At 47.3% G+C, this 90000-nt stretch carries 80 protein-coding genes and 2 riboswitches (2 of these 82 running past the window's edge); of the genes, 30 read left to right on the forward strand and 50 right to left on the reverse strand.

Annotated elements, in window-relative coordinates; genetic code table 11:
- Nucleotides 1-67: the 5' end (the start) of a hemolysin family protein gene (locus tag CBP12_RS10175; RefSeq protein WP_086964325.1), read on the reverse strand. The gene continues 1250 nt to the left of window position 1, outside the view; 67 of the gene's 1317 nt are visible here — the first part of the coding sequence; the start codon lies at nt 65-67; the stop codon falls past the left edge of the window.
- A gap of 216 nt (nt 68-283) precedes the next feature.
- Between CBP12_RS10175 and CBP12_RS10180 the strand changes: the two genes are divergently transcribed.
- Together CBP12_RS10180 and CBP12_RS10185 are read left to right on the forward strand one after the other, a co-directional pair.
- Nucleotides 284-1387 carry a substrate-binding domain-containing protein gene (locus tag CBP12_RS10180; RefSeq protein ID WP_086965526.1) on the forward strand — a complete coding sequence of 368 codons (1104 nt, stop codon included), beginning with the start codon at nt 284-286 and terminating at the stop codon, nt 1385-1387.
- Nucleotides 1365-2291, forward strand: a complete 927-nt coding sequence (locus tag CBP12_RS10185) for a LuxQ periplasmic sensor domain-containing protein (RefSeq protein ID WP_157420095.1) — start codon at nt 1365-1367, stop codon at nt 2289-2291. Before CBP12_RS10180 ends, CBP12_RS10185 begins: the two co-directional genes overlap by 23 nt.
- Before the next feature lie 29 nt (nt 2292-2320).
- Here the strand turns inward: CBP12_RS10185 and glmS are convergent, their stop codons facing one another.
- From glmS to CBP12_RS10265, 16 genes are all read right to left on the reverse strand, one after another.
- The gene (gene glmS / locus CBP12_RS10190; protein WP_086964327.1) at nt 2321-4153 is read right to left on the reverse strand and encodes a glutamine--fructose-6-phosphate transaminase (isomerizing); all 1833 of its coding nucleotides are present in this window, start codon (nt 4151-4153) and stop codon (nt 2321-2323) included.
- A 333-nt stretch (nt 4154-4486) separates the two neighbouring features.
- Entirely contained in the window at nt 4487-5845 is a 1359-nt protein-coding gene (gene glmU, locus CBP12_RS10195) for a bifunctional UDP-N-acetylglucosamine diphosphorylase/glucosamine-1-phosphate N-acetyltransferase GlmU (protein ID WP_086964328.1), read from the reverse strand.
- A gap of 161 nt (nt 5846-6006) precedes the next feature.
- Nucleotides 6007-6426, reverse strand: a complete 420-nt coding sequence (locus CBP12_RS10200; RefSeq protein WP_456299470.1) for a F0F1 ATP synthase subunit epsilon — start codon at nt 6424-6426, stop codon at nt 6007-6009.
- 15 nt (nt 6427-6441) lie between these two features.
- A complete protein-coding gene (gene atpD / locus CBP12_RS10205) occupies nt 6442-7830 on the reverse strand; it encodes a F0F1 ATP synthase subunit beta (RefSeq protein WP_086964330.1) in 1389 nt (462 codons plus the stop codon).
- Between the two features lie 33 nt (nt 7831-7863).
- Complete coding sequence (gene atpG, locus CBP12_RS10210; RefSeq protein ID WP_086964331.1) at nt 7864-8724, reverse strand: F0F1 ATP synthase subunit gamma; 861 nt, start codon at nt 8722-8724, stop codon at nt 7864-7866.
- Between the two features lie 42 nt (nt 8725-8766).
- On the reverse strand, nt 8767-10308 hold the full coding sequence (gene atpA / locus CBP12_RS10215) for a F0F1 ATP synthase subunit alpha (RefSeq protein ID WP_086964332.1): 1542 nt from the start codon (nt 10306-10308) through the stop codon (nt 8767-8769).
- 14 nt (nt 10309-10322) lie between these two features.
- Nucleotides 10323-10853: a F0F1 ATP synthase subunit delta gene (atpH, locus tag CBP12_RS10220; protein WP_086964333.1), complete on the reverse strand. Its 531-nt coding sequence runs from the start codon at nt 10851-10853 to the stop codon at nt 10323-10325.
- A 13-nt stretch (nt 10854-10866) separates the two neighbouring features.
- Nucleotides 10867-11337 carry a F0F1 ATP synthase subunit B gene (gene atpF, locus CBP12_RS10225; RefSeq protein ID WP_086964334.1) on the reverse strand — a complete coding sequence of 157 codons (471 nt, stop codon included), beginning with the start codon at nt 11335-11337 and terminating at the stop codon, nt 10867-10869.
- Between the two features lie 49 nt (nt 11338-11386).
- Nucleotides 11387-11614 carry a F0F1 ATP synthase subunit C gene (gene atpE, locus CBP12_RS10230; RefSeq protein WP_086964335.1) on the reverse strand — a complete coding sequence of 76 codons (228 nt, stop codon included), beginning with the start codon at nt 11612-11614 and terminating at the stop codon, nt 11387-11389.
- A gap of 62 nt (nt 11615-11676) precedes the next feature.
- Nucleotides 11677-12456 carry a F0F1 ATP synthase subunit A gene (gene atpB / locus CBP12_RS10235; RefSeq protein ID WP_086964336.1) on the reverse strand — a complete coding sequence of 260 codons (780 nt, stop codon included), beginning with the start codon at nt 12454-12456 and terminating at the stop codon, nt 11677-11679.
- 8 nt (nt 12457-12464) lie between these two features.
- Nucleotides 12465-12848 (reverse strand): ATP synthase subunit I, encoded by a 384-nt coding sequence (locus CBP12_RS10240; protein WP_198341908.1) that lies wholly within the window; start codon nt 12846-12848, stop codon nt 12465-12467.
- Nucleotides 12849-13047: 199 nt separating this feature from the next.
- The gene (locus CBP12_RS10245) at nt 13048-13953 is read right to left on the reverse strand and encodes a ParB/RepB/Spo0J family partition protein (RefSeq protein WP_086964338.1); all 906 of its coding nucleotides are present in this window, start codon (nt 13951-13953) and stop codon (nt 13048-13050) included.
- Nucleotides 13950-14753 (reverse strand): ParA family protein, encoded by an 804-nt coding sequence (locus CBP12_RS10250; protein ID WP_086964339.1) that lies wholly within the window; start codon nt 14751-14753, stop codon nt 13950-13952. The genes CBP12_RS10245 and CBP12_RS10250 overlap by 4 nt, the downstream gene beginning before the upstream one ends.
- A 91-nt stretch (nt 14754-14844) precedes the next feature.
- Nucleotides 14845-15480, reverse strand: a complete 636-nt coding sequence (gene rsmG / locus CBP12_RS10255; RefSeq protein ID WP_086964340.1) for a 16S rRNA (guanine(527)-N(7))-methyltransferase RsmG — start codon at nt 15478-15480, stop codon at nt 14845-14847.
- 34 nt (nt 15481-15514) lie between these two features.
- Nucleotides 15515-17404, reverse strand: coding sequence for a tRNA uridine-5-carboxymethylaminomethyl(34) synthesis enzyme MnmG (gene mnmG / locus CBP12_RS10260; protein ID WP_086964341.1), 1890 nt, complete (start codon nt 17402-17404; stop codon nt 15515-15517).
- 488 nt (nt 17405-17892) lie between these two features.
- Nucleotides 17893-18339 carry a flavodoxin domain-containing protein gene (locus CBP12_RS10265; RefSeq protein WP_086964342.1) on the reverse strand — a complete coding sequence of 149 codons (447 nt, stop codon included), beginning with the start codon at nt 18337-18339 and terminating at the stop codon, nt 17893-17895.
- Nucleotides 18340-18618: 279 nt separating this feature from the next.
- Between CBP12_RS10265 and gdhA the strand changes: the two genes are divergently transcribed.
- A complete protein-coding gene (gene gdhA / locus CBP12_RS10270; RefSeq protein WP_086965528.1) occupies nt 18619-19974 on the forward strand; it encodes an NADP-specific glutamate dehydrogenase in 1356 nt (451 codons plus the stop codon).
- A gap of 253 nt (nt 19975-20227) precedes the next feature.
- Here the strand turns inward: gdhA and CBP12_RS10275 are convergent, their stop codons facing one another.
- Entirely contained in the window at nt 20228-20578 is a 351-nt protein-coding gene (locus CBP12_RS10275; RefSeq protein ID WP_086964343.1) for a RidA family protein, read from the reverse strand.
- Between the two features lie 175 nt (nt 20579-20753).
- On the opposite strand from CBP12_RS10275, the gene CBP12_RS10280 reads away from it, so the two are divergent.
- Nucleotides 20754-22553: a hybrid-cluster NAD(P)-dependent oxidoreductase gene (locus tag CBP12_RS10280; RefSeq protein ID WP_086964344.1), complete on the forward strand. Its 1800-nt coding sequence runs from the start codon at nt 20754-20756 to the stop codon at nt 22551-22553.
- A gap of 47 nt (nt 22554-22600) precedes the next feature.
- Here CBP12_RS10280 and CBP12_RS10285 read toward each other — a convergent pair whose 3' ends face one another.
- Nucleotides 22601-25525 carry an FAD-binding and (Fe-S)-binding domain-containing protein gene (locus CBP12_RS10285; RefSeq protein WP_086964345.1) on the reverse strand — a complete coding sequence of 975 codons (2925 nt, stop codon included), beginning with the start codon at nt 25523-25525 and terminating at the stop codon, nt 22601-22603.
- A gap of 427 nt (nt 25526-25952) precedes the next feature.
- Here CBP12_RS10285 and CBP12_RS10290 point away from each other — a divergent pair, with 427 nt between their 5' ends.
- Nucleotides 25953-26987 (forward strand): Gfo/Idh/MocA family oxidoreductase, encoded by a 1035-nt coding sequence (locus CBP12_RS10290; RefSeq protein ID WP_086964346.1) that lies wholly within the window; start codon nt 25953-25955, stop codon nt 26985-26987.
- A 247-nt stretch (nt 26988-27234) separates the two neighbouring features.
- On the opposite strand, the gene CBP12_RS10295 is transcribed toward CBP12_RS10290, so the two are convergent.
- The 5 genes from CBP12_RS10295 to CBP12_RS10315 form a co-directional block, all read right to left on the reverse strand.
- Nucleotides 27235-27738, reverse strand: a complete 504-nt coding sequence (locus CBP12_RS10295; protein WP_086964347.1) for a YehS family protein — start codon at nt 27736-27738, stop codon at nt 27235-27237.
- Between the two features lies 1 nt (nt 27739).
- A complete protein-coding gene (locus CBP12_RS10300; protein WP_086964348.1) occupies nt 27740-28012 on the reverse strand; it encodes an RNA recognition motif domain-containing protein in 273 nt (90 codons plus the stop codon).
- Between the two features lie 224 nt (nt 28013-28236).
- Entirely contained in the window at nt 28237-29679 is a 1443-nt protein-coding gene (locus CBP12_RS10305; protein ID WP_086964349.1) for a sodium:solute symporter family transporter, read from the reverse strand.
- Between the two features lie 95 nt (nt 29680-29774).
- Nucleotides 29775-29902, reverse strand: a riboswitch (TPP riboswitch).
- A gap of 48 nt (nt 29903-29950) precedes the next feature.
- Nucleotides 29951-30907, reverse strand: coding sequence for a DMT family transporter (locus CBP12_RS10310; RefSeq protein WP_086964350.1), 957 nt, complete (start codon nt 30905-30907; stop codon nt 29951-29953).
- 29 nt (nt 30908-30936) lie between these two features.
- Nucleotides 30937-31545, reverse strand: a complete 609-nt coding sequence (locus tag CBP12_RS10315) for a nitroreductase family protein (protein WP_086964351.1) — start codon at nt 31543-31545, stop codon at nt 30937-30939.
- Nucleotides 31546-31628: 83 nt separating this feature from the next.
- Here CBP12_RS10315 and CBP12_RS10320 point away from each other — a divergent pair, with 83 nt between their 5' ends.
- Nucleotides 31629-32537, forward strand: a complete 909-nt coding sequence (locus tag CBP12_RS10320) for a LysR family transcriptional regulator (RefSeq protein WP_232455055.1) — start codon at nt 31629-31631, stop codon at nt 32535-32537.
- Between the two features lie 65 nt (nt 32538-32602).
- Here CBP12_RS10320 and pyrC read toward each other — a convergent pair whose 3' ends face one another.
- Nucleotides 32603-33646: a dihydroorotase gene (gene pyrC, locus CBP12_RS10325; protein WP_086964352.1), complete on the reverse strand. Its 1044-nt coding sequence runs from the start codon at nt 33644-33646 to the stop codon at nt 32603-32605.
- Nucleotides 33647-33814: 168 nt separating this feature from the next.
- Nucleotides 33815-33917, forward strand: a riboswitch (TPP riboswitch).
- Nucleotides 33918-33965: 48 nt separating this feature from the next.
- On the opposite strand from pyrC, the gene CBP12_RS10330 reads away from it, so the two are divergent.
- The 4 genes from CBP12_RS10330 (at nt 33966) to sstT (ending at nt 38378) form a co-directional block, all read left to right on the forward strand.
- Nucleotides 33966-34760, forward strand: a complete 795-nt coding sequence (locus CBP12_RS10330) for a 3-oxoacyl-ACP reductase (RefSeq protein ID WP_086964353.1) — start codon at nt 33966-33968, stop codon at nt 34758-34760.
- On the forward strand, nt 34760-36067 hold the full coding sequence (locus CBP12_RS10335; protein WP_198341795.1) for an LLM class flavin-dependent oxidoreductase: 1308 nt from the start codon (nt 34760-34762) through the stop codon (nt 36065-36067). The genes CBP12_RS10330 and CBP12_RS10335 overlap by 1 nt, the downstream gene beginning before the upstream one ends.
- 169 nt (nt 36068-36236) lie before the next feature.
- Nucleotides 36237-36923: a type 1 glutamine amidotransferase domain-containing protein gene (locus CBP12_RS10340; protein ID WP_086964354.1), complete on the forward strand. Its 687-nt coding sequence runs from the start codon at nt 36237-36239 to the stop codon at nt 36921-36923.
- Between the two features lie 222 nt (nt 36924-37145).
- A complete protein-coding gene (gene sstT / locus CBP12_RS10345; protein WP_086964355.1) occupies nt 37146-38378 on the forward strand; it encodes a serine/threonine transporter SstT in 1233 nt (410 codons plus the stop codon).
- Between the two features lie 37 nt (nt 38379-38415).
- Here sstT and CBP12_RS10350 read toward each other — a convergent pair whose 3' ends face one another.
- Nucleotides 38416-39315, reverse strand: coding sequence for a LysR substrate-binding domain-containing protein (locus tag CBP12_RS10350; RefSeq protein WP_086964356.1), 900 nt, complete (start codon nt 39313-39315; stop codon nt 38416-38418).
- 117 nt (nt 39316-39432) lie between these two features.
- Between CBP12_RS10350 and CBP12_RS10355 the strand changes: the two genes are divergently transcribed.
- A complete protein-coding gene (locus CBP12_RS10355; protein WP_086964357.1) occupies nt 39433-40392 on the forward strand; it encodes a TDT family transporter in 960 nt (319 codons plus the stop codon).
- Between the two features lie 382 nt (nt 40393-40774).
- Here CBP12_RS10355 and CBP12_RS10360 read toward each other — a convergent pair whose 3' ends face one another.
- From CBP12_RS10360 to CBP12_RS10375, 4 genes are read right to left on the reverse strand one after another with little or no spacing between them, the layout of a single operon-like run.
- On the reverse strand, nt 40775-41608 hold the full coding sequence (locus CBP12_RS10360) for a metal ABC transporter permease (RefSeq protein ID WP_086964358.1): 834 nt from the start codon (nt 41606-41608) through the stop codon (nt 40775-40777).
- The gene (locus CBP12_RS10365; protein ID WP_157420097.1) at nt 41605-42462 is read right to left on the reverse strand and encodes a metal ABC transporter permease; all 858 of its coding nucleotides are present in this window, start codon (nt 42460-42462) and stop codon (nt 41605-41607) included. The genes CBP12_RS10360 and CBP12_RS10365 overlap by 4 nt, the downstream gene beginning before the upstream one ends.
- On the reverse strand, nt 42446-43363 hold the full coding sequence (locus tag CBP12_RS10370; protein WP_086964359.1) for a manganese/iron ABC transporter ATP-binding protein: 918 nt from the start codon (nt 43361-43363) through the stop codon (nt 42446-42448). The genes CBP12_RS10365 and CBP12_RS10370 overlap by 17 nt, the downstream gene beginning before the upstream one ends.
- Nucleotides 43360-44286: a metal ABC transporter substrate-binding protein gene (locus CBP12_RS10375; protein ID WP_086964360.1), complete on the reverse strand. Its 927-nt coding sequence runs from the start codon at nt 44284-44286 to the stop codon at nt 43360-43362. The genes CBP12_RS10370 and CBP12_RS10375 overlap by 4 nt, the downstream gene beginning before the upstream one ends.
- 539 nt (nt 44287-44825) lie before the next feature.
- Between CBP12_RS10375 and CBP12_RS10380 the strand changes: the two genes are divergently transcribed.
- Complete coding sequence (locus CBP12_RS10380; RefSeq protein ID WP_086964361.1) at nt 44826-46529, forward strand: class I SAM-dependent DNA methyltransferase; 1704 nt, start codon at nt 44826-44828, stop codon at nt 46527-46529.
- 15 nt (nt 46530-46544) lie between these two features.
- Nucleotides 46545-47159 carry a Fic/DOC family protein gene (locus CBP12_RS10385; RefSeq protein WP_086964362.1) on the forward strand — a complete coding sequence of 205 codons (615 nt, stop codon included), beginning with the start codon at nt 46545-46547 and terminating at the stop codon, nt 47157-47159.
- On the opposite strand, the gene CBP12_RS13465 is transcribed toward CBP12_RS10385, so the two are convergent.
- A complete protein-coding gene (locus tag CBP12_RS13465; protein WP_157420099.1) occupies nt 47142-47306 on the reverse strand; it encodes a hypothetical protein in 165 nt (54 codons plus the stop codon). The two genes, CBP12_RS10385 and CBP12_RS13465, sit on opposite strands and share 18 nt — an antisense overlap.
- Nucleotides 47307-47532: 226 nt before the next feature.
- Here CBP12_RS13465 and CBP12_RS10390 point away from each other — a divergent pair, with 226 nt between their 5' ends.
- The 4 genes from CBP12_RS10390 to CBP12_RS10400 are packed head-to-tail and all read left to right on the forward strand — an operon-like array spanning nt 47533 to nt 53395.
- The gene (locus tag CBP12_RS10390; protein ID WP_086964363.1) at nt 47533-48993 is read left to right on the forward strand and encodes a restriction endonuclease subunit S; all 1461 of its coding nucleotides are present in this window, start codon (nt 47533-47535) and stop codon (nt 48991-48993) included.
- An 18-nt stretch (nt 48994-49011) separates the two neighbouring features.
- The gene (locus CBP12_RS13470; protein WP_198341796.1) at nt 49012-49155 is read left to right on the forward strand and encodes a hypothetical protein; all 144 of its coding nucleotides are present in this window, start codon (nt 49012-49014) and stop codon (nt 49153-49155) included.
- Between the two features lie 14 nt (nt 49156-49169).
- A complete protein-coding gene (gene rhuM, locus CBP12_RS10395) occupies nt 49170-50186 on the forward strand; it encodes a virulence protein RhuM/Fic/DOC family protein (RefSeq protein WP_086964364.1) in 1017 nt (338 codons plus the stop codon).
- Nucleotides 50183-53395: a type I restriction endonuclease subunit R gene (locus tag CBP12_RS10400; protein ID WP_086964365.1), complete on the forward strand. Its 3213-nt coding sequence runs from the start codon at nt 50183-50185 to the stop codon at nt 53393-53395. The genes rhuM and CBP12_RS10400 overlap by 4 nt, the downstream gene beginning before the upstream one ends.
- An 87-nt stretch (nt 53396-53482) precedes the next feature.
- Here CBP12_RS10400 and CBP12_RS10405 read toward each other — a convergent pair whose 3' ends face one another.
- From CBP12_RS10405 to CBP12_RS10420, 4 genes are all read right to left on the reverse strand, one after another.
- The gene (locus tag CBP12_RS10405) at nt 53483-54538 is read right to left on the reverse strand and encodes an NADP-dependent oxidoreductase (protein WP_086964366.1); all 1056 of its coding nucleotides are present in this window, start codon (nt 54536-54538) and stop codon (nt 53483-53485) included.
- Between the two features lie 24 nt (nt 54539-54562).
- On the reverse strand, nt 54563-55720 hold the full coding sequence (locus CBP12_RS10410) for an iron-containing alcohol dehydrogenase (RefSeq protein WP_086964367.1): 1158 nt from the start codon (nt 55718-55720) through the stop codon (nt 54563-54565).
- A gap of 93 nt (nt 55721-55813) precedes the next feature.
- Complete coding sequence (locus tag CBP12_RS10415; RefSeq protein ID WP_086964368.1) at nt 55814-56413, reverse strand: TetR/AcrR family transcriptional regulator; 600 nt, start codon at nt 56411-56413, stop codon at nt 55814-55816.
- Nucleotides 56414-56750: 337 nt separating this feature from the next.
- Nucleotides 56751-57719, reverse strand: a complete 969-nt coding sequence (locus tag CBP12_RS10420; protein ID WP_086964369.1) for a glutathione S-transferase family protein — start codon at nt 57717-57719, stop codon at nt 56751-56753.
- A 121-nt stretch (nt 57720-57840) separates the two neighbouring features.
- Here CBP12_RS10420 and CBP12_RS10425 point away from each other — a divergent pair, with 121 nt between their 5' ends.
- Complete coding sequence (locus CBP12_RS10425) at nt 57841-58581, forward strand: MauE/DoxX family redox-associated membrane protein (protein ID WP_198341797.1); 741 nt, start codon at nt 57841-57843, stop codon at nt 58579-58581.
- 55 nt (nt 58582-58636) lie between these two features.
- On the opposite strand, the gene mnmE is transcribed toward CBP12_RS10425, so the two are convergent.
- From mnmE to rpmH, 5 genes are all read right to left on the reverse strand, one after another.
- Nucleotides 58637-59998, reverse strand: coding sequence for a tRNA uridine-5-carboxymethylaminomethyl(34) synthesis GTPase MnmE (gene mnmE / locus CBP12_RS10430; RefSeq protein WP_086964370.1), 1362 nt, complete (start codon nt 59996-59998; stop codon nt 58637-58639).
- A gap of 96 nt (nt 59999-60094) precedes the next feature.
- Nucleotides 60095-61777 (reverse strand): membrane protein insertase YidC, encoded by a 1683-nt coding sequence (gene yidC, locus CBP12_RS10435; protein ID WP_086964371.1) that lies wholly within the window; start codon nt 61775-61777, stop codon nt 60095-60097.
- 7 nt (nt 61778-61784) lie between these two features.
- Complete coding sequence (gene yidD, locus CBP12_RS10440) at nt 61785-62027, reverse strand: membrane protein insertion efficiency factor YidD (protein WP_086964372.1); 243 nt, start codon at nt 62025-62027, stop codon at nt 61785-61787.
- Entirely contained in the window at nt 61988-62350 is a 363-nt protein-coding gene (gene rnpA / locus CBP12_RS10445) for a ribonuclease P protein component (protein WP_086964373.1), read from the reverse strand. Before rnpA ends, yidD begins: the two co-directional genes overlap by 40 nt.
- Nucleotides 62350-62484: a 50S ribosomal protein L34 gene (rpmH, locus tag CBP12_RS10450; RefSeq protein ID WP_086964374.1), complete on the reverse strand. Its 135-nt coding sequence runs from the start codon at nt 62482-62484 to the stop codon at nt 62350-62352. Before rpmH ends, rnpA begins: the two co-directional genes overlap by 1 nt.
- Before the next feature lie 382 nt (nt 62485-62866).
- Here rpmH and CBP12_RS10455 point away from each other — a divergent pair, with 382 nt between their 5' ends.
- Entirely contained in the window at nt 62867-65008 is a 2142-nt protein-coding gene (locus tag CBP12_RS10455) for a TonB-dependent hemoglobin/transferrin/lactoferrin family receptor (protein WP_086964375.1), read from the forward strand.
- Between the two features lie 77 nt (nt 65009-65085).
- Here the strand turns inward: CBP12_RS10455 and CBP12_RS10460 are convergent, their stop codons facing one another.
- From CBP12_RS10460 to azu, 4 genes are all read right to left on the reverse strand, one after another.
- Nucleotides 65086-65826: an amino acid ABC transporter ATP-binding protein gene (locus CBP12_RS10460; protein WP_086964376.1), complete on the reverse strand. Its 741-nt coding sequence runs from the start codon at nt 65824-65826 to the stop codon at nt 65086-65088.
- A gap of 7 nt (nt 65827-65833) precedes the next feature.
- The gene (locus tag CBP12_RS10465; protein WP_086964377.1) at nt 65834-66499 is read right to left on the reverse strand and encodes an amino acid ABC transporter permease; all 666 of its coding nucleotides are present in this window, start codon (nt 66497-66499) and stop codon (nt 65834-65836) included.
- A 1-nt stretch (nt 66500) separates the two neighbouring features.
- The gene (locus CBP12_RS10470; RefSeq protein WP_086964378.1) at nt 66501-67259 is read right to left on the reverse strand and encodes an amino acid ABC transporter substrate-binding protein; all 759 of its coding nucleotides are present in this window, start codon (nt 67257-67259) and stop codon (nt 66501-66503) included.
- Between the two features lie 235 nt (nt 67260-67494).
- Nucleotides 67495-67959 carry an azurin gene (gene azu, locus CBP12_RS10475; RefSeq protein ID WP_086964379.1) on the reverse strand — a complete coding sequence of 155 codons (465 nt, stop codon included), beginning with the start codon at nt 67957-67959 and terminating at the stop codon, nt 67495-67497.
- 363 nt (nt 67960-68322) lie between these two features.
- On the opposite strand from azu, the gene dnaA reads away from it, so the two are divergent.
- From dnaA to CBP12_RS10510, 6 genes are all read left to right on the forward strand, one after another.
- Entirely contained in the window at nt 68323-69726 is a 1404-nt protein-coding gene (gene dnaA / locus CBP12_RS10480; RefSeq protein ID WP_086964380.1) for a chromosomal replication initiator protein DnaA, read from the forward strand.
- 13 nt (nt 69727-69739) lie between these two features.
- Complete coding sequence (gene dnaN / locus CBP12_RS10485; protein ID WP_086964381.1) at nt 69740-70843, forward strand: DNA polymerase III subunit beta; 1104 nt, start codon at nt 69740-69742, stop codon at nt 70841-70843.
- 2 nt (nt 70844-70845) lie between these two features.
- Nucleotides 70846-71937, forward strand: a complete 1092-nt coding sequence (gene recF / locus CBP12_RS10490) for a DNA replication/repair protein RecF (protein WP_086964382.1) — start codon at nt 70846-70848, stop codon at nt 71935-71937.
- A gap of 4 nt (nt 71938-71941) precedes the next feature.
- Entirely contained in the window at nt 71942-74359 is a 2418-nt protein-coding gene (gyrB, locus tag CBP12_RS10495) for a DNA topoisomerase (ATP-hydrolyzing) subunit B (RefSeq protein WP_086964383.1), read from the forward strand.
- A gap of 176 nt (nt 74360-74535) precedes the next feature.
- Nucleotides 74536-76215: a dihydroxy-acid dehydratase gene (gene ilvD / locus CBP12_RS10500; RefSeq protein WP_232455056.1), complete on the forward strand. Its 1680-nt coding sequence runs from the start codon at nt 74536-74538 to the stop codon at nt 76213-76215.
- Between the two features lie 365 nt (nt 76216-76580).
- Entirely contained in the window at nt 76581-77006 is a 426-nt protein-coding gene (locus tag CBP12_RS10510; protein ID WP_086964386.1) for an Hsp20 family protein, read from the forward strand.
- A 71-nt stretch (nt 77007-77077) separates the two neighbouring features.
- Here CBP12_RS10510 and CBP12_RS10515 read toward each other — a convergent pair whose 3' ends face one another.
- The 3 genes from CBP12_RS10515 to glyQ form a co-directional block, all read right to left on the reverse strand.
- Nucleotides 77078-78343, reverse strand: coding sequence for a valine--pyruvate transaminase (locus tag CBP12_RS10515; RefSeq protein WP_086964387.1), 1266 nt, complete (start codon nt 78341-78343; stop codon nt 77078-77080).
- Between the two features lie 322 nt (nt 78344-78665).
- Nucleotides 78666-80735, reverse strand: coding sequence for a glycine--tRNA ligase subunit beta (gene glyS, locus CBP12_RS10520; RefSeq protein ID WP_086964388.1), 2070 nt, complete (start codon nt 80733-80735; stop codon nt 78666-78668).
- Nucleotides 80736-80744: 9 nt separating this feature from the next.
- Nucleotides 80745-81656, reverse strand: coding sequence for a glycine--tRNA ligase subunit alpha (gene glyQ, locus CBP12_RS10525; protein ID WP_086964389.1), 912 nt, complete (start codon nt 81654-81656; stop codon nt 80745-80747).
- 271 nt (nt 81657-81927) lie between these two features.
- On the opposite strand from glyQ, the gene CBP12_RS10530 reads away from it, so the two are divergent.
- Both CBP12_RS10530 and CBP12_RS10535 read left to right on the forward strand, forming a co-directional pair.
- Entirely contained in the window at nt 81928-82497 is a 570-nt protein-coding gene (locus CBP12_RS10530; protein ID WP_086964390.1) for a DNA-3-methyladenine glycosylase I, read from the forward strand.
- Nucleotides 82498-82583: 86 nt separating this feature from the next.
- Nucleotides 82584-83234 carry an OmpA family lipoprotein gene (locus CBP12_RS10535; RefSeq protein ID WP_086964391.1) on the forward strand — a complete coding sequence of 217 codons (651 nt, stop codon included), beginning with the start codon at nt 82584-82586 and terminating at the stop codon, nt 83232-83234.
- A 146-nt stretch (nt 83235-83380) separates the two neighbouring features.
- On the opposite strand, the gene tusA is transcribed toward CBP12_RS10535, so the two are convergent.
- The 3 genes from tusA to fadB all read right to left on the reverse strand — a co-directional run bounded on the left by tusA (nt 83381) and on the right by fadB (nt 87153).
- Nucleotides 83381-83626 (reverse strand): sulfurtransferase TusA, encoded by a 246-nt coding sequence (gene tusA / locus CBP12_RS10540; protein ID WP_086964392.1) that lies wholly within the window; start codon nt 83624-83626, stop codon nt 83381-83383.
- Between the two features lie 186 nt (nt 83627-83812).
- Entirely contained in the window at nt 83813-84988 is a 1176-nt protein-coding gene (gene fadA / locus CBP12_RS10545) for an acetyl-CoA C-acyltransferase FadA (protein ID WP_086964393.1), read from the reverse strand.
- Complete coding sequence (fadB, locus tag CBP12_RS10550) at nt 84985-87153, reverse strand: fatty acid oxidation complex subunit alpha FadB (protein WP_086964394.1); 2169 nt, start codon at nt 87151-87153, stop codon at nt 84985-84987. The genes fadA and fadB overlap by 4 nt, the downstream gene beginning before the upstream one ends.
- Nucleotides 87154-87448: 295 nt before the next feature.
- Here fadB and CBP12_RS10555 point away from each other — a divergent pair, with 295 nt between their 5' ends.
- The 3 genes in view from CBP12_RS10555 to hemG are tightly spaced (at most 20 nt apart) and all read left to right on the forward strand, a layout consistent with a single transcriptional unit that may run on beyond the window.
- Complete coding sequence (locus tag CBP12_RS10555) at nt 87449-88078, forward strand: YigZ family protein (protein ID WP_408634959.1); 630 nt, start codon at nt 87449-87451, stop codon at nt 88076-88078.
- Nucleotides 88079-88098: 20 nt separating this feature from the next.
- Nucleotides 88099-89556, forward strand: a complete 1458-nt coding sequence (locus tag CBP12_RS10560) for a TrkH family potassium uptake protein (RefSeq protein ID WP_086964395.1) — start codon at nt 88099-88101, stop codon at nt 89554-89556.
- 9 nt (nt 89557-89565) lie between these two features.
- Nucleotides 89566-90000, forward strand: partial view of a menaquinone-dependent protoporphyrinogen IX dehydrogenase gene (gene hemG, locus CBP12_RS10565; protein WP_086964396.1) — the 5' portion only. It continues 93 nt past the right edge of the window; only the first 435 of its 528 coding nucleotides appear in the window; it begins with the start codon at nt 89566-89568; its stop codon lies off the right edge, out of view.

Genomic DNA, 90000 nt, shown 5'->3' on the forward strand with positions numbered 1-90000 from the left:
AAATAGAGAAAAATGAGCTAACAGCTACCAGCAAGATTAATATCAAGAGGTTCTCAAACATGGTCATAGCAATACACCAATAGAAGTAAAGAAAAGCGTCTGGCGAGCAGCAGCGCAGACTACCATTATGTATGCTATTTCGAATTAGCTAAATAGTTGTTTTGCTTAACTAGGGGGCTAGCTCCCAAAAGAGAATAAATATCAGCTAACTCTTCGATAATTTTTTAAAACTTAAGGAGCGATAACAGCACTGCGTGCTTTGTTGCCTCACAGAGCCATTTTTATGCTAACTAAAAATTTGATACTGCTTAGCGGCTACTTATTGCTTTTTTTAAGTCAAAGTGTGGCGGCTAATCACTTAGAATACTGGTCATTGCAGGAGTACTTAACCTTGCACCCCGAGCAACAGGCATTATCGAAAGCCTTTGCTAAACGCGTTAGGCAAGAGGTACAGCCTTCAACTAAGAAGCTAGCTAAGCCATTGCGTATTGCTCTATTAACGCCAGATCAACAAGTATCTGACTATTGGAGCCGTAACCAACAAAGCCTAAGCAAACGCCTAACCGAGCTGGGTGTGAGCTTTAGCTTACAAAACTATTCATCTTTACCCGCTACCCACACCCGTGAGCAAGAGCAGTTACTAGCAAACGCTCTGCAAAGTGATCCCGATTATTTGATACTCACTCTTAACACGGCGCGAGAAGCGATCTTACTGGATAAATTGCTTACCCGAGATAAACCCAAAATAATAGTTATGAATATTACTACGCCATTAAAGCATCTCGGCGCTAAGCAGCCTTTCTTTTATGTAGGCTTTGATCATGAGCAAGGCACACAACTGCTGCAAAGAAAAATGAAAGAAATGACCGGTGGCCAAGCGAACTACTTAATGCTTTATGGAACTCGAGGCTATATTAGCCGAGTAAGAGGCGACTCTTTTATCCAACTTAACCAAAAAGAAGATAATATAAGCTTAAGCCAAGCCTTTTACACAGACGTAAAGCCTGAAAAAACAAAACAGGCGATATTTGAAGCGCTCACTGCTAAACCAAATATTAACCTTATTTATGCTTGTACCACAGATATAGCACTGGCAGCTGCAAAAGCACTTAAGGCTATGGGTAAACAAGAGAACACTATTATAAATGGCTGGGGAGGCGGTAGCGATGAGCTAGCAGCGCTAGTCGCAGGAGAGTTAGATCTTACCGTGATGCGGATGAATGACGATAATGGCATAGCCATTGCCGAAGCCATAATGCTTGATCAGTTAGGAAAAAAAGAGGCGGTGCCACAAGTTTATAATGGCGACTTTGTCCTTATCGACCAACATACTTCACCTGCCGCACTGGAGCGTTTTAAAAGCCATGCCTTTCGCTACTCAAACTAATTACCAGCGCCAGCGAGCCAAGTTAAAGCTGAGCTTAGTTATCTTATTACCGATATTATTCGCTCTCGCTTTTATAATGTTATTTTTAGCATGGCAAAGCACTCACAGCGTGATGAAAAGTAGTATTGATTATCAGCTACAAGAAACACAAAACAACGCCCAAAGCCGCCTAGAAAGCTATCTCAGTGGCTTAGATAACTTATTGTCTAGCCTAGCTGAAAATCCTAAGCTGGCTAATTATATTATTGAAGATAAGCGCCAAGACGCTAAAGCAATGTTAAGCAATACCTTAGAACATAACTATGGCGAATACTTAGATTTACTAGTTCTTAGCCGCCAAGGTAAATACTGGGCTAACATGAGCTCCCCTTTATATCTACTGGGTTCAGACTTAAATTCCACGATTGGCGATATTTCTTATTTTAATAAATGGTCGAGTGTTAATTTAACGCCTGATCCTAATGCACTTACCGCCATTATCCAGCGCTATCCCATCTTATCTAGTCACACCGGTATGGTAGTAGGAAGTGTTTTTGGCGGATTAATATTAAACGATAACTTAACGCTGTTAAGCTTACTAGGAAAAGACACGTCAGATAAAAGTTTACAACTTTTACTTGACGACCATCCCGTAGGACCGATTTTTAAAGAAGAAAAGCTAGATAGTAACTTAATTAATAAAATAATAACGAGCAAACAAACTAAAGGAAAAATAGAAGGCCACTACTTTAGTCGTAAACCTTTAAGCTTTGGTAATGATAAGCAGCGATTACAATTATTAGTTGTAGCCGATAGATCTTTATCACATTTATATACTTATACCTATCTTTACCACTTTTTATTACTGATGGTATTATTACTATTAGTATTAGCCACCTTATTATTAGCTAAATACAAAAAATAAAAAGTTAAGCATTTATTTTATTAAAAGCGTTATTCGACCGTGACTGATTTAGCAAGATTTCTAGGCTGATCCACATCCGTGCCTTTTATCAAAGCGACATAATAAGACAATAACTGCAGCGGCAGCGTATAGACAATAGGTGCGATAGCTGCCGGCACATGGGGCACTGGAAGCACCTGCATATTGGCGGCACTATTAAAGTCAGCGGCTCGGTCGGCAAACACATATAAGATGCCGCCTCGGGCGCGCACTTCTTCGATGTTAGATTTCAGCTTTTCTAATAAATCATTATCAGGCGCTATTACGATAATGGGCATCTCGGCGTCGATCAGCGCCAGCGGCCCGTGTTTTAGCTCGCCGGCGGCATAAGCTTCGGCATGAATATAGGAGATTTCTTTTAGCTTAAGTGCACCTTCCATGGCGATAGGGTATTGCTCGCCACGGCCCAAAAATAAACTGTGCTGTTTTTCGACAAAATCTTCCGCGAGCATTTCTATCTGATCCGCCAAGCCCAAAGTTTCGGCCAAATGGCCGGGCAGGGCGCGCAGCGCCTGTAGCAGTTCTAATTCAGTCTCGGCGCTCATGGTATTACGACAACGCCCCATAGCCATCACTAACATCAGTAAAGCCGCTAATTGAGTAGTAAACGCCTTAGTAGATGCCACGCCAATTTCGGCACCGGCGCGAGTCATAAAGGCGAGCTCTGATTCGCGCACCAACGAGGAGCTGGCCACATTACAAATAGCCAAGCTGCTCATAAAACCAAGCTCTTTGGCTAAGCGCAAGGCCGCGAGCGTATCGGCGGTTTCGCCACTTTGCGAAAGAGTAATAATCAAACTATTCGGCCGCATCACTGACTTGCGATAGCGAAATTCGGAAGCGATGTCGATATCACAAGCCACACCCGCCAGTGCCTCAAACCAATAACGCGCCACCATGCCTGCATGATAAGAGGTGCCACAAGCAATCAGCTGGATATGTTCAACTTTTTCAAAAATGCCGCGCGCGCTATTACCGAAGGCTTCTACCACTACGCCGCTATCGGTAAGGCGACCCTCTAAAGTGTCGGTAATGGCCTTGGGCTGCTGGTGAATTTCTTTCAGCATATGATGGCGATATTCACCTTTATCACCGGCATCATGCATAACATCAGACTGCAGTTCGCTACGCTCGACGCTCACCCCTTGCGCATCAAAGACACGCACCTCACGGCGGGTCACTTCAGCCACATCACCTTCTTCTAGATACAAGAAGCGGCGGGTCACTGGTAGTAGCGCCAGCTGATCCGAGGCAATAAAGTTTTCACCTACTCCTAAGCCAATCACTAGCGGTGAGCCAGAGCGGGCCACCACCAATAGCTCAGGATCTCTCGCATCCATAACCACGGTACCATAGGCGCCGCGCAGCGCTTTCAGCGTGGCTTGTACGGCGCTAAGTAAAGAGTCGGTGTGCTGGCGGTGATAATGCACTAAGTGAGCAATCACTTCGGTGTCGGTATCTGAGCTAAAGTGATAGCCCTTGGCTTGCATCTCTGAACGTAGACGTTCGTAATTTTCGATAATGCCGTTATGTACTACTACTATGTCGTCCGACACATGGGGATGAGCATTACGCTGGGAGGGTTCACCATGGGTAGCCCAGCGAGTATGAGCAATGCCAGTGCCACCGCTTAGCGGTTGAGCGGCTAGCGCATCCGCCAAGGCTTGGACCTTACCTAGCTCACGCAACCTATGTAACTGGCCTTCGCCGTTAACAATAGCTACCCCGGCCGAGTCATAGCCGCGATATTCGAGGCGCCGTAAACCTTCAATCAATATTTCTGCTACATCTCGCTGGGCTACAGCGCCGACTATGCCACACATGACTATCCCCTAAAAAATTAATTGCATGCTTTATATAATGAAATCCAGTGGCAGGGTTGCTACCCATTACTGACATAATTATAGGGTTGAGCAATAACGATAAGGTGGCGGTATCGCTAGGGTAAGCAAGCCAGAGTGATAATGAAGTGGAGCGTGAGACATAAAGTGCGAATATGTCGAATGGAAAGAAAATTTTACCAGAGTAAAAGAAAAGCGCGCAAGGAAAATGTGCGCACAATAGCAAAGGGAAACGGTAAGGAATGAGGTAGAAAATAGGGCGATTGGGAGGTTAATCCTCTCGCCTTACCTCTCATCCCTCACCACCAATTAATACTATTTTTTAGTAGGGCGTGGCCAGTTTTTAATGTGGCGCTGCGCCACACGTGTGATTACCAGCTCATCGGCGGCAACGTCTTTGGTCACCGTAGAGCCAGCCCCTAAGGTGGCATTTTTACCGATGCGCACCGGTGCTACTAACTGGGTATCGGAGCCGACGAATACGCCATCTTCGATGATAGTTTGAAACTTATTTACGCCATCGTAGTTACAGGTAATGGTACCGGCACCAATATTTACGCCCGCGCCAATCTCGGCGTCACCTAAGTAGCTTAAATGGCCGGCCTTGGAGCCGTTGCCTAACCGCGCTTTTTTTATTTCTACAAAATTTCCTACATGAGTATCGTCGCCCAATATCGCACCTGGGCGCAGGCGGGCGAAGGGGCCGGCGGAGCTGGCGCTACCGAGCTGGGCTTGCTCAATAATAGAGTAGGGCTTAACGATGGCGTCATCCTTAATCACGCAGTCTTTAAGGATGGCACCGGCGCCTAGGTGCACGCGATTACCTAAGGTGACCTTACCTTCGATGATCACGTTCACATCGATAGTCACTTCTTCGCCGACGGTGAGCTCGCCGCGCAAGTCAAAACGGGCTGGATCCAATAGGGTAACGCCTTCACGCATCAAGCGCTCGGCCTGCATCTTCTGATAGGCGCGCTCCAAACCGGCCAATTGCAATCGATCGTTGGCGCCTTCTACTTCGGCAGTGGAGGCAGGATGCACGGTGGCAATCTCGCAACCATCAGCATGGGCCATGGCGAAGATGTCGGTCAGGTAGTATTCACCTTGAGCATTATTGTTATTTAAGGCGCTCAACCAGCGCTTCAGTAAACCCGCTTCGGCCACCAGCACGCCGGTATTTACTTCATTAATCAGTAGTTGTTCGGCGTTGGCATCTTTTTGCTCGACTATGCCTACTACCTTGCCGTTATCGCGCACTATACGACCATAACCGGTGGGATTATCTAGCTTAACCGTCAGCAAGCCTACGCCGCCCTTTGGTTTGGCGGCCAGTAAGGCCTTTAGGGTATCTGGCTGTAATAGCGGCGTATCACCATATAAAACCAAGACATCATCAGTGTCATGGATGTCGGGTAGCGCTACCGCTACCGCATGACCGGTACCCAGTTGTTCCTGTTGATGAACCCAGCTTACATTGGCATCGGTAATGCGCGCTTTAAGTTGCTCGGCGCCGTGGCCATATACTAAATGAATACCGTCTACTGCACAGGCATGTGCCGCCGCTAGCACATGGCTGACCATGGGCTTAGCCGCAATAGGGTGCAGCACCTTAGGTAAAGAAGAACGCATGCGAGTGCCTTTACCCGCCGCTAGAATTACAGCCTGTGTCGTCATGAGAATGAATTACCTTATGTGAGACGTAAGTAGTAAGGAGTGAGGAGTAAATACATAACCGGCTTCTCTCTCACGCTTCACTCCTCACATCTCACTTTATATTAAATTATAAAAAAAAAGCGACCCTAAGGCCGCTTTTTTAGGCGCAAATAAACTGCACCTTATCTTTTTAGCAACTGCAACACGCGCAGTTTTGCCACAGCGCGAGCCAAATCGGCGGCCGCTTCGGCATAATCCACATCTTTTGCGGAGCTATGCAACTTAGCTTCTGCCGCGCGTTTAGCTTCCTCGGCCTTGGCTTTATCCAAGTCTTGGGCGCGAATAGCAGTGTCAGCTAAAACCTTAACACTGCTGTTCTGCACTTCTAGCATACCGCCAGAAATATACAGAACTTCTTGTTGACCAGACTCAGTAACATATTGCACTAAGCCTGGACGAATCGAGGTCAACAAGGGGGCATGTCCATAACGGATCCCCAATTCACCCTCAGAGCCGGAAACTGTCACCGCTTGCACAATGCCAGAGAACAAACGCTCTTCGGCACTAACAATGTCGAGATGAAAGCGAAAATTGCTCATCAGGTTCTCCTTCGCGGCTTACAGTTTCTTGGCTTTCTCGACGGCTTCGTCGATTGAACCAACCATGTAGAACGCCTGCTCTGGCAGCGAGTCGTAATCACCGTCTAAGATACCTTTAAAACCACTAATGGTATCTTTCAGTGACACGTACTTGCCCGGAGCACCGGTAAATACTTCTGCCACGAAGAAAGGCTGAGACAGGAAACGCTCAATTTTACGGGCGCGAGATACGGTTTGCTTGTCGTCTTCTGACAGCTCATCCATACCCAAGATGGCGATGATGTCTTTCAGCTCTTTATAGCGCTGTAATACAGTCTGTACGCCACGAGCAACAGTATAGTGCTCTTCACCTACTACCTGCGGGTCCAGCTGACGGCTGGTTGAGTCCAATGGATCAACGGCAGGGTAAATACCCAAAGCAGCAATCTGGCGGCTCAATACTACAGTTGCATCTAAGTGAGCAAAGGTAGTAGCAGGTGATGGATCCGTTAAGTCATCCGCAGGTACGTATACCGCTTGTACTGACGTAATAGAACCCGTCTTAGTAGAGGTAATACGCTCTTGCAAAATCCCCATCTCTTCAGCCAGTGTTGGCTGATAACCTACTGCTGAAGGCATACGGCCCAGCAGTGCAGATACTTCAGTACCGGCCAAGGTATAGCGATAGATGTTATCGACGAAGAACAGTACGTCACGGCCTTCATCACGGAATTTTTCCGCCATGGTCAAACCGGTCAGTGCTACACGCAAACGGTTTCCTGGTGGCTCGTTCATCTGGCCGTACACTAACGATACTTTATCGATAACGTTAGAGTCGGTCATTTCGTGGTAGAAGTCGTTACCTTCACGAGTACGCTCACCTACACCGGCAAACACAGAGAAACCACTGTGCTCAATCGCGATGTTACGGATAAGCTCCATCATGTTTACGGTTTTACCAACACCGGCACCACCGAACAGACCGACTTTACCGCCTTTAGCAAACGGACAAACTAAGTCGATAACCTTGATGCCAGTCTCGAGCAACTCAGAGCTGTTTGACTGCTCTTCGTAGCTAGGCGCAGAACGGTGGATAGACCAACGCTCTTCTTCGCCAATCGGACCTTTCTCATCGATAGGGTTACCCAGCACGTCCATAATACGACCCAAAGTCTGAGTACCGACCGGTACTTCGATTGGGTTGTTGGTGCGCTCGATTTCTAAACCACGGCGTAAACCGTCGGAAGAACCCATGACGATACAACGTACAACGCCACCGCCGATTTGCTGCTGCACTTCCAGAACGATGCCCTGGCTTTGGCCTTCAGTCGTGATCTTCAGCGCTTCATACACGCGAGGAACCGCATCTTGCGGAAATTCCACGTCTACTACGGCGCCGATGATTTGGACTATGATACCCTTACTCATGTCAAATCCTCTAAACCTTTGAATACCCTTGCCTTATACGGCACCGGCACCAGCCACTATCTCGCTCAGCTCTTGGGTAATCGCCGCCTGACGGGCTTTGTTATACACCAATTGCAATTCGTCGATTAAGTCACCGGCGTTATCGGTGGCGGCTTTCATTGCCACCATGCGTGCAGCCTGCTCACTGGCGAGGTTTTCTACCACACCTTGATACACTTGTGCTTCCACAAAGCGTACCAGTAGCTTATCTAACAGCACTTTAGGACTTGGTTCGTATATGTAGTCCCAGCTGTGGCTGGCCACGTTTTCTTCCGCTGCGGGTAAGGGCAACAGTTGATCGATTGTGGGTGCCTGTATCATGGTGTTTTCAAACTTGTTGTACACCAAAAACAGTCTATCTATCTCACCCGAGTTGTACGCCTCAAGCATGACGGTGACAGAGCCAATTAACTCGCTAAGGGATGGGTTATCACCCAAGCCACTCTTTGAGGCAATGACTTTGCCGCCGTAGCGGTTAAAGAAACTCACCGCTTTACCGCCGATCAAGCCTAGATCAATGTCTACGCCTTTATCGGACCATGCTTTCATGTCGGTCATGGCTTTTTTGAACAAGTTAATGTTCAAACCACCACATAGGCCACGGTCGGTTGAGATAATAATAAACCCAACGCGCTTAACCTCACGGTCTTCCATATAGGGGTGCTTGTATTCCAAGTTCCCTTGCGCGACGTTACCGATCACCTTGCGTATGGTTTCAGCGTATGGGCGGCTGTGGTCCATTCTCTCTTGCGCTCTGCGCATTTTAGAGGCGGCCACCATCTCCATAGCGCTGGTGATCTTTTGAGTGTTTTTAACACTCCCGATCTTGCTACGTATTTCTTTTGCGCCGGCCATGTCGCTTCTCCAATTCAGGTGGCAGCAAACGCTGCCACATGGTTACCAGGACTGGGTAGCTTTAAAGCTATCCAGCAACGCAGATAGCTGAGCCACAACATCTTTGTTGTAGTCGGCTTTCTGGTTGATGTCTGCCATGGTGGCAGCATGTTCTGAACTGGCATAAGCGAGCAGGGCAGCTTCAAACGTAGTGATTTGGCTTAACTCAACATCGTCTAAATAGCCGTTTTCAGCAGCAAACAAGACTAAACCTTGCTCAGCAACTGACATAGGACGGTACTGCTTTTGCTTCATCAACTCAGTTACTTTCTGGCCGTGATCCAGCTGCTTGCGCGTAGCGGCATCTAGGTCAGAAGAGAATTGAGCAAAGGCGGCCAGTTCACGATACTGAGCCAAAGCAGTACGAATACCACCTGAAACCTTTTTGATAAGCTTAGTTTGAGCCGCACCACCTACTCGAGATACAGAGATACCTGGGTCAACTGCCGGGCGAATGCCGGAGTTAAACAGCTCTGTAGTCAAGAAAATCTGACCATCAGTAATCGAGATTACGTTGGTCGGTACAAACGCCGATACGTCACCCGCTTGAGTTTCAATGATAGGCAACGCGGTCAAAGAACCGGTTTTACCTGTCACTTCACCCTTAGTGAAGCGCTCTACATACTCAACCGATACGCGAGAGGCACGCTCAAGCAAACGGGAGTGCAAGTAGAAAACGTCACCCGGATAAGCTTCACGACCTGGCGGACGACGTAACAGCAAAGAAATCTGACGATAAGCAACGGCTTGTTTAGACAAGTCATCGTATACGATCAGCGCATCTTCACCGCGGTCGCGGAAGAATTCACCCATGGCGCAACCAGAGTAAGGCGCCAAGTACTGCAGTGCTGCAGACTCAGAAGCAGAAGCCACTACTACGATAGTGTTGGCCAGTGCGCCATGCTCTTCTAACTTGCGAACTACGTTAGAGATAGTGGACGCTTTTTGGCCGATAGCCACGTACACACACTTAACGCCGGAGTCTTTTTGGTTGATGATGGCATCAACGGCTAAGGCAGTTTTACCTACCTGACGGTCACCGATGATCAGCTCACGCTGACCACGACCTACAGGGATCATGGCATCAACGGCTTTATAACCAGTTTGCAGTGGCTCATCTACCGATTGACGGTCGATAACACCTGGTGCAATCATTTCTACTGGTGAAAAAGTATCGGCAACAATGGCGCCTTTACCGTCGATGGGCTCACCCAAGGTGTTAACCACACGACCCAATAGATTACGACCTACTGGAACTTCCAGAATACGGCCGGTAGAGCGTACTTTCATGCCTTCGGCTAGATCCGTATAAGGACCCATTACCACGGCACCGACGGAGTCACGCTCTAAGTTCAATGCCAAGGCGTACAAACCACCTGGCAATTCGATCATTTCACCTTGCATGATATCAGCAAGGCCGTGAACACGGATAATACCGTCACTTACAGAGACGATAGTACCTTCGTTTCGTGCTTCACTGACAACGTTGAATTGCTCGATACGCTGTTTAATCAGCTCGGCAATTTCAGTTGAATTCAGTTGCATGCTCTATTCCCCAATCAAGATTGCAGCGTTTCAGCCAAGCGGGACAGCCTGCCCCGAACACTTCCGTCGATAACCAAGTCACCAGCTTTAATAATAATGCCAGCCATAAGTGCTTTATCGACACTGCAATTCAGCTTCACTTTGCGATCTAAGCGCTTTTCAAGTGAGGCCTGAATCTTGGCCATTTGTTGCTTAGTCAGTTTGGCAGCAGACACCACTTCGGCTTCTACTTCCCGGTCTAACTCTGCCTTTAAGGAGGCAAATTCTAAGACCACTGCAGGCAACACACTCAAGCGTCCGTTTACGGCCATTACCTTTATTAGGTTTTGGCCTTGCTCATCGAGCTGATCGCCACAGACAGCCAAAAATAAGTCGGCCATCTTTTCCGCGTTCAGATTGCTATTGATAAGGTCTTCTACTTGCGGATCGCTTGCTACTTGCGCAGCAAAACCCAGCATAGTTAACCATTTATCAACCGCTTTTTTCTCAACGGCAAAATCGAAAGCTGCTTTGGCATAGGGGCGAGCAATGGTAATCATGTCCATAGCTCTCTATCCCTTACAGTTCAGCTACTACTTTCTCAACAATGTCGCTATTAGCAGCGGCATCAATTTGACGCTCGAGGATTCTTTCTGCACCTACCAAGGCAAGAGCAGCAACCTGCTTGCGCAGTTCCTCTTTGACACGATTGCGTTCGGCTTCAACTTCAGCGTGAGCCTGTGTCAATATTTTCTCACGTTCAGCTTGTGCTTCACGTGTAGCATCCTCGACGATCTGAGCTTTGCGCTTATTAGCCAACTCAACAATTTGAGCAGACTGCAGCTTAGCTTCTTTCAGCTGTTCGGTTGCATGATCTTGCGCCAGAGCCAAATCTTTCTTGGCACGCTCCGCTGAAGATAATCCTTCGGCGATTTCTTTCTGACGAGCTTCGATAGCACCCATAAGCGGGGGCCATACATACTTCATACAAAACCAAACGAAGACTATAAAGGCGACCGTTTGACCGAGGATTGTTGCGTTCATATTCATCGCAACTCTCCTTTAAAATAGTTAACAGACTGATTGATCAAGCGTGGCATTAAGCAGCAACGGCGAAAATCAGATACAAAGCCATACCTACAGTGATCATTGGGATAGCATCAACCAGACCTACAACGATAAAGAAGTTAGTACGCAGAGCAGGCAACATGTCAGGCTGGCGAGCAGCACTTTCCATGAACTTACCACCCAGCATAGAAATACCGATAGATGCAGCGATTGCGGCGAAGCCCAGCATAACGGCGGCGGCGATGTAGATAATTTCCATTTTTATTCTCCAATTATTAGCGGTTTAAACGACTGCTTGTTAAAGTATTGTTATCTTTGTTATTAATGCTCTTCAGACGCCATTGATAAGTAAACAACGGTTAAGATCATGAAGATGAAAGCCTGCAAGGTGATTATCAGGATATGGAAAATCGCCCAAGGCACATTAAGGGCCCATTGAGACCACCATGGCAACAGACCTGCGATTAAGATGAAAATCATCTCACCCGCATACATGTTACCGAACAGTCGTAAACCTAGTGAGATAGGCTTAGCGACCAGTGATACAGTCTCAAGCACCAAGTTAACAGGGATCATTGACCAGTGATTTAGTGGTTGCAGTGTCAGCTCTTTAACAAAGCCAGACACGCCTTTCTCTCTGATACTAAAAATAATTATCAAAAAGAACACACCAATCGCCATGGACATGGTGATGTTAACATCGGCGGAAGGAACAACCCTCAGGTAAGGAACACCGAGCAATTGTGCGCCGTAAGGTAGTAAGTCGACGGGTAGTAAGTCCATTAAGTTCATCAAAAATACCCAAACAAAAATGGTTAGCGCCAACGGAGCCACTAACTTATTTTTTGCATGGAAGACGTCTTTAACGGCACCATCTACAAAGCCTACTAACAGCTCAACTGCACATTGCAACTTGCCTGGCACACCACTGGTTGCACGAGTAGCAACCTTGTGGAATAGCCACAAGAACAGCATTCCCAGGACAACGGAAACAAGCAAAGAATCGATATTTAACGCCCAAAAACCCGAACCAACCTGTAAATGAGTCAGGTGGTGTGAGATATAACCTTGGGAAGTTAAGACATCTCCTGTTGCAGCCATGTGTTTTCCTAGTAACGGTTGTTGAGAGTGAACGAAACAATCCACTGCATCAGCAATGCTGTGATGTAAGCCATAAACAGAGGTGCATGAAGCACATCCATAAATTTGAGCGCTACCGTGAACAACAAGATAGTGCTGCCAAACTTAATCCCAGCCCCGCTGTAAAAGTCCGCCAGTACGCTATTTGGCGTCGTATGCTTGGCTTTAAAAGCAAACACTCGCACGCTAAACAAACATTGGGGAACCCAGTAGATTCCGCCCCCCATAAGGGCAGAACGAGCAGCGGCCTCACCCTGTAAATAAAAGAACAGGGTGGCTACGGCCACTACCAGAAGTAATTGGCAACACAAACTCACCAGCGCCACTTGCTTGTCGCTCAGGTGCTGACTCATTTGGCTCACAAACACTCCTGATACAGTTAGGGGCTAACTGCCTACACCGAGGTGTTTCAGTTAAGCCCCAAAAAAGCAGGTCAAATTATACCCGTGCTTGGTATAAATGCAATTGCAGTAAGCGCCTTATTTTACTAGCTTTACTGGCCGTATTTAGCCATTACTCATGGATGTTAACTGTTTGTTTACATCCATTAACTTATACGTCTGGCTCGTCATTTATTCCGAAGAAATGGCTGATTTTATCCAACTCATTCAATGAGTTATAAGAGATAACCAGCTTACCTTGGTCCTTATTAGTGGACTTAATTTCTACCTTTGCACCTAGTTTGAGCCCTATTTCTTGTTCAAGTTGGCTCATTAACAAGGATCTAGGCTGAACAATCGGCTCTTTTTTCGGGTTTTGACTTTGTTTAACTAAGCGCTCAGTTTCGCGAACGGTGAGACCTTTTTGCGCAACTAAGCGTGCTAATTCAGTTTGCAGCTCGCCACTAATGCCTAACAAAGCGCGGGCATGGCCCATTTCTAGGGAGCCATGTTCAACTAATTGCTTCACTTCGTCATTCAATTGCGCCAAGCGCAGCAAGTTAGAAACTGCACTACGACTCTTACCTACGGCCTCTGCTACTGATAAGTGAGTAAAGCCAAATTCTTCAATTAAACGCGATAAAGCACGAGACTCTTCAATCACGTTTAAGTCCTCGCGCTGAATGTTCTCAATCAGGCCAATCGCCATGGCCTCTTGGTCTGCCACCTCTTTTACCAGACAAGGCACATGACTAAGGCCGGCAATACGCGCGGCTCGCCAGCGCCGCTCACCGGCTAATATTTCATAACCACCTTGCGTAATAGGGCGCACAATAATGGGCTGAATAATGCCTTGTTGGCGGATGGAAGTAGCCAATTCTTCGAGTGCGACCTGCGACATATCTCGGCGTGGCTGGTACTTACCTGGACGCAACTGGTTGAGGCTTAAGTTTTGTAACTGATCGTTAGCGCCAAGCTCAGAGTGGGTATCGGCGTGCTGTTGGCGCACATTGGCAGCCGAACTGGTGCTGAGCAACGCATCTAAGCCTTTGCCCAAACCGCGTCGTTTCATATTCATACTAATTGTTCCGAAGTTTCACTAGAGTCTGCAGAAAGTTCTTCACGGCGCAAAATTTCTCCGGCTAAGGCGAGGTAAGCCTTAGCGCCTAATGAAGATTTATCGTAATACATGGCTGGTTGGCCAAAGCTGGGCGCTTCGGCAAGGCGCACATTGCGCGGGATCACGGTGCGATACACTTTATCGCCAAAATGAGATTTTAGTTGGTCTGATACATCACTCGATAAGCGATTACGGTGATCGTACATGGTGCGTAAAATGCCCTCGATTTTTAAGTCCGGATTCACCACCGCCGCTAGTTTACTGATAGTGTCCACTAGGGCAGTTAATCCCTCCAGTGCAAAATATTCACACTGCATCGGCACTAACACCGAGTCAGCAGCAGACATGGCATTCACGGTAAGCAAGTTCAGAGAAGGCGGGCAATCAATAAAAATATAATCGTAGTAATCACGAACGCCAGAGAGCGCCGTACGCAAGCGAACTTCTCTGGCAAACACTTCCATTAGCTTAATTTCGGCGGCCGTTACATCACCATTACCGGCAATTAAGTCATAACCGCCGCTAGTTTCACGCTCGACTACCTGCTCAAAGGGCAGCTCATCGACGAGTAATTCATAGGCGGTATTGAGCACTTGGTATTTATCGATACCGCTGGCCATGGTGGCGTTACCTTGCGGATCCAGATCTATCACCAATACCTTGCGCTTGGTTGCAGCCATGGAGGCTGCCAAGTTCACACAGGTCGTAGTTTTACCCACGCCCCCTTTTTGGTTGGCAATGGCGATGACTTTTCCCACCGAACACCTCTATTAGCTGGCACAAGACGGCTATGTCTTATGCGAATAAGTTTTGCAAGATAGATCTTAATACAGCATGTACGTGACTATGTCAGCCTAAGCGCTGGCTTAGCACCACCAAATGGCGCTCGCCTTCTTGCTCAGGCACGATTAAGGGGTAAACCTTATCTAAGGTCAAGTGCTCAGGCAATACTTGTAATTCCGACTCAGGATATTGGCCTTTCAATGCTAGGAAGCGCCCCTTTGCACTGAGCAAATGCGCGCACCAGCTTACCATGTCATCTAAAGAAGCAAAGGCTCGGCTTAGCACACCATCAAACTTTTGTTCAGGCTGATAGGCCTCAACGCGACTTTCTACGGCGCTTACGTTGGTCAGTCCAAGATGATGAATGACCATGCGAATAAAGCGAATCCGCTTGCCAAGACTATCGAGCAGCACAAATTCCTTATCGGGATTAATAATGGCTAAGGGCAACCCCGGCAAACCAGGGCCCGTACCCACATCGATAAAACGTTGTCCTTCTAGGTAGGGACTGACAACTAGGCTATCGACAATATGACGACCCACCATGGCGTTTGGCTCGCGCACCGAAGTTAAATTAAAGGCTTTATTCCATTTATCGAGCAAGGTAACCAAGGTCACTAACTGGTCGCGCTGGTGCTCGTTTACATCTAGCTCGGTGTCAGCCAATAAGCGATTTAGAGTCGATACAAGTTGTTGTTTCATGTCAGCTGTTATTTATCCTAAATAGGCCGGCGTATTATGCTGACTTTCGCAGCAAACCTCGTTTTTTAAGGTGAACTAATAAAATCGAAATCGCCGCCGGCGTTACCCCAGGCGTACGCGAAGCAATCCCTAAGGTTTCAGGCTTAGCTAAATTTAACTTCACTATCACTTCACTAGAAAGCCCAGGCACTTCTTGATAATCCAAGTCTAATGGCAAATGAGTGTGTTCATTGCGCAAATGCTTTTCTATTTCGCTTTTTTGGCGCTCAATGTAACCGGCGTATTTAACTTGAATTTCAACTTGTTCTGCTGCTTGTTGATTGCTCACCCCAGGCCCTATGCCTTCGACTTGCATCAAAGTTTTATAATCCATCTCTGGGCGGCGTAAAACTTCTTCTAAGGTGTGCTCTTTGCTAAGGGGTGTTTTTAACAATTCGTTTAAATTGGCGGCCGAACTGTGTAAAGGATTGACCCAATTACTACGCAGGCGCTGCGTTTCGCTAGTGATCTGCTCCATTTTTTCACAAAACAATGCCCAACGATGATCATCGACTAAGCCCAGCTCACGCCCGGCTTCGGTTAAGCGCACATCGGCGTTGTCTTCTCGAAGCAATAAACGATATTCGGCACGACTAGTAAACATGCGATAAGGCTCTTTAGTACCGAGTGTGGAGAGATCGTCCATCATCACGCCCATGTAAGCTTGATCACGACGTGCCGACCAAGACTCTTTACCAAAGGCGCGCAAGGTGGCATTAAGGCCAGCTAACAGCCCTTGAGCCGCTGCTTCTTCGTAGCCGGTGGTGCCATTGATTTGTCCGGCAAAAAATAAGTTATGTAAGCACTTATTTTCCATGTTTATTTTTAAATCCCGAGGATCGAAGTAATCGTATTCAATGGCATAACCGGGGCGCATGATATGGGCATTTTCAAAGCCTTTGATGGATCGCACAATTTGTAGCTGTACATCAAAGGGCAGGCTAGTTGAAATACCATTGGGGTAAAGCTCGGTACTGGTTAGCCCCTCAGGTTCAACAAAAATCTGGTGCGAGGTTTTATCAGCAAAGCGCATGATCTTATCTTCGATTGAGGGGCAATAGCGCGGGCCTATACCTTCAATCACACCCGCATACATGGGGCTACGATCTAAGTTTTTACGGATAACATCATGGGTTTTTTCATTGGTATGGGTGATGTAACAAGGAATTTGTCGGGGCTGATCGTCACGGCTACCGATAAAAGAAAATACGGGAGTAGGGTTATCACCGGGCTGAGTTTGCATCACCGAAAAATCGACGCTATTGGCATCAATGCGGGGTGGAGTACCGGTTTTAAGCCTATCAATTCGCAGTGGTAACTCACGTAAGCGTTGTGCTAACGCGACCGAAGGCGGATCGCCTGCTCGGCCACCTTTGTAATGATCCATACCGATATGAATCAAGCCATTGAGGAAAGTGCCTACGGTTAATACCACTGTCTTAGCTCTAAAGCGCAAACCCGTTTGAGTGATGACGCCAACTACGGTATCTCCTTCCAAGATCAAATCATCACAGGCTTGTTGGAAGATCTTTAAATTGGGCTGATTTTCTAAACGAGTGCGAACAGCTTGGCGATAGAGTTGGCGATCCGCTTGAGCACGAGTGGCTCTTACCGCAGGTCCTTTAGAGGCATTGAGGGTGCGAAATTGAATGCCGGCGTTATCGGCAGCCATAGCCATGATCCCGCCTAAGGCGTCGATCTCTTTAACTAAATGGCCTTTGCCGATACCACCAATGGCGGGATTACATGACATCTGGCCCAAGGTATCAATGTTATGGGTCAATAAGAGGGTATTTGCCCCCATACGAGCGGCAGCAGCAGCAGCTTCGGTACCAGCATGGCCACCGCCAACCACGATGACATCAAACAATTCTTCATAGTGCATAACAAATACTCTTGAAACAACAGATGTAAGGATCCCGAAGGGTGATCATTTTAGCTGTTTTCCGAGCGAGATGGAAATGCGATCGAGAGGATCTTTGCTGTGCTTAATAGATCTTAGATCTCTAGAGATCTCTTCTGTTATGACTACTACTAAGGATCGACTTATCTGTGAGTAAGCCATTTTTGATCATAAAGATCATAAACTTAAGTGCGATCCATAGCTGTGTACAACCTTTAGTTAGATCCCCTTGGACCCGTGGGTAACTAGCCTAGTTATGCACAGGGCAGGGTAGTGAAATATTTAGTTAAGAGGATAACTATAGGTTTAACACCGGATCTAACCGTAGTTATTCACATACTAATACATGCTGTACGTAAATAGTAAGAGATAACTTGGGGAGAGATCTGTTGATAACTTGGTGGAAGAAATTATTTGCAGCCAGGGATCTGCGGGTGTTGAGATCCCCTTTTCTTAGCTAGGTTTATGATCTATTGCTGAGCGAGCCACCGATCGAGCCAAGTTTTAGCGATCACTTCGGGGGGATCCGCCCGGCTAACGTCTATCTTTAACGGATCGGCTAAGCGCTTAGCGCCTAATTTATTAAGCTGAAGATCCAATGTAACTATGGCTTGGCAGAAATCTTCGTAACTGGTGTCTCCTAATCCTATCGCCAAATAGGATACAGCGCTTAAGTCAGGTGCTTGCTTTAGTAAGTCATTATAAAAGGGTTGAATATTTTCCGGCAGATCGCCAGCGCCATGGGTAGAACAGATCAATAATAGAAGAGGACTGGGCTTGATCAAGATGTGATCAACTTGGGGAGAAGTGTGAATAACTGGGTGATAACTATTTGCTTGTAAGATCTCAGCTATCTCTTCAGCAAGATCTTCGGCTGCGCCTAACGTGGAGCCCACCAAGAGCGTGATCGGTTTCATAATGCGCCTTATTAATAAAAAGTGCCGATTTTACCACCATCACCATAAATAGTCGGTGTAAGATAGAACTTGGCCAGTCGACTTTAGTCTTATAACTGGCTTAGCCAAGGTGGTAAAAGCGGAATTATGGAGTGTTTTATGAAAAAAATTTCAAAAAATTCCGCTTTAAATACCTCCTCGGCATTGACCGAAAAGCCCATCCATATTCCAATAGCTGCGGGTCTCAACCAGCAATGGTCTCCTGAACAAAATGGTAGTAAAAATAACAAGGAAAATATTGTGACGTATATTCATAACACCATCACCAAACTCAAAAAGACCAGCCCAGCGCAAGCTGAGTTTTATCAGGCGGTAGAGGAGGTGCTGGAGTCGTTACAGCCCATCCTTGAAACTAACGAAGAGTACCAGCTTAACTCCATTATTGAACGCATGGTTGAGCCTGAGCGCCAAATTATGTTTCGCGTGCCTTGGGTTGATGACCAAGGAAAAGTTCAGGTAAATAAAGGGTATCGCATTGAATTTAACTCAGCTTTAGGTCCCTATAAAGGCGGGTTGCGCTTTCACCCTAGTGTAAATGCCAGCATCATTAAGTTTTTGGGCTTTGAACAGATTTTTAAAAATGCGCTTACCGGCTTGCCTATTGGCGGCGGTAAAGGTGGGGCTAACTTTGATCCTAAAGGGAAGTCAGACGGCGAAATTATGCGCTTTTGCCAATCTTTTATGAATGAACTATATCGCCACATTGGTCCTACCACAGACGTTCCTGCCGGCGATATAGGGGTAGGTGCCCGTGAAATTGGTTATATGTTTGGTCAATATAAGCGCTTAACCGGTCATTTTGATGGGGTATTTACCGGCAAAAGTTTATTGTGGGGCGGTTCGTTGGCGCGCAAAGAAGCGACCGGTTATGGCTGTGTGTACTTTGCTCAATACATGTTAGAAGACAAAGGCGAGAGCCTAGCGGGTAAACGTTGCTTAGTGTCAGGCGCGGGTAACGTGGCCATCTATACCATAGAAAAGCTGTACCAAATGGGGGCTACGCCTATTAGTTGTTCAGACTCTAGTGGAACCATATATCACGACTCGGGTGTTAATTTAGATACTTTAAAAGATCTAAAAGAAGTGCGCAAAGTACGATTAAATGAATATTTAACTGCTCACCCTGAAGCCAAATTTATCCCTATTGCCGATTACCCTGAAAACGGCAATGCGGTTTGGCACTTAGAAGGCGCACAGTTAGCTTTTCCGTGTGCGACCCAAAACGAGTTAAATGAAGTAGATGCTAAAGCGCTGGTGGCTAATGGCTGTATTGGCATTTCTGAGGGAGCTAATATGCCCTCTACTCAAGAAGCGGTAGAAGTCTTTTTAGATGCGCACATTTACTATGGCCCTGGTAAAGCGGCCAATGCTGGTGGCGTGGCTACCAGCCAATTAGAAATGGCACAAAACGCCAGTATGCAGCGCTGGAGCTTTGAAGAAGTCGATGAAAAGCTAAAAGTCATTATGAAAAATATTTATGTTAACGCCAGTGAAACTGCCGCCGAATTTGGTGAGCCCAATAATCTGGTGTTGGGTGCTAACATTGCCGGCTTTAGAAAAGTGGCCGACGCCATGATAGAGCAGGGTGTGGTTTAAAAAGCGGTACGTTATAGCTGTACGCCATACGTTAAAGAGCGTGCTCTTGCAGGCGAACGCTGGCTCTTTCATTTCGCCGAAGGCGGAACGGGTTAAAATATAAGAGCTAAATCGAGATCCTGACATGCACCAGGATGATGGCAATAAAAAAGCCCCGAGCCTAAAGGTTCGGGGCTTTTATTTGATTGGTGTGGAATATGTGAGTGGTTTATTCAATTGGTTATTAACGATCAGCGTATAGCGTTGTTCACGCTTATTTAACAGCTGCCGTTACGGCTATCTCCACTAGCAGTTCATTGCGTGCCATGGCACCTTCTACACAAGTGCGAGCGGGGGCATGGCCCTCTGGTACCCAAGCATCCCACACGGCATTCATTGCCGCAAAATCGTTCATAGTTTTTAGAAAGATAGTCACCGACAATAGATGCTCGCGACTAGAGCCGGCTTCTAACAACAGTGCGTCTACTTTATCTAACATAGTCGCGGTTTGATCACTAATGTCGGTGGTGGCATCTTTAGGAACTTGGCCACTTAAATAAACAACTCCGTTATGTTTCACAATGCGGCTCATACGCTCGCTAATGTGTAGACGTTCAATAGTCATTATGACTCCGGTTAATGAATTAACAGTTGCAGCGCAAGCGGTAAAGGGCAAATCGACGACTCAATCCGAGTTCTTAATAACTTCACTCTTTCTCTTTCACGCCGCACAATATAGCCAAACCTTACCTGCTGAGCGTGGCAAGTAAACCTTTAATTTTAAAAAGGATAGAAATAGTATGGCGGCGGTCACTCAACTTAACCTTTATCCCTTAAAGTCGGCAGCCGGCATTAGCGTAGAGCAGGCCTTTGTTTTTGATGAAGGGTTATTAGGTGATCGCCGCTTTATGGTGGCTAAACTTAATGGTGGCTTTATTAGTGCCCGTACGCATCCTCAACTACAACGCATTCATGTTAGCTGGGTGGCAGGGGGCCTTGATTTAAATACCAAAGGCTTAACCTTAAACGTTCGTTATACCGAGTTTTTAAAACGCCCCATGATGGCGACAGTTTGGGAAGATACCTTTAGCGCTTTTAGTACTCATCCTAGCTACGATGCTTGGTTTAGTGCGCTATTAGATGAGCCAGTACAACTACTCTGGCTAGGTGAAACCTCGGGCCGCTATCGAACCCAGCTTAATACGTCGGTCAGTTTTGCCGACGGTTATCCACTGTTACTTATTTCCACAGCTTCCTTAGCCGATGTTAATTTGCGTGCCGATGCTCAATTAGCGATGTCGCAATTTAGACCTAATATTGTGGTCTCTGCACAGCGCGCTTTTGAAGAAGATGGCTGGCAACGTATTCGTATTGGTGAAGTAGAGTTTGTAGTAGCTAAACCTTGTAGCCGCTGTGTCATGACCACAATTATCCCTGGTACTGAACAGTTTCATCAATTGAAAGAGCCGCTTGCTACCTTAGTTCGTTATCGTCGTGGTGAGGATGGGGAAGTGTATTTTGGCCAAAACTTAATAGCCCTTAACTCAGGCACTATTCAGCGTAACGATCCGGTGGAAGTGTTGGAGTATGCCAGCGCGCCTATTTACACCGATTTGGCGCCTAAGCGTCGCGAGCTCATTTGTGTTGCTCGAGAGGCGCTCACACCAGATATTGAAACCTACTGGTTTAAAGCTCGCGATAATAAGGCGCTAGCGAGCTACCTGGCGGGGCAACATTTACCCATAGCACTTGATATTAATGGGCAACGTTACCTGCGCTATTACAGTTTAAGTTCCAGTCCCACTCGACCTGAGTATTATGCTATTAGTGTGAAACGCCGCGCTCAAGGGGTGGTGTCTAACTGGTTAGCCGAGCATTTTAAACCTGGTCACTTTTTACTGGCTCATGACCCTAGTGGTGATTTTACGCTCCAACCTGCTCATCGCTATTTATTTATCTCTGCCGGCTCAGGAGTGACCCCTTTGCTGTCTATGGTGCGCGCGCTGGCCGATTTATCCCAGTTAAGCGATGTGTATTTTCTGCATGTCTGTAAAACGGCGGCAGATATTCCTGCGCCTGATGAGTTGGCTAAGTTAGCTGGACAAAATAGCGGCCTTAAAATTCAGTTTATTTTAAGCCAAGGTGAAAAAGGCGAGGGCAGTCGTCTAGATTTGGCTCACTTAGCGGCTATTACCGAGTTAGCACAACGGCAAACCTACTTGTGTGGCCCCGCCGGTTTTATGCAACAAGCTCGCGCTTGGTTGCTAGCATTGGGGCTGCCAAGTGGTCTTTTGCATCAAGAGTATTTTGCTAGTCCTCAGGTTTCAGATGTTCCACGTGAAACACAAACATTGACCATTGATATAAATGGCCATCGTTTTACAGGGAATAACCAAGTGGACTTGCTTACGCAGGCAGAGCAACAAGGACTAACTTTACCTTGGTCTTGCCGAGCGGGAATATGCGGTAGCTGTAAACAACAGTTAATCAGTGGTGAAGTTGAGCAACCGCCAGCACCGGCATTAACTTCTGCAGAGCAAGCTGCCGGTAAAGTTTTAGCCTGCTGCTGTGTGCCGCTAACAGATGTGACGTTATTGTAAGTTAGCTTACATCGACGCTACGTTTTGCTTTACGTAGCGCATATGGCTTAGGGCCTAGCGCGGCTTTGGGATACTTCATCTACTAGGTAAAGAATCGACTCGTAGTTAATTCCACTATGATGGCTTAAGCCTAACTCACAGGTGCGGCTATTACTAAAGCCGCGACTACAACTCTGCGGTACTTGAGCCTTAAGACTCGCCAGTGCACAGGCATTAAGCTCTGGTACCGTAAACCCTTTATCACCCGCAAAACCACAACAGCTAATATGCTCCGGCACTATCACCTTGGTTGCGCAGCGCTGGGCGAGCTGTAACATTTTTTCACTGAGCCCCAAGCGCTGACTGCTACAAGTAATGTGCAACATGACAGTTTCATCGAGCGGGTTAAGTGATAGCTTAGCTAACGCTTTATCTAAAATAAACTCCACCGGCTCATAAACCATAAGTGCTTGCTTATCGGTATGCTTAAGGCTGTCAATGCTTAATTTAGCACAGGGGCTAGTATCCATTAATACCGGCCAGCGGCCTTGCTCACTGACGTGCCAAAGATGATTAATAAGCTCTTGGTTTTTAGTTACATATTGTTGGTTAAGGCCTTTGCTGTGATAGGGCATGCCACAACATAACCTGCTTAAGTCGGCAGGAATAATAACTTCAAAGCCGGCTTTAGCTAATACGGACAGCGTTACCTCAGTTAACGGGCGCGGGTCTTGAGCTTGAGGTGATTGCCCTAATACACGGCTCGCGCAAGAGGGAAAATAAATGACCTTAGCTACTGACTTTTCTGGGCTGCTTAATTTGGGTTGGAGTGGCTGGTCTTTTATAAAATCCGATGCACCGCTACTGTAGCTCGGTGATTTATCGTGCTTGGCTAAGCCGTGGCTTGGTTCAAGGCGATGAGCATTTGCGGACGGAAGTTGAGGAAACCACATCGGTACCTTATTAGCCGTAACTTTACGTAGGGTGTTATTGATCTTACTTACTGCAGAGGTGCCTAATAGTGTGCGCGCGCCGTCTAAAGTAGTTAAGCCCAATCTTATGGTTTTGCTAGTACCGGCAAAGTGGTTCGCCGTCCAACGTGCAATAGGTGCAAATTTTTGATAGCGAGAAGAGCGCAGTTTGCGCATCATTTCACCGGTATTAATTCCTACCGGACATCGTTGCTCACACAGGCCAGTGGCTGCGCAAGTAGCGATACCTTGATATTCAAATACTTGCTTGAGGGTATCTGTATGCGATTCGTTATTTGCCTGTCGTCTTTGGAGTTCTCTATATAAGACGATGCGCTGGCGCGGTGTTAAGCTTAAATTTTTAGAAGGGCACACTGCTTCACAAAAACCACACTCAATGCATTTATCAATTAAGGGATCTGCCGCTGGTAAAGGTTTTAAGTGTTTAAGGTGAGCTTGAGCATCGTTGTTCACGATAACGCCTGGGTTTAAAATACCTTGCGGATCAAAGAGCGCTTTAATTTGTTGCACTAATTGGTAACCGTCTTTTCCCCATTCTAATTCCACAAAGGGCGCCATATTACGACCCGTACCGTGCTCGGCCTTTAGGGAGCCTTGATACTCAACCGCCACCAGTTGCGTAACGGCTGCCATAAATTGACCATAGCGCTGGCGCTCTGCTTCGCTGTCAAAACCCTGAGTAAACACAAAGTGTAAATTTCCAGCTAGCGCATGACCAAAGATAATGGCCTCGTCATAACCAAACTGTTCAAATAGCGCAGTAAGCTTGCGCACGGCAGCGGCTAAATGTTCCACGTGAAACGCTACATCTTCAATGACCACTGTGGTGCCTGTGTCACGTACCGCACCCACCGCCGGAAACATGCCTTTTCTCATGGCCCATAAATTAGCGCACAGCACCGCATCATGAGTAAAAGGGACTTCTTCAATTTTATTAAAGTCGGCCACTGCTGCCATAGCTTGTTGGCATTTTTGCTCAAGTTCATTTACATCTGCACCATGCACTTCTATTAATAAGGCGGCTGCTTCCAAGTCTAGGGCATGAATAAAACTTGGCATGCCTGTTAAGTGGGCGATAGAAGCTAGCGCTCGGCCATCCATTAACTCAACTGCTGACACCTCAGTCTTAGCCAGCTCGGTTACTGCTAAGCAGGTATCTTCTATATTGGCATATACCCATAAACAGGAAGCTTTATAAGGATGATCAGGGACGGTGTGGTAGCTAATATCATTAATAAAACCGAGTGTACCTTCAGAGCCAATCATTAAATGGCTTAACATATCGAAAGGATCACTAAAATCTACCAGGGCATTGAGGCTATAGCCGGTAGTATTTTTTAAGCGATATTTGTGACGAATACGCTCTTCTAACGCCGGCTGGTGTTTAATCTGTTGTTGAAGCTTAACTAAGCCTTGTAGAAGTTGCGGTTGTCGCTTAGCGAATTTAAGTTTACTTAATTCATTACGTGTATCGAGGTAGGTTCCGTCGGCCAACACTAAACTCATGCCCGCTAACGTACGATAAGAATTTTGCGCGGTACCACAACACATGCCCGACGCGTTGTTAGCCGCAATGCCACCAATTTTACAACTATTAATAGAAGCAGGATCGGGACCAATTTTACGATTAAAAGGCGCTAAGTATTTATTAGCGTCTGCTCCAATTACGCCAGGCTGTAAGGTAATGATTTCACCTAACTCAGATATCTCATAAGCACGCCAGTCATCCGTTAAAGTGATAAGTACCGAGTCGGAAATGGCTTGGCCAGATAAACTGGTGCCTGCAGCTCTAAAGGTACAGGCAATATTATGCTGGCTACAAAGCTCAAGGACGCGTATCACCTCTGCGGTATTGGCTAAGCGTAATACCATGCGCGGAATGAGCCGATAAAAACTCGCGTCTGTACCATAAGCAAGACACAGAGCAGGGTCGCGAATAACACGACTGCTAGGTAAAAAATCCGCTAGCTGGGTAAGCAATGCTTGATAATGAGAGTCCATTAACTGTCCTTGGTAAATGTGCCTAGCCATTAACTGCCCCTGTTACTTATAGCCAGTGTGCATTTTATAAGGTTAACATTATTAATACGTTAGGGCTGACCCGCATATTAATATAGCTAACTGCGAGGATGGCGCTAAGGAGTAGTGAGGATAAAAGAGAATAATGGGCCGCTCATTATTCGCTAAGCCAGCAGTAAAGAGGCTTAGGCAAGCACAATTAAGAGTGTAAGACCCAGCGTTTAGTTTATGGCAGTTACAAATAAGCAGTTTAGGTGAGCGACGACTGCCACAAGTTGGTAAAGTAGGGGGTATTTTCTCCCTTTAACCATATAGCCGTTGGCCTCTCCTTAAAATCAAGCGAGTGAACGAATGTATTCAGTCTTGCACGCTATATGGATATACAGCGTTACTTTTAACGAGGTTAAGTATGATTAAGACCGCTATTATTGGCTTTGGACAATCTGCCCGAATTTTTCACCTGCCTTTTATTAATAGCTTGGCGGATTTTGAGCTAGTCGCCATTAGTACTTCTAAGCCAGAACAAGCCGCGGCAGAGTGGCCAGAAGTAGCCGTTTATACCGATGTCGATACTATGTTGGCAGAGTCTGGCGCTGAGCTAGTCGTGATCACCGCGCCCAATGAGGTGCATTACGAGTTGGGCCGCAAGGCGCTAAGTATGGGGTTGCACGTAGTGATGGAAAACCCCACCGTTACTCAGCTACACCAAGGTGCTGAGCTAATGCGCTTAGCAGACAGTAAAAAGTTATGCTTAATTCCTTTTCATAATCGTCGGTGGGACAGTGACTTTTTAACGCTGCGTAAATTGCTAGCCGATAATACCCTAGGTCCAATCCATGGTTTTGAGTCGCACTTTGATCGCTTTCGCCCGCGAGTCAGAGTAGAAACACCCGGTGCCGGCGCCGGGATCTGGTTTGATTTAGGTGGGCATCTTGTAGATCAGGTGTTGGTATTATTTGGCAAGCCACAATCTATTACAGGGCGCTGTTTATCGATGCGCCCCGGCGCTAATGTCACGGATTATTTCCATGTGCAGCTGCATTACTGCGATAAAGAAGTGGTATTGCACTCCAGCCCTTATCATCCAGGCCCCACCTTGCGCTTTAAGCTACAAGGCGAGCTAGGTTGTTATATCAAGCGTGGTTTTGATCCCCAAGAAGAGCGATTACAAAATGGCATAGTGCCAGACTCGCCTTACTTGGCCAAAGAAGCTGAAGCGGATTATGGTGTTTTTTATTCGGATGATGATGCCCAAGTTATAGAGTCTGAAATAGGCGGTTATCGTTATTTTTATCAAGCCACCGCTAAAGCTATTCGCAATGAGGCGCCGCCACCGGTTTCCATGCAAGATGCCTTAGACGGGCTCAATATTATTAACTTAGCAGAAAAGAGTTCCGCCGAGGGACGAACGCTGCCCTTAACGGCGACCAGCTTTAGAGACTAAATCAAAGCGCCGCTTTGGGCTTTAGCCGTCTTACCGGGCTCGACCCGGTATCTCGTTTTGATGTTTTAGGTCTAAAAGCTAAACCGAGATCCTGACTTTCGTCAGGTTGACGGCTTTTTCAGTAGGGTGATGGCTAAGAGCAGCGCCGAGCACCAAGCTAAATCGAAGCGCCGCTTTGGCCCTTAGCCGTCTTATCGGGCTCGACCCAGTATCTCGTTTTATATTTAAAAGACCCATAAGCGGGAGCTTACTCGGCCTTGAGACTGGTATCAGGTTCAGCTTCGCCGCCGTGGCGGCGCTGTAGTGCTAGACCTTGTAGGAAGTTACGCAAAAACTGATCACCACAGGCTTTAAAATGTTTATGATCGGGCTTTCTAAATAACGAGGTGAGCTCCGGCTTTCTTACCACAAAGCCGGCTAAGCTAAGTAAGTTTAAAATATCTTCTTCTTTTAACTGCAGCGCGACTCTTAGCTTTTTAAATACTTGATTATTAATAGGTTCTGCTAGGTCAGCCTTAGGAGCTGGGCCACCTTGGCGCGGTCCTCTTTCTTGTAGTACTAAGCCATTTAAAAAGCCTAATAGTTGCTCGTTGCTGCAGCTGTGATAATTGTCATCTTCTTCTTTAGCAAGCAAAGCTAAAAGTTGTGCTTCATCAATCTTAATACCGCCTAAGCTAAAAATCGCTAATGACTGAGCATCTTTTAGATCAAGGGCGTAGCGTACTCGGCGTAAAATATCGTTATTAGTCATCTTATTTAGTTTCCGCAGCGTTAGGATCGGTCGGTTTATCTTCGGCTTTCTTTACTCGAATTTTTTCACCGTCTACTTCAATGCCATTTAAGCTTTTAATGGCCGCCTTGGCTTGGGCAGGATTAGGCATAAAAGCAAAGCCAAAACCCTTAGAGTTTTGCGTATTAGGATCCATAACTAAATGAAAATACTGTACTAAACCATAAGGCGTGAGCAGGGCGAGGATTTTTTCCTCAGTGGTAAGGCGAGATAAACCGCGGATTATGAGTTTCATGGGTTCTCCAAAAACTTAATGTTGTTGCATATCTATCAATGCAGGATAGGCCGAAAACAAAAAGGAGTGAATAAAAGGGGCGTAAATGAATGCGCTGGGCGCGCGAGTGTAGCAGTTTGTGTGGCTGTCGTCTGCCGTTTTAGTGGGCTGGGCTAAGCACAAAAAAGCCGACCCTAAGGGTCGGCTGTAATAAAGAGCGAGGTGAGGACTAATAAGCTATTAAATTAGCTTTCTAGGCTGCGAATACGCTGGCTAAGAATTGAAAAATCAAATACTTGGCGACTGGGTAGCATCATAAATAAGCCAGATACCATCACCGGCACTAAGCTTGCCAGTAAGAAAGATTCCAATAAAAATTCAATCTCAGCTGCTGGGGCGGGGAAGAGCCACAAGCCAGCAACTAAGCCGGCCGCTGTACTGAGTACCGCATTATAGGCTTGATAGCGGGCGCTATAAAAACCAAAGAACACCGGGAAAGCGGCGGCACAACATAAGAGATCGGCAAACAAAAACAGGTATAAAACACTAAAGCCCTGGGATGCTACCACCAGCACCGGAATTGAAATTAACACAATCGCCCAGCGGGAAAGGCCTAATAAGCGATTAGCGCTTACCTCGGGTAGCATACGGCGTAAGTCTACTACTAGCATGCTAGAAATACCGCTAATGGTAGAGTCGGCGCTACTCATTATTAAGGCCAAGCCAAAGGGCAGTAAGCCAATGACAAACCACATCGGCACATTGGCTAGCAGCACATCAAACACTGCCACCGAGCCATCACCTGGCAAATCTAGGCCAACAAAGGCTAAGCCAAATAACCCTAAGATAAAGATAAAAATAAAGCTCATCACACCACTTACAATAAAACCGTTGCGAATGGCTCTGTTGTTTTGGGCGGCAAAGATACGCTGCCAGGTGCCTTGCGAAAAAAGGCCGGTAAGCACCACGGCAATAAAGAAAGTGAGTCCAGATTTAAAGCCATTTAGATCAAAGGGATTAAGTAGCTCGGGTGCTTTTTCTTTTAAACCGGCAATGGTGGGTCCCATGCCACCTACGGCAAACCAGCCAAACATGATCAGCAATAATAAAAACGGCAGTATCACTATCATCTGTAAACGGTCGGTAAAAATAGTAACACGCAAGCCCCCATATAGCGTGTAAAGCAAGGTGGCCACCATCACTATGGTGGCGGTCGTCCATAGGGGCACAGGCGCGATTAAATTAACCATTTTAGCAATGGCAGTTAAGCCTGCGGTGAGTGAAATAAACATATAAAACAGCATAATCACTAACACAAAGCCGTACATGGTTTTGCCATAGCGGTGCAATACAAACTCAGTGAGTGTATGACCTTCTGGAATGAGCTCACGTAAGCGTTTACCCAAGGGGATCATCATAAAACGGGGCGCAAGTGAGCCCAGTGCATAACCGGTGACCGCGCCTATGCCACCCCAAGTGGCGGCTTCAGCTGGGCCAAATAATATCCAAGTGCCTAAGGTAGTTGCTAGCAGAGTTAGCATAGTGGCCATGCCATTTTGGCTATTACGCGCTACAACAAAGTCTTCAATTTTATCTTGTTGGCGGCGAGCGTAAAGCATGCCAGGAATGGCGAAAATAGCGGCAAATAAACACAGCCAAAACAGGGCTTGAGTGGTGGACAGTAGCATGAATTCTCCCTTTGCCTATGGTTAGGCAAGCATACGTCGATCGTCAGTCATTGACGAAATATGCCGGGTAAAGACGGGCGCACAGGTGGGGAGTGAGGATCAGTCAGTTCCTTCCCTTCGCCGGCATTATCCGGATCAGGTTCTAAGGGTTACCGCAGCACATTGCGGAATCTCAGCCAAATGGGGTGCATATTTCGCACCTTAGGCTCCCCCAGGAATGGTGATGAGAGTAAGAATAAATGTGGCGCTTGTCAAACCTCGGTCAAACCGTTTACTCGCGGCTATCGCGATCGAAAGTATTTAACGGCAGTGCGCTTGGCGCCGTTAGGCTGGTTGATGCTGTAACCTTGGTGGTGCGCTGTAGTTGCCAAGTCGCTAAGCAGGATATCAGTATGCCTGGCCAGAGTACTGCAGCGATCGGCGCACCGATAAATAGCCAAGGCAATATGGTGACTGCAGCGGGGTTGAGATAGGTGTAAGCCATGACTTTTTGCGGGCCAAGTTGAATGCTGCCAGATTGATAGAGATACACGCTGCCTAGGGTGGCGCAAACTACTAGATAGGCCATTGCCAGTCGATCATTTGGTCCTAGGTTTTGCCACTGTAGCGGAATATCGACTAGCCAGACGGCCAGCCCCATCCAAAAAGCGCCCCCTATTAAAATGGCACAGGTCAGCACGCCGATTGAGTCACCGCGATAGAGCAACTTCATACTCAATGAATAGGCACACATGCTGAGCACGCCCAGCAGAAATATTTTGTCGCCCTGATTAAGTTGTAGTGCCAGCGCTCGGCTTGGATTGCCTTCGAAGATCACCCAGAGTGCACCTAATATACCCAGTAAATAACTGCATGCCTGAGGGCGCCTGATAGGGGTATGTAATAGCCAAATCCCTAATACGCTGGTGATCAGGGGTACTAAGGTAAATAAGGTACTGGTGTTAAGGGCGGTAGTGGTATGCAACGCTTCAAACAGGCAGATAAAAAAAAGTGAATAGAAGAGGCTAATAATCAGCCCACGTGGCAGTGCTTGTAGCAGTTTTCGCCGTCGTTCGGCATTGATCAATATCCATGGCAGCATCAAGATTGCGGCCAGCAAAAAACGCAGTAGCGTCAGGGAGGCGGCTGGTGCTACGGGTGCCAGCTGCGCCGAAACGATAAAAGAGCCTGCAATAAATAAGGTAGCGAGTAGCACGCGTAGATGGGCGTGCCAGGTTTGCATAAACATGTTTATCTCCCGTCGAGCAGATTGCCGGATTAGCGCTGGAAACGGTCCAGCACTCTCACGTTTTCCAATGAGAGTTGTCCGGGTTTAGGCCAAGCCTCTTTGTCCGCTTTTCCTATGGTCAGCATCATGCCGATCACATGATCGTCGGGTAGCTGAATAAGCTCGCTAACACGCTGGGTATCAAAACCTATCATGGGGCAGCTGTCGTAACCCATGGCTTTGGCTGCCAACATGGCAGTTTGCGCGACCATACCAATCGAGCGGATTGCTTCGTCACGTTGTAGCTGTGGCTGATTTTCATAGAAGCCGTGAATCATCGACAGCATAAGATCTTGAGTGTTGATGGGCGCATGGCGCCAGCAATGTGCAGGGTTACGCTGCCAAGCTTGAGTATCGGCACACAGCACCAGTAATAGCGATGCATCGGTGACCTGAGCTTGATCTCCTGCGGCTTTACGCATTTCGGCGCGTAATTGTCGATCCTCAACCTGCACGAAGCGCCAATGTTGTAGATTAAAGGCTGTGGGAGCCTGCAGCATGCAGTGAAACAATTGTTTAATATCGGCTTCAGGCATGATGAAGGCCGCATCATATTGTTTGACTGCGCGGCGAGTCGTGATGGCGTCGAGAGTGTGCATTATATATTTCCTTTGATTTGTTCAACTTGGTGGTCAGTATTTCATATGCAAAAATGAAGAAAAATAGAATGGAAGCAGAGATTATGTGCACAAATGCACAGGTGGATGACTGGCACGAGATCTATATTGCTTATCAGGTAGCCAGATTGGGCTCGTTAAGTGCGGCTGCCCTACAGCTTGATGTGCATCACAGCACGGTATTACGCCGCATTAATGCGCTGGAAACTAAGCTAGGTACTCGTCTATTTCACCGCCATGCGCGTGGTTATGTTGCGACCGAAGCAGGGCAAGCCTTATTGGCCGCCGCCGCGCAGGCCGAAGAGACTTTTAGCCGGATGCGCGCCCAAGTTGGCGAGAGTGAAGCCCTCGCGGGCACGCTGATCCTCACCTCAGTCAATAATCTGGTTCCCTACATAACACCACTGCTGGCGGAGTTTCAGCGGCAACACCCGAATATACGCCTGGAATACTCCGCCGATCGCCGAGTGTATCGGCTAGAGCATGGTGAGGCGCATGTCGGCATACGGTCGGGATCTCGACCGCAAGAGCTGGATTATGTTGTTCAGCACCTTACTCGGGCTGCAGGAACTTTATATGCCAGTCGTGAATATGTACGCCGTTATGGCTGTATTACTTCGCTCGAGGACATCGCTGGGCATCGTTTTATCGGCACCACTAGCCCACGTCCTGGCAGTTTATTTATGCGCTGGATGGAGAAGAAGGTGTTACCGGAGCAGATTTTTTATCGGGTGCAGGATTTCACCGGTTTTATTCCAGCTCTGGAGGCGGGAATGGGTTGTGGCCCTTTGAGTTGTTGGCAGGCAAGTTTGGCTTCTGGGCTGCAGCCCTTGTTGCCACCACCGGAAAGTTGGACCCATGATCTGTGGTTAACAAGCCACGGTGATCTGCATAGCACCGCTAAGGTGCAGGCCTTTACGCAGTTTATCAAAAGCAGCATTGCCGAGCGCCAGAGTGACTTTATACCGGTTTAAACAGCAATAAAAAACGCGACCTTGAAGGCCGCGTTTTTGTTGCTTGCTTGATAAGCGCAGGTTGCTTACTTCACCATCCAGCTGATGGTTTCACCGGCACGAATTGGCACCAGCTCTTCACCACCTAACGGCAGAGTGGCAGGCACAGACCAAGTTTCTTTGACCAAGGTGATGGTGTCGGCGTTGCGTGGCAGGCCGTAGAAGTCGGGGCCGTTATGGCTAGTAAACGCTTCTAACTTATCCAGTGCACCGGCTTCTTCAAACACTTCGGCATACAGCTCAACGGCCGCATGAGAGGTGTAAGCACCGGCACAGCCACAGGCAGTTTCTTTATTTTTCTTAAAATGTGGTGCTGAGTCAGTCCCCATAAAGAACTTTTTACTGCCGCTAGTGGCGGCTTTTACTAGCGCTTGTTGGTGAGTGTTGCGCTTTAAAATAGGTAAGCAGTAATAGTGGGGGCGAATTCCACCTACTAACATATGGTTACGGTTATAAAGTAAATGATGCACAGTAATAGTAGCGGCCACATTATCACCGGCTTGCTCAACAAACTTCACTGCATGCTCGGTAGTAATGTGCTCAAGGACGATTTTAAGATCAGGAAAGTCACGCACTACATTGGGTAAAATGGTCTCTAAAAAGACTTTCTCGCGGTCAAAAATATCTATATTAGCATCAGTTACTTCGCCGTGTACCAGTAGCAAAATGCCCAGCTCCTGCATCACCTCCAATACCGCGTAAATATTTTTTACGTCAGTTACGCCAGAGTCGGAGTTGGTAGTGGCACCCGCAGGATATAACTTACAGGCCACAATTTTACCGCAAGCTTTAGCGCGGCGAATTTCTTGGGGATCGGTTTTATCGGTGAGATACAAGCTCATTAAAGGCTCAAACTGACTGCCGTCTGGGCGCACCGCGGTGATCTTATCGTAATAAGCCAGCGCCAGTTCGGTGGTGGTTGCCGGTGGTAACAAATTTGGCATAACCAAGGCGCGGCCTAAATAACGGCTGGCATCGCGCACCGTATCGCTAAGTTGTGCGCCGTCGCGCAGGTGCAAATGCCAATCATCGGGGCGAGTAATGGTTAGGCTAGTCGGTTGTGTGCTCATTAAGGCTTAATCTCCATTGCATCAAGGCCACCATTATCTACTGCTGGCGCCAATTAACCAAATTTCCCTAAGGCAAGAGTGAAGGGCAAAGAGAGGTGTGTAACCAAGATAGCTCGCCCTAGTTCATGATTATCAGCTCACACCTTGCTCTTTTTATGTTATGGTCTAGGCCGTGACACGGGGTGTCTGGCAGCACATCTGCCTGGCTGAGATAACACCCGTCGAACCTGATCCAGTTCATACTGGCGAAGGGATGTCAGCCTTTCGGCTCACGGCAATCTTGCCCATCTGCCTTCGCCTCTGACTTTTAGAGGTAGCCATGCAACAGCATCATATTCATACCCCCTCAGCCCCAACATTTGACCAACAAGTGGTATTAGTCACCGGCGGCGCGCGCGGCCTAGGCGAGCATTTAGTACGCGCCTTTTTGCGTGAAGGCGCCAAAGTCGTAATTAACTATCTTAAAAGCGCCCAAGCTGCTGAGCAATTAGCAAACGACTATCCAAATCAAGCGCTGGCATTGCAAGCGGATGTCACTGATGCCGATGCGGTAGGGGCATTATTTGCTAAAGCCCATGCCCATTTTGGGCAGCCTATTACTACTGTGATTAATAATGCCCTTCCGGCTTTTTCCTTTAACGGTGATGCTCGTGAAAATGCTGAGCAGTTAAGCTGGAATAATGTACACCAGCAGTTTGAAGGTATCGTAAAAGGTGCGCTAAACACCACACAGGCCGCATTGTCAGGCATGCGTGAAGCCGGTTTTGGCCGCATTGTTAACGTGGGCACTAACTTATTCCAAAACCCAGTGGTGCCGTATCACGACTACACTGCTGCTAAAGCGGCGTTACTCTCGTTAACGCGCACGCTGTCTCAAGACTTAGGCCCTGATCAAATTACCGTAAATATGGTATCTGGTGGTTTATTACGCACCACAGATGCCTCGGCTGCCACCCCAGAAGCGGTGTTTGATTACATTGCCGCTAATACACCGCTGCGCCGTGTAACCACACCTGCAGAGTTTGCTGATGCGATTTTATTTTTTGCCTCTCCTTGGTCGCGTTCCGTAACTGGCCAAAACTTGGTAGTAGATGGCGGCTTGGTGAAAAACTAATGGCAGCTAACAATCAAGCATCACGCATGATGCACCTTAATTTATTTTTAATGGGGTGCGGTCATCATAAAGGCGCTTGGCGCCATCCTAAGTCGGCGGTAGAGCGCTTAGGAGACATTGATTATTACGAAGAAATGGCGCAAATCGCCGAGCGCGGTAAGTTAGATGCCGTCTTTTTTGCCGACGGCCAAGCGGCAGTAAACGTAGCTGACGGCACGCCTTTTTTCCTTGAGCCATTAACCGCCATGGCGGCCATGAGCCGGGCTACTGAAAAAATTGGCTTTATTAGTACCGTTTCTAGTACCTTTTACACTCCCTTTCATGCCGCGCGTATGGTGGCGTCTTTAGACCATATTTCTAAGGGACGTATGGGCTGGAACGTTGTAACTTCTATGTTTGATATGGAAGCGCGTAACCATAACTATGAAGCAATGCCGGTGCATGCCGAGCGCTATCGCCGAGCCGATGAGTTTGTAGATGCGGTATTAAAGCTATGGGACTCGTGGGATGCAGATGCGCTTACCCTAGATAGATTTGGCCATTATGCCGATCCTGCTAAAGTGAAGGCCATTAACCACCATGGCGAATTCTTCTTAGTAGATGGCCCCTTAAATGTGCCGCGCCCGCCCCAAGGGCATCCGGTATTATTTCAAGCAGGAGCCTCTGATCAAGGGCGAGAGCTCGCCGCACGCCGCGCCGAAGCTATTTATGCCGTAGCCTATGATCTCACCGCCGCCCAAGAGTACTACCGAGATATTAAGCGTCGAGTAAAAGCTGCCGGTCGCGATGTTGACGTGCCCATTATGCCCGGCTTAGTAACCTATGTTGCTGCCACCGAAGAAGAAGCAAAAGCTAAGCAACGTGAGCTAGATGAAATGCTGCCCGTGGCCGCTTCTTTGCGTCAATTGGGGTTATTTATTGAGCGCGACTGCTCCGATTGGGATCTGGATTCGCCCATGCCAGCGTTGCCGCCGCTTGCAGAGTTTACTGGGCCTAAAGGGCGCTATGCCACTATTTTGCGCATTATTGAAACCGAGCAACCCACGGTGCGCGAATTATTGGGTCGCTTAGCCGCTGGGGGTGGCCATTGCACTATGGTCGGTACACCAACACAAATTGCCGACCAAATGGAGCTGTGGTTTAACAACGAAGGTGCCGATGGTTTTAATTTAATGCCGCCTTCGCTGCCTTATAGCTTAAATGATTTTGTAGAGCAGGTTGTGCCTGAGCTACAGCGCCGCGGTCTGTTTCGCCAAGACTATGAAACCGACACCCTGCGCGGTCACTTAGGCCTAGCTAAGCCCTAATCGCCTAGCTCATTATTTGTAACTTAAGCCCATCACTTTAGTGATGGGCTTTTTTATTGTGGCGAGTTTTTATTACTGTCTCTTTATTAAGACGTGGCGACTGGCTGAGCGTTTCTTCTAGCGCAGTGATCAACTAGGCTAACAATGTTGCCATTATGAAGGAGCCAAGATGAAAATTTTAATGATCATGACCTCACACGCCAAGCTGGGAGATACCGGTAAAGATACCGGCCTGTGGTTAGAGGAATTTGCCGCGCCTTATTATGTATTTAAAGATGCGGGCGCCAAGCTTACACTCGCTACCCCAAAAGGCGGTAGACCACCTGTGGATCCCAATAGCTTAGGCCCTGATGCGCTAACACCCGCTACCGAGCGCTTAGCGCAAGATGCAGCGGCGAACGCCGAGTTTTCCAATACCTTGGCACTAAACAGTGTGTCAGCTAACGATTTTGATGGCATTTTTTACCCCGGTGGGCACGGCCCGTTATGGGATTTAGCCAATAACCCCGACTCGGCGCGGTTAATCTCCCAGATGTTAAGCCAACATAAGCCAGTGGCCGCGGTATGTCATGGGCCAGGAGTATTTCGCCAAGTTAACAATGCGCAAGGCCAGTCTTGGGTACTGGGTAAACGAGTTACGGGTTTTAGTAACAGTGAAGAAGCCGCGGCAGGCTTAACTGAAGTGGTGCCGTTTTTAGTAGAAGATATGCTTAAAGAGCAGGGCGGTCATTATTATAAAAGTGACGACTGGCAACCGCATGTAGAAACAGATGGCTTGCTTATTACTGGGCAAAACCCTGCTTCTTCTGCTGCCACAGCGCAGGCGCTATTAGATAAACTGGGTGCTAAGTCTTAATTTTGGTAACAGGCGAGTAATCAAAAAAGGGCGCAGCCGCGTCTTTTTATAGTCTAAAGCTTGGGTACATGATTTTAATATATTCATAACAGCATAAGAAAAACGGTCAGATGTGCGGCCTGTTGCAAAATGCTGCAAATTTGGTTTTTTAATAGAGTTTTCTGCTATAAAGTCGTTAAATCGTAACAGGGTAGGATGGACTTCCACCATTGAGGGATAACTATGAACCAAAGCCAACCTTTATTACTACGCTTAACCAATAGCGTTAGTTTAGTAACGCAAATCGTCATTGGTATTATTGTTGGTGCACTATTGGCCGTGTTTTGGCCCAGTGCTGCCCAAGCTGTGGGCTTATTGGGTAGCTTGTTTGTTAGTGCCTTAAAAGCGGTTGCCCCCATCTTGGTATTTGTGTTGGTGTTATCTTCTATTGCTAATCATCGCCACGGCAGCCAAACCAGTATTAAACCTATTTTAGCGCTGTATTTTATTGGTACCTTTGTGGCCGCGGTAACGGCCGTTATCATGAGCTTTATATTTCCTACTACCTTAGTGCTGGCGCTAGATGCTGCAGAGGCCACGCCGCCCGAGGGCATAGCAGAAGTATTGCATACCTTATTATTCCAAGTCGTTGATAACCCAATTAATGCGCTACTTACGGGTAATTTTATTGGTATTTTAGCCTGGGCCATCGGGCTTGGCTTAGTGTTGCGCCACGGTGCCGAGTCTAGCAAACATGTGTTTCGTGATATCTCCGAGGGGGTTTCTAATATAGTGCGCTTTGTGATCCGCTTAGCGCCCTTAGGTATTTTTGGTTTAGTGGCCAGTACCATAGCCGCGACGGGCTTTGAGGTGTTATGGGGTTATGCGCGCCTACTGGCGGTATTAATTGGCTCTATGCTCATTATCGCCTTAGTGATGAACCCGCTCATTGTGTACTTTAAAATTCGCCGCAATCCGTACCCACTGGTATTTAAGTGCTTGCGCGAAAGTGGCGTAACCGCGTTTTTTACTCGTAGCTCAGCCGCTAATATTCCCGTGAACATGGACTTATGTAAGCGTTTAAACCTACATGAAGACACTTACTCTGTTTCTATTCCGCTAGGCGCCACCATTAATATGGGCGGTGCCGCCATCACTATTACTGTGCTCACCCTAGCGGCAGTAAATACCTTAGGTATTGAAGTCGACTTTGCTACTGCGCTGTTACTGAGTGTGATTGCCTCGGTTTCTGCCTGTGGAGCCTCTGGGGTGGCAGGTGGCTCTTTATTGTTGATACCGCTGGCCTGTAGCTTATTTGGCATCTCTAATGAAGTAGCGATGCAAGTCGTGGCCATTGGTTTTATTATTGGCGTATTACAAGACTCAGCAGAAACGGGGCTTAATAGCTCTACCGATGTGCTGTTTACTGCTGCGGCCTGCCAAGCAGAAGAAACTAAAGCAAGCTTAGTGCATTAAGCGCTAGGTAATTTAAAGCCCCTATACGGGGCTTTTTTTATGGCAACGGCTTATTCATGTGTTGCAGACATAATTCAATAAAATGGCTGAGTGAGGCCGAGTGATATTTTTGCTTGTGCCATACCAACTTAAAAGTACGACTCAGCATTCTATCGAGCGGTACTACTTTTAATCGACCGGTGCTAATACGCTCACCCGCGGCGCGGCGTGACACAAAGGCTAGTCCTAAGCCATGCTCTGCTGCCTGCATAATCGACTCTATGGTATTAAGCTCTAACACTTGACCTAGTGGTGCCAGTTTTGGGGCTAATTGCTGCTCAAATTGCTGGCGAATACCCGATTCTCGCTCTCTTAACACCCATGCTTGGTTAGCTAATTGCGCTAATTTCAACGGGGTAGTGACAAGTTGCTCGCCATAACGTTTAAACAGCTCGTGCTGCGGGTTAGCAACCACTAATAATTCATCTGTTAGCCAGTCTTGGCTAATTAAAGGGGGAGGGAAATGCTCGCCCTCCACCAATGCTAAATCCAGCTCAAAGCGCAGTATCTTCTCGCACAAGGCTTGGGTATGCGTGATCTGTACCTTATGTAATTGCGGTTGCTGAGCCAATATGGCGGGCAGCACATAATTACCAATGGTTTGACTGGCACCCAAGCGCAAGCTGCCCGTGGGCGTGCCTTGCTCAGCAAATAAATGCTCAACATCCATCACTCGGCTTAATATTTCTTCTGCTAGCGGCTGCAGCTGGCGGCCTTGCTCATTAAGCTGCAAACGCGGATGCACTCTATCAAACAGCACTTGGCCAAGCTGGCGCTCTAATTGCGCCAGCGACTGAGAAAGAGCGCCTTTACTTAGAAAAAGCTCGTTAGCGGCAGTACTTAAATTGCCATAGCGAGCAATGCTAGTGAAGGCTTGCAGCTGCTTTAAACTGATCATGCACCGCCCCTTAAGTTATAAGCGTATAGAAATACTAAACATAAAGTTTAAATCATTTAAATATCTTGAGCAGAGGAGTTTTTTTATTATAGAGGTTGGTGAGTTAAGGAGAGAGTTATGTGGTTGAGTACCCGCCAACGATTTGCTAATGCCCCCACGCCCATGGCGGGCTTAGCACTAGGTATTGCAAGCCTAGGTTGGTGCTGGGAAAACTTAGGGGTATTTAATGGTCATGCTCAGTTTATGGGAGCCCTATTAGCCGGCTTATTATTAGTAATATTAACGAGCAAGTTTATTCTACACCCTCAGTTATTAGCTCAAGACTTAGCGCATCCGGTGGTGGGCAGCGTAGTGCCTACTTTTGCCATGACCACTATGGTGATTGCTAAGGCGGTGGGTGGCCAGCTAAGTAGTGGCTTATGGCTGCTTGCCATTGCCTTACACTTATGGTTTTTAGTGACCTTTGCCTGGCATCGTTTTAAGCATTTTGAATTGCATCATATGCTGCCAAGCTGGTTTGTGCCGCCCATTGGCATAGTGGTGGCCGACGTTACTAGCCCAGGTGGGGTCTTTGAGAGCCTAGCGCAGGGCTTATTGTGGTTTGGCTTAGTGTGCTACGCCGTTATGCTGCCTATGATGTTATACCGCTTAGTTTTTTGCCCGCCCTTGCCCGACGGTGCCCAAGCTACACTGGCGGTAATGGCGGCGCCAGGTAGCTTGTGTTTAGCCGGCTATTTAACGGTGACGCCAGACCCTAATTTATTGCTAGTCGCCGTGCTATTAGGAATAGCAGTAGTGATGACTTTAATTATTTATCTGGCTTTTATTAAGCTGTTGCGCCTGCCGTTTAGCCCAGGCTACGCCGCCTTTACCTTTCCGCTAGTTATCGGCGCCGCAGCGTTATTTAAAGTGGCGCGCTTAGCCCGCGAGCTGGGTTGGGATGAGACCAGTGTTAGCCAGTTAACGTGGTTAGCAGAAGGGGAGTTAATTATCGCTACTCTGATCGTGAGCTATGTGGCATTACGCTTTGCCCTACACTTTAATCCACTGCGCAAAGCGCTAGCTGAGCTTGCTTAGTCTTATATTCAAGTGATTAGCCTAATAAAGAACATCGAGCCAATGCTATAAAGCTATTTCTGCCACGGAATACACAGAAGAACACGGAAAAAATAGAAATCAGATCTAAAAAGGGCTTTTATACCAATAATAACAGCTGAAAGCCGGCTCTATTGTAGCCAGCATTTAGCTGTTGAAGTTGGGTGTTAGGATAGTTTTTAAATCTCACCCAACGAGATTGGCAGTTAAAACGTCAGACTACAAAGAGCATGCCAAAATCATAAAAGAGTGTTTATCTAATAAAATGTTTTTCAGATTTTATCTCTATTTTTCTGGGGATTCCGTGTTCTTCCGTGGCAAAAACAGGGTTAAGTCTTGTGATTCCTCAATCCCCAATCACTTATCACACCTCACTTGTCACTCTGGCTTGCTTTTGCGTGGCGTAAATAAAGGCGCCAATAAAGAACAAGGTGAGTAGCAGCACTATGGTGGGTGCCGGTGCGCTGTCGATAAAAAATGACAGGTACACGCCAAAGAAGGCGCCTACTACCGCAATCACCACCGATAGCACTAACATGGTGCTAAATTTATTGGTCAGTAAGAAGGCAATGGCACCGGGGGCAATGAGCAGCGAAATCGCCAAAATTAAGCCTACCGATTTTAATGCCGCCACTATGGTTAGCGCGATTAAACACAGCAAGCTGTAGTGCAATACATTGACTCTTAAGCCGATGGCTTGGGCATGCGCGGGATCGAAGGCGTGCAGCAAAAAATCGCGCCATTTACCGCCTAAAATCACCACCGTAATTAAGGCGATAATGGCCGTTTCTAAAATGTCACCCCAGACGACCCCCAACATATCGCCAAACAAAATATGATCTAAGTGCACATCGGAATTAATTTTTACATACAACAATAAACCTAAGCCAAACATGCCCGAAAACACGATGCCCATAATGGTGTCTTGTTTTATACGACTATTGTTTTTTAAAAAACCAATAGATAGCGCGCACACCATGCCAGCAAGAAAAGCGCCAATAGTAAAAGGCGCCCCTATTATGTAAGCGATCACTACCCCCGGAAACACCGCGTGGCTCATGGCATCTCCCATGAGCGCCCAGCCTTTAAGTACTAAAAAGCAGGACAGCAAGGCAGTAGGCACAGCGATAAGCACCGAAATAAGCAGCGCATTAACCATAAAGCTAAATTGAAAAGGGGCCATTAAGGTATCTATCATGCGATCACCTCTAGCGCTTGTGCGGCACGACGGCGAGCGGCAAAATAACCGTGCTTAGGTGCAAAGAAAAAGGCTAATAAAAACAATAAGGTTTGCAGTACCACAATAATGCCACCGGTAGCGCCATCAAGATAATAACTGGCATAAGCGCCAATAAAGCAGCTAATGGTGCCAATGCTAATGGCGATGGCTAATAAACGCGGAAAACGGTCGGTCAGCAAATAGGCGGTCGCCCCGGGAGTGACCACTAAACAGATCACCAAAAAAGCGCCCACGGTTTGTAGCGCGGCCACCGTAGAAGCGGCGAGCAGCGTAAAAAATAACAACTTAATTTTACTGGGACTAATGCCAATAGAGCGGGCGTGGTTCTCATCAAAAAACACCACTAAAATATCTTTCCACTTCACCACTAATATGGCCAAAGTGACGAGACTGATCAGTACCAGCTGCAAAATATCATAAGGATCTATGGCTAAAATATTACCCAAGACAATAGTTTTAATATTTACCGCCGTAGGCTTAAGCGACACCATAAATAAGCCCAGCGCAAAAAAGCTGGAGAAAATAAGGCCAATGATAACATCTTCTTTTAGCTTACTGCGCTGGTTTAAAAACAACATAGTGCCCGCCGCTAACCCGCCGGCAAAAAAAGCGCCCAGCGAAAACGGCAAGCCCAGCATATAAGCGCCCGCTACCCCAGGCACAATAGAGTGGGAAAGGGCATCGCCAATCAGCGACCAACCTTTAAGCATTAAATAACAAGATAAAAACGCACACACACCGCCCACCAAAGACGATACCCACATGGCATTAATCATGTACTGATAGCTAAAAGGCTCAAGCAGTAGGCTCATTATTGTTATCCTCCCACTGCGTTTGTGCCTCGCGGCTATGTACTTGACCGGCCTTAATAATAAGCGGGCGCTCATCATCACTAATAATGCCAATAGCATGAGGGCGACCATGCTTATTTTCATTTAAGACGAAGTGGCGCAACACGCCGCCAAAGGCCAGCTCTAGATTATCTTGCGTAAAGGTTTCTTGCGTGGTGCCGTGAGCTAACACAGTCCCTTTAATTAACACAGTACGATCACAAAATTCGGGCACCGAGCCTAAGTTGTGAGTAGACACTAACATGACGCGGCCTTCTTCACGCAGCTCACGCAATAAATTAATAATTTGATCTTCTGTTTTAACGTCTACGCCGGTAAAAGGCTCATCGAGCAAAATAATTTGGCCGTTTTGCGCTAAGGCTCGCGCTAAAAACACCCGTTTTTTTTGCCCGCCGGACAGCTCCCCAATTTGGCGCTTGCGAAATTCGGTCATGTTTACCCGCGCCAGTGCTTGAGAAACTGCTTCGTGGTCGGCTTTTTTAGGGCGGCGCAGCCAGCCCATATGGCCATAACGGCCCATCATCACTACATCTTCTACTAATACCGGAAAGTTCCAGTCTACTTCTTCTGATTGCGGCACATAAGCCACTAAATTTTGGCGCAAAGCAGCATCCACACTCATGCCCAGCACGCTTATTTCCCCTTTCGCTAAGCGCACAAAGCCCATAATGGCTTTAAATAAGGTGGACTTTCCTGAGCCGTTAACCCCTACCAGTGCCGCAATAGTGCCAGTAGGAATAGCAAAGCTGGCATCGCGCAGCGCCGTATGGCCATTACGATAAGTCACAGTTACCTCGCTAACCTTAAGGCCAGAGTCTAAGGCGCGAGTGGGGGTGGGAGTAGTTTGTTGCTGCAAACTCATTTAGCCGATCCTTTATTTGCCGCCGCTTGTTTTTTTAAACCCTCATGAATGCCCTCAACTATGGTGCGCGAGGTAACCCGTAATAGCTCCAAATAGCTGGGCACTGGGCCGTCTAATTCACTGAGTGAGTCTACATATAATACGCCGCCATAATGGCTACCCGTTTCGCGCGCCACTTGCTGAGCGGGTTTAGCAGAAATGGTACTTTCGCTAAATACGGCTGGAATGCGCTCTTTGCGCACCGTATCCACCACTTTACGCACCTGTTGAGGTGTGCCTTGCTGGTCGGCATTTATCGGCCATAAAAACAGCTCTTTTAAGCCAAAATCGCGAGCTAAGTAAGAAAACGCGCCTTCACTAGAAACTAACCAGCGCTTATCTTCGGGTAAATCGTCGATTAATTGCTGAATAGGCGCTATCTCTGCTTCGATCTTCGCTTTATAAGCTTGAGCGTTGTCTTTATAGCCCTGAGCGTTACTAGGATCGTATTTCACAAAAGCATCGCGAATATTATCCACATAAATCACCGCGTTTTTCGGAGACATCCAAGCATGAGGGTTAGGCTTGCCTTCATAAGGACCGGCCACGACACCCATGGGCTCTATGCCCTCAGACACCACCACTTCGGGCATGTCTTTCATGTTTTGATAGAATTTTTTAAACCACAATTCTAAATTTAAGCCGTTAGAGAAAATAAGCTGGGCATCGTGAGCCCGAATAATATCACCAGGCGTAGGCTGATATTCATGAATTTCTGCACCGGGCTTAGTGATCGACTCCACAATGGCTAAGTCTCCGGCTACGTTTTGCGCCATATCGGAGATCACCGTAAAAGTGGTCACGGCTTTAAATTTATCGGCAGCCAAGGCAGGCTGCATGGTTAATAGGGCGGCCAAAGCCAATCCTACTCTTTTAGACATCATTCGGTGTCAACTCCTTATGGCGGCGATTATCCAGTGAAAAAAGGGCACCTTGGCGCCCTAAGTGATTAATCATACTGGCTATTCATACCATAGGGGAATGTGATTTATATCTCAAACGTACCAGCCTAGTGCCAATACGAAAATGAGTGGTGCAGCGTGGCTCGAAACTTAAAGCAGCTAAAAAAAGGCCAGTAAGCGCTGGCCTAAAAACTCTGGAAATAATGCCTGCCTTTAAAAACCTGCCTCTGTATAACCCAGTTAGGAAGGCTCTTTGAAAGTGAGCATTGCTGCAGACATTTAAGATAAACAGTATTAATAATTAGCTGGATATCGGCTGTTGTTCGGGGCACTAAGAACAAGCGATCTGCTCTTAGAGGGTATTAATAATCACGAACAGTGATGTTGATGGACGCATTTGATAGTTACTCACTCAACAATAAGTCACCTAACAAAGCCCCATGCCAAATGAGGCTTTATTAGGTAAGATAAATTTATATAAGAATGAGCTGTAATGAACAGCGTCCTGCCATGGAAATATAATGACTAACACCGAAGAACAAACCTTTTTGCATGGGCTAGAGAAAAAACTCTGGACCAGTGCTAACAAGCTTTTACCGTCACTCGATGCCAGCCAGTACAAGCACGTGGTGTTAGGGCTGGTGTTTTTAAAATACGTATCTGATGCCTTTGATATGCGCCGCCAGCAGCTGATGGCGCAATTTCAAAACCCTGAGCACATGTACTTCTTAGATCCAGAAGACTTTGACGGCGGTGGCGAAGGTGCCGATTACCAAGCAGAAATTAGCGAAGAGCTAGAACAGCGCGATTATTACACCGAAGCTAACGTGTTTTGGGTGCCGCCAGCGGCGCGTTGGGAGTTTATTCAAAACCAGAACAAAGTCGTGATCACCGGCGAAATTAACATTAATGATAAAACCATTCGCAGCGTCGGCCAACTGATAGACTACGCCTTAGAGCGCATAGAAATAGATAACCCCAAGCTAAAAGGCGTACTCAACAAGCGCTACACCCAGCTGCAAATTGAGCAAAGTAAACTGGGCGAGTTAATCGATCTTATTTCTACTATTCCTTTTACGCACGCCACGCTAAGCAGCAAAGATATTTTAGGCCATGTATACGAATACTTTTTAGGCCAGTTTGCCCTTGCCGAAGGTAAAAAAGGCGGCCAGTTCTACACGCCCAAATCCATTGTCACCTTAATCGTACAAATGCTCGAACCCTTTAAAGGCCGCGTTTACGATCCTGCCATGGGCAGTGGCGGTTTTTTTGTGCAATCAGAAAAATTTATTACCGAACATCAGGGCAAGATAGGCGACGTGTCTATCTATGGCCAAGAAGCCAACCACACCACCTGGCAACTGGCCGCCATGAACATGGTGATCCGTGGCATCGACTTTAACTTTGGCAAACAACCGGCCAGCACCTATACCCACAATCAGCATCCTGACTTGCGCGCCGACTTCGTGATGGCCAACCCGCCCTTTAATATGAAGGAATGGGACACCGGCGTAGACGACAATGATCCGCGCTGGCAACACGGCAAGCCGCCTTCTGGCAACGCCAACTTTGCGTGGCTGCAACACATGCTCTATCACACCGCACCCAATGGCAGTCTTGGCTTATTGCTCGCCAACGGCTCCATGAGTTCTAACACCTCCGGTGAGGGCGATATTCGCAAAGCGTTAATTGAAGCCGACTTAGTAGAATGCATGGTCGCCTTACCGGGCCAGTTATTTACTAACACTCAAATCCCTGCCTGTATTTGGTTTTTAACCAAAAACAAAGGCGCACGCACTGCGGCGTCCGGCAGAAAGCTGCGCGATAGGAGCGGTGAGATTTTATTTATCGACGCTCGCCAACTCGGCTTTATGAAAGACCGCGTACTGCGCGACTTTAGCGACGACGATCTAAAACAAGTGAGCGACACCTTCCATCATTGGCAAAGCGCTCCTTGTCATTCCGCACTTGATGCGGAATCTAGCCATGTTTATAGCGACCAAGCAGGCTTTTGTCGCAGTGCCAGCTTGGCTGAAGTTCAAAAGCACGATTATGTGCTTACTCCCGGCCGTTACGTAGGCGCCGCCGCCGAAGCAGATGATGGCGAACCCTTCGCCGACAAAATGGCTCGCTTCACCAGCACCTTAAAAGAACAGTTTGTTGAATCTGAGCGCTTAGCAGCCGAGATCAAAAACAACTTAGCGGGGCTGGGTTATGAGCTATAACGGCAGGCAGTAATTATGGGACGTTACGATACTTCGAACAGCGAAGGTGAATGTCAGCCTGGCTCAAATAATCAAGTACTGAGCAATATGCTGGATATTACCGATCCTGCTGAAATGAGCGTTGCCGAAACTGAATTGCTAGCGCAGTTATATTTTTATGTGTTTGACGATTTTCCCCAAGCGCTATCATTCCCAATGCTCAGTTTTTGGCATCGAGCTTGGCTAGGTAATCTATACCCTTGGGCGGGTCAGTATCGTAGTGTTGATATGTCGAAGCCGAATATTCGCTTTGCTTCACCGCTACAAATAGCAAAGCTAGCACAGAGTTTTGAAGCACAGTATCTAGCTCGCTTTAATGAGCTGCCCACGTTCAATGATCAGCAGTTGGTAGCCTTTTTAGCTGAAGCGCATGTTGAATTTATTCTGCTTCACCCTTTTAGAGAAGGGAATGGCCGTATATCTAGGCTGCTTTTAGATGTCATGGCGGTAAAAGCAGGCGCGCAGCCGCTAGATTACAGCTTGTGGGACGAGCACAAAGATTTTTATTTTAAGGCAATACAGGCAGGCTTAGCTAGAGATTATCAGCACCTTGAGCGGCTGATCAGAGATGTGTTAGAGGGCCAAAGATAGGTTTGCAAAGTGGCGTTTTTGTGAGTTTAGGCGCTGTTCAATCACTAAGGTACGCTCATTGGTTTCAATCGCGCTAGAGCTCGCCACTGAACGCACAATCTGGCTACGAGACACCTTCACTTTAGTGGACTGAGACTGACGAACCATAATGATGCTCCAAAGCAAGTGATGACTTGAATCTAGGATCGATATTATAGCACCCGCCACACGCTTAGCCAAAAGAGTTAAGCAGCTAGCCAAGCGGCGTCAGAAACATAAAAAGGTTATAACAGTATGAAATATAAGCAGAAATTGACCAAGCAGTTATTTGCGCAACTAGAAGAGACTCACCGCTTAGCAGCCGAGACTAAAAACAACTTAGCGGGGTTGGGTTATGAGTGCTGATTGGCCGTTACATTCATTATCCGAGTTTATAGGCATAAAACACGGTTTTGCCTTTAAAGGCGAGTTTTTTCAAAGCGAGGAATCAAGTGATTTTCTAGTAACGCCTGGTAATTTTTCTGTAGGTGGTGGTTTTAAATCAGATAAATTCAAATATTACGACGGGCCCGTTCCAGAAGATTACGTTCTTAAAGAAGGTGATCTTGTAGTAACAATGACTGATTTAAGTAAGCAGGCAGATACTTTGGGCTATTCGGCTTTAATTCCTACAATTAATGGTCATCGTTTACTGCACAATCAGCGTGTAGGGTTGGTTGAGTATAAAAATAATGAACTAGATAAAAATTACTTATATTTTCTGTTGCGTTCCACAGAGTATAGAAATCACGTGCTTGGTGGTGTCACTGGTACAACAGTAAAGCATACATCCCCTACAAAAATTCTATCGTATGAATTTAGAAAACCTCCTTTTGAAACCCAGGTTGAAATAGGCAGAAAACTAATCACATTAGAATATAAAGTCGATCTCAACCGCCAAACTAACCAAACTCTAGAACAAATCGCGCAGGCTATTTTTAAAAGTTGGTTTGTCGACTTTGAGCCCACTCGCGCCAAAATTATCGCCAAAGCACAAGGTGCCGATCCTGCTACTCAAGAGCTCGCCGCCCAAGCCATCATCTGCGGCGCCATCACCTTAGAACAGCTGGCAGAGCTTGAACAAAGCCTAAGCACCACTCTACAAGCCGCCATTAATCAAAAGCTTAGCCAACAAAGCTCCACATCTATCAGCGCCGACCAACTCATCGCCACCGCAGCGTTATTCCCCAACGAGTTGGTTGAGTCTAACTTGACTTATAAACCGTATGGTTGGAATGTTGGAAAGATACAAGATTGCTGTAAACGCGTTGAAAGTGGTGGCACACCTAAACGAAGTGAAAGTGCATATTGGAGTGGAGATATTAAATGGCTTTCTTCTGGTGAGGTTAGGGATGTAATTGTTTTAGATACAAAAGAAAAAATAACTAAACTTGGATTGGATAAAAGCAGTGCCAAACTTTGGCCTCAAGGAACAACTGTTGTAGCCATGTATGGTGCAACTGCAGGTCAAGTATGTTTGCTAGCAGATGAAATGACAGCAAACCAAGCATGCTGTGCTTTAATACCTAAAGAAAACTATATGTCTTATGTTTTTTTGGCCGCTAGACGTTCCATAGAAGATTTAGCAGGTAAGGCTTCTGGCTCAGCACAACAAAACCTTAATAAAACACTGGTTTCAGAGCATGAGTTATTGCTGCCATCAGTATGTATACTAGAAAAATTTGAACTGGTTATGTCTAGTTTAATTAAAAAGTGGATATATAACTGTAAAGAAAATATTGAGCTCTCTGAAGTTAGAGATACGCTTCTACCCAAGCTCCTTTCCGGTGAGTTAACGTTCGAAGCTGCTGAATAAATAACAGGAATTAAAAGTATGATCAAAACCCGCGTGCAGATGATTATCGAAACCCTAAAAGATAATCCGACTCGAAAATTTACCGCGCGGGAGTTGGCGATAGAGTTGATAGCCCGTTATCCGGCTAAAATTGCTGAGCAGCAAAGCGTGTGGAATAAATAACGAGAGGCTGCATTATGGCTAACCAACAAGTTCAGATTTTTATGACTGCCGACGGCCAAGCACAGCTGCAAGTTGCGCTTGAGCAAGAGACCGTTTGGTTAAGCCAAGCGCAGATGGGACAGCTGTTTAATACCAGTCCTGAGAACGTGCTTATGCACCTGCAAAACATCTTCAAAGACGATGAGTTGGAAGAGTCGGCAACTACTAAGGAATTCTTAGTAGTTCGTCAAGAAGGAAAGCGACAGGTTCGCCGCCGTATTAAACACTACAACTTGGACGCCATTATTTCAGTGGGCTACAGAGTCAGCTCGAAGCGAGCGACCCAGTTTCGGCAGTGGGCGACAAAAACCTTAAAAGAGCATTTGGTCCAAGGCTACACCCTTAATCAGCAACGCTTACAAGAGCGTGGCATTGAGTTTGAACAGGCTATTAACTTGCTTAGCCGTACATTAAGCAACCAAGGCTTGGTCTCGGTAGCAGGCGAGGCGGTGACTCACGTTATTAGCGATTATGCGCGCAGTTGGAGCTTGTTGCAGGGTTATGATGAGCAGCAGCTGGCAGAACTTCATACCAAACAAACAGATATGCAGCCCTTGGTATATGAGCAGGCAATTAAGGCGATTAACCAATTAAAACACACCTTAATTGCTAAGGGCGAGGCAACTGAACTGTTTGCGCAAATTAGAGGTGAGGGTTTAGCTTCTGCGCTGGCAACCATTGAACAAGGGTTTGGTGATGAGTTTTTCTACCCTAATATCGCGTCACGAGCTGCGCACTTACTGTATTTTGTCATAAAAAATCATCCGCTCGCTGATGGCAACAAACGTTGCGGCTCATTTTTATTTTTATGGTATTTGCGAGTTAATCAGCATTTATTAGCCAAACCAGTAGAGCAGTTAATTAATGACAATACCTTGGTGGCGTTGGCCTTGTTAGTTGCAGAGAGCTTGCCAGAACAAAAAGCATTAATGATACGTTTGACCGAGCATTTTATTTTATTAACAGAAAATGCTCATAAGGAGTCGCAGTGATCACCGAAGACCAATTAGAACAACTTTGCTTGAGTTGGTTTGCAGAAACCGGTTATGAGGTGGTGTCTGGCTACGATATTGCGCCCGATGGGCCGGCGCCTGAGCGCATCGATTACCGCCAAGTAACGCTGCAAGGGCGCTTGCTGCAACAGCTTGCGCTAATTAATCCTGATATTCCCGCTGCTACGCTCGAGCAAGTGGCGCTACAAATAGCGCAGCCAGAAACGCCGGTGTTGATGATCAATAACAAGCTGTTGCATCAGCAATTATTACAAGGCGTTAAGGTTGATTTTAAAGATAAGCACGGCCAAGAAAAAACCGATTATGTGCAGCTGGTGGATTTTTCTAACACCCATAACAATCAGTTTTTAGTGGTTAAGCAGTTCACTATCACCGGCACTAAGGGCGCTCGCCGGCCCGATATTATCGTGTTTATTAATGGTTTGCCGCTGGCGGTGATTGAGCTTAAAAACCCTGCCGATCACAGTGCCGATGTGTGGCAGGCTTATCAGCAGCTGCAAACTTATAAAGACGAAATCCCCGATCTGTTTATGTTTAACGAAGCGCTGGTGGTGAGCGATGGTTTTGATGCCCGCGTGGGTTCGCTAACCGCCAATAAAGAGCGCTTTATGCCGTGGCGAGTGGTGAACAGCGAACAGGATAAACCGCTGTTTGAGTACTTTTTAGAAACCATGGTCAGAGGCTTTTTTAAGCCAGACCTGCTGTTAGATTATCTGCGTTACTTTATTTTATTTGAGCAAGACGGCGGTTCTTCTCATGCCGGTGCCACCATTAAAAAAATTGCCGGTTATCATCAGTTTCATGCGGTGCGAGAGGCGGTAAAAGCCACCATTATTGCCGCACAGTCGGCAGAGCAAGTGGCCGCGGCCGAACCCGCTGCGACTTATACGGCGGATGCACATGGCCATGCTGATAAACAGCTAAGCCAAGTTAAACCGGGTTCAGGAAAAGCGGGAGTGGTGTGGCACACTCAAGGCTCCGGTAAGTCGATTTCTATGGTGTGCTATGCCGGCAAGTTATTAGCGCAACCGGCCATGAACAACCCCACCATAGTGGTGGTGACGGATCGTAATGACTTAGACGGTCAGCTATTTAATACCTTTGCCATGGCCTCAGAAACCCTCAACCAAACGCCGGTGCAGGCGGCAGACCGCGATGACTTGCGGGATATTTTAGCCTCGCGCCAAGCCGGTGGCATTATCTTTACTACTATCCAAAAGTTCGCCTTATTAACAGGCGAGCTGGCTCATCCGGTGTTAAGTAATCGCCATAACATAGTGGTGGTCAGTGACGAGGCTCACCGCAGCCAATACGGCGATAAAGCCAAGCTGAATAAAGACACCGGCCAATACACCTTTGGTTATTCTAAGCACCTGCGTGACTCCTTGCCGCAAGCCTCATTTATTGGCTTTACAGGTACGCCTATTGATAGCGCGGACAAAGACACTCGCGCCGTGTTTGGCGATTATGTGTCTATTTATGATATTCAAGATGCGGTAGAAGATGGCGCTACCGTACCGATTTATTATGAGTCGCGCTTAGCCAAGTTAGATATCAACGCCGCCGATATTGAAGTGTTAAACGAAGACGTTGACGACATAATTGAAGATGAAGAAGACCTCGCCACCCGCGAAAGCACTAAGTCAAAGTGGGCAGCCTTAGAAAAGCTGGTGGGCAGCCAACCTCGGGTGCAACAAATAGCCCAAGACTTAGTGAGCCACTTTGAAAACCGACTTAGCACCATGGACGGCACGGCACTCATCGTGTGTATGAGTCGTGAGATCTGCGTCGATATGTATGAGGCGATAGTGGCCTTAAAGCCCGAATGGCATGACGAGGACACCAGTAAGGGTGCCATTAAGGTGGTAATGACTGGCTCGGCCTCAGACAAGAGTAAACTGCAGCCGCATATCTACAATAAAGACACCAGAAAACTCTTTGAAAAGCGCTTTAAAGACGTGAACGATCCACTGCAATTAGTGATAGTGCGCGATATGTGGCTGACCGGCTTTGATGCACCCAACTGCCATACCATGTATATCGATAAGCCGATGAAAGGCCACAATCTAATGCAGGCCATTGCCCGCGTTAACCGGGTATTTAAAGATAAGCCCGGTGGCTTAGTGGTGGATTACATTGGTATTGCTAACGAGCTTAAAGCCGCGTTAAAAACCTATACCAACTCTCAAGGTAAAGGCCAACCCGCCGTTGATGCCCATGAAGCCTTTGCCTTGTTGCAAGAGCACATGGACAAGCTGCATGGCCTTATGCACGGCTGTGACTATCGCGATTATGAAAGCCATGCTTTGATGCTGCTGCCGAAAGTGATGAACCATATTGTGGGTTTGGCTAATCCGACCAGTAAGGAGCTGGACGGTAAAAAGCGCTTCTTAGATATTATGGCCAGCATTCGCGCCGCCTATACCCTGTGTGGCACCTTGGATGCAGCCAAGGTTTATGCTAAAGAAATTGCGTTTTTTGGTGCGGTAAAAAATGCTATTACCAAGTTCACTACCGTAGATAAACGCCGCGACGATGAAGCTAAAAACTCGGCCTTAAAGCAAATTATTGATAACGCCATTATTGCCCAAGGCGTCGACGATATTTTTGCCATGGTTGGCTTAGATAAACCCAACGTAGGCTTGCTGTCGGCTGAGTTTTTAGAAGACGTGGCTAATATGAAAGAAAAGAACTTAGCCGTCGACTTGTTAGAGCGCTTATTACGTGACGAAGTTAAACATCGCATGAAAACCGATGTGGTATCGGAGAAAAAATACTCAGACCGGATTATGGAAACTTTGCGTAAATACCATAACCGCGCCATTGAAACCGCACAGGTGATTGAAGAGCTGATTAAGATGGCCAAAGACATGGCTGATGATGCGGAGTTGGCTGCAAAGTCTGGACTCAACACCGACGAAATCGCCTTTTACCGGGCGCTGATCCAAAACGAGTCCGCAGTAAAAGAGCTGGGCGATAACAATTTACGCCAGCTGGCGAAATACGTGACCGAGCAACTTAGAAAAAGTACCACCGTTGATTGGCAAGTGCGCGACAGCGTGCGAGCTAAATTACGCAACCTAGTGCGCCGCGCCTTGCGTAAGTGGAAATACCCACCTGATAAAGCCGATGCAGCCATCGAGCTGTGTTTACAACAGGCCGAGGCGCTAAGCCAAAGCTGGGTTTAAGTGAATGATTGCTAAAAATCGCGAGTACCACTCAACAAAAGGGCGCAAGTGCGCCCTTTTTGATCGGTGATGCTGGTATATGTGTGACTAGCTTATTTCATCCGTACCAACACGCACTACCAACTTGCCGAAGTTCTCGCCTTGTAATAAGCCGATAAAAGCTTGAGGCGCGTTTGCTAAGCCGTCGACGATTTGCTCACGGTAATGGAGTTGGCCTTGTTGTAACCAGCTGGCCATTTGTTCGGCAAATTCGGGGTAGCGGTGGCCATAATCATCAAAAATGATAAAGCCTTTTACCGTCATGCGCTTGGTTAAGATAGTACCCATTAGCTGACCTAAGCGGTCGGGGCCGTCTGGCAAGGCGGTGGCATTGTATTGGGAAATTAAGCCGCATACCGGAATGCGCGCACCGGTATTGAGTAGCGGAAACACCGCATCAAATACCTTGCCACCGACGCTTTCAAAATATACATCTATGCCGGCAGGACAGGCCTTAGCTAACTGCTCGGCAAAGTCGGCAGCTTTATGATTGATACAGGCATCGACGCCCAGCTTATCGAGTGCATAAGCGCACTTTTCTGCTCCGCCGGCGATGGCGACCACGCGGCAACCTTTAAGCTTGCCGATTTGCGCCACCATGGCGCCCACGGCACCGGTGGCCGCGGCCACCACTAGGGTTTCACCGGTCTTAGGCTGGCCAATATCTAATAAGCCCATATAGGCGGTAAAGCCTGGCATGCCTAATACTCCTAACGCGTAGGAGGGCGGCACTTGTTGTGGATCGAGTTTAATTAAGCCCTCGCCGTTAGACAGGCCATAGTCTTGCCAGCCTTGATAGCTAAGTACCCAATCACCCACCTTAAAATCCGGATGTTTGCTTGCGTGCACGCGGCTAACGGTGCCGCCGACCATGGTTTGGCCAATAGCCACCGGATCCGCATAAGACTTGGCATCGCTCATGCGACCACGCATATAAGGATCCAAGCTTAAAAATACCGTGCGCAGCAGCACTTCGCCTGTGGCGGGCGTAGGTATGGCCCTTGCTTGTAGCGTAAAGTCACTGAGTTGAGGCGCGCCTTTAGGGCGGGCGGCTAGGGTGACTTGGCGGTTAGTGTCTTGAGTTTGAGCGTGTGTCTGAGTCATAAATCCTCCTTTTAGCGCGGTAAATTAAATGCTGGCCAGTAGAATTTGGCGACAATGTTCAGGGGTTACATCATTGTGCTCACCCAGTTTAGTCATGCCGTGGTTAGTGAGGCTGTCGATGATGTTGTCGATATGCTCGGCGCCTAAACCATAGTCGCTGAGGCGGGTTTTTACGCCCACCGCCTCAAAGAAGTCGCGTGTGCACTCGATGGCGGTTTCGGCTTTGTCATCGTCGCTACCGGTATCAATATTCCAAACACGCTCGGCGTATTGCACTAATTTGCCCAGCTTGGCGGCTTTACGCTGGCGCAGCATCTCGGGCAGGATAATGGCTAGCGTTTGCGCATGATCTAAGCCGTGCAGCGCCGTTAATTCATGGCCCAACATGTGAGTGGCCCAATCTTGGGGCACGCCTGAGCCAATTAAGCCATTAAGCGCGAGTGTGGCGGTCCACATTAAGCTGGCGCGGGTTTGATAATCTTCTGGATTGGCCAAGGCTTTGGGGCCGACTTCAATTAGGGTTTGCAATAAGCCTTCGGCGAATCTGTCTTGCACCGGCGCCTCTGCGGGATAGGTCAGGTACTGCTCAATCACGTGCATAAAGGCATCTACCACGCCGTTGGCAATTTGGCGTGGCGGCAAGGTGTAAGTTTTAACGGGATCTAAAATTGAAAACTGCGGATAGACATGCTCGCTGGCAAAGGGCAGTTTTGCTGCCAAAGATTTACGGGTGATAACCGAGCCTTTATTCATCTCAGAACCAGTAGCAGGCAGCGTAAGTACCGAGCCAAAGGGCAGGGCAGAAGTTACATTTTGGCCGCCTTGCAGCAAGATATCCCAAGCATCACCGTTAAAGAGTGCGGCGGCGGCCACAAACTTGGTGCCATCTATTACCGAGCCGCCGCCCACTGCCAGAAGATAATCTAACTGCTGCTCGCGCACCTGATCTACGGCTTTCATCAGAGTTTCAAAGCTGGGGTTAGGCTCTATGCCATTGAAGACTTGTACTTCACGCTCACCGAGTGCGGTCAGCACTTCATCTAAGGTGCCGGAGCGGCGGGCACTCTCGCCACCTAACAGCACTAACACGCGAGCATTTGCCGGCACGAGTGCATCTAAACGCGCGATTTTACCGGCGCCAAATTCGATGCGGGTGGGGTTGTAAAAGCTAAAATCTTGCATAGTTAAGTACCCTTTTTATGGTTGAATTAGACCGGTCGTCTAGTTGAGGCTGGTAAAAAAGCTCGCCATCGGCGAGCCTGATAAATGGTTAACTTACTGCTCGCCGAGCAGTTGACGAGTCAGTTGCATGGCTATGTCCATATGGCTGTGATCACGATTGAGCTTAGTAAGTAAGCTGGCGCCTAGCCATAATTGGTACAAGCTGCTGGCTAAAAAGTCGGGCGCGGCGTTTGGCTGAGCATTAGATAAAGAACCATCAGCTACGCCTTTGGCAATGCAGCCACTGATGCGGGTAATTACCTGATTGGTGCCGACTTTTAACGCCAAGCGCATCGGCTCGGAAAGATCCGCCACTTCGGCACTCAGCTTCACCACCAAACAATCGCTGCGGCTATTAGGGCCACAGTATCGCAACTGCCATTCTTGCCAGTAGCTCATTAATTGCTGGCGGCCATTGAGATTTGGCTGACTGAATAGTTGGTCTAACTCGCTTAAATAAAAATCGAAATAGTCTTCAAGCAGCGCCTCACCAAATTGCTCTTTAGATTTAAAATAGTGATAGAAAGAGCCTTTAGGAATACCCGCCTGTTGTAACAGAGCACTTAAGCCAACCGAGCTAAAGCCGCGAGCGGCGAGCACTTCGCGGCCGGTGTCTAATAAATGTTGGCGAGTATCTTGATATTTTATATTCATGGTCTGCACCTTAATCTTTATTAGACCAGTCGTCTAGTGATTTTTGCCAAACCAATGCGTGCTTAGTTTGGTGCACTTTAAGCGCACGCCATACGCGATATGCTTTACGATTATTTCTTTACCCATTGTTGGGAATAGAGAATTGTTTAAACCAGCGCCGAACGCTAGTCCCCAATCCCTAGTCTAGGCTCTATAGCCGTCATCCTGACGCACGTCAGGATCTCGTTTTAGGATTAAGATTTAATAAGTGCGAGATACCGAGGCAAGCTCGGTATGACGATAGGTTTAGGATTTGTAGTACGCTTGTCCCCTTCGCTATTTACTCTTCACCCAAAACCTATCGCCCATGAGGCCGGTCTAAATCAAGCTCAGGCCCGACAGGTACAATGCCGGTGGGATTGATGGTGTTATGACTACGATAATAATGCTGCTTAATGTGTGAAAAATTGATGGTGTCTTTAATGCCTGGCCATTGATACAGCTCACGCAGATAGCCCGATAAGTGTTCATAGTCGGCAATGCGCTTAATGTTGCACTTAAAGTGGCCGTAATACACGGCATCAAAGCGGATCAAGGTAGTAAATAGGCGCCAATCGGCTTCGGTAATTTGCGTGCCCACTAAATAGCGCTGCTTAGCTAAGCGCTCGTCTAGTTTATCGAGGGTAGTAAATAAGGGAATGACGGCTTGTTCATAGGCGCGCTGGGTGGTGGCAAAGCCGGCTTTGTAAACACCGTTATTTACATTGGGATAAATCAGCGCGTTAAGCTCATCTATCTCGGCACGCAAAGTGGCTGGGTAATAATCACCCGGCAATGCGCCTATGTCATCAAAAGCGCTATTTAACATGCGAATTAGCTCGCCCGACTCATTATTAACGATACAGCCTTGCTGCTTGTCCCACAGCACAGGAATGGTCACGCGACCAGAATAATTGGGGTCGGTAGCGGTATAAATCTGGTACATGTAGCGAGCATTAATGATGGGATCGGACACCACCCCAGGTGCTTCTTCAAAGGTCCAGCCATGCTCGGCCATCAGTGGATTCAACACCGACACCGAGATCATCGACTCTAAGCCCTTAAGTTTTCTAAAAATAAGCACTCGATGCGCCCACGGGCAGGCCATAGCCACATAAAGATGATAGCGACCCGCCTCGGCTTTAAAGCCCGCTTTGCCGCTGGGGCCAGCACTGCCATCCTTAGTAACCCAGTTGCGAATTTGTGACTCGCTGCGGGCAAACTCGCCGTCGTTGCTCTTGGTGTCATACCATTGATCGTGCCATTCGCCTTTTACTAATAAACCCACAAGTATTCTCCTGCTTAACGTGCCTGTCGTTATCTTAGCTTAGTGAAAAATTTATAAAGCAAACGGTACTTTTTTAGTGAGCTGCTAAGGTGTAATAACAGCTAATTTTAGGGGGGACTGTATGTCAGCGAGTAAAAAAAGTGCTGTTTTATATCGCATGGTGATGAAGAAGCACCTTTGCCCTTTTGGTCTTAAGTCTAAAGATGCGCTAGAGCGCCATGGTTATCAAGTAGATGATCGTTGGCTCACTAGCCGTGAGCAAACCGATGCTTTTAAGGCCGAGCATAATGTAGATACCACGCCGCAAACCTTTATTAATGGCGAGCGTATTGGTGGCTTTGATGAGCTAGCCATTTTTTTAGGCGAAAAAAAGCCGAAAGCTGAGCAAAGTGATACATCTTATCAGCCGGTGATCGCTATCTTTGCGATGGCGGCGCTGCTGGCGATGGCCGTGGGCTGGTATCATTTTCATGAATTATTGAATGTGCGGATTGTTCAGTGGTTTATTGCCTGTGCTATGTGCTTATTGGCGGTACAAAAACTGCAGGATCTCGAATCTTTTTCTACTATGTTTCTTAATTACGATTTATTAGCGCAGCGCTGGGTACGCTATGGCAAGATTTACCCTTTTGCTGAAGCAGTGGCTGGGGTGCTGATGGTGGCAGGGGCTCTGTTGTGGCTAGCTGCACCTATTGCCATTGTCATTGGTGCCATTGGTTTCGCATCTGTCATTAAAGCGGTATATGTGGATAAGCGTGAGCTTAAATGCGCTTGCGTGGGTGGCAATAGCCGAGTGCCTTTAGGGTTTGTTTCGTTAACAGAAAACTTCATGATGCTAATTATGGGCATGTGGATGCTATAAAGCATTAACAAGAAAAAATAAGCCGAACCTTTGAGGAGTTCGGCTTATTTTTTAGTTACTTACCAATACAAAAGCTGGAGAAAATCTCACCCAGTAAATCATCAGATGTAAAAGCACCGGTAATGTGGCTTAAACACTCTTGCGCTAAGCGCAGCTCTTCTGCTACTAGCTCGCCCGCTTGGTAAACCTCGAGTTGCTCTTTAGCCATCTGTAAGTGCTGGTCGGCATTATCTAGCGCGTCTAAGTGGCGGCGGCGGGCACTAAAGCTGCCCTCGGTGCCGCCCTGAAAGCCCATGCAGTCTTTTAAATGTTCTTTTAGCGCCTCAACCCCTTGGCCGGTCATGGCAGAAATAGGATACACCGCATGCTCGCCATCACTGACGACGGTGAGTGCTTCACCACTTAAGTCAGCTTTATTGCGGATCACGGTCAGACCAATGTGGGCAGGTAGGCGATCGATAAAGTCTGGCCAAATATCTTTAGGGTGGCGGGCTTGGGTAGTGGTGCCATCCACCATAAACAGGATGCGATCCGCTTGTTCTATTTCAGCCCATGCGCGCTCTATGCCAATGCGCTCCACTGCATCGGTGGCTTCGCGCAAACCCGCGGTATCAATAATATGCAGCGGCATGCCATCAAGATGAATAAATTCTCGCAACACATCACGGGTGGTGCCCGCAATGTCGGTGACGATGGCCGAGTCTTTGCCTGCTAGCGCATTCAGCAAACTCGACTTACCGGCGTTAGGGCGACCCGCTATCACCACTTTCATGCCCTCGCGCATAATGGCGCCTTGGCGGGCTTGGCGTTGTACTTCGCTTAAGTTATCGATAATGGCATATAAACCCGCGGCAATTTTACCGTCTGATAAAAAATCCACTTCTTCTTCAGGAAAATCAATCGCCGCTTCTACATAAATGCGCAGGTTAATGAGTGCCTGTACTAAGGCGTGTACATGATTAGAAAACTCACCTTGCAGCGAGTGCAGTGCCGAGCGCGCGGCTTGCTCACTTGAGGCTTCTATTAAGTCGGCAATGGCTTCGGCTTGAGCAAGGTCTAATTTATCATTAAGAAAAGCGCGTTCGCTAAACTCACCGGCCTTGGCGGGGCGAAGATTTGGCAGCATTAAAATACGCTTTATTAGCATGTCTAGCACCACAGGGCCGCCGTGGCCTTGCAGCTCTAATACATCTTCGCCGGTAAAGCTATTAGGGCCTTTAAATAGCAGTGCTATGCCTTGGTCTAATACTTGGTTGGTGTGGTCTTTAAAGGGCAGATACTCTGCATAACGTACTTTAGGCACTTTGCCTAACACGGCTCGCGCTACTGCCTCGGCATCGGGGCCGGAAACTCGGATGATGCCCACCCCGCCGCGGCCAGGGGCGGTGGCTTGAGCGACTATGGTATCTAATGGCATTGTTAGTACTCCACTGCACAAGGCTTTTGCATTAAAAAGGCGACCCTTAGGTCGCCTTTAGTCTATTGATTTGGGCGGTGTTCAGCCAGTAAGTTATTAGGCAGCGGGTTTACCGTGTAAGCCTTTTTTCTCAAGCTGGCGGAAAATATACCACTGCTGAGTGATGGTCACTATGTTACTCACCAACCAGTACAGTGTGAGACCGGCAGGGAACCATAAGAAGAAGAAGGTAAAGATAATCGGCATAAACTGCATCACTTTTTGCTGCAGCGGATCCGTGACCGTAGTCGGGCTCATCTTCTGAATGAGGAACATACTGATACCCATGAGGATAGGCAGCACGAAGTAGGGGTCTTTTACCGATAAGTCGTTAATCCATAAGATGAAAGGCGCGTGGCGCAGTTCCACAGACTCCATCAGTACCCAGTATAGGGAGATGAAGATCGGCATTTGTACCAAAATCGGTAAGCAACCGCCTAGTGGATTAACTTTCTCTTTCTTATACAGCTCCATCATGCCTTGAGACATTTTCTGGCGATCATCGCCATAGCGCTCTTTGAGTGCCGCCAATTTAGGCTGCAGCATGCGCATCTTAGCCATGGAGGTGTACTGAGCTTTAGTTAAGGGATACATCACACCGCGCACCACAAAGGTGGTTAAGATAATGGCTAGGCCCCAGTTCACGGCAAAGCTTTGTAAAAAGTGCAGTAATTTAAACAGTGGCTGGGCGATAAACCATAACCAGCCATAGTCGACGGTTAAGTCGAGGTTATCAGCAGCAGCGGCCATTTTCTTTTGTAGCTTAGGGCCTAACCACAGCTCGGCAGACAAAGTCTGCTCACTGTTAGGCGCCACTGTAATAGGTTGCGCTTTAAAGCCAATAATGGCTTGATTACGGCTATTTAAGAAGCTGCTATAAATTTGATTACCGTCTTCTTGAGGCGCAATCCAAGCTGACACAAAGTAGTGTTGCAGCATGGCCACCCAGCCATTGCTGGTGGTTTGCGCTAAGTTAGCTTCTTTGGTTTTCTTAAAGTCATACTTGGTGTAGCGAGTTTCATCGCTGGAATAAGCAGGGCCACGATAGGCAGACGCCATCAGCATGTTGCCGCTTTTGTCAGTAGTTACCGCTTCCACACTTTGTTTTAGCTGACCATAAAGCTGAGCTTGTACTGGCTCTTCGCTTTTATTATCAATTTGGTAGCTGACTTTAACCAGGTGGCTGTCACGGGTTAACGTGAAAATCTTGGTAAAGACCACGCCCTTATCATTAGTAAAGGTGAGCGGTACGCTTAAGGTATCTTGACCTTCGGCCAGTGCATAATCTTGCTGTTCGGTTTGATAAACAGGGCGCCCTTTACTATTAGCATCGGGTCCATCGCGACCAATTAGGCCGCTTTGCGCGATATTAACGAAGTTGTCGGTGTCGCTGAGCAGCACAAATTTTTCATCTGAGTCTAAGCGCTCATCGTGCTCTAGTAATTCGGTACCTACAATGTCGCCACCTCGAGTATCTATGGTGAGCTTTAAGGTATCTGAAATAAGCGTAATGCGATTAGGGCTAGCAGCAGGTGTTTGCGCATCGGTAGGAATTTCACCTTCAGCAGCCACGCTATCAGACTCAGGAACGAAATTTTCGTCATCTAAGTTTGGGTTAGCCGTGGTTTGGCTGGTTTGCTGGACTACAGGCTCGGGATTTTTATGCTCATCCCACTTTTGCCAGATGAGAAAACTCACCAGCAGCAGAGCGACTATCAGTAAATTGCGTTGAGATTCCATAGTTTTCTTATCTTCGCTTTGTCGGGACCGGATCGTGGCCACTAGGACCTAAAGGATGGCATTTTAGTAGACGTTTGACTGTTAACCAACCGCCTTTTAAAAAGCCGTGGAGCCGGATGGCTTCAATGGCGTATTGCGAACAGGTGGGGGTAAAGCGACACCTGGGCCCAAGCAATGGACTGATGACCACTTGGTATAGGCGAATAATGCCTACGCTGAGTCGTTGCAGCGGCGAGAAAGCGTGCGCCATAATCTATCCAGCAGTTCGAACAGCTCGTCGTTGGGTACCTCTCCAACACCACGTTTAGCGATCACCACGATATCGACACTGGGTAATTGATGTTGCTTTAAACGAAAACTTTCGCGGGCAACACGCTTTATCCTGTTGCGCCAAACGGCACGTTTGAGTGCTTTTTTAGGTACAGCTAATCCCAGTCTGGGATGACCTAGTTCATTTGGTTTAGCAAGAAGAGTGAGATATGGAGATGCGGCTCGGACGGGGTTGTCGAAGACGTTTTTAAAATGGGCGGGAGTTAACAAACGTAACTCCCGTGTAAAGGTGTGTCTGGCCATTAGGCGCTCAGACGGACACGACCCTTGGCGCGACGAGCAGCCAATACTTTGCGACCACCAACAGTGGCCTTGCGAGCACGGAAACCGTGGCTGCGTTTGCGCTTCAAATTTGAAGGTTGAAAAGTGCGTTTCATAGTAGTTATTACCGCTGTGTCAGTTAGCTATACAGTTGGCCATGTCCACGATTGACGCATAAGCATCACCGAGACGGCCTCACCAAAGAGGCCGAATTCTAAACAGTTCTGTTTATGACGTCAATCAACATGCCGTTGATTGGTGACCAATAACGAAACAATCGCTGTTTCTTCAGGTCGATCCCAAGATCCTTAACGATCGCGGGGGCTGGAATTATACAGAGCCCTTAAGTGTTAGCAACAAAAACTGCTATTGAGTTGTGCCAGAGCCACTAAAAAATAGCTAACCATATAAATCTTAATGCAAGTGATAGTAATTACTATTTAGATCTATTAATGTAAGGCGCCAATTAACCCCCAATATGGAACTAAGGGAATATCCATGTCCAGCCGTACACTTTTATCTGCCTCTATTGCTTTGGCCTTTTCACCGCCGCTATTTAGCCAATCCTTATCTTTTTTAGATGAAACCGTGGTGTCGGCAACGCGCCACGAGCAACTTAAAAAAGAGGTGTCTTCTTCAATCGCCACCGCCACTCGTCAAGAGATGGATACTAACTTGGTACACACCATAGGTGAGGCGCTTAAGTATACGCCGGGGGTCGCCGCGACGGGCAGCGGACGCTTTGGATTGTCAGGATTTAATATTCGTGGTGTAGAAGGCAGTCGCATTAAAACCATGATCGATGGCGTACAACAACCTGTACCTTATAACCCCGGCGCTAATGAACAGCGCAGTTATCCTAATGCCATTGAGATAGATACCTTACAAACTATAGAGGTAAATAAAGGACCTGCTTCTACCTTGTATGGCTCTGATGCCATTGGCGGGGCCGTATTATTAAAAACTAAAGATCCCAGTGATGTACTGCGTAGCAAAGACAATGAACAGCGCTTTGGCATTAAGAGCAGTTATGCCTCGGTGAATGAAGAGTTTAAAAACACTGCCACTTGGGCGCTGCGCCAAGGGGCATGGGAGAGCTTAGTGATGGCCACCTATGCCAATGGCCATGAAACAAACGCCCACGGCAGTGGGTTAGACGTGGAAGGGCCGATGCGAGGGTTAGCGAACCCAGCGGATGCTCAGTTAGGTAATCTATTAGCTAAGGCCTATTACCAAGTGAATGAGCATCATAAAGTGGGTGCCACGGTAGAGTACTATCAAAAGCAATATGATGAACAAGAGCTTAATTATAATGGCTATAGCATTATGCCCGGCTTTACCTACACGGATAATTACAATAAAGATAAGCGAGAGCGTTTACGCCTTGGCCTCAGTCATCAATGGCAGCTAGCAGCGCCTCTAGCCGATCGCCTTGATTGGTCCCTTAATATGCAAGACTCACGCTCTTTATATAAAAATTACGACACTACAGACGCCAATGGTCGCCGCCAGCGAGCGCGCAGTGCCCAAGATAAAGCGATACAAGTTGATGCCGCGTTTCCTAAACTTGCCGGTGCTGAGCAAGCTCACCTGCTCACCTATGGCGCCAGCTTTATTCATAATGACTTTCAACTGGATAACACTGATTTTAAGTTAGACACCAATAGTGTCGCCCCAGGAAATACTGGCTTACCGGATGCAACGCTTCGCCAATGGGGCGCCTTTCTTCAAGATCAGTGGTTTTTAATGGACGATCGCTTGATTGTAACCGCCGGTGCCCGCTTTGATAATTATGAAGCCAAGCCGGGCTCAGATGCGGGTTATAGCAATGACTTTGCGAGCAACCAAGATCATGCACTGACTCTTAAGTTGGGCTCGGTTTATCATTTAGATGATACTTGGTCGGTATTTGGCCAAGTGAGCCAAGGCTTTAAGGCGCCTACCGTCGAAGATCTTTATTATGTATATGACACAGGAGCCGTATTTAATCCAAACCCTAATCTTAAAGCCGAGAAGAGCCTGGCTTATGAGCTAGGCCTAAGAGTGCAAAACGAACATATTAGTGGCGAGCTCACCACTTTTTATACGGAATATAAAGATTTTATCGCAGATGTAATAATCGGCTCGGCACCTGGTCCTCGTGGGCCACGAGATATCGTCACTAAGAAAAACTTAGATGACGTTACTATTTACGGCGCCGAGTTGAGTAGCACACTTCATTTAGACTCAGCGCTTGGCGCAGCACCGGGCACTTACGCTAAAGCCAGTCTTGCTTATGCCCAAGGGGAAAATAAGCAAACCGGCCGTCGGTTAAATGAAGTCGCGCCTCTTACGGGCGTGGTAGGAGTGGGGATTAATAAAGAGCATTATGGCGGCGCGCTTAATCTCACTATGGTGGCCAGTAAAAATAAATGGCAAGAAGAAAATCATAGTGATGTTAAGGGTTACGGGGTAGTAGATATTACCACTTATTATAAGCCCACTGCAGATCTCACGCTGAGTGCGGGTTTATTTAATGCGCTTGATAAGAAGTATTGGAGTTATCAAGATGCAACCAGTACTGGCCACGGCGTAGGCGGGGCGGATCGTGATAGCCAACCGGGTCGAAACTGGGGACTAACGCTCGATTACCAGTTTTAATAAAAGGTAGCCTGCTCGCTTGGCGGTGTCTTGTTAACACGCCGCCAAGCTTTTCACTTTCTTTGTTTCGATGTTAGTTACGACGTGGGTAATACCTTGCGTAAAAAAGCCCGGGTGCGCGGATCACTGGGGTTAGTTAGTATTTGCTCTGGCGGCCCTTGCTCCACAATATGCCCACCATCCATAAAGATCACTCTATCGGCCACTTCTCGCGCAAAGCTCATTTCATGAGTCACGACCACCATGGTTTGGTGCGCCTGGGCCAGCTTTTTCATTAAGCCTAACACTTCATCTACCCACTCGGGATCGAGCGCCGAAGTGGGCTCATCAAATAACATTACCTTGGCATGGCTCACCATGGCGCGGGCAATACCAATACGCTGCTGCTGGCCACCGGATAAGGAAGAGGGATAAACATCCGCTTTATCGGCTAAACCAATATCTTCTAGCATCGCCAGAGCTTCGCTATGGGCTTGGGCTTTAGGTTTTTTCCAGACCGTAATCAACCCTTCGGCGATATTATCGCGCGCCGTTTTATTAGCGAATAATGCATAGTTTTGAAAAACAAACGCCGTGCGTTTTCTCAGCTCGATGGCGTCTTTGGCTGCATGTTTAGCGAGATTAATGGAGAAGTCACCAATCTTTAGCTGACCTACTTCGGGCGTTTCTAATAAATTAAGACAGCGTAATAGGGTGGATTTTCCGGTGCCCGACGGCCCTAAAATCACTACAATTTCGCCTTGTTTAATATCTAGGCTGATGTCGTTTAATACTTTTTGACCATGATAAATCTTGGTGAGGTTGCGCAAGCTAAGCATAGCTCTCCTAATAAGCCGCGTTGAGCTTGCGCTCAAGTAAGGTCTGTAAATAGGTGAAGACCACCACCACCGCCCAGTAGATAAGAGCCACTGCAATAAAAGACTCAAAAAACTTAAAACTGCTGGACGCCTCTTTTTGAGCGGAGGACATAATCTCGGCTACGCCTAAGGTAAATGCCAAGGAGGTACTTTTTATCATATCGATGAAATAATTCATTAAGGAAGGAGTCGCGATGCGTGCCGCTTGGGGCAAAATAATGCGTCTCATGGCTTGGCCGCGCGTCATACCGATACTTAGCGCCGCTTCGGTTTGGCTTTTATCCACACTGATAATGGCGGCGCGAATTGATTCCGCCATATAAGCACTGAAGTGCAGCGTTAGGCCAATTACCGCGGCGCTAAAACCATTAATACCAATAAAAATAGGCATAATTTGCGGCAGGCCGTAATAAAGCAAAAACAGCTGGACGAGCAGTGGGGTGCCACGGAAAAAAGAAATAAACAGGGTGGCCAGCGCATTTAAGCCGATAATTTTAAAGGTACGAATAACCGCCAGTACCACAGCAATGAGTAGCGCAAAGATAAAGCCCAGCAGCGCCATTTCCATGGTCGTTCCCAAATAGCGGAACAAGATCGGAAATAGCGCTAGCGTGTAATCTAGATCAAATACCATATTATTTATTACTAATATCAGTGCCTAACCATTGCTCTGCAAGGTCGGTTAAGGTGCCATCTTCGCGCATCTCGGCTAGGGCTTGGTTAACTTCATCGCGTAATTTAGTTTGGCTTGGCGTTTTTAAAAAAGGAAAAGCATTTTCTAAAGTCGAGAATGGCTTGCCTGCTAATTGCAGCGGCAAACCGGCTTCTTTAATTAACTGTGCCGAGCCAACCCTGTCCATGACAAAGGCATCGGTACGCCCCAGAGCTACATCTTGCTCTAAGTTAGTTTCGTAGGTCACGATGTTTATTTTATGCTCAGTGTCATGCTCACGAATTAATTGCTCAAAGTTAGAGCCTAAGTTAACCGCGACTTTCTTGCCTTTAAGATCGTCTAAGCCCTGAATACTGTCATTGCCTTTGCGCACGACAATTTGTGCACCGTCGTAAACATAAGGTGTAGAAAAGTTATATTTTTCTAAGCGCTCAGGCGTAATAGTAATCTGATTGGCGATGGTGTCGATACGGGCAGTTTCTAACATGCCAAATAAGCCCGAGAAACTGGAAGTTACAAACTCCACGTCTCGATTAAGACGCTGGGCAATTTCATTCCATACGTCTACTTCGAACCCTTGTAGCTTATCTTGCTTAACAAAGGTGAAAGGATAATAGCCGCCTGACATTCCTACCTTAACCGCATCTGCTGCCGTGGCAGGGCTAAGCAAGAGGGTGCATAAAGCCAGTGCACCGCTTACACGTTTCATCGTTTTTAACATGATTTTTCCTCTTAAGTTGTGCACCACTTTTATTAAGGACAGCTTTGCCAAGGGTTAAGGTGTTAATTAAACAACAATAAAACCGACAAAAGCACAGTGCTATAACAAGCATAAGGGATGATAGGGGCATCAAGCTAGTTGGGATTAGATTAAGAGTGCAAATGAAGAGCGTAAAACGAGGGCAGAGAAGGGGAGTAAAAATAAAAAGGTGCCCCTAAGGGCACCTAATAGAGGCTTATTCAGTAATGCTGAAAGTGCCTTTCATTACACCAATGTGACCTGGGAATGAACAGAAGAAGCTATAATCGCCATCTGCATCCAAATCTTTGGTGCTAAAAGTGATAGTGTCGCTTTCGCCACCACCAATCAAGGCTGTGTGGGCAATGATACGGTCGTCATCTTCTTTAACGTAATCATTGTCTGCACCAGCAGACATACCATCAGTTGCGATTTCTGGCATGTCGTCAGTGGTACTTAACACCCAGTTGTGGCCCATGGCTGACTTAGGCATTGAACCTGTGTGGTGCAGCGTCAAGGTCACTTCTTCACAGCTCGCAGGAACGCTCAGCTCAGTTTGGTCAAACTGCATAGCATCGTTACTGTTGATTTCTAAGGTACAGTCATCATCAGCAGCAAATGCAGGCATTGCAGCCGTTGCTGACATCAGTACTAGGCCTGCTAAATAAGTTGTCTTCTTCATGAATGTCTCCTCAAAGTTTTTTAGGGCATGAGTCATACAAGAAAACGCTACATATGTTGACCCAGCTCAACTAACACTAACATAAATTTTGCTAATACATAGTAGTAACAAAAAGTAGTGCGACAATTATGCACACTTCTATATCTGCAAAACATGATCCAGATCTCATTGTGGGATCTACGGAAGGTTGAGCTGTGGGTAATTTGTTTATAACGACAAGGATCCTGTGCATGAGTCATAAGTTATACACAGATGTCAAGGATCATATTTTTAGCGGATCAACACGATCGCGCTAGAGATCCTGACGCTGGATCAGTAGAATACCTACCCCCTTAGATTGATCCCTTTGTTTCAGGAGTTCTGATGAGCGCTACGCTTTGGCAGCAGTGTCTTAACCGGCTACAAGATGAATTGCCCTCGGCAGAATTCAGTATGTGGATCCGGCCGCTGCAAGCGGAGTTGGATAATAATACCCTTACCTTATCGGCACCGAACCGTTTTGTGCTGGACTGGGTTAGAGATAAGTATTTATTGCGGATCAATAATTTACTAAGTGAGTTTTGTGGCAGTAATTGTCCACAAATGAAGTTTGAAGTAGGTAAGAAGCGCCCGCCAGTTAATTTAATGGCCAGCACTAGCGCCGAGCCTACTAGCGCGCCTCAAGCCAGTAATAGCCCCAGTGCTGCACCAGAAACGCTCACTCCTTCTTGGATTGAGCGCGCCGAAGATAAGCCTCAGCTCACTTATAAGAGCAATGTAAACACCAACTATACCTTTGATAATTTTGTTGAAGGTAAGTCGAACCAATTAGCGCGTGCCGCGGCACAACAAGTCTCGGAAAACCCAGGTGGTGCTTATAATCCGTTATTTTTATATGGCGGTACCGGTTTAGGTAAGACCCACTTATTACATGCGGTAGCTAACGGCATTCGCGCGCGTAAAGCCGATGCTAAAGTCATTTATATGCATTCTGAGCGCTTTGTGCAGGACATGGTGAAGGCATTACAAAATAATGCCATTGAAGAGTTTAAGCGCTATTACCGCAGCGTCGATGCGCTACTAATTGATGACATTCAATTTTTTGCTAATAAAGAGCGCTCTCAAGAGGAATTCTTTCATACCTTTAATGCTTTGCTTGAAGGTAATCAGCAGATCATTCTTACCTCTGATCGCTACCCCAAAGAAATTAACGGCGTGGAAGATCGTCTTAAATCGCGCTTTGGTTGGGGCTTAACCGTGGCCATAGAGCCGCCTGAGCTAGAAACGCGGGTGGCTATTTTAATGCGCAAAGCCGATGAAAATAAAATGCGCCTGCCCCATGAGGTGGCCTTTTTTATTGCTAAACGACTGCGCTCAAATGTGCGGGAATTAGAAGGCGCGCTGAATCGAGTGATGGCCAATGCCAACTTTACCGGCCGCGCAATTAATATCGATTTTGTCCGCGAAGCGCTGCGCGACCTGCTGGCTTTACAAGAAAAGCTAGTCACTATGGATAATATCCAGAAAACCGTCGCCGAATACTATAAAATAAAGCTGTCTGATATTTTATCTAAGCGTCGTTCACGCTCGGTAGCCAGGCCTCGGCAAGTGGCCATGGCGTTAGCAAAAGAGCTAACCAACCACTCGTTACCTGAAATTGGCGATGCCTTTGGTGGGCGAGACCACACTACTGTGTTGCATGCTTGTCGTAAGATCGCGCAGTTGCGCGAAGAAAGTCATGATATAAAGGAAGATTACTCTAATCTTATCCGCACCTTGTCTTCCTGAATCGGAGAAATCCATGCAGTTTTCTATCAGCCGCGAAGCTTTATTGCGCCCCTTGCAACTGGTGTCCAGTGCGTTAGGCGGGCGCCCTAATCTGCCGATCTTAAATAATATCTTGCTAAGTGTGAGTGAGCATTCACTCTCGATGACCGGCACCGATACTGAAGTGGAAATGATTGCTCGCGTTGATTTGCAAGGTGAGGTCACCGACGGACGTACCACGGTACCGGCACGCAAAATGTTAGACTTATGCCGCGGCCTGCCAGAGGGTGCCGAGTTAAAATTTACTCAAGAAGATGAGCGCCTTATTTTACGCTCGGGGCGCAGTCGCTTTAATTTGGCGACTCTAGCTGCGGAGGACTTTCCAAATATTGAAGAGTGGAGCTCTGAGCTGGAGTTTGATATTAACCAGCTGGCGCTAAAGAAGTTGATTGAGTCCACTCAGTTTTCCATGGCCGTGCAAGACGTACGCTATTACTTAAACGGCATGTTATTTGAAACCGACGGCCAATTACTGCGCACTGTGGCTACTGACGGCCACCGCTTAGCTACCTGTCAGCGAGAGTTACTCACCGAAGCGTTACCGGCTCAGCAAGTAATAGTACCGCGCAAAGGCGTATTAGAGCTGGTGAAACTGCTCGAGCATGATGAGCAAGATGTGCGCTTACAAATTGGCAATAATAATATTCGCGCCGTGACTCCGGGCTTTATTTTTACTTCTAAATTGGTGGACGGACGTTTTCCTGATTATCGACGTGTCTTGCCTAGAGAGTGTGATAAAACCTTAATTTGTGGCCGTGAAGAATTGCGCCAAGCGTTTTCTCGCGCCGCGATTTTATCGAATGAGAAATTTCGTGGCGTGCGCTTAAATATGCAAAGCCAGTTATTGAAAATTACGGCTAATAACCCAGAGCAAGAAGAAGCTGAAGAAGTATTGGACGTAGATTATCAGGGTGAAGATTTAGAAATCGGCTTCAACGTCTCTTATGTGTTAGATGTGCTGGGTACTTTGAAGTCTGATAAAGTAAAAGTCAGCTTAAAAGATGCCAGTAGCAGTGGGCTTATTGAGGCAGAAGATAGCAATGATGCGCTGTATGTAGTGATGCCGATGCGACTCTAAGCATGGCGCTGCTTAATTTACAGTTAAAAGATTTTCGCAATATTGCTCATGGGCGCTTAGTGCCAGCGCCGGGTATTAATGTCCTCATTGGCCCGAATGGCAGCGGTAAAACCAGTATTTTAGAGGCTATCCATTACCTAGGCGTGGGGCGCTCGTTTCGTACTCATTTAACGGGGCGGGTGATCCATCAAGGTGAGACCGCCTTTACGTTATTTGCCCGCCTTAAGCGGGAACAAGATAGCTTAAGTATTGGCCTTAGTAAAAACCGGGCGGGCGCGACTCGATTAAAAGTGGGGGGAAAGGTGGCTGAGCGCTTAGCAGACTTAGCACACATTCTCCCCATTCAGTTGATCCACCCAGAAGGGTATAATCTCCTAACTGGCGGCCCAAAATTGCGCCGAGCGTATTTAGATTGGGGACTGTTTTACTCTAATGCGCAGTTTTTTTCGGTGTGGGGGCAATATCGGCGGTTGTTAAAACAGCGCAACGCCTTATTGCGTCGCCAGCGTCCCGCAAGTGAATTTCGCTTTTGGGATCAACAACTGGTGAAGGTCGCCGAAGATTTGAGTCTATTCAGGCAGCAATATGCCGCGGCCATTGAGCCGGTTATTGCCGATATTGCGGCAGATTTTCTGCCTGAGTATGATTTTAGTTTTGATTTTTTTCGCGGTTGGGATCGCCAATTAGAGCTGACCCAAGTGCTAGAGCAAGGTTTAGAGCGAGATTTAGGTTTAGGCTACACCCATTCTGGGCCCCATAAAGCTGAAATTCGTATTAAAGCGCGCAACATGCCGGTGCAAGATTTATTGTCCCGCGGCCAGCTTAAGCTGCTGGTGTGTGCCATGCGCCTTGCTCAAGGTCTGTATTTAAAAACACACGCAGACCAAGACTGTATTTTTTTAATTGACGATTTTGCGTCTGAGTTGGATGAGCACAAACGAGCATTACTGGCACACAGGTTAAACGATCTGGGTGCTCAAGTTTTTGTGTCGGCCATTGATGTGGCCCAACTTAGTCAGATGATCACACGGGATAACAGCAAGCTGTTTCATGTGAAACAGGGTGAAATCACCGAAACCCAGGAGTGCGAGTAAGCCAATGAGTGAACACACTTACGACTCTTCGAGTATTAAGGTATTAAAAGGTCTGGATGCCGTGCGTAAACGTCCGGGAATGTACATCGGCGATACCGATGATGGCACAGGTCTGCACCACATGGTGTTTGAGGTGGTGGATAACTCGATAGATGAGTCCTTAGCCGGACACTGTAAAGACATTGTGGTTATCATTCATGCGGACGGCTCGGTATCGGTTTCTGATGATGGCCGCGGTATTCCAGTCGGTATCCATGAAGAAGAAGGCCGCTCCGCCGCTGAAGTCATTATGACGGTATTGCATGCCGGGGGTAAGTTTGACGATAACTCTTATAAAGTATCGGGCGGCTTGCACGGCGTTGGTGTGTCAGTGGTAAACGCTTTATCTGAAAAGTTGCAACTGACTATTTGGCGAGACGGCAAAGTACATGAGCAAACTTATCGCCATGGTGTACCGCAGGCGCCATTAACGGTAAAAGGCGATACGGAAAAATCCGGTACTCTTATTCGCTTTTGGCCAAGCCATGACACCTTTACCAATACTCAATATCACTTTGAGATATTGGCAAAGCGCTTGCGTGAGCTGTCGTTTCTTAACTCGGGTATTTCCATTAAGTTAACCGATGAGCAAACCGATAAAGAAGCTCACTTTGAATATGAAGGCGGCATTAGCGCCTTTGTGGAATACCTAAACCAAAATAAAACGCCGATTCATCCCAAAGCGTTTCACTTTGTGAGTGAAGAAGAAGGCGGTATTACCGTCGAAGTGGCGATGCAATGGAATGACTCTTACCAAGAGAGCATTTTTTGCTTTACTAACAATATCCCTCAGCGCGACGGCGGCACTCACTTAGCCGGCTTTAGAGGTGCGCTAACTCGTACCCTAAATAGCTTTATGGACAAAGAAGGCTATAGCAAAAAAGCTAAAACCTCGGCCTCTGGCGATGATGCGCGTGAGGGGTTAACTGCGGTAATTTCAGTAAAAGTCCCCGATCCTAAGTTCTCATCGCAAACCAAAGATAAGTTGGTGTCATCAGAGGTGAGAACGGCAGTTGAACAAGCCATGAATGAGCGCTTAAGTGAATATCTTTTGGAAAATCCTCAAGACGCCAAAATTGTGGTTACTAAAATTATTGATGCCGCCCGTGCTCGAGAAGCGGCGCGTAAAGCCCGAGATATGACTCGCCGTAAGGGCGCGCTAGACTTAGCGGGTTTACCGGGTAAGTTGGCAGATTGCCAAGAAAAAGACCCGGCATTGTCTGAACTCTACATAGTGGAGGGTGACTCTGCGGGCGGCTCTGCTAAGCAGGGACGTAACCGTAAGAATCAGGCAATTTTGCCGTTGAAGGGTAAGATCCTTAACGTTGAAAAAGCTCGCTTCGATAAGATGCTCTCTTCTCAAGAAGTGGCGACCTTAATCACGGCGCTTGGTTGTGGTATTGGCCGCGATGAATATAACCCGGACAAACTGCGTTATCACTACATTATTATCATGACCGATGCCGACGTAGATGGTGCGCATATTCGTACCCTCTTACTCACCTTTTTCTATCGTCAGATGCCAGAAATTGTGGAGCGTGGTTATATCTATATTGCGCAGCCGCCTTTGTATAAAGTGAAAAAAGGCAAAAACGAGCAGTATTTAAAAGATGAAGACGCCATGCTGGAATATCAAACTAATCTGGCATTAGAAGGTGCTAGCTTGCATGTTAATGAGTCGGCACCGGCCATTAATGGTGAGCATCTGGAGAAGCTAGTTAAAAACTTTCGCAAGGTTGAGATTTTAATTGAACGACTGGCACGCCGTGCACCCGAAGTTGTACTTAACGAGTTAATTTATCAGCCAGAGCTGACCTTAGAAGCGCTGACCGATGAAGCGCAAGTGGCAGAGTGGGTGAAAAACATTAACGAGTCGTTAGTTGTTGATAATACTCATGGTGCTGAATATATTTTGGAATATGAGTTTTCTGAAGAGCGTAACTGCTACTTACCTAAGGTAAAAGTTCGCCAGCACGGTATTGATCGCGAATTCCCAATTAGCTACGACTTCTTTGCTTCTGGTGAGTATCGCAGCATAGCCGAGTTAGGTAATGGCATTGCCAACCTAATGGAAGAGGGAGGCTATGTGAAGCGCGGTGAAAAGACCAAGCAAGTAGATAGCTTCGCCGAAGGTCTTGAATGGCTGATGCAAGAAAGCAAGCGCGGTCTTTATGTACAGCGCTATAAAGGCTTGGGCGAGATGAACCCAGATCAGTTGTGGGAGACCACCATGGATCCTGACTCGCGCCGCATGCTGCAAGTTAAAATTGAAGATGCCATCGCCGCCGATCAACTATTCTCCACGTTAATGGGTGATCATGTTGAGCCGCGTCGTGAGTTTATTGAAGCGAACGCCTTGCGCGTAGCTAACTTAGATATTTAAAAGTTGGCAAATGTCATGATCAGTAATAAAGGTCTAATGGGATGGCAGATAAGTCTTTCACCTAAATAGACTTAAGAGCAGCCTTTGGGCTGCTTTTTTTATAATTACGCTATGCATTTTTGGTAGGCTGGTTACACTGGCTAAGAGTAATATTTAAGATCCATATTAAGGACAGTATGATGAGCAATGATAAACGTCGCCAATATTCCAGTCAGGTAGTAGATGGCCCGACTAAAGCTCCCGCACGCGCCATGTTGCGTGCCGTTGGGTTTACCGATGAAGACTTTAAAAAGCCCCAAGTAGGCATTGCCTCTACCTGGAGTAACTTAACGCCGTGTAATATGCATATCGATAAACTGGCCGTAGAAGCCGGGGTCGGTGCAGATGAAGCAGGCGGCAAGAGCATTATTTTTAATACCATTACTATTTCTGACGGTATTGCTAACGGCACTATCGGCATGAAGTATTCGTTAGTGTCGCGGGAAGTGATCGCCGACTCTATTGAAACCGTAGCCGGCTGTGAAGGCTTTGATGGCATTGTGGCCATCGGTGGTTGTGATAAGAATATGCCCGGCTGTATTATTGGCATGGCGCGTCTTAATCGCCCCTCGGTATTTGTGTATGGCGGTACTATAGCGCCAGGCAAAAACCACACCGATATTATCTCGGTGTTTGAAGCTGTAGGTGCCCACGCTAAAGGCGATATGTCTTTAATTGATGTAAAGCAAATTGAAGACACCGCTATTCCAGGCCCAGGTGCTTGTGGCGGCATGTATACTGCTAACACCATGGCCTCGGCCATTGAAGCTATGGGCATGAGCTTGCCTAATAGCTCGGCACAAAATGCTACCTCAGATCACAAAATCCAAGACTGCCGCGATGCCGGTGCTGCGGTGCTTAACTTATTAGATCGTGATATTAAGCCTTCCGACATTATGACCCGCGAAGCGTTTGAGAACGCTATTACGGTAGTCATTGCACTGGGTGGCTCGACTAACGCAGTATTGCACTTATTAGCCATGGCTCATGCGGTGAATGTAGAGCTGAGCTTAGAAGATTTTGTGCGCATTGGTGAGCGAGTGCCGGTATTGGCAGATCTGCGCCCCAGCGGTCATTATATGATGTCTGAGTTGGTCGCCATTGGTGGCATTCAGCCGCTAATGAAAATTTTGCTCGATGCAGGTCTTTTACATGGTGACTGCTTAACCGTAACCGGTAATACTCTAGCTGAAAACTTAAAAGATGTAGCCCCCTACCCAAGTGAACAAACTATTATTCGCCCCTTGGATAACCCCATCAAGAAAGACAGCCACTTGCGTATCTTACGCGGTAACTTAGCGCCTGAGGGCTCGGTTGCTAAGATCACCGGCAAAGAAGGTTTAGCCTTTACCGGACCGGCACGAGTGTTTGCTTCTGAAGAAGAAACTCTGGAGCGCATTTTAGATGGCACGGTTAAAGCCGGTGACGTATTAGTTATTCGCTACGAAGGTCCAAAAGGCGGTCCGGGTATGCGCGAAATGCTTAGCCCCACCTCTGCTATTATGGGCAAAGGCTTAGGCCAAGATGTAGCGCTCATCACCGACGGTCGCTTCTCAGGTGGCAGTCATGGTTTTGTAGTGGGTCATATTTCACCCGAAGCACAAAGCGGTGGTCCTTTGGCCATAGTAGAAGATGGCGACATTATCACTATTGATGCCGAGACCAATACCCTGGAAGTTAACCTATCAGATGCAGAGATTGCTGAGCGTTTAGCTAAGTGGCAGGCACCGGCGCCGCGCTATAACCGTGGCGTGCTGGCAAAATATGCCCACACCGTAAGCTCGGCATCATTGGGTGCTGTGACTGACGATTTATAAGCGAGTGTGAAGCGAGCACCACAGCGTGAGGTGAAAGTACTGGCACTTCACGCTATGTTCGCCATAGTGGCGAATATCAGCTCGCACCGCTCAAAAACCGATAGCCAAGTCATACTAAAAAGTATGACAGTGCTCAATAAAAAAGATCCTGCGGGATCTTTTTTTATAAAAAATTTAAGCTTTTGCTTGAAAACTAAACTTGCTGACCTTATTTAATAGTTAAGGCAAGAGCGTCGCTCAACAGAGGACACTCAGCTTAATTAGTAAAAACTGCCCTAACTAAGCGTCTTAACTGCTCGTCCATTGTGGAGAGCATACTCGGGTTAACAACACCCAACACATCGCTCATTTGAGGATATTAAATTATGTCACGTTTTGATCTTACTCCTTTATACCGTACTGCCATTGGTTTTGACCGTTTAGCTTCCATGATGGAAAACGCTAACAACAGCAACAATAACGGTTACCCTCCTTATAATATCGAGCTATTAAGCGAAAACCATTATCGTATTTCGATGGCGGTGGCCGGTTTTGCTGAAAGTGATTTAGAAATCACCAGTCACGAAAATAGCCTGATTGTGAAAGGCACTAAAGAAGCGCCTGAAACGCCGAAAAATTACCTGTATCAAGGTATTGCCGAGCGTGGCTTCGAACGACGCTTCCAGCTGGCGGATCACGTGAAAGTGACCGGCGCCGATATGGAAAATGGCCTGCTGCATATCGACTTAGTGCGCGATGTGCCAGAAGCGGCTAAGCCTAAAAACATTGCGATTGGCCAAGCCAACAGCTAACCATTAGCTAATTCGTGAAAATAAAACGCCGACCCTAGGGTCGGCGTTTTTATTTGTTTTTAACTTACGGCTTACAGCTGTGTTTGAGGCGCTTGATAAATAGCGTAAATCTCTTCGGCTAAAATCTTAATACCTGCTTGTACATCTTCTTCGGGCTGGGCGTAGTTAAGGCGGATACATTGTTTACTGTGTGCCCAGTGCTCATCTTCAATACCAGGAAAGAAGTAGTGGCCAGGTACCACTAGTAAGCCTTTTTTCTTTAACCGCTCGTATAGCTCTTGGCAATGAATGGGTAAGTCTTCAAACCACAGCCATAAGAAGAGCGCGCCTTCGGGTTTATGAATATGAAACTGAGGCAAGGTAATGGCTTTTTGTAACCAAGCTACGGCCTGTTGTGCTTTTTGTTGATAAAAAGGTTTGATCACGTCATTACTTAGTTTTAAAACGTCGCCATTTTCCATCATCGGCAACGTCATGGCCGGGCCCACGCTACCCGGTGCTAGATTAATAATGCCACTGATATTGGTCATGGCTTTAATTAGCTCGGGCTTTGCTACCACAATGCCGCAGCGCACGCCCGGCAAGCCAAGCTTAGATAAGCTCATGCATAAAATGGTGTTGTCGTTCCAAAAGGGGTTAACATCGGAGAAAATAATATTAGGAAAAGGCATGCCATAGGCATTATCAATTAATAGCGGTATGCCTTTCTCTCGTGCCAAGATATCGAGGCGCATCACTTCTTCGTCGGTCAGCACGTTGCCGGTAGGGTTAGTAGGGCGTGACACACAAATTAAGCCAATATCGTCGCCTACTTCTAAACTGTCAAAGTCCACGTGATACTTAAATAGCCCCTCATCTAACAAGCTGATGGTTGGCTTATAGGCCTTAAAATGATCTTCGCTTAAGGCGCCATCCCCGTAGCCGATATATTCCGGCGCTAGCGGAAATAAGACTTTTTTCTTGCGCCCGTCACTAAATTCACCGGCCAGTAAATTAAACAGATAAAAAAAGGCGGTTTGGCTGCCATTGGTCAGCGCAATATGCTCGGGCCCAATGGCCCAGCCGAGCTCGTCAGACAATAACTTAGCTAGCGCATTAATATAGGTGTTTTTACCTTGAGGGCCATCGTAATTAGCCATGGCCTTAATTAAATCGCCGTTTTTTATCAGTGCTTGGGCTTGCTGCTCAAGGTAGGCCAATACCTTTGGAATTGCCGCTGGATTACCGCCACCTAACATAATGGTATCGGGTGTGGTTAACCCCTGATTAAGATCGTCCATCAATTGGGTGATGCCCGCATGGCGGGTAAACTTTTGGCCAAACGTTGAAAATTCCATGAGCTACTTACCCAGTAATAAAATTGAAGTTAGAGTTTACGTTATCTCAGTACGCTTTGTCTGTGATCCCTAAACAAAAGCCCCGCACAAGGCGGGGCTTAAAACATACTTATAAGCGGGATATATTTACCACGAAAAAATAGTGAACAGACTTGAAAATGACTATTAATGGTAAGAGCTAACTAGCCACTCTTTAGGAGCTAGCGCTTAGCCATTTAAATATCTTAATCACTTGTGACTCTATCTCGTCTCTATTTTCCGTGTTCTTCCGGGTATTCCGTGGCAAAAAACCATTAGTCTTTAAAAGACTACAGGCTGCTCTTTACTGCAGCAGCGAGATATCGGCGACTTGTAAGAATAAGTTGCGCAGCTGATTGAGCAAGCTTAAGCGGTTTAAGCGCAGCGCTTCATCGTCTGCCATTACCATCACCTGATCGAAGAAGTTATCGACACTTTCACGCAAGGTCGCCAACTCATTCAAGGCGTTATTGTAATCGGCATTAGCAAACAAGGGCGCTAAGCGCGCACTTAATTCGCTCAGTTGGCTGGCCAAGGCTTTTTCGGCATCATCTTGCAGCAAAGCAGAGTTTACTTGCTTAGGAATAGTGCCTTCGAACTTAGTAATAATATTACCCACGCGCTTATTCGCAGCAGCTAAGGCAGAAGACGCTTCGAGCTTTCGAAACTCGCTGACGGCTTTCATACGAGCATTAAAGTCAGCAGGTCGGGTGGGACGACGGGCCAATACCGCTTGGATCACATCTACGTCGTAGCCCAAGTCTTGGTACCAAGCGCGAAAGCGCGCCAGCATAAAGTCTAAAATTTCTTCACTGGCATTAGCATTGCTTAGCTTATCGCCATACAGCGTTCGTGCCTGCTCGATTAACACCGGCAAGTCTAAGTCGTACCCTTTTTCCACGATAATGCGCAGCGCACCTAAAGCGGCGCGACGCAGCGCAAAGGGGTCTTTATCGCCTTTTGGCGTTTGACCGATGCCAAAAATACCCACTAGCGTATCTAGCTTATCAGCTAAGGCGACCGCGGCCGAGATATCTTGGCTGGGCAGCGCATCACCAGAGAAGCGGGGCTGATACTGCTCTTTTAAGGCCAGCGCGACCGCTTCATCTTCGCCGTCGTGGCGAGCATAGTGCATACCCATGACGCCTTGGGTGTCGGTAAATTCAAACACCATGTCGGTCACTAGGTCGCACTTAGAAAGTAAACCGGCACGCTCGGCTTTTGCTTGATCGGCACCAATAGCCGCGGCAATAAAGCCCGACAGTGCACTAATGCGTTCAGATTTTTCCCGCACCGAACCCAATTGCTGTTGGAATAAAACGCTATCGAGTTGCTCAAGGCGAGATGCCAAGGTGGCTTTGCGGTCGTTATCGAAGAAAAACTGTGCATCGGCTAAGCGTGGGCGCACCACTTTTTCATTACCGGAGATAATTTGGCTGGCGTCTTTCGACTCTATATTAGTGACAAAGATAAAGGTCGACATTAACTTGCCCGCGCCATCATAAACTGGGAAGTATTTTTGGTCGCCTTTCATGGTATGCACTAAGGCTTCGGCAGGCACTTCAAGAAAGTTATTTTCAAAGTGCGCGGTCAGTACCACCGGCCATTCTACCAGTGAGGTCACTTCTTCTAGTAAGTCGGCATCTAAGTCGGCCACGCCGCCTACCGCAGCAGCAGCGTGGGCGACGCCGTCTTTAATGATGGCTTTACGCCGCTCAAAGTCGGCCAGTACCTTGCCGGTAGTTTCCAACTTCTGCAGATAGTTATCCGCATGATCCAGTTCAAACTCAGCTTCACCCATAAAACGGTGGCCGCGTACGGTGCGCGTTGAGCTTAAGCCTAAAATATTGGCGGCCAGCAATTGCTCACCCAGCAAGAGGGTTAGCGTATGCACCGGGCGAATAAACTGAATGCTCTTATCACCCCAGCGCATGGCTTTAGGAATGGGCAAGTGGCTCAGTGCTTTTTCTACCATGGCGGGCAGCAACTCGGCGGCGGCTTTACCTTTAATTTCGGCGGTGTGCACCAGCCATTCGCCTTTATCGGTTTTTAAACGACCAGCTTGGGCAACGTCTATGCCATTGCCTCGGGCCCAGCCTTGAGCGGCTTTAGTCGGATTGCCATCGGCATCAAAGGCGGCTTGCACCGCAGGGCCACGCTTTTCAACTTGCTTATCGGCTTGAGCCAAGCTTAAACCGGTGACATACACCGCTAAGCGACGTGGCGCGGCAAACCAGCGTACTTCATCGAAAGACAGATCCGCTTGGCTTAATTCTTGAGTTAGGTTGTTGGCAAAGGCGGTGGCTAAGCTGCGTAGCGCCTTAGGGGGCAGCTCTTCGGTACCCAATTCAACCAAAAAATTCTGTTCAGACATGCGGATCCCTTATCCTTCTTTGTTACACATGGGAAAACCAAGGGCTTCGCGAGAAGCGTAATAGGCTTCGGCTACGGCTTTGGTTAGGGTGCGAATACGCAAAATATAGCGCTGGCGCTCGGTGACCGAAATGGCCTTGCGGGCATCAAGCAAGTTAAAGGCATGGCCGGCTTTTAAAATTCGCTCATAGGCAGGTAAGGGCAGCGGCGTTTCTAAGCTTAATAGGTATTCGCACTCTTGTTCGCACTGTTCGAAATAGCCAAATAGGTTTTCGACGTTGGCATGCTCAAAGTTATAGGTAGATTGCTCAACTTCATTCTGATGAAAGATATCGCCATAGGTCGTTTTACCTAAAGGACCGTCGCACCAAACTAAGTCGTAAACTGAGTCTACGCCCTGAATATACATGGCCAACCGCTCAAGGCCGTAAGTGATTTCACCGGTGACGGGTTTGCACTCTAAGCCACCCACTTGCTGGAAATAGGTAAACTGTGTGACTTCCATGCCGTTAAGCCAAACTTCCCAGCCTAAGCCCCAAGCACCTAAGGTCGGGTTTTCCCAGTTATCTTCCACAAAGCGAATGTCGTGAATTAAGGGATCTAACCCCAGTGCTTTTAATGAGCCCAGATAGAGCTCTTGCAGATTATCGGGGGAGGGCTTGATGATGACCTGAAACTGGTAGTAATGTTGCAAGCGGTTAGGATTTTCACCATAGCGTCCATCGGTTGGGCGGCGCGAGGGCTGCACATAAGCGGTGGCAATGGGCTCTGGGCCTATGGCACGTAAGCAGGTCATGGGATGAGAAGTGCCGGCTCCCACTTCCATATCTAACGGCTGAACTATGGCACAGCCTTGCTGAGCCCAATAATCCTGCAAGGTCAGGATCAGGCCCTGAAAGGTATTGATATCGAATTTTTGCATGATGTAAGCGCCTTGCTATAGGTGCGTTCGCAGAGTGAAACTAAGGGCTAGAGTATACCTCTTGACCCGAAGCGAATATAGGTTGAATTGTTGGGGCAGCGCCGAGCACCAAGCGCCCGGCACCAAGCTAAATAAAGGGCGGTGTTTATGCCGTCATCCTGACGAAAGTCAGGATCTCGTTTTAGTCTTTAATCTTTATGCTTTTTAGCTTGGCACATAGCGCTTAGTGCTGCTCCTCGCCTCACCCCACACATACAAAAAAGGAAGTCCTATGTTAGTACGCTGTGCTTGGGTTAATGATGACCCTAGATATCAGGCTTATCACGATTTTGAGTGGGGCGTGCCGGAGTATGATAGTCGCGCCTTATTTGAAAAGCTGTGCTTAGACGGCCAGCAAGCGGGCTTAAGCTGGTTTACTATTTTGTGCAAAATACCTCACTATCGCGCTGCCTTTGCCAATTTTGATCCATGCTTAATCGCCGAATTCGACGAGCAAGATGTAGCGCGTTTAATGAACGACTCAGGCATAGTGCGCAACCGACTAAAAATCCGCTCTGTTATTACCAATGCCCGAGCTTACCGCTTGATGCAGCAACAAGGGATAAATTTCAGCGGTTGGTTATGGCAGTTTGTGAACGGGAGTCCCATTGTTAACCACTGGGCTAGCCCTGAACAGGTACCTACTTCCACGCCTGAGTCACAAGCAATGGCGAAAGCCTTAAAAAAGCAGGGTTTTTCTTTTGTGGGCGAGACAATATGTTATGCCTTTATGCAGGCCACCGGTATGGTTAACGACCACTTACTAAGGTGCCACTGTCACCCGAACAACGACAATCTCTGACCCAAAATCTCTAAGCAGACTTTGTAGATCACAGCCAGCAAGGCTATATTGGTTTACATTGCGCTTGTTACATATGGAACCTTACTATGAAAAAAATCTGTCTGGCTATTGCCACTACTATCGCTCTTTCTGCTTGTACGACTAACCCGTACACTGGAGAGTCTCAAGCATCTAACGCAGCCAAGGGCGGCGGTTTAGGTGCGCTGGCCGGTGCTGTTATTGGTGGCGTTTCTGCAAGCTCCAGTGACCGCAAAAAAGGCATCTTGATTGGTGCGGCCAGTGGTGCAGCCTTAGGCGGCGGTGTGGGTTACTACATGGACGTGCAAGAAGCGAAACTGCGTGACCAAATGCGTGGTACCGGCGTAAGCGTGACCCGTAATGGTGATAACATCATCTTAAATATGCCAAGCTCTATAACCTTTGCCGTAGATAGCGCTGACTTATCTCCTAGCTTCTATAACACGTTAAGTGGTGTGGCTTTAGTACTGAAAGAGTATGACAAGACTTACGTAAACGTAGTGGGTCATACCGACAACACTGGTTCTGCTAGCCATAACCAAGCTTTGTCTGAGCGCCGTGCCGCTGCTGTGGGCCAATACTTAATTGGTCAAGGTGCTGCTGCTAATCGCTTTAATATTCGTGGCGTTGGCTTTAACCAGCCTGTAGCTAGCAATAACTCTGAAAGCGGCCGTGCACAAAACCGCCGTGTAGAGATTACGCTGAGCCCAATGCAGTAAACTGTTAGTGGATTAGTTTAATAAAAATGCCCGCAGTTGCGGGCATTTTTTGCTTAAAAAACAGCTGTACGCTTTACGCGATCCGTAAAAACAAAGAGTGTTTATCTTTTAACGTCAGGCGTATAGCGTTCGGCTTCCAGCTGTGTTTAAGCCCCTTTTTGGATCAAAAAGCGATAAGGCAATTGAGTAATTTGGCTAGACAGTAAACTGTGATCCATAAACTGACAAAAACTTGGAATATCACGTGCCGTAGAAGGATCGTCAGCGATAATTAGTAAGGTTTCCCCCATTTTCATGGTGCGCACTTGTTTGCGTACCATCATCACCGGCTCGGGGCAACGCAGACCGATGGCATCGAGATGATGGTGAGCTTCAAGAACAGAAAGGGGCATGAGCAAAGTACCTCTGGTATCGTCTTCAGATTAAGCTAAAAGTAAGCACACTATTTTAAAGCTGTTGAAATATTGGTCAACAAAAAAGTCCGTGAAGGGTAAAGCACAAAGGATGAGCAATAAAAAAGACACCCAGCTATCTGGCTGACTGTCTTTTCACGCTTTACCCTTCACTCCTCACACAAATTATACTCTTTCAAACACGGTCGCTATGCCTTGGCCTAGGCCAATACACATGGTGGCTATACCTAAGTGAGCATCGTGGCTTTCCATAAGGTTAATCAAGGTCGTTGCAATGCGCGCCCCGGAGCAGCCTAAGGGATGGCCTAAGGCGATGGCGCCGCCATTAAGATTTACTTTTTCATCCATTTTATCTAATAAGTTTAACTCTTTAAGTACTGCAATCGACTGAGCAGCAAAGGCTTCGTTGAGCTCAAATAAGTCAATATCATTAAGCGTTAAGCCTGCACGAGCCAAGGCTTTGTGTACTGCCGGCACAGGACCATAGCCCATAATAGCCGGATCGCAGCCCGCGACTGCCATAGCCCGCACTCGTGCTCGGGGCGTAAGACCCAGCGCCTTTGCTTTGGCTGCAGACATTACCAGCATCGCCGCAGCGCCATCTGATAATGCTGAGGAGGTGCCCGCTGTAACTGTGCCATGAGCGGGATCAAACACCGGTTTTAACTTTGCGAGTGACTCCATATTAGTGTCGGGGCGGATCACTTCGTCGGTTTCAAACAGCACTAAGCTGCCATCTGCACTATGGCCTTGGGTAGGTAAAATTTCATTAGCAAAGCGTCCTGCTAACGTTGCTTGCTGTGCTAAATGGTGCGAGCGCACCGCAAAGGCGTCTTGTTGCTCACGGTCCACCTTATACATACGCCCCAGCATTTCAGCGGTGAGTCCCATCATGCCCGACGCTTTCGCCACGTTCAGTGCTAACTTGGGGTTAAAATCAACGCCGTGATCCATGGGCACATGGCCCATATGCTCCACGCCGCCAATCATAAATACGTCGCCATCGCCCACCATAATAGCGCGACTAGCATCGTGTAGCGCTTGCATTGAAGAGCCACATAAGCGATTAACGGTGACGCCTGTCACTTCTTTAGGTAAACCGGCTAACAAGGCTGAATTTCGCGCAATGTTATAGCCTTGCTCTAGCGTTTGCTGCACACAACCCCAGTAAATATCTTCAATATCAGCAGCGGCAAGCGCGGGGTTTCTGGCCAGCAATCCTTGCATCAGGTGCGCGGATAAATCTTCGGCTCGCACATGGCGAAAGGCGCCACCTTTAGAGCGCCCCATAGGGGTGCGAATACAGTCGACGATCACGACTTCATTTAATGCCTTGCTCATGCTGTTGTCTCCTGTGCCAAGGGGTAGAATTTTTCATTATTAGCGGCCATGTTACGTAAGCCGTCGCTGACCTGATAAAGCGGCCCCAGATAAGCAAACTGATCGGCTAAGGCGACATACTCATTTAAGCCCATATTATCGAGGTAGCGAAATACCCCGCCATGAAAGGGCGGAAAGCCAACGCCGTAGACGAGTGCCATATCGGCTTCGGCCGGTGAGCCAATAATGCCTTCATCTAAACACAGCACCACTTCGTTAATCATAGGGATCATCATGCGTGCGATAATATCTTCGCTGCTAAATTCTTGTGGCTCGCCTGCCACCGCAGCTAAAAGAGTGGCACTTTGAGGATCGAGCTCTTTTTGCAGTTTACCTTTGCGATCGGGCGCATAGGCGTAAAAGCCTTGGCCATTTTTTTGACCAAAGCGCTCTTGCTCGTACATGACATCAATGGCGTTTTTACCCGTTTGGCTCATGCGCTCGGGAAAGCCCTGTGCCATGACTTCTGCTGCATGATGTCCTGTATCTATCCCCACTACATCCAGTAAGTGAGCCGGCCCCATAGGCCAACCAAATTTCTTTTCCATTACTTTGTCGATAACCACAAAGTCGGCGCCATCATGCACGAGCTGGTTAAAGGCAAAGAAGTAGGGGAATAGCACACGGTTAACAAAAAAACCTGGGCAATCATTAACTACAATCGGTGACTTTCCCATGGCTGCCGCATAGGCCACTACTTTATTGATGGTGTCATCTGAGGTTTGCTCACCGCGTATCACCTCCACGAGTGGCATGCGATGCACCGGATTAAAAAAGTGCATGCCGCAAAAGCGGGCGGGATGCTTAAGATTCTTCGCTAGCGCAGAAATAGGAATAGTAGAAGTATTAGAAGCAATCACCGTTTCATCTGCTACGGCTGCCTCTACCTCGCCAAGTACTTGGCCTTTAATTTTAGGGTTTTCGACGACCGCTTCTATCACAATATCTACTGTTTGGAGGGCGTCGTAACTGAGCGTCGGTGTAATGTTAGCCAGGGTTTTAGCGAGCTGGTTGCCGTCTATTTTACCGCGATCAAGTTGTTTATTAAGCAGCTTTCCGGCTTCGTTCATCCCCAGCATAAGCGCATGATCATTAATATCTTTCATCACGGCCGGTATGCCCTTAGAGGCTGACTGATAGGCGATGCCTCCACCCATAATACCGGCGCCTAAAACCGCTGCTTTTTTAATGGCAGGCGCGGCTTTAGTCGCTTTCTTTGTTTTGCTCTTAATAAATTGATCATTAAGAAAAATACCTACTAAAGCGCGAGCCACCGAGCTTTGAGTGAGTTCAATAAAATGTTGGTGCTCAAGCTTTAGCGCTTCGTTACGCGCTAAATTTGCGGTTGCCTCAATGGTTTTTACCGCTAACAGCGGTGCCGGATAATGGGGCCCCGCTTTGGCGGCTACCATGCCTTTGGCCGTACTAAAGCTCATGGCTGCTTCGAGTTTATCCAGCGTCAAGGGCGCGGTTTTTTGAGCGCGTCTTGCCTGCCAATCTAATTTATCGAGCGCGGCATCTTTTAACAGTTGAATAGCGGAGGCTTCAAGATGGTCTGTTTCTACAATGGCATCCAATACACCTACTTTTAAGCAGGCCTCGGCTTTATGATCTTTGCCGGTAGTAATCCACTCCATGGCGTTATCAGCCCCAATTACTCGGGGTAAGCGTACCGTACCGCCAAAGCCGGGCATGATGCCAAGTTGAGTCTCAGGTAAGCCAATGCGTGCCGTGGCATCGCCAATGCGATAATCGGTAGCTAGCGTGCATTCACAGCCTCCGCCTAAGGCGTAGCCGCGGATCACAGATACCGTAGGAAAAGGCAGGTCTTCGAGTCGATTAAAGATACGGTTCGCTTGGCTTAGCCAGTCAGCGAGGGTGGCTTTAGGTAAGTCGAACATACTTAAAAATTCAGTAATGTCGGCACCCACGATAAAGGCGTCTTTATCACTGGTAAGCAAGAGCCCTGTGATGTCTGAACGCTGCTCTAAGGCACTAATCGCCTCACCCAGTGCAGCAACTGTGGCTTGGTCTAGTTTGTTAACGCTGCCTTGATTAGCAAAACAGAGCTTAGCAATCCCGCCTTCAAGCTGTGTAACTGAAATGGCTTCGCCTTGGTAGATCATTCCCATGTCTCCTTGGTTGCTAGGGATAAACACCCAAATGTTGCCCTTGTGGTATAGAAACAGAGGGCAGAGCTAAAATTACTATGAACAGAAAAACAACAGACTTCAACCGTAAATTTAAACAAACGTTTTAATTGTGGTGCGATGCTGTTTTGCGCAAAAATGCGCAGCATAAACGGCACAAAAGATGACAAGTCATGCATATTCGGCAACAATGTCGCGCTGTTTTTATGAGGCTAAACAAGAGTCTCAATCTCAATACTAGGTGTTTTTTCTGCTAGGGGAGTGAAGTTTAATGAATATGTCTCCCTACCTGATCCCCGCTGCTCCTTTAGTATGGGAGCAAGAGATTAAAAAAAGCCGGTTTATTGCCTATCTTGGCCATACTGCCACTCCTGAAGAGGGGAAAGCTTTCGTTGAAACTATTCGCGCTAGCGAACCTAGCGCTCGCCATCATTGCTGGGCATTTGTAGCGGGCCCACCCAGTGATTCACGGGTGTTAGGATTTAGTGATGATGGTGAGCCAAGCGGTACCGCTGGTAAGCCGATGTTAGCGCAACTGCAAGGCTCCAATATTGGGGAAATTACCGCGGTCGTAGTGCGCTATTTTGGAGGCATTAAATTAGGCACGGGCGGCTTAGTACGAGCCTATGGTGGCACCTTATCTTTAGCATTAAGTGAGCTAGTTACCGTAGAAAAGCGCATTATGACCGAGTTCATTATTCAAACCCAGTATACTGAATTGTCGGTGGTGGAATTTTTACTGACCGAGTTTGAAGGTCATTGGCAGCAAGTGGATTATGGTAGTGAAGTGCAAGGCGTCGTCTTAGTAGAAGCGCGCGCCGCGGTTGAGTTTAGTCGTCAACTACAAGATCGCAGTCAAGGTAAGGTGATTGCCAAGCCTGTGGTGCCAAGCCTTAGCTAATTAAGAACAATGGAAGTTTAATGCATATTCGCACCATCATTCGTATTGTTGGCATCTTAGTCGCACTTTTTAGTGTCACTATGCTGGCGCCTGCCTTAGTGGCTTATATCTACCGAGATGGTGCCGGCTTAGATTTTTTTAGTGCTTTTGTGATCTGCTTAATTTTAGGGCTAATACTGTGGTTTCCTAATCGTACCCATACCCAAGAGCTGAGATCTAAAGAAGGCTTCTTAATCGTAGTCTTGTTTTGGACCGTACTCGGCAGCGTGGCTGCCATCCCCTTTATCCTCAATAATGAGTTGGATATGTCGGTCGCCTCGGCATTTTTTGAGGCTTTCTCTGGCTTAACAACCACAGGCGCCACCGTTATCAGTGGCCTAGATGCCCTTCCCAAAGCAATTTTATTCTATCGGCAAATGCTGCAATGGTTAGGCGGCATGGGCATTATCGTACTTGCGGTGGCTATTTTACCTATCTTAGGAATTGGGGGGATGCAGTTATTTCGTGCCGAAATACCGGGGCCGGTAAAAGATAATAAGGTGGCGCCCCGTATTGCCGAAACTGCCAAAACGCTGTGGTATATCTATCTGGTACTCACCATTAGCTGTACCTTATTACTGTGGTTAGCAGGTATGGATATGTTTGATGCAATTTGTCATGCATTTTCTACCATCGCCATTGGTGGTTTTTCTACATACGATGCCAGCGTGGGTTATTTTGCCAGTCCCATGATTAACTTAATAATCGTAGTGTTCTTATTGATTGCTGGCGTAAACTTTAGCCTCCACTTCGCCGCCTTTGCTAATCGTGGACTGCGCTTATCTGTGTATCGCTTTGACCCGGAAGTGAAATTCTTCTTAGGGGTACAAATAGTACTGACCTTAATTTGTTTGGCGATATTATTAGGCCATCAGGTATATAGCGATCCTTGGCAAGCGCTAGATCAGGCTTTATTTCAGTCGGTATCCATTGCTACTACCGCCGGCTTTAGTACAACCAGCTTTGCGCAATGGCCATTATTTTTGCCAGTATTACTAATGATGGCTTCTTTTATCGGCGGCTGTGCGGGCAGTACTGGCGGTGGGATGAAAGTGGTGCGCATTATGCTGCTTAATTTGCAAGGCATGCGTGAATTAAAGCGCTTAATTCATCCCAGAGCCGTATATCGTATTAAGCTTGGCAATAAAGCATTAGCTGATAAAGTGGTAGAGGCCATATGGGGCTTTTTCGCTGCTTATGCCCTCGTGTTTGTGTTATGTATGCTGGCGCTATTAGCGACCGGCATGAATGAATTAACGGCCTTTACTGCGGTGGCTGCCACACTGAACAACTTAGGACCTGGCTTAGGAGAAGTTGCGGCTAATTTTGGCAACACTTCTGAAGCCGCCAAGTGGATCATGATTTTGGCCATGTTGTTTGGGCGACTTGAAATATTTACCTTGCTAGTACTGTTTACGCCAGCATTTTGGCGTAGCTAAGAGGAGTCTATGGAAAAACTGTTGGTACTTTATTCATCACGTAATGGCCAAACTAAAAAAATTATTGATGCCATGCAGGGTGAATTTAGCGATTATCAAGTCGAATTAGCAGACTTGCATGGCCCAGTGCGTAAAAATTTAAGTAAGTACGACAAAGTGCTCATTGGCGCCTCTGTTCGCTATGGCAACTTCCATCCTGACTTATTTCACTTTATTAACGTACACAGTGAGCAGCTAGCCGCAGCAGATGCCAGCTTTTTTTGTGTGTGCTTAGTCGCACGCAAACCAGAGAAAGCCGTGCCGAGCAATAATGCCTATATAAAGAAGTTTCTTGCTAAGTCTCGCTGGCGCCCCAGAGCTATCGGAGTATTCGCCGGTGCCCTTAAATACAGCGAATACAATTGGTGGCAAACCCGTATTATCCAATTCATTATGAAGATGACC

This window comes from Oceanisphaera avium (genome assembly GCF_002157875.1).
Classification (GTDB): domain Bacteria; phylum Pseudomonadota; class Gammaproteobacteria; order Enterobacterales; family Aeromonadaceae; genus Oceanimonas; species Oceanimonas avium.

Excerpts from the sequence above, each read along its gene's own strand:
- CBP12_RS10280 (WP_086964344.1), top strand. The coding sequence starts at position 20,754 with ATGGCGGCGGTCACTCAACTTAACCTTTATCCCTTAAAGTCGGCAGCC.
- yidC (WP_086964371.1), bottom strand. The coding sequence starts at position 61,777 with ATGGAATCTCAACGCAATTTACTGATAGTCGCTCTGCTGCTGGTGAGT.
- CBP12_RS10360 (WP_086964358.1), bottom strand. The coding sequence starts at position 41,608 with ATGATAGATACCTTAATGGCCCCTTTTCAATTTAGCTTTATGGTTAAT.
- CBP12_RS10350 (WP_086964356.1), bottom strand. The coding sequence starts at position 39,315 with ATGATCAGTTTAAAGCAGCTGCAAGCCTTCACTAGCATTGCTCGCTAT.
- CBP12_RS10330 (WP_086964353.1), top strand. The coding sequence starts at position 33,966 with ATGCAACAGCATCATATTCATACCCCCTCAGCCCCAACATTTGACCAA.
- recF (WP_086964382.1), top strand. The coding sequence starts at position 70,846 with ATGGCGCTGCTTAATTTACAGTTAAAAGATTTTCGCAATATTGCTCAT.
- CBP12_RS10240 (WP_198341908.1), bottom strand. The coding sequence starts at position 12,848 with ATGAGTCAGCACCTGAGCGACAAGCAAGTGGCGCTGGTGAGTTTGTGT.
- atpG (WP_086964331.1), bottom strand. The coding sequence starts at position 8,724 with ATGGCCGGCGCAAAAGAAATACGTAGCAAGATCGGGAGTGTTAAAAAC.
- rnpA (WP_086964373.1), bottom strand. The coding sequence starts at position 62,350 with ATGGCCAGACACACCTTTACACGGGAGTTACGTTTGTTAACTCCCGCC.
- CBP12_RS10460 (WP_086964376.1), bottom strand. The coding sequence starts at position 65,826 with ATGCTTAGCTTGCGCAACCTCACCAAGATTTATCATGGTCAAAAAGTA.
- CBP12_RS10320 (WP_232455055.1), top strand. The coding sequence starts at position 31,629 with ATGTGCACAAATGCACAGGTGGATGACTGGCACGAGATCTATATTGCT.
- CBP12_RS10560 (WP_086964395.1), top strand. The coding sequence starts at position 88,099 with ATGCATATTCGCACCATCATTCGTATTGTTGGCATCTTAGTCGCACTT.
- CBP12_RS10180 (WP_086965526.1), top strand. The coding sequence starts at position 284 with ATGCTAACTAAAAATTTGATACTGCTTAGCGGCTACTTATTGCTTTTT.
- CBP12_RS10510 (WP_086964386.1), top strand. The coding sequence starts at position 76,581 with ATGTCACGTTTTGATCTTACTCCTTTATACCGTACTGCCATTGGTTTT.
- CBP12_RS10335 (WP_198341795.1), top strand. The coding sequence starts at position 34,760 with ATGGCAGCTAACAATCAAGCATCACGCATGATGCACCTTAATTTATTT.
- CBP12_RS10295 (WP_086964347.1), bottom strand. The coding sequence starts at position 27,738 with ATGACTAATAACGATATTTTACGCCGAGTACGCTACGCCCTTGATCTA.
- CBP12_RS10185 (WP_157420095.1), top strand. The coding sequence starts at position 1,365 with ATGCCTTTCGCTACTCAAACTAATTACCAGCGCCAGCGAGCCAAGTTA.
- CBP12_RS10415 (WP_086964368.1), bottom strand. The coding sequence starts at position 56,413 with ATGAATATAAAATATCAAGATACTCGCCAACATTTATTAGACACCGGC.
- CBP12_RS10375 (WP_086964360.1), bottom strand. The coding sequence starts at position 44,286 with ATGATGTCTAAAAGAGTAGGATTGGCTTTGGCCGCCCTATTAACCATG.
- atpD (WP_086964330.1), bottom strand. The coding sequence starts at position 7,830 with ATGAGTAAGGGTATCATAGTCCAAATCATCGGCGCCGTAGTAGACGTG.
- CBP12_RS10315 (WP_086964351.1), bottom strand. The coding sequence starts at position 31,545 with ATGCACACTCTCGACGCCATCACGACTCGCCGCGCAGTCAAACAATAT.
- CBP12_RS10305 (WP_086964349.1), bottom strand. The coding sequence starts at position 29,679 with ATGCTACTGTCCACCACTCAAGCCCTGTTTTGGCTGTGTTTATTTGCC.
- CBP12_RS10370 (WP_086964359.1), bottom strand. The coding sequence starts at position 43,363 with ATGAGTTTGCAGCAACAAACTACTCCCACCCCCACTCGCGCCTTAGAC.
- CBP12_RS10405 (WP_086964366.1), bottom strand. The coding sequence starts at position 54,538 with ATGACTCAGACACACGCTCAAACTCAAGACACTAACCGCCAAGTCACC.
- CBP12_RS10340 (WP_086964354.1), top strand. The coding sequence starts at position 36,237 with ATGAAAATTTTAATGATCATGACCTCACACGCCAAGCTGGGAGATACC.
- CBP12_RS10465 (WP_086964377.1), bottom strand. The coding sequence starts at position 66,499 with ATGGTATTTGATCTAGATTACACGCTAGCGCTATTTCCGATCTTGTTC.
- yidD (WP_086964372.1), bottom strand. The coding sequence starts at position 62,027 with ATGGCGCACGCTTTCTCGCCGCTGCAACGACTCAGCGTAGGCATTATT.
- mnmG (WP_086964341.1), bottom strand. The coding sequence starts at position 17,404 with ATGCACTATGAAGAATTGTTTGATGTCATCGTGGTTGGCGGTGGCCAT.
- atpB (WP_086964336.1), bottom strand. The coding sequence starts at position 12,456 with ATGGCTGCAACAGGAGATGTCTTAACTTCCCAAGGTTATATCTCACAC.
- CBP12_RS10245 (WP_086964338.1), bottom strand. The coding sequence starts at position 13,953 with ATGAATATGAAACGACGCGGTTTGGGCAAAGGCTTAGATGCGTTGCTC.
- dnaA (WP_086964380.1), top strand. The coding sequence starts at position 68,323 with ATGAGCGCTACGCTTTGGCAGCAGTGTCTTAACCGGCTACAAGATGAA.
- CBP12_RS10425 (WP_198341797.1), top strand. The coding sequence starts at position 57,841 with ATGTCAGCGAGTAAAAAAAGTGCTGTTTTATATCGCATGGTGATGAAG.
- fadA (WP_086964393.1), bottom strand. The coding sequence starts at position 84,988 with ATGAGCAAGGCATTAAATGAAGTCGTGATCGTCGACTGTATTCGCACC.
- CBP12_RS13470 (WP_198341796.1), top strand. The coding sequence starts at position 49,012 with ATGATCAAAACCCGCGTGCAGATGATTATCGAAACCCTAAAAGATAAT.
- CBP12_RS10275 (WP_086964343.1), bottom strand. The coding sequence starts at position 20,578 with ATGACTATTGAACGTCTACACATTAGCGAGCGTATGAGCCGCATTGTG.
- ilvD (WP_232455056.1), top strand. The coding sequence starts at position 74,536 with ATGATGAGCAATGATAAACGTCGCCAATATTCCAGTCAGGTAGTAGAT.
- CBP12_RS10390 (WP_086964363.1), top strand. The coding sequence starts at position 47,533 with ATGAGTGCTGATTGGCCGTTACATTCATTATCCGAGTTTATAGGCATA.
- CBP12_RS10265 (WP_086964342.1), bottom strand. The coding sequence starts at position 18,339 with ATGAAACCGATCACGCTCTTGGTGGGCTCCACGTTAGGCGCAGCCGAA.
- CBP12_RS10410 (WP_086964367.1), bottom strand. The coding sequence starts at position 55,720 with ATGCAAGATTTTAGCTTTTACAACCCCACCCGCATCGAATTTGGCGCC.
- CBP12_RS13465 (WP_157420099.1), bottom strand. The coding sequence starts at position 47,306 with ATGGTTCGTCAGTCTCAGTCCACTAAAGTGAAGGTGTCTCGTAGCCAG.
- CBP12_RS10515 (WP_086964387.1), bottom strand. The coding sequence starts at position 78,343 with ATGGAATTTTCAACGTTTGGCCAAAAGTTTACCCGCCATGCGGGCATC.
- CBP12_RS10285 (WP_086964345.1), bottom strand. The coding sequence starts at position 25,525 with ATGGACTCTCATTATCAAGCATTGCTTACCCAGCTAGCGGATTTTTTA.
- rpmH (WP_086964374.1), bottom strand. The coding sequence starts at position 62,484 with ATGAAACGCACTTTTCAACCTTCAAATTTGAAGCGCAAACGCAGCCAC.
- CBP12_RS10530 (WP_086964390.1), top strand. The coding sequence starts at position 81,928 with ATGTTAGTACGCTGTGCTTGGGTTAATGATGACCCTAGATATCAGGCT.
- mnmE (WP_086964370.1), bottom strand. The coding sequence starts at position 59,998 with ATGCCATTAGATACCATAGTCGCTCAAGCCACCGCCCCTGGCCGCGGC.
- rsmG (WP_086964340.1), bottom strand. The coding sequence starts at position 15,480 with ATGAAACAACAACTTGTATCGACTCTAAATCGCTTATTGGCTGACACC.
- atpE (WP_086964335.1), bottom strand. The coding sequence starts at position 11,614 with ATGGAAATTATCTACATCGCCGCCGCCGTTATGCTGGGCTTCGCCGCA.
- tusA (WP_086964392.1), bottom strand. The coding sequence starts at position 83,626 with ATGCCCCTTTCTGTTCTTGAAGCTCACCATCATCTCGATGCCATCGGT.
- CBP12_RS10455 (WP_086964375.1), top strand. The coding sequence starts at position 62,867 with ATGTCCAGCCGTACACTTTTATCTGCCTCTATTGCTTTGGCCTTTTCA.
- glmU (WP_086964328.1), bottom strand. The coding sequence starts at position 5,845 with ATGACGACACAGGCTGTAATTCTAGCGGCGGGTAAAGGCACTCGCATG.
- sstT (WP_086964355.1), top strand. The coding sequence starts at position 37,146 with ATGAACCAAAGCCAACCTTTATTACTACGCTTAACCAATAGCGTTAGT.
- fadB (WP_086964394.1), bottom strand. The coding sequence starts at position 87,153 with ATGATCTACCAAGGCGAAGCCATTTCAGTTACACAGCTTGAAGGCGGG.
- glyQ (WP_086964389.1), bottom strand. The coding sequence starts at position 81,656 with ATGCAAAAATTCGATATCAATACCTTTCAGGGCCTGATCCTGACCTTG.
- atpH (WP_086964333.1), bottom strand. The coding sequence starts at position 10,853 with ATGGACATGATTACCATTGCTCGCCCCTATGCCAAAGCAGCTTTCGAT.
- CBP12_RS10385 (WP_086964362.1), top strand. The coding sequence starts at position 46,545 with ATGGGACGTTACGATACTTCGAACAGCGAAGGTGAATGTCAGCCTGGC.
- CBP12_RS10355 (WP_086964357.1), top strand. The coding sequence starts at position 39,433 with ATGTGGTTGAGTACCCGCCAACGATTTGCTAATGCCCCCACGCCCATG.
- CBP12_RS10535 (WP_086964391.1), top strand. The coding sequence starts at position 82,584 with ATGAAAAAAATCTGTCTGGCTATTGCCACTACTATCGCTCTTTCTGCT.
- CBP12_RS10555 (WP_408634959.1), top strand. The coding sequence starts at position 87,449 with ATGAATATGTCTCCCTACCTGATCCCCGCTGCTCCTTTAGTATGGGAG.
- gyrB (WP_086964383.1), top strand. The coding sequence starts at position 71,942 with ATGAGTGAACACACTTACGACTCTTCGAGTATTAAGGTATTAAAAGGT.
- CBP12_RS10470 (WP_086964378.1), bottom strand. The coding sequence starts at position 67,259 with ATGTTAAAAACGATGAAACGTGTAAGCGGTGCACTGGCTTTATGCACC.
- CBP12_RS10310 (WP_086964350.1), bottom strand. The coding sequence starts at position 30,907 with ATGTTTATGCAAACCTGGCACGCCCATCTACGCGTGCTACTCGCTACC.
- glmS (WP_086964327.1), bottom strand. The coding sequence starts at position 4,153 with ATGTGTGGCATAGTCGGCGCTGTAGCCCAGCGAGATGTAGCAGAAATA.
- CBP12_RS10380 (WP_086964361.1), top strand. The coding sequence starts at position 44,826 with ATGACTAACACCGAAGAACAAACCTTTTTGCATGGGCTAGAGAAAAAA.
- CBP12_RS10300 (WP_086964348.1), bottom strand. The coding sequence starts at position 28,012 with ATGAAACTCATAATCCGCGGTTTATCTCGCCTTACCACTGAGGAAAAA.
- CBP12_RS10290 (WP_086964346.1), top strand. The coding sequence starts at position 25,953 with ATGATTAAGACCGCTATTATTGGCTTTGGACAATCTGCCCGAATTTTT.
- atpF (WP_086964334.1), bottom strand. The coding sequence starts at position 11,337 with ATGAATATGAACGCAACAATCCTCGGTCAAACGGTCGCCTTTATAGTC.
- rhuM (WP_086964364.1), top strand. The coding sequence starts at position 49,170 with ATGGCTAACCAACAAGTTCAGATTTTTATGACTGCCGACGGCCAAGCA.
- CBP12_RS10365 (WP_157420097.1), bottom strand. The coding sequence starts at position 42,462 with ATGAGCCTACTGCTTGAGCCTTTTAGCTATCAGTACATGATTAATGCC.
- pyrC (WP_086964352.1), bottom strand. The coding sequence starts at position 33,646 with ATGAGCACACAACCGACTAGCCTAACCATTACTCGCCCCGATGATTGG.
- dnaN (WP_086964381.1), top strand. The coding sequence starts at position 69,740 with ATGCAGTTTTCTATCAGCCGCGAAGCTTTATTGCGCCCCTTGCAACTG.
- azu (WP_086964379.1), bottom strand. The coding sequence starts at position 67,959 with ATGAAGAAGACAACTTATTTAGCAGGCCTAGTACTGATGTCAGCAACG.
- atpA (WP_086964332.1), bottom strand. The coding sequence starts at position 10,308 with ATGCAACTGAATTCAACTGAAATTGCCGAGCTGATTAAACAGCGTATC.
- glyS (WP_086964388.1), bottom strand. The coding sequence starts at position 80,735 with ATGTCTGAACAGAATTTTTTGGTTGAATTGGGTACCGAAGAGCTGCCC.